The organism is Streptomyces sp. F001, assembly GCF_004187715.1.
GTDB lineage: Bacteria > Actinomycetota > Actinomycetes > Streptomycetales > Streptomycetaceae > Streptomyces > Streptomyces flavusporus.
Window position 1 is genome coordinate 1 of the sequence record NZ_QZWF01000008.1, and the last position, 112,686, is coordinate 112,686.

At 70.6% G+C, this 112,686-nt stretch carries 98 protein-coding genes, 1 other RNA gene and 8 pseudogenes (1 of these 107 only partly in view); 60 read left to right on the forward strand and 47 right to left on the reverse strand.

All coding sequences use genetic code 11. The features are described 5' to 3' along the window. Positions 1–24: 24 nt before the first annotated feature. A complete protein-coding gene (locus StrepF001_RS26340; protein WP_129800712.1) occupies positions 25–483 on the reverse strand; it encodes a molybdenum cofactor biosynthesis protein MoaE in 459 nt (152 codons plus the stop codon). A 376-nt stretch (positions 484–859) separates the two neighbouring features. Between StrepF001_RS26340 and lipA the strand changes: the two genes are divergently transcribed. The 3 genes from lipA to StrepF001_RS26360 all read left to right on the forward strand — a co-directional run bounded on the left by lipA (position 860) and on the right by StrepF001_RS26360 (position 3,053). After that, a complete protein-coding gene (gene lipA, locus StrepF001_RS26350; RefSeq protein WP_129800714.1) occupies positions 860–1,825 on the forward strand; it encodes a lipoyl synthase in 966 nt (321 codons plus the stop codon). Positions 1,826–2,099: 274 nt separating this feature from the next. After that, positions 2,100–2,300, forward strand: coding sequence for a hypothetical protein (locus StrepF001_RS26355; RefSeq protein WP_129800715.1), 201 nt, complete (start codon positions 2,100–2,102; stop codon positions 2,298–2,300). A 48-nt stretch (positions 2,301–2,348) separates the two neighbouring features. Next, entirely contained in the window at positions 2,349–3,053 is a 705-nt protein-coding gene (locus StrepF001_RS26360) for a DUF4191 domain-containing protein (RefSeq protein WP_129800716.1), read from the forward strand. A 95-nt stretch (positions 3,054–3,148) separates the two neighbouring features. Here StrepF001_RS26360 and StrepF001_RS26365 read toward each other — a convergent pair whose 3' ends face one another. Next, on the reverse strand, positions 3,149–3,619 hold the full coding sequence (locus StrepF001_RS26365; RefSeq protein ID WP_129800717.1) for an RDD family protein: 471 nt from the start codon (positions 3,617–3,619) through the stop codon (positions 3,149–3,151). A gap of 208 nt (positions 3,620–3,827) precedes the next feature. On the opposite strand from StrepF001_RS26365, the gene glnA (StrepF001_RS26370) reads away from it, so the two are divergent. After that, the gene (gene glnA, locus StrepF001_RS26370; protein WP_129800718.1) at positions 3,828–5,237 is read left to right on the forward strand and encodes a type I glutamate--ammonia ligase; all 1,410 of its coding nucleotides are present in this window, start codon (positions 3,828–3,830) and stop codon (positions 5,235–5,237) included. Between the two features lie 99 nt (positions 5,238–5,336). Here glnA (StrepF001_RS26370) and StrepF001_RS26375 read toward each other — a convergent pair whose 3' ends face one another. Beyond that, positions 5,337–5,624, reverse strand: coding sequence for a hypothetical protein (locus StrepF001_RS26375; protein WP_129800719.1), 288 nt, complete (start codon positions 5,622–5,624; stop codon positions 5,337–5,339). A gap of 263 nt (positions 5,625–5,887) precedes the next feature. Between StrepF001_RS26375 and StrepF001_RS26380 the strand changes: the two genes are divergently transcribed. From StrepF001_RS26380 to StrepF001_RS26390, 3 genes are all read left to right on the forward strand, one after another. Then, positions 5,888–6,145: a hypothetical protein gene (locus StrepF001_RS26380; protein ID WP_129800720.1), complete on the forward strand. Its 258-nt coding sequence runs from the start codon at positions 5,888–5,890 to the stop codon at positions 6,143–6,145. Between the two features lie 111 nt (positions 6,146–6,256). Continuing rightward, positions 6,257–7,174: a zinc metalloprotease HtpX gene (htpX, locus tag StrepF001_RS26385; protein WP_129800721.1), complete on the forward strand. Its 918-nt coding sequence runs from the start codon at positions 6,257–6,259 to the stop codon at positions 7,172–7,174. Between the two features lie 2 nt (positions 7,175–7,176). Then, positions 7,177–7,761, forward strand: a complete 585-nt coding sequence (locus tag StrepF001_RS26390) for a hypothetical protein (RefSeq protein WP_129800722.1) — start codon at positions 7,177–7,179, stop codon at positions 7,759–7,761. A 31-nt stretch (positions 7,762–7,792) separates the two neighbouring features. Here StrepF001_RS26390 and StrepF001_RS26395 read toward each other — a convergent pair whose 3' ends face one another. Continuing rightward, a complete protein-coding gene (locus StrepF001_RS26395) occupies positions 7,793–8,074 on the reverse strand; it encodes a hypothetical protein (RefSeq protein ID WP_129800723.1) in 282 nt (93 codons plus the stop codon). 148 nt (positions 8,075–8,222) lie between these two features. On the opposite strand from StrepF001_RS26395, the gene StrepF001_RS26400 reads away from it, so the two are divergent. Together StrepF001_RS26400 and StrepF001_RS26410 are read left to right on the forward strand one after the other, a co-directional pair. Further along, positions 8,223–8,744, forward strand: coding sequence for a DUF1269 domain-containing protein (locus tag StrepF001_RS26400; protein ID WP_129800724.1), 522 nt, complete (start codon positions 8,223–8,225; stop codon positions 8,742–8,744). A 248-nt stretch (positions 8,745–8,992) separates the two neighbouring features. After that, complete coding sequence (locus tag StrepF001_RS26410) at positions 8,993–10,180, forward strand: winged helix DNA-binding domain-containing protein (protein WP_129800725.1); 1,188 nt, start codon at positions 8,993–8,995, stop codon at positions 10,178–10,180. Positions 10,181–10,267: 87 nt separating this feature from the next. On the opposite strand, the gene StrepF001_RS26415 is transcribed toward StrepF001_RS26410, so the two are convergent. Further along, the gene (locus StrepF001_RS26415; protein ID WP_129800726.1) at positions 10,268–10,576 is read right to left on the reverse strand and encodes a hypothetical protein; all 309 of its coding nucleotides are present in this window, start codon (positions 10,574–10,576) and stop codon (positions 10,268–10,270) included. A gap of 262 nt (positions 10,577–10,838) precedes the next feature. On the opposite strand from StrepF001_RS26415, the gene StrepF001_RS26420 reads away from it, so the two are divergent. From StrepF001_RS26420 to StrepF001_RS26450, 7 genes are all read left to right on the forward strand, one after another. After that, entirely contained in the window at positions 10,839–11,198 is a 360-nt protein-coding gene (locus StrepF001_RS26420) for an arsenate reductase family protein (protein ID WP_129800727.1), read from the forward strand. 134 nt (positions 11,199–11,332) lie between these two features. Continuing rightward, the gene (locus tag StrepF001_RS26425) at positions 11,333–12,010 is read left to right on the forward strand and encodes a hypothetical protein (RefSeq protein WP_129800728.1); all 678 of its coding nucleotides are present in this window, start codon (positions 11,333–11,335) and stop codon (positions 12,008–12,010) included. Between the two features lie 412 nt (positions 12,011–12,422). Then, positions 12,423–13,451: a glutamine synthetase gene (gene glnII, locus StrepF001_RS26430; protein WP_129800729.1), complete on the forward strand. Its 1,029-nt coding sequence runs from the start codon at positions 12,423–12,425 to the stop codon at positions 13,449–13,451. A gap of 125 nt (positions 13,452–13,576) precedes the next feature. Then, positions 13,577–13,699: a hypothetical protein gene (locus StrepF001_RS49605; protein WP_129800730.1), complete on the forward strand. Its 123-nt coding sequence runs from the start codon at positions 13,577–13,579 to the stop codon at positions 13,697–13,699. An 80-nt stretch (positions 13,700–13,779) separates the two neighbouring features. Further along, the gene (locus StrepF001_RS26440; RefSeq protein ID WP_129800731.1) at positions 13,780–14,367 is read left to right on the forward strand and encodes a winged helix-turn-helix domain-containing protein; all 588 of its coding nucleotides are present in this window, start codon (positions 13,780–13,782) and stop codon (positions 14,365–14,367) included. A gap of 115 nt (positions 14,368–14,482) precedes the next feature. Continuing rightward, positions 14,483–15,496, forward strand: a complete 1,014-nt coding sequence (locus StrepF001_RS26445) for an SDR family oxidoreductase (RefSeq protein ID WP_129800732.1) — start codon at positions 14,483–14,485, stop codon at positions 15,494–15,496. Positions 15,497–15,711: 215 nt separating this feature from the next. Beyond that, positions 15,712–17,268 carry a DUF1996 domain-containing protein gene (locus StrepF001_RS26450; protein WP_129800733.1) on the forward strand — a complete coding sequence of 519 codons (1,557 nt, stop codon included), beginning with the start codon at positions 15,712–15,714 and terminating at the stop codon, positions 17,266–17,268. Between the two features lie 71 nt (positions 17,269–17,339). On the opposite strand, the gene StrepF001_RS26455 is transcribed toward StrepF001_RS26450, so the two are convergent. Then, positions 17,340–17,783, reverse strand: a complete 444-nt coding sequence (locus StrepF001_RS26455; protein WP_206306949.1) for a hypothetical protein — start codon at positions 17,781–17,783, stop codon at positions 17,340–17,342. Between the two features lie 117 nt (positions 17,784–17,900). Here StrepF001_RS26455 and StrepF001_RS26460 point away from each other — a divergent pair, with 117 nt between their 5' ends. The 3 genes from StrepF001_RS26460 to StrepF001_RS26470 all read left to right on the forward strand — a co-directional run bounded on the left by StrepF001_RS26460 (position 17,901) and on the right by StrepF001_RS26470 (position 21,171). After that, the gene (locus StrepF001_RS26460; RefSeq protein ID WP_240797691.1) at positions 17,901–18,401 is read left to right on the forward strand and encodes a tetratricopeptide repeat protein; all 501 of its coding nucleotides are present in this window, start codon (positions 17,901–17,903) and stop codon (positions 18,399–18,401) included. A 48-nt stretch (positions 18,402–18,449) separates the two neighbouring features. Further along, positions 18,450–20,408: a hypothetical protein gene (locus tag StrepF001_RS26465; protein WP_129800735.1), complete on the forward strand. Its 1,959-nt coding sequence runs from the start codon at positions 18,450–18,452 to the stop codon at positions 20,406–20,408. Positions 20,409–20,478: 70 nt separating this feature from the next. After that, positions 20,479–21,171, forward strand: a complete 693-nt coding sequence (locus tag StrepF001_RS26470) for a TetR/AcrR family transcriptional regulator (protein ID WP_129800736.1) — start codon at positions 20,479–20,481, stop codon at positions 21,169–21,171. Here the strand turns inward: StrepF001_RS26470 and StrepF001_RS26475 are convergent. Further along, entirely contained in the window at positions 21,168–21,524 is a 357-nt protein-coding gene (locus tag StrepF001_RS26475; protein ID WP_129800737.1) for a 5-carboxymethyl-2-hydroxymuconate Delta-isomerase, read from the reverse strand. The two genes, StrepF001_RS26470 and StrepF001_RS26475, sit on opposite strands and share 4 nt — an antisense overlap. Positions 21,525–21,572: 48 nt before the next feature. Continuing rightward, positions 21,573–26,978 (reverse strand): pullulanase-type alpha-1,6-glucosidase, encoded by a 5,406-nt coding sequence (gene pulA / locus StrepF001_RS26480; protein WP_129800738.1) that lies wholly within the window; start codon positions 26,976–26,978, stop codon positions 21,573–21,575. A 64-nt stretch (positions 26,979–27,042) separates the two neighbouring features. On the opposite strand from pulA, the gene StrepF001_RS26485 reads away from it, so the two are divergent. Together StrepF001_RS26485 and StrepF001_RS48295 are read left to right on the forward strand one after the other, a co-directional pair. Continuing rightward, entirely contained in the window at positions 27,043–27,615 is a 573-nt protein-coding gene (locus StrepF001_RS26485; RefSeq protein ID WP_206306950.1) for a hypothetical protein, read from the forward strand. A gap of 506 nt (positions 27,616–28,121) precedes the next feature. After that, positions 28,122–28,316, forward strand: a pseudogene (locus tag StrepF001_RS48295) (GNAT family N-acetyltransferase); the annotation flags it as partial. Positions 28,317–28,533: 217 nt separating this feature from the next. On the opposite strand, the gene StrepF001_RS26495 reads toward StrepF001_RS48295, so the two are convergent. From StrepF001_RS26495 to StrepF001_RS26515, 5 genes are all read right to left on the reverse strand, one after another. After that, positions 28,534–29,916, reverse strand: coding sequence for an alpha-amylase family protein (locus StrepF001_RS26495; protein ID WP_129800740.1), 1,383 nt, complete (start codon positions 29,914–29,916; stop codon positions 28,534–28,536). A gap of 159 nt (positions 29,917–30,075) precedes the next feature. After that, positions 30,076–31,740, reverse strand: coding sequence for a glycoside hydrolase family 13 protein (locus StrepF001_RS26500; protein WP_129800741.1), 1,665 nt, complete (start codon positions 31,738–31,740; stop codon positions 30,076–30,078). A gap of 140 nt (positions 31,741–31,880) precedes the next feature. Then, entirely contained in the window at positions 31,881–32,789 is a 909-nt protein-coding gene (locus tag StrepF001_RS26505) for a sugar ABC transporter permease (protein ID WP_129800742.1), read from the reverse strand. Between the two features lie 13 nt (positions 32,790–32,802). Further along, the gene (locus tag StrepF001_RS26510) at positions 32,803–33,807 is read right to left on the reverse strand and encodes a sugar ABC transporter permease (RefSeq protein WP_129800743.1); all 1,005 of its coding nucleotides are present in this window, start codon (positions 33,805–33,807) and stop codon (positions 32,803–32,805) included. Between the two features lie 109 nt (positions 33,808–33,916). Further along, the gene (locus StrepF001_RS26515; RefSeq protein ID WP_129800744.1) at positions 33,917–35,185 is read right to left on the reverse strand and encodes an extracellular solute-binding protein; all 1,269 of its coding nucleotides are present in this window, start codon (positions 35,183–35,185) and stop codon (positions 33,917–33,919) included. Positions 35,186–35,565: 380 nt separating this feature from the next. On the opposite strand from StrepF001_RS26515, the gene StrepF001_RS26520 reads away from it, so the two are divergent. Both StrepF001_RS26520 and StrepF001_RS26525 read left to right on the forward strand, forming a co-directional pair. Continuing rightward, on the forward strand, positions 35,566–36,600 hold the full coding sequence (locus StrepF001_RS26520) for a LacI family DNA-binding transcriptional regulator (RefSeq protein WP_129800745.1): 1,035 nt from the start codon (positions 35,566–35,568) through the stop codon (positions 36,598–36,600). A 131-nt stretch (positions 36,601–36,731) separates the two neighbouring features. Beyond that, positions 36,732–37,688: a phosphatase PAP2 family protein gene (locus StrepF001_RS26525; RefSeq protein ID WP_129800746.1), complete on the forward strand. Its 957-nt coding sequence runs from the start codon at positions 36,732–36,734 to the stop codon at positions 37,686–37,688. Here the strand turns inward: StrepF001_RS26525 and StrepF001_RS26530 are convergent. Further along, positions 37,676–40,669, reverse strand: coding sequence for a bifunctional [glutamine synthetase] adenylyltransferase/[glutamine synthetase]-adenylyl-L-tyrosine phosphorylase (locus StrepF001_RS26530; RefSeq protein WP_129800747.1), 2,994 nt, complete (start codon positions 40,667–40,669; stop codon positions 37,676–37,678). The genes StrepF001_RS26525 and StrepF001_RS26530 overlap by 13 nt on opposite strands. Positions 40,670–40,793: 124 nt before the next feature. Between StrepF001_RS26530 and StrepF001_RS26535 the strand changes: the two genes are divergently transcribed. The 3 genes and pseudogenes from StrepF001_RS26535 (at position 40,794) to StrepF001_RS26545 (ending at position 44,126) form a co-directional block, all read left to right on the forward strand. After that, positions 40,794–41,339, forward strand: coding sequence for a pyridoxamine 5'-phosphate oxidase family protein (locus tag StrepF001_RS26535; RefSeq protein ID WP_129800748.1), 546 nt, complete (start codon positions 40,794–40,796; stop codon positions 41,337–41,339). Continuing rightward, complete coding sequence (locus StrepF001_RS26540) at positions 41,318–41,761, forward strand: VOC family protein (protein WP_129800749.1); 444 nt, start codon at positions 41,318–41,320, stop codon at positions 41,759–41,761. The genes StrepF001_RS26535 and StrepF001_RS26540 overlap by 22 nt, the downstream gene beginning before the upstream one ends. A gap of 281 nt (positions 41,762–42,042) precedes the next feature. Next, a pseudogene (locus StrepF001_RS26545) lies at positions 42,043–44,126 on the forward strand (SpoIIE family protein phosphatase). 182 nt (positions 44,127–44,308) lie between these two features. Here the strand turns inward: StrepF001_RS26545 and glnA (StrepF001_RS26550) are convergent. Next, the gene (gene glnA, locus StrepF001_RS26550; RefSeq protein ID WP_129800750.1) at positions 44,309–45,670 is read right to left on the reverse strand and encodes a type I glutamate--ammonia ligase; all 1,362 of its coding nucleotides are present in this window, start codon (positions 45,668–45,670) and stop codon (positions 44,309–44,311) included. Positions 45,671–46,003: 333 nt separating this feature from the next. On the opposite strand from glnA (StrepF001_RS26550), the gene StrepF001_RS26555 reads away from it, so the two are divergent. The 3 genes from StrepF001_RS26555 (at position 46,004) to StrepF001_RS26565 (ending at position 49,117) form a co-directional block, all read left to right on the forward strand. Then, a complete protein-coding gene (locus tag StrepF001_RS26555; RefSeq protein ID WP_129800751.1) occupies positions 46,004–46,669 on the forward strand; it encodes a DUF3105 domain-containing protein in 666 nt (221 codons plus the stop codon). Then, a complete protein-coding gene (locus tag StrepF001_RS26560; RefSeq protein WP_129800752.1) occupies positions 46,666–47,292 on the forward strand; it encodes a DUF305 domain-containing protein in 627 nt (208 codons plus the stop codon). The genes StrepF001_RS26555 and StrepF001_RS26560 overlap by 4 nt, the downstream gene beginning before the upstream one ends. A gap of 70 nt (positions 47,293–47,362) precedes the next feature. Then, positions 47,363–49,117 carry an NAD+ synthase gene (locus StrepF001_RS26565; RefSeq protein ID WP_129800753.1) on the forward strand — a complete coding sequence of 585 codons (1,755 nt, stop codon included), beginning with the start codon at positions 47,363–47,365 and terminating at the stop codon, positions 49,115–49,117. Positions 49,118–49,265: 148 nt separating this feature from the next. On the opposite strand, the gene StrepF001_RS26570 is transcribed toward StrepF001_RS26565, so the two are convergent. From StrepF001_RS26570 to StrepF001_RS26585, 4 genes are all read right to left on the reverse strand, one after another. Then, positions 49,266–50,486 (reverse strand): MFS transporter, encoded by a 1,221-nt coding sequence (locus StrepF001_RS26570; RefSeq protein WP_129800754.1) that lies wholly within the window; start codon positions 50,484–50,486, stop codon positions 49,266–49,268. 88 nt (positions 50,487–50,574) lie between these two features. Further along, positions 50,575–51,627 (reverse strand): endonuclease/exonuclease/phosphatase family protein, encoded by a 1,053-nt coding sequence (locus StrepF001_RS26575; RefSeq protein ID WP_129800755.1) that lies wholly within the window; start codon positions 51,625–51,627, stop codon positions 50,575–50,577. 186 nt (positions 51,628–51,813) lie between these two features. After that, positions 51,814–52,443, reverse strand: coding sequence for a TetR/AcrR family transcriptional regulator (locus StrepF001_RS26580; RefSeq protein ID WP_129800756.1), 630 nt, complete (start codon positions 52,441–52,443; stop codon positions 51,814–51,816). Next, on the reverse strand, positions 52,440–54,068 hold the full coding sequence (locus StrepF001_RS26585) for an MFS transporter (protein ID WP_129800757.1): 1,629 nt from the start codon (positions 54,066–54,068) through the stop codon (positions 52,440–52,442). Before StrepF001_RS26585 ends, StrepF001_RS26580 begins: the two co-directional genes overlap by 4 nt. 169 nt (positions 54,069–54,237) lie before the next feature. Between StrepF001_RS26585 and panB the strand changes: the two genes are divergently transcribed. From panB to StrepF001_RS26600, 3 genes are all read left to right on the forward strand, one after another. Continuing rightward, positions 54,238–55,113 (forward strand): 3-methyl-2-oxobutanoate hydroxymethyltransferase, encoded by an 876-nt coding sequence (gene panB / locus StrepF001_RS26590; protein WP_129800758.1) that lies wholly within the window; start codon positions 54,238–54,240, stop codon positions 55,111–55,113. Positions 55,114–55,321: 208 nt separating this feature from the next. Then, on the forward strand, positions 55,322–56,347 hold the full coding sequence (locus StrepF001_RS26595) for an ATP-binding cassette domain-containing protein (RefSeq protein WP_129800759.1): 1,026 nt from the start codon (positions 55,322–55,324) through the stop codon (positions 56,345–56,347). After that, a complete protein-coding gene (locus StrepF001_RS26600) occupies positions 56,344–57,153 on the forward strand; it encodes an ABC transporter permease (RefSeq protein ID WP_129800760.1) in 810 nt (269 codons plus the stop codon). The genes StrepF001_RS26595 and StrepF001_RS26600 overlap by 4 nt, the downstream gene beginning before the upstream one ends. Before the next feature lie 6 nt (positions 57,154–57,159). On the opposite strand, the gene StrepF001_RS26605 is transcribed toward StrepF001_RS26600, so the two are convergent. Next, positions 57,160–60,411, reverse strand: a complete 3,252-nt coding sequence (locus tag StrepF001_RS26605; protein ID WP_129800761.1) for a BTAD domain-containing putative transcriptional regulator — start codon at positions 60,409–60,411, stop codon at positions 57,160–57,162. Positions 60,412–60,530: 119 nt separating this feature from the next. Between StrepF001_RS26605 and StrepF001_RS26610 the strand changes: the two genes are divergently transcribed. Both StrepF001_RS26610 and StrepF001_RS26615 read left to right on the forward strand, forming a co-directional pair. After that, positions 60,531–61,961, forward strand: coding sequence for a recombinase family protein (locus StrepF001_RS26610; RefSeq protein WP_129800762.1), 1,431 nt, complete (start codon positions 60,531–60,533; stop codon positions 61,959–61,961). 113 nt (positions 61,962–62,074) lie between these two features. Next, positions 62,075–62,872 carry a site-2 protease family protein gene (locus StrepF001_RS26615; RefSeq protein WP_129800763.1) on the forward strand — a complete coding sequence of 266 codons (798 nt, stop codon included), beginning with the start codon at positions 62,075–62,077 and terminating at the stop codon, positions 62,870–62,872. On the opposite strand, the gene StrepF001_RS26620 is transcribed toward StrepF001_RS26615, so the two are convergent. The 3 genes from StrepF001_RS26620 to StrepF001_RS26630 form a co-directional block, all read right to left on the reverse strand. Continuing rightward, a complete protein-coding gene (locus StrepF001_RS26620; protein WP_129800764.1) occupies positions 62,862–63,050 on the reverse strand; it encodes a hypothetical protein in 189 nt (62 codons plus the stop codon). The two genes, StrepF001_RS26615 and StrepF001_RS26620, sit on opposite strands and share 11 nt — an antisense overlap. A 66-nt stretch (positions 63,051–63,116) precedes the next feature. Continuing rightward, on the reverse strand, positions 63,117–63,833 hold the full coding sequence (gene npdG, locus StrepF001_RS26625; RefSeq protein ID WP_129800765.1) for an NADPH-dependent F420 reductase: 717 nt from the start codon (positions 63,831–63,833) through the stop codon (positions 63,117–63,119). Positions 63,834–63,870: 37 nt separating this feature from the next. Further along, a complete protein-coding gene (locus tag StrepF001_RS26630; protein WP_129800766.1) occupies positions 63,871–64,941 on the reverse strand; it encodes a sialidase family protein in 1,071 nt (356 codons plus the stop codon). A 111-nt stretch (positions 64,942–65,052) separates the two neighbouring features. Here StrepF001_RS26630 and StrepF001_RS26635 point away from each other — a divergent pair, with 111 nt between their 5' ends. Beyond that, positions 65,053–65,652, forward strand: coding sequence for a hypothetical protein (locus tag StrepF001_RS26635; protein WP_129800767.1), 600 nt, complete (start codon positions 65,053–65,055; stop codon positions 65,650–65,652). A 62-nt stretch (positions 65,653–65,714) separates the two neighbouring features. Further along, positions 65,715–67,004: an MFS transporter gene (locus StrepF001_RS26640; RefSeq protein WP_129800768.1), complete on the forward strand. Its 1,290-nt coding sequence runs from the start codon at positions 65,715–65,717 to the stop codon at positions 67,002–67,004. On the opposite strand, the gene StrepF001_RS26645 is transcribed toward StrepF001_RS26640, so the two are convergent. Then, positions 67,005–67,232, reverse strand: a complete 228-nt coding sequence (locus StrepF001_RS26645) for a hypothetical protein (protein ID WP_129800769.1) — start codon at positions 67,230–67,232, stop codon at positions 67,005–67,007. 58 nt (positions 67,233–67,290) lie between these two features. Between StrepF001_RS26645 and map the strand changes: the two genes are divergently transcribed. Both map and StrepF001_RS26655 read left to right on the forward strand, forming a co-directional pair. Next, the gene (gene map, locus StrepF001_RS26650; protein ID WP_129800770.1) at positions 67,291–68,148 is read left to right on the forward strand and encodes a type I methionyl aminopeptidase; all 858 of its coding nucleotides are present in this window, start codon (positions 67,291–67,293) and stop codon (positions 68,146–68,148) included. Between the two features lie 142 nt (positions 68,149–68,290). Next, complete coding sequence (locus StrepF001_RS26655; protein WP_129800771.1) at positions 68,291–68,938, forward strand: biliverdin-producing heme oxygenase; 648 nt, start codon at positions 68,291–68,293, stop codon at positions 68,936–68,938. Here StrepF001_RS26655 and StrepF001_RS26660 read toward each other — a convergent pair. Beyond that, positions 68,935–69,612 carry a PhzF family phenazine biosynthesis protein gene (locus tag StrepF001_RS26660; protein ID WP_129800772.1) on the reverse strand — a complete coding sequence of 226 codons (678 nt, stop codon included), beginning with the start codon at positions 69,610–69,612 and terminating at the stop codon, positions 68,935–68,937. The genes StrepF001_RS26655 and StrepF001_RS26660 overlap by 4 nt on opposite strands. A 50-nt stretch (positions 69,613–69,662) precedes the next feature. Here StrepF001_RS26660 and StrepF001_RS26665 point away from each other — a divergent pair, with 50 nt between their 5' ends. From StrepF001_RS26665 to StrepF001_RS26675, 3 genes are all read left to right on the forward strand, one after another. Continuing rightward, complete coding sequence (locus StrepF001_RS26665; protein WP_129800773.1) at positions 69,663–70,757, forward strand: iron ABC transporter permease; 1,095 nt, start codon at positions 69,663–69,665, stop codon at positions 70,755–70,757. Next, positions 70,754–71,584, forward strand: coding sequence for a heme ABC transporter ATP-binding protein (locus StrepF001_RS26670; protein ID WP_165396376.1), 831 nt, complete (start codon positions 70,754–70,756; stop codon positions 71,582–71,584). The genes StrepF001_RS26665 and StrepF001_RS26670 overlap by 4 nt, the downstream gene beginning before the upstream one ends. A 101-nt stretch (positions 71,585–71,685) precedes the next feature. Beyond that, the gene (locus StrepF001_RS26675) at positions 71,686–72,687 is read left to right on the forward strand and encodes a hypothetical protein (protein WP_129800774.1); all 1,002 of its coding nucleotides are present in this window, start codon (positions 71,686–71,688) and stop codon (positions 72,685–72,687) included. A gap of 13 nt (positions 72,688–72,700) precedes the next feature. On the opposite strand, the gene StrepF001_RS26680 is transcribed toward StrepF001_RS26675, so the two are convergent. The 6 genes and pseudogenes from StrepF001_RS26680 to StrepF001_RS26705 all read right to left on the reverse strand — a co-directional run bounded on the left by StrepF001_RS26680 (position 72,701) and on the right by StrepF001_RS26705 (position 78,565). Beyond that, positions 72,701–73,438 carry a bifunctional DNA primase/polymerase gene (locus tag StrepF001_RS26680; protein WP_129800775.1) on the reverse strand — a complete coding sequence of 246 codons (738 nt, stop codon included), beginning with the start codon at positions 73,436–73,438 and terminating at the stop codon, positions 72,701–72,703. A gap of 189 nt (positions 73,439–73,627) precedes the next feature. After that, the gene (locus StrepF001_RS26685; RefSeq protein ID WP_129800776.1) at positions 73,628–74,245 is read right to left on the reverse strand and encodes a TetR/AcrR family transcriptional regulator; all 618 of its coding nucleotides are present in this window, start codon (positions 74,243–74,245) and stop codon (positions 73,628–73,630) included. A gap of 78 nt (positions 74,246–74,323) precedes the next feature. Further along, the gene (locus StrepF001_RS26690) at positions 74,324–74,797 is read right to left on the reverse strand and encodes a carboxymuconolactone decarboxylase family protein (protein ID WP_129800777.1); all 474 of its coding nucleotides are present in this window, start codon (positions 74,795–74,797) and stop codon (positions 74,324–74,326) included. A gap of 115 nt (positions 74,798–74,912) precedes the next feature. Next, positions 74,913–75,905 (reverse strand): small ribosomal subunit Rsm22 family protein, encoded by a 993-nt coding sequence (locus tag StrepF001_RS26695; RefSeq protein ID WP_129800778.1) that lies wholly within the window; start codon positions 75,903–75,905, stop codon positions 74,913–74,915. Positions 75,906–76,144: 239 nt separating this feature from the next. Further along, a pseudogene (locus StrepF001_RS26700) lies at positions 76,145–77,318 on the reverse strand (serine hydrolase domain-containing protein). Next, positions 77,270–78,565: a multidrug effflux MFS transporter gene (locus StrepF001_RS26705; RefSeq protein ID WP_129800779.1), complete on the reverse strand. Its 1,296-nt coding sequence runs from the start codon at positions 78,563–78,565 to the stop codon at positions 77,270–77,272. Before StrepF001_RS26705 ends, StrepF001_RS26700 begins: the two are co-directional and overlap by 49 nt. Before the next feature lie 115 nt (positions 78,566–78,680). Here StrepF001_RS26705 and StrepF001_RS26710 point away from each other — a divergent pair, with 115 nt between their 5' ends. Beyond that, positions 78,681–79,715, forward strand: coding sequence for a Gfo/Idh/MocA family oxidoreductase (locus StrepF001_RS26710; RefSeq protein WP_129800780.1), 1,035 nt, complete (start codon positions 78,681–78,683; stop codon positions 79,713–79,715). Here the strand turns inward: StrepF001_RS26710 and StrepF001_RS26715 are convergent. Beyond that, positions 79,702–81,374: pseudogene (locus tag StrepF001_RS26715) on the reverse strand (alkaline phosphatase D family protein). The gene StrepF001_RS26710 and the pseudogene StrepF001_RS26715 sit on opposite strands and share 14 nt — an antisense overlap. Before the next feature lie 143 nt (positions 81,375–81,517). On the opposite strand from StrepF001_RS26715, the gene StrepF001_RS26720 reads away from it, so the two are divergent. Continuing rightward, a complete protein-coding gene (locus StrepF001_RS26720) occupies positions 81,518–82,324 on the forward strand; it encodes an SDR family oxidoreductase (protein ID WP_129800781.1) in 807 nt (268 codons plus the stop codon). A 264-nt stretch (positions 82,325–82,588) separates the two neighbouring features. Here the strand turns inward: StrepF001_RS26720 and StrepF001_RS26725 are convergent, their stop codons facing one another. Both StrepF001_RS26725 and StrepF001_RS26730 read right to left on the reverse strand, forming a co-directional pair. Beyond that, entirely contained in the window at positions 82,589–83,575 is a 987-nt protein-coding gene (locus StrepF001_RS26725; protein WP_129800782.1) for an aldo/keto reductase, read from the reverse strand. Between the two features lie 64 nt (positions 83,576–83,639). Beyond that, on the reverse strand, positions 83,640–83,966 hold the full coding sequence (locus tag StrepF001_RS26730) for a nuclear transport factor 2 family protein (protein WP_129800783.1): 327 nt from the start codon (positions 83,964–83,966) through the stop codon (positions 83,640–83,642). A gap of 156 nt (positions 83,967–84,122) precedes the next feature. Between StrepF001_RS26730 and StrepF001_RS26735 the strand changes: the two genes are divergently transcribed. The 4 genes from StrepF001_RS26735 (at position 84,123) to StrepF001_RS26750 (ending at position 86,789) form a co-directional block, all read left to right on the forward strand. Continuing rightward, positions 84,123–84,689, forward strand: a complete 567-nt coding sequence (locus StrepF001_RS26735) for a DoxX family protein (protein ID WP_129800784.1) — start codon at positions 84,123–84,125, stop codon at positions 84,687–84,689. 92 nt (positions 84,690–84,781) lie between these two features. Beyond that, the gene (locus StrepF001_RS26740) at positions 84,782–85,138 is read left to right on the forward strand and encodes a MazG-like family protein (RefSeq protein WP_206306957.1); all 357 of its coding nucleotides are present in this window, start codon (positions 84,782–84,784) and stop codon (positions 85,136–85,138) included. Positions 85,139–85,218: 80 nt separating this feature from the next. Then, the gene (locus StrepF001_RS26745; protein ID WP_129800785.1) at positions 85,219–86,355 is read left to right on the forward strand and encodes a molybdopterin-dependent oxidoreductase; all 1,137 of its coding nucleotides are present in this window, start codon (positions 85,219–85,221) and stop codon (positions 86,353–86,355) included. After that, positions 86,352–86,789 carry a hypothetical protein gene (locus StrepF001_RS26750; protein ID WP_129800786.1) on the forward strand — a complete coding sequence of 146 codons (438 nt, stop codon included), beginning with the start codon at positions 86,352–86,354 and terminating at the stop codon, positions 86,787–86,789. Before StrepF001_RS26745 ends, StrepF001_RS26750 begins: the two co-directional genes overlap by 4 nt. A 19-nt stretch (positions 86,790–86,808) precedes the next feature. Here the strand turns inward: StrepF001_RS26750 and StrepF001_RS48300 are convergent. The 3 genes and pseudogenes from StrepF001_RS48300 to StrepF001_RS26770 form a co-directional block, all read right to left on the reverse strand. Beyond that, positions 86,809–86,976: pseudogene (locus StrepF001_RS48300) on the reverse strand (transcriptional regulator); the annotation flags it as partial. Positions 86,977–87,024: 48 nt separating this feature from the next. Further along, positions 87,025–89,559 carry a glycoside hydrolase family 65 protein gene (locus StrepF001_RS26765; protein WP_206306951.1) on the reverse strand — a complete coding sequence of 845 codons (2,535 nt, stop codon included), beginning with the start codon at positions 89,557–89,559 and terminating at the stop codon, positions 87,025–87,027. Continuing rightward, the gene (locus StrepF001_RS26770; RefSeq protein WP_129800958.1) at positions 89,556–90,296 is read right to left on the reverse strand and encodes a beta-phosphoglucomutase family hydrolase; all 741 of its coding nucleotides are present in this window, start codon (positions 90,294–90,296) and stop codon (positions 89,556–89,558) included. Before StrepF001_RS26770 ends, StrepF001_RS26765 begins: the two co-directional genes overlap by 4 nt. A gap of 176 nt (positions 90,297–90,472) precedes the next feature. On the opposite strand from StrepF001_RS26770, the gene StrepF001_RS26775 reads away from it, so the two are divergent. From StrepF001_RS26775 to StrepF001_RS48305, 3 genes and pseudogenes are all read left to right on the forward strand, one after another. Next, the gene (locus StrepF001_RS26775; RefSeq protein ID WP_129800787.1) at positions 90,473–91,276 is read left to right on the forward strand and encodes a DUF427 domain-containing protein; all 804 of its coding nucleotides are present in this window, start codon (positions 90,473–90,475) and stop codon (positions 91,274–91,276) included. Between the two features lie 258 nt (positions 91,277–91,534). After that, positions 91,535–91,930, forward strand: a pseudogene (locus StrepF001_RS26780) (aldolase); the annotation flags it as partial. A 19-nt stretch (positions 91,931–91,949) separates the two neighbouring features. Further along, positions 91,950–92,117 carry a 5-deoxy-glucuronate isomerase gene (locus tag StrepF001_RS48305; protein WP_240797706.1) on the forward strand — a complete coding sequence of 56 codons (168 nt, stop codon included), beginning with the start codon at positions 91,950–91,952 and terminating at the stop codon, positions 92,115–92,117. A gap of 285 nt (positions 92,118–92,402) precedes the next feature. Here StrepF001_RS48305 and rnpB read toward each other — a convergent pair. Beyond that, an RNA gene (gene rnpB / locus StrepF001_RS26790) (RNase P RNA component class A) lies at positions 92,403–92,806 on the reverse strand. Positions 92,807–92,889: 83 nt separating this feature from the next. On the opposite strand from rnpB, the gene StrepF001_RS48310 reads away from it, so the two are divergent. Beyond that, a complete protein-coding gene (locus StrepF001_RS48310; protein WP_240797692.1) occupies positions 92,890–93,132 on the forward strand; it encodes a hypothetical protein in 243 nt (80 codons plus the stop codon). Positions 93,133–93,720: 588 nt separating this feature from the next. Here the strand turns inward: StrepF001_RS48310 and StrepF001_RS26800 are convergent. Then, positions 93,721–94,548, reverse strand: a complete 828-nt coding sequence (locus StrepF001_RS26800; protein ID WP_129800788.1) for an AraC family transcriptional regulator — start codon at positions 94,546–94,548, stop codon at positions 93,721–93,723. 145 nt (positions 94,549–94,693) lie between these two features. Then, positions 94,694–96,162, reverse strand: a pseudogene (locus tag StrepF001_RS26805) (RNB domain-containing ribonuclease). 76 nt (positions 96,163–96,238) lie between these two features. Here StrepF001_RS26805 and yaaA point away from each other — a divergent pair. Further along, a complete protein-coding gene (gene yaaA, locus StrepF001_RS26810; protein ID WP_129800789.1) occupies positions 96,239–97,021 on the forward strand; it encodes a peroxide stress protein YaaA in 783 nt (260 codons plus the stop codon). 75 nt (positions 97,022–97,096) lie between these two features. Then, complete coding sequence (eda, locus tag StrepF001_RS26815; protein ID WP_240797693.1) at positions 97,097–97,732, forward strand: bifunctional 4-hydroxy-2-oxoglutarate aldolase/2-dehydro-3-deoxy-phosphogluconate aldolase; 636 nt, start codon at positions 97,097–97,099, stop codon at positions 97,730–97,732. Here eda and StrepF001_RS26820 read toward each other — a convergent pair. Genes StrepF001_RS26820 through StrepF001_RS26830 form a run of 3 tightly spaced genes read right to left on the reverse strand, consistent with a single transcriptional unit; the run spans position 97,707 to position 100,812 of the window. Then, positions 97,707–99,209: a bifunctional RNase H/acid phosphatase gene (locus StrepF001_RS26820; RefSeq protein ID WP_129800790.1), complete on the reverse strand. Its 1,503-nt coding sequence runs from the start codon at positions 99,207–99,209 to the stop codon at positions 97,707–97,709. The two genes, eda and StrepF001_RS26820, sit on opposite strands and share 26 nt — an antisense overlap. 11 nt (positions 99,210–99,220) lie before the next feature. Beyond that, a complete protein-coding gene (locus StrepF001_RS26825; RefSeq protein WP_129800960.1) occupies positions 99,221–99,964 on the reverse strand; it encodes a C4-type zinc ribbon domain-containing protein in 744 nt (247 codons plus the stop codon). Next, complete coding sequence (locus StrepF001_RS26830; RefSeq protein ID WP_129800791.1) at positions 99,961–100,812, reverse strand: Nif3-like dinuclear metal center hexameric protein; 852 nt, start codon at positions 100,810–100,812, stop codon at positions 99,961–99,963. The genes StrepF001_RS26825 and StrepF001_RS26830 overlap by 4 nt, the downstream gene beginning before the upstream one ends. Positions 100,813–100,995: 183 nt before the next feature. Between StrepF001_RS26830 and StrepF001_RS26835 the strand changes: the two genes are divergently transcribed. Both StrepF001_RS26835 and StrepF001_RS45755 read left to right on the forward strand, forming a co-directional pair. After that, on the forward strand, positions 100,996–102,195 hold the full coding sequence (locus tag StrepF001_RS26835) for a hypothetical protein (RefSeq protein ID WP_129800792.1): 1,200 nt from the start codon (positions 100,996–100,998) through the stop codon (positions 102,193–102,195). A 104-nt stretch (positions 102,196–102,299) separates the two neighbouring features. Continuing rightward, positions 102,300–102,458: a hypothetical protein gene (locus StrepF001_RS45755; RefSeq protein ID WP_165396377.1), complete on the forward strand. Its 159-nt coding sequence runs from the start codon at positions 102,300–102,302 to the stop codon at positions 102,456–102,458. A gap of 38 nt (positions 102,459–102,496) precedes the next feature. On the opposite strand, the pseudogene StrepF001_RS26840 reads toward StrepF001_RS45755, so the two are convergent. The 4 genes and pseudogenes from StrepF001_RS26840 to StrepF001_RS26855 form a co-directional block, all read right to left on the reverse strand. Then, positions 102,497–103,508 (reverse strand): annotated as a pseudogene (locus StrepF001_RS26840) (3-oxoacyl-ACP reductase). Positions 103,509–103,557: 49 nt separating this feature from the next. Further along, positions 103,558–104,634 (reverse strand): Zn-dependent alcohol dehydrogenase, encoded by a 1,077-nt coding sequence (locus tag StrepF001_RS26845; protein WP_129800793.1) that lies wholly within the window; start codon positions 104,632–104,634, stop codon positions 103,558–103,560. 38 nt (positions 104,635–104,672) lie between these two features. Continuing rightward, positions 104,673–105,533: a MaoC/PaaZ C-terminal domain-containing protein gene (locus StrepF001_RS26850; protein WP_129800794.1), complete on the reverse strand. Its 861-nt coding sequence runs from the start codon at positions 105,531–105,533 to the stop codon at positions 104,673–104,675. 230 nt (positions 105,534–105,763) lie between these two features. Then, on the reverse strand, positions 105,764–107,122 hold the full coding sequence (locus tag StrepF001_RS26855) for a DHA2 family efflux MFS transporter permease subunit (RefSeq protein WP_129800795.1): 1,359 nt from the start codon (positions 107,120–107,122) through the stop codon (positions 105,764–105,766). Between the two features lie 176 nt (positions 107,123–107,298). Here StrepF001_RS26855 and StrepF001_RS26860 point away from each other — a divergent pair, with 176 nt between their 5' ends. The 5 genes from StrepF001_RS26860 to StrepF001_RS26880 all read left to right on the forward strand — a co-directional run. Beyond that, the gene (locus tag StrepF001_RS26860; protein ID WP_129800796.1) at positions 107,299–109,044 is read left to right on the forward strand and encodes an MFS transporter; all 1,746 of its coding nucleotides are present in this window, start codon (positions 107,299–107,301) and stop codon (positions 109,042–109,044) included. 153 nt (positions 109,045–109,197) lie between these two features. Continuing rightward, on the forward strand, positions 109,198–110,181 hold the full coding sequence (locus StrepF001_RS26865; RefSeq protein ID WP_129800797.1) for a helix-turn-helix domain-containing protein: 984 nt from the start codon (positions 109,198–109,200) through the stop codon (positions 110,179–110,181). 118 nt (positions 110,182–110,299) lie between these two features. Further along, the gene (locus StrepF001_RS26870) at positions 110,300–111,232 is read left to right on the forward strand and encodes an RICIN domain-containing protein (RefSeq protein WP_129800798.1); all 933 of its coding nucleotides are present in this window, start codon (positions 110,300–110,302) and stop codon (positions 111,230–111,232) included. Next, a complete protein-coding gene (locus tag StrepF001_RS26875) occupies positions 111,190–112,377 on the forward strand; it encodes a sialidase family protein (RefSeq protein ID WP_129800799.1) in 1,188 nt (395 codons plus the stop codon). Before StrepF001_RS26870 ends, StrepF001_RS26875 begins: the two co-directional genes overlap by 43 nt. 116 nt (positions 112,378–112,493) lie before the next feature. Continuing rightward, a protein-coding gene (locus StrepF001_RS26880; RefSeq protein WP_129800800.1) for a class I SAM-dependent methyltransferase crosses the window boundary here: on the forward strand, positions 112,494–112,686 show its 5' end (the start). It continues 458 nt past the right edge of the window; only the first 193 of its 651 coding nucleotides appear in the window; it begins with the start codon at positions 112,494–112,496; its stop codon lies beyond the right edge, outside the window.

Genomic DNA, 112,686 nt, shown 5'->3' on the forward strand with positions numbered 1-112,686 from the left:
GGCCACCACCCCTCAACGACGGCGCTACGCGCCGACCCATTCTTCGGTCCCGTCCGAGAACTTCTGGTGCTTCCAGATCGGCACCTCGTGCTTGAGGTCGTCGATGAGCTTGCGGCAGGCCTCGAAGGCCTCCCCGCGGTGCGGACACGACACGCCGACGACGACGGCGAGGTCCCCGACCTTCAGATCCCCCACACGGTGCACGGCCGCCAGCGCCCGCACCGGGAACTCGGCGACGACCTTCTCGGCGATCCGCCGCATCTCGGCCTCGGCCGTCGGGTGGCAGGAGTATCCGAGCTCGTCCACGTCGGCTCCCCCGTCGTGGTTCCGCACGGTCCCCACGAACAGCGCGGTCCCGCCGGCGGCGTCGTCCCCGACGGCTCGGAAGACCTCGTCGAGGGAGAGCGGTGTCTCACGGATACCGATCAGCTTGATGGGATCCTGCGCGCCCTGCTCACCGGAATGATCGTTCATGGCAGCCATGGCTCCATCGTGCCTCACGCGTCGGACACCGGGAAACGGGGATTGCACCCGGCACGCGCGTGTGCTGATCGGAGTCTCCTACGGTCGGCTCACGTAGCTGCGGGCAGTCGTGCCGCTGGGGCGATGGGATCCCCCGCTCATGGGGGTCCCCCCGCTCGAGCGAAGCCGAGAGTGGGGGAGGGTGGGCGCAGCGGCACCCCGCAGCACCGGGCTGCGCAATCCCCCGCCCCCAGCACCGACGCCGGGCACCGGGCACCGGGCACCGCCCGGACGCCGGGAATGCACCCCGGTTCCGCGAGGTTGGCCACCCCGGGGACCGAAAACGCACGGGCGTACCCTGGTGTACGCCGAAGAATCGAAGCTACAGGGAGCCGACGTGTCCGCAGTCGCACCCGACGGACGCAAGATGCTGCGCCTGGAGGTCCGCAACAGCCAGACCCCCATCGAGCGCAAGCCCGAGTGGATCAAGACCCGGGCGAAAATGGGTCCCGAGTACACGAAGATGCAGAACCTCGTGAAGAGCGAGGGCCTGCACACGGTCTGCCAGGAAGCCGGCTGCCCCAACATCTACGAGTGCTGGGAGGACCGCGAGGCCACGTTCCTCATCGGCGGCGACCAGTGCACCCGGCGCTGCGACTTCTGCCAGATCGACACCGGCAAGCCCGAGGCGCTCGACCGCGACGAGCCCCGCCGCGTCGGCGAGTCCGTGGTCACCATGGACCTGAACTACGCCACCATCACCGGCGTCGCCCGCGACGACCTGGCGGACGGCGGCGCCTGGCTGTACGCCGAGACCGTGCGCCAGATCCACCAGCAGACCGCGCACCGCGAGGCCGGCCGGACCAAGGTCGAGCTGCTCGCCCCCGACTTCAACGCGGTCCCGGAGCAGCTCGAGGAGGTCTTCTCCTCGCGCCCCGAGGTCTTCGCGCACAACGTCGAGACGGTGCCCCGGATCTTCAAGCGGATCCGCCCCGGCTTCCGCTACGACCGCTCCCTGAAGGTCATCACCGCGGCCCGTGACTACGGCCTGGTCACCAAGTCCAACCTGATCCTCGGCATGGGCGAGACCCGCGAGGAGGTCAGCGACGCGCTGCAGCAGCTGCACGACGCCGGCTGCGAGCTGGTCACCATCACGCAGTACCTGCGCCCGTCCGTGCGCCATCACCCCGTGGAGCGCTGGGTCAAGCCGCAGGAGTTCGTGGAGCTGAAGGAGGAGGCCGAGCAGATCGGCTTCTCCGGTGTCATGTCCGGCCCGCTGGTCCGCTCCTCTTACCGCGCCGGTCGCCTCTACCAGATGGCGATCGAGAAGCGTGGTACGTACGTCGCCACCCAGGCCGTCTGACCCACCGTCACACGGGCGCTCCCCGCGGCTGTTACGACAATCGTGTGAATTCGCGCACAAGCGGCTACCCGTGAGTAGTGACCGATTCGACGCGGTCCTGACCGTCCTCGCAGATAGGGGCATACGTCAGGGCCGCGTCAGCGTTTCGACCCCCCGCATCAAGGCTTCATTGGTGTTTGACCGGTCGGTCACGCCCTGGTAACACCAATCAGTGACCCTGGACTCACGCCACGTAAACCCGGCCCCGAAGCCGTACCGAGGGGGGACCTCCACCATGCAGGCCGCGCCCGTTCGCGCCACAGCGATCCCGTCCTTCACCACCGCCCTGCGCGCCGTCGAGTCGCTGCTGATGAGCAGCGGCCAGCGCACCGCCCGCCGCAACGCCTGGACCTCCGTTCTGGAGGACCGTCGCCGGGCCAAGGACCGGGTCGAGACGCAGCGGGTGGTGGAGCAGGTCCTCGCCGGCCGTTCCTGAAGCCGCACTGCCGTCGAAGGCACTCCGGGAGCCACGTAGACTCATGGCATGGCGAGGAAGGAAACCGCAGCGGACGCTGCGAACCCCGGGCGACTGAAGCAGATCGCTCTGACCTACAAAATGACCCGCAGGGCCGACAAGACGATCGGTCTTGTACTCGCAGCAGTAGGAATCGTCACCTTCGGTGTCTTCCTCGCGATCGGTTTCCTGATCGGTCACCCCATCTATCTCGGCATCCTGGGCCTCCTGCTCGCCTTCCTCGCGACGGCGATCGTCTTCGGACGCCGGGCCGAGCGGGCCGCCTTCGGGCAGATGGAGGGCCAGCCGGGCGCCGCCGCGGCCGTGCTGGACAACATCGGCAGGGGGTGGACGACGACCCCCGCGGTGGCGATGAACCGCAGCCAGGACGTGGTGCACCGGGCCGTCGGCAAGGCCGGCATCGTGCTGGTCGCCGAGGGCAACCCGAACCGGGTGAAGAGTCTGCTGGCCGCCGAGAAGAAGAAGATGAACCGGGTCGTCGCGGACGTGCCGGTGCACGACCTGATCGTCGGCACGGGCGAGGACACGGTCGAGCTGAAGAAGCTGCGCACGACCATGATGAAGCTGCCGCGCGCGCTGACCGGGCCGCAGGTCACCGCGACCAACGACCGGCTGCGGGCGATGGGCGACCTGATGAGCAACATGCCGCTGCCGAAGGGTCCGATGCCCAAGGGCATGCGGATGCCGAAGGGCGGCGGGCCGAAGGCCCGGTAAGGCCGTCGGCTCACATCACTCATGGGCCGGGCCCCGGAACCTTCGCGGTTCCGGGGCCCGGTCCATGAGTATGTGGGGTCTGAATATCCGGGAGGTCAGATCCTGACCTCGACCGTGCGCGCCAGCCGGTCGTGCAGGCCGCGGCCGTCGCGGTCCCAGATCAGCGCGGGGAGGACCACGCACAGCAGGACCGTGCGCAGCAGGGCGCGGCCGGGGTGGACGGTGCCCGTGTCGAGGGCGACCACGCGCAGGCCGAAGATGCGCTTGCCGAGAGTGACGCCGATCGTACCGACGGTCAGGGCGCTCATGACGAAGAAGATCAGCAGGGTCCAGTTGCCGGTCGTCTGGCCGCGGTAGCCGTCCGTGATCAGGCTGTATGCGATCATGAAGCACAGACCCCAGTCCACGGCCAGCGCGCCGAGCCGCCGGCCCGGGCGGGCGATCGAGCCCGGCCCTTCCTCCGGCAGTCCGAGCTGCTCGCCCCGGTAACCGAAGTCGGCACCCGCGTCCTCCAAGGCCGCGCGCGGGCCGGAGAGCCATGATCCGATTGCTTGCCTCTTGTCCACCCGACCACGGTACTGCGCCCGGATTTGACCGGGGTACGGCGGGGTCGTTCCGCGCTACCGTGGAACGGAGCCGGTTAACTTCTGCGAAACAAATGGGTCACGCCCGAGAAATGACGCGTCCCTAGGGTCGAGGTCAGCGTGTGCCACCGCACTGGCCGCACGAACGAACTACCACCCCGGCGGGACGGTCGGGAGTAGGAGGAGCTGGATGTTCCAGAACGCCGACGAGGCCAAGAAGTTCATCGCGGACGAGGACGTCAAGTTCATCGACGTCCGTTTCTGCGACCTGCCGGGCGTCATGCAGCACTTCACGGTGCCCGTCGAGGCGTTCGACCCGGACGACGAGCTCGCCTTCGACGGATCCTCGATCCGCGGCTTCCAGGCCATTCACGAGTCCGACATGGCGCTGCGCGCCGACCTGTCGACCGCCCGCGTCGACCCGTTCCGCCGCGACAAGACGCTCAACATCAACTTCTTCATCCACGACCCGATCACCGGCGAGCAGTACAGCCGTGACCCGCGGAACGTGGCGAAGAAGGCCGAGGCGTACCTGGCCTCCACCGGGATCGCCGACACCGCGTACTTCGGCCCGGAGGCCGAGTTCTACGTTTTCGACAGCGTCCGCTTCAAGACGTCCGAGAACGAGTCCTTCTACCACATCGACTCCGAGGCGGGCGCCTGGAACACCGGTGCGCTGGAGGACAACCGCGGCTACAAGGTCCGCTACAAGGGCGGTTACTTCCCGGTCCCGCCGGTCGACCACTTCGCCGACCTGCGCGCCGAGATCTCCCTGGAGCTGAACCGCGCCGGCCTGCAGGTCGAGCGCCAGCACCACGAGGTGGGCACCGCCGGCCAGGCCGAGATCAACTACAAGTTCAACACGCTGCTCGCCGCCGCCGACGACCTCCAGCTCTTCAAGTACATCGTGAAGAACGTCGCCTGGCGCAACGGCAAGACCGCGACCTTCATGCCGAAGCCGATCTTCGGCGACAACGGCTCGGGCATGCACGTCCACCAGTCGCTGTGGAGCAACGGCGACCCGCTGTTCTACGACGAGCAGGGCTACGCCGGCCTGTCGGACACCGCTCGCTACTACATCGGCGGCATCCTCAGGCACGCTCCGTCGCTGCTCGCCTTCACCAACCCGACGGTGAACTCCTACCACCGTCTGGTGCCGGGCTTCGAGGCGCCGGTGAACCTGGTGTACTCGCAGCGCAACCGCTCCGCCGCGATGCGTATCCCGATCACCGGCTCCAACCCGAAGGCCAAGCGCGTCGAGTTCCGTGCGCCCGACTCCTCCGGCAACCCGTACCTGGCGTTCTCCGCGCTGCTCCTCGCGGGCCTGGACGGCATCAAGAACAAGATCGAGCCGGCCGAGCCGATCGACAAGGACCTGTACGAGCTGGCTCCCGAGGAGCACGCGGGCGTTCCGCAGGTCCCGACCTCGCTCCCGGCCGTCCTCGATTCCCTCGAGGCCGACCACGAGTTCCTTCTCCAGGGCGACGTCTTCACCGCCGACCTGATCGAGACGTGGATCGACTTCAAGCGCACGAACGAGATCGCTCCGCTGCAGCTGCGTCCGCACCCGCACGAGTTCGAGCTCTACTTCGACGTCTGAGAAAGCCGGCGCTTTCGACGTCCGAGATGCGGTGAGGGCCGCCACCTGAAGCACTTCAGGTGGCGGCCCTCGCCGTGTGCCTCCGGTCCGGCGGAATCGCTAGCCCACCACGATCACCACGGGGCCGCGGTCGAAGCGGTCGAAGCGGTCGAAGTGGTCGTAGCCGTTGAAGTACCCGAACCGGTCGCCGAACCGGTTCCCGAAGCGGTCGCCGAAGCCGTTGCAGTCGCCCCACCAGTCACAGTGGCCCCAGTTCGTGGGAGTGCCGGCTGTGGTGGCCGGGGTGGCCGCCGAGGCCGTACCTGCTGTGCCGATCGCGGCGCCACCAGCCATCAGTACGCCGATGGCGGACAGCGCGAGGAGACGCCTAGCACGTGGTGCGTTCATGGAGATACCTTCCTTCCATCCCATCGTGCGGTGATTGCACGAGCCGGACGGATGGCCGCGGCCGCAGCGGTAGAAGTACGGCGCGGTCGTCGGTGTTGCCGCCTGAGTGCGAGGAGTACGTTTTCAGCCGCCGGCGTCTCCACGGGAATCCCGCCGACGGAAGGCAATCCCAGGTGCGGCCTTCTCCTAAAGGCTAGTCTTCCCTCGATCACTCAGCATCTTGAATGACAAGAGGCATGGAGCGAAGGGGTATGGAGCGGGGGATGTCGGAAAAGGATCACTGGGAGCACGAGTTCGACCACAAGTGGGCGAACGACGCCGAGCACAAGGAGCCCTCCGCCCGGGCCCGGATGCTCGCCGCCCGCTGGAAGCACAATCCGCCGGAGCCGGTGCCCTTCCGGGGCGACCCCGATCCGGTGCGGCCCCGCCGGTCGGGATGGATATCGACGGCCGTGGTCCTGGGGTGCGTCGTCGCGGTGATCGTTCTGCTGGGGTACATCAACTTCCGCGCGCCGTACTAGGGCCTGTCCGGAAGCCTTTGCCGGCCCCAGGGCTGATCACGACCGCTTCATGGGGCGACGCGGGTGCACACTGGGCAGTGGGACGAGTGCCTGAACGCAGGGTGGTGTTCCATGCACAGCCGCTTCCGGAGCGACCCGCGGTTGACCGTGCGGATGACGGTCACGCTGTTTCTGCTCGGCTTGTTGTACGTGGCGTTCGTCGCCGCGTTGATCGCACTGCTGAAGTCCTGGGTGCTGGTCGTGGTGGTCGCGGCGGCGCTGCTGGGTGCGCAGTACTGGTTCTCCGACCGGATCGCGCTGTACGCGATGCGCGGCCGGATCGTGGAGCGGGACGAGTATCCCGAACTGCACGGCGTGGTCGACCGGCTGTGTGCGGTCGCCGACATGCCCAAGCCGGTGGTCGCCGTGTCCGACATGGATATGCCGAACGCGTTCGCGACCGGGCGCAACGCCGATCACGCCGTGGTCTGTGTGACCACCGGGCTGCTGCGCCGGCTGGAGCCGGCCGAGCTGGAGGGCGTGCTCGCGCACGAGCTCTCGCACGTGGCGCACAAGGACGTCGCGGTGATCACGGTCGCGTCTTTCCTGGGCGTGATCGCGGGGTTGATCGTGCGGTTCGCCTTCTATTCGCAGGTGTTCGGAGGGCGCCGGGACCAGAACACGGCGGTGGTCTTCATGACGGTGATGGCCGTCTCCGCGGCCGTGTACGCGATCAGCTTCCTGCTGATCCGGGCCCTGTCCCGGTACCGGGAACTGGCGGCGGACCGGGCGGCGGCGCTGCTGACCGGACGGCCCTCGGCGCTGGCGTCCGCGCTCACCAAGGTCTCCGGCGACATCGCCAGGATCCCGACGAAGGACCTGCGGACGGCGCAGGCCTTCAACGCCTTCTACTTCACGCCGGCCCTGGGCGCCGGGCCCAGCATCGGCCGGCTGTTCTCCACCCACCCGACCCTGGAGCAGCGGCTGGAGCAGCTGGGGCGGATCTCCGGGGAATTGGGTGAGGCGGCGGCGCCCGGGAAGGGCGGCTGAGGATGGGGCTGCTGGACATCCTGCTCGGTCGTACGAAGCCGGTAGCGCCCGATCTCGACCAGCTGTTCGCGCTGCCCTCGGCGGCGGTCACCCTGCAGGCCGCGGCCTCCTTCACGCCGACCGGGCACGGCGCGGTGTGTTTCGCCACGGTCGAGGGCAGCGCCTTCGAGCAGACGCACCGCGAGGTGCAGGCCCTGCTGGACGCGGACGCGGATCGCACCGGACCCCCGGTGGAGCTGGAACGGGACGCCTACGGCTACTCCTGGCTGGTCTCCCGCCGCGGCCCCGACGAGCTGCCGTTGCTCGTCAACGACCTGCACGCGGTGAACAGCTCGATGGAGGTCAACGGCTTCGGCCCGCAGCTGCTGTGCTCCCTGGCCGGCTTCCAGGGCGAGCCCGGCCGCAGACTCGCGCTGGTCTACCTCTACAAGCGCGGCACCTTCTACCCGTTCGCACCGCTGCCCGGCGCGGGGCAGCGGCGCGACAACGCGCTCGAGCTCCAGGTGAAGGCGGCCCTCGCCGACGACCTGCGGATCGAACAGGATCTGGGGCGCTGGTTCCCGGTGTGGGGCGCCCCGGGGTTGTGACCCCGAGCCGCCGTCACCGCAGGTCCTGCTCTCACCTGCTCTTCTCGCGGGCCTGACGGCGGGCCTCCAGGGGACGCTCGCGGCGGTAGCGGCGCTCCCACTTGGCCTGCCTGTCACGGCGGTCGCGGTACGCCTTGTACGTCGCGGGCGCCGGCCCGGACGGGGCCGCGCCGCCCGACGAGGTCGTCGAGGACGCGCCTCGCCCGTACTGCACGTACACGAAGAGCAGGGCGACGGCGGCGAGCCAGTAGAGGTGGTTTCCGAATCCCAGGACGACCAGGACGACCGTCCCGGAGATGACGATGGTGCCCATGACGGGCCTCCCTGGGAGGTGGGTTGGGGTGTCTCGAGAGTGCACCGGGACGTGGGGGTGGCGCATCTCCTTTTCTTCCGACTGCGTGCCCCTCAGCACGGCTATAAAGTCGGGAAAAAGGGGCGAAACGCCATAAGGGGTGTCCGGTATGAGCAATCTCTTCGTCGTCGCGTACAACGATCTCGCCACCGCCGAGCAGGTGCGGCAGAAGCTGTTCGACCTGTCCAAGCAGCATCTGGTCGAGCTGGAGGACGCGGTGGTCGTCGAGCGGCGGGAGGACGGAAAGATCAAGCTGCACCAGGCCGTGAGCCACACGGCGACGGGCGCGGCCGGTGGCGCCCTGTGGGGCGGTGTGATCGGACTGCTCTTCCTGGCGCCGCTGCTCGGCGCGGCCGTGGGCGCGGCGGCCGGAGCGGCCGGCGGCGCGGTCACCGACACGGGCATCAACGACAACTTCATGAAGGAGCTCAGCCAGAACCTGCGCCCGGGCGCGGCAGCGCTGTTCGCGCTGATCAAGCAGGCGGCCGGGGACAAAGTGATTCCGGAAATCGCGCCCTACGGCGGCCAGTTGGTACAGACGTCGCTGAGCCAGGCCGAGGAGGACCACCTGCGCGAGGCGCTCGCGGCCGCGCAGGCGCCGAAGACGGAGAGCACGCCTCCCCCGGCCTGACCGGCGTGAGTGAATGGGGGCCACGAGCGAGCTCACCCCTTTCACCCATGTCCACGACGGTGAACGCCTGAACGCGGTGTACGGCGGTGGTCCGGGAACGGCCACCGCCGTTGTGCTGCACGGCGCGGGCAACAGCGGCAAGGAGCGGCTGCTGCCGCTGTTGGGCGAGTTCGGTTACATGCGGCCGATTGTCGGTGGTGTTCGGCAGGATGCTCTGTGGACGCGACTGAACGGGTGGAGGTCGGAGCATGGGTGGCGGACAGCAGCCGTATGTCGGCGTGGCGGAGCGGCGGACGCGGCTGGCGCTGCGGCATCGGCTGGCGCCGGCAGCGCGGGGCGCGTATCCCGAAGAGGTCGCCGACGCGCTCGTCGCGCTGCACGGCACGGACCCCGCGACGGTGTATCTGGCGGTGGGCGCGCGGCTCGCGGAGCGGGCGAAGACGGTGGCGGAGACCGAGCGTGCGCTGTACACGGACCGGGCCCTGGTGCGGATGCACGGCATGCGGCACACCGTGTTCGTGTTCCCGACGGAGCTGACCGCCGTCGTGCACGCCTCGACCGGTCTCGCGGTCGCCGCCCGTGAGCGGGCCTCGCTGGTCAAGGACATGGCGAAGGCCGGGGCTCCGGACGCGGCCTGGCTGAAGGAGGTCGAGGAGTCCACGCTGGGCGCACTGGCCCGGCGCGGGGAAGCGACGGCCGCCGAACTGGCGCAGGACGAGCCGCGCCTGCGGGAGCAGTTCGCGTACGCGGCCGGGAAGAGCTACGCGGGTGTCCACACCGTGTCGTCCCGGCTGCTGCGGGTACTGGGCGTGGAGGGGAAGGTCGTACGCGGTCGGCCGCTCGGCTCCTGGACGTCGACCCAGGCCCGCTGGGCCCTGGCACCGGAGCATCCCGAGTTGGACGTCGCCGAGGCCCAGACCGCGCTCCTGCGCCGCTGGCTGACGGCGTGCGGCCCCGCGACGGAGTCCGACCTGAAGTGGTGGACGGGGTGGCGGGTGACGGAGGTACGCCGGGCGCTGGCCGCGATCGGGGCGCAGGAGGTGCGGCTGGACGAGGGCACGGGGTACGTCGTCGACGGCGACACCGAGCCGGTGACGGTGCCCGTGGAGCCGTGGGCCGCCTTGCTGCCCGCTCTCGACCCCACGGCGATGGGCTGGCAGCTCCGCGACTGGTTCCTCGCCCCCGACCTGCGCCCCGCCCTCTTCGACCGCAGCGGCAACGTGGGGCCGACGGTGTGGTGGGACGGGCGTGTGGTGGGCGGCTGGGCCCAGCGGCCCGACGGGGAGATCGCCTGGCGGGTACTGGACGGGGCGGGCGTGGGCCGGGAGGCGCAGTCCGCGATCGAGGCGGAGGCGGCGCGCCTTCGGGAGTGGGTGGGGACGACGCGTGTCACTCCACGCTTCCGGACGCCGTTGGAGCGGGAGTTGGCGAGGTGAGGGGCGGGACCCTCGAGTACCGGTCGGCGAATTCCGGCAACGCCGGCGCCGGGCGCCGCACAACAGCACGGCACCCGGTGCCACCACTCAGCGCGTGTACCGCAGCAACGCCCGCACCATGTGGCACGTCGTGTCCGACGGCGGGTGGACGCCGATGAGTTCCGCAGTGCTTCGTATCGTCTCGTTCCGGGCCTGGTTCGGCACGTACACGCCCGAGTCGAGCAGGGCGATCGCAAGGCGCATGGCCTTGAGCCGGCGGTTGTGCGTGATGTACCACTCGCGCGGACGCCCCGGCGGCAGCGGCCGCTTCTCCACGGGCACGTACGGCCGGTCGAGCAGCACGGGACGGTTGGCGGTGGACTGGGTCGGCTTCGGCTTCAGTGCGGCAGCGGGCACAGGCATCCTCCTGTCGCGGTCAGAGCGCCGCCCGGACACTCCGGCGACTCTCTCGAACACTGCTTCCAGTCTACTGGCCGCCACTGACATCCGGGGAGTCTGCGAACCTGCCAAACGCCCAGGTGAGCAAGGGATTGCCGCCGTGTCACACACGATCCGCGAGGTGTCTGCGAGGCGACGGCACATTCGAACAGAGCCTGTCGTTGCGCCCCTGGCCTCAGGGAGGTCGTGCGAGGCGATCGCGGCGGCGTACCGTGCCCGCATGGAAATCTGGATCAACCCCGCCTGCTCCAAGTGCCGCAGCGCCGTCAAACTGCTCGACGCCGAGGGCGCCGACTACACCGTCCGCCGCTATCTGGAGGACGTACCGACCGAGGACGAGATCCGCGACGTACTGAGCCGGCTCGGTCTCGAACCATGGGACATCACCCGCACCCAGGAGGCCGTGGCCAAGGAACTCGGCCTCAAGGACTGGCCACGGGACGCCGCCTCGCGCGACCGGTGGGTCACGGCGCTCGCCGAGCACCCCAAGCTGATCCAACGGCCCATCATCACCGCGGACGACGGCACGGCGGTGGTCGCCCGCACCGACGAGGCCGTACGCGAGGCCCTGTCCCACTAGCACGGTTGGCGTGGCCTCACAGACAACTCCCGTGTGACATACGTTACTTCAACGTACTCCTGTAACCGCTGAGTAACCTCGTTCGGGATCTCGTACATAGCGGCGTACGCTCCCCTACCTCCCAGGAGGCGCGCATGTCGCGCAGGAGAACTCTCAGTACGAAGAAGAAGATCGCGCTGCTGGTGAGCGCGGCGACGGTGGCGGGCGGTGGTGCCTTCGTCATGGCGAGCACCTCGAACGCCGCGCAGTCCGCGTCCGAGTCGAGTGTCTGCCAGGGACTCGCCACCGCACTCGGCAACAACCAGCGGTTCATCGAGGGCCAACGGGCCAATCCGGACGCGCAGTCGGAGGCGCGGATCGCCAACCGCGAGGCGGTCATCGCGCAGATCCAGCGCCAGCAGGAGGCCTCCGGTTGTGAGGTGGGGGAGTCGGCTCAGGGCTCCCAGGCCGCACAGCCGGGCGGGAACGGCCAGGACAACGGTCAGCAGGCGGGTGAGGCCGGCGGCGGGCAGGCCGCGCAGCCGTCCGAGCCCGCCGCCCCGGGCGACGGCGCCGCCGCCTCCGGCGAGCAGGTCTGCAACGGCTCCACCGTCACGCTGTCCGGCGAGGGCGGTGCGCCGGCCGCGTCCAGCAACCAGTTCCCGGCGGGTACGAAGCTGAAAGTCACCAACCTGGACAACAACAAGTCCACGACCGTGGAGGTCACTTCGGTCTCCGGCAGCTGTGTCCTGCTGAACAACGCGGCCTTCGAACAGGTCCGGGAGCCCGGCAAGTTCCTGATCCGCCGGGCCGTGATCGAGAAGGTGGGGTGAGGCTCGACCGCCGAGGAGAACACTGATGCGGCGGTCAGGCCCGCCCCGGCCGCCGCGTCGTACGTGTCATCGGTCCTGCTGCTCCCGGCCAGGAGCAGCAGGACCGGCACGTCCGGCGCCGGGCGGAGCGTCACGCGTCCGTCACGCCCCCATCGCCCCATCGCATACGAGCCGCCCGACCGGTCCCCACTCCCTCCACGCACCGCGCGTTTCCGCAGGTCCTGCGCGCCCGGCCCGCCCTCACAGCGTGAACCACGCCACAGCACCACCAGGTAACACGGGGTTCACAAACGGGCAATGATCGGGAAATCGCCTGTTGACAGGCTGCCGGGCAAACAAGCGCGGCGCCCCAGTGCCGCAGCGCCGCAGCACCCGCAAACGCGCCCAGACCCACCCCCGAAGGATGTGGCCCGTGACCTTCAAGGCTGAGTACATCTGGATCGACGGCACCGAGCCGACGGCCAAGCTTCGTTCCAAGACGAAGATCATGGCCGACGACGCCAAGGGTGCCGAGCTGCCGATCTGGGGCTTCGACGGGTCCTCCACCAACCAGGCCGAGGGCCACGCCTCGGACTGTGTACTGAAGCCGGTCTTCTCCTGCCCCGACCCGATCCGCGGCGGCGACGACATCCTGGTGCTGTGCGAGGTCCTCAACACGGACATGACCCCGCACTCCTCCAACACGCGTGCCGCGCTGGTCGAGGTCGCGGAGAAGTTCGCCGCGCAGGAGCCGATCTTCGGCATCGAGCAGGAGTACACCTTCTTCGACGGTTCCCGCCCGCTCGGCTTCCCCGAGGGCGGCTTCCCGGCCCCGCAGGGCGGCTACTACTGCGGTGTCGGCGCCGACGAGATCTTCGGCCGTGACATCGTCGAGGCCCACCTGGAGAACTGCCTGAAGGCGGGCCTGGGCCTGTCCGGCATCAACGCCGAGGTCATGCCCGGCCAGTGGGAGTTCCAGGTCGGCCCGCTGTCCCCGCTGGAGGTCTCCGACCAGCTGTGGGTGGCCCGCTGGCTGCTCTACCGCACCGCCGAGGACTTCGGTATCTCCGCCACCCTCGACCCCAAGCCGGTCAAGGGCGACTGGAACGGCGCCGGCGCGCACACCAACTTCTCCACCAAGGCGATGCGTGAGGGCTACGACGCGATCATCACCGCGTGCGAGTCGCTCGGTGAGGGCTCCAAGCCGCTCGACCACGTCAAGAACTACGGCGCCGGCATCGACGACCGGCTGACCGGTCTGCACGAGACCGCCCCGTGGAACGAGTACTCCTACGGTGTCTCCAACCGTGGCGCCTCGGTCCGTATCCCGTGGCAGGTCGAGAAGGACGGCAAGGGCTACATCGAGGACCGCCGCCCGAACGCCAACGTCGACCCGTACGTGGTGACCCGCCTGCTGGTGGACACCTGCTGCTCGGCCTTGGAGAAGGCCGGCCAGGTCTGATCCGTCCCGCTCGTCGGAAGGGGCGTCCACCCTCGTGGTGGGCGCCCCTTCCCGTTGCGAACGGCTCGTGTCCACGCAGTGAGAGGAGGGGCCCGGTCCAGGACGGTGTCTGCTTCAATGGGGCCATGGCCAGCTTCCAGAAGCACTCCGCGACGGGTCGCCAGGACCTCGAGCCCTTCTGGCCTTCCCGTCAGCACCACGACTTCGACCGGCTGTGTTGCCGCGCGCTGACCGCGCCGGCCCGCTGACGCCGTACACACCGGCCTTCGGCCAGCGCGACACGACGTACGTCCCCGTCGGACTTCTCGCGCGAAAGAGCTGACCTCGCATGGCGACCACCCCTGCTTCCCCGTCCCGTTCCCTGCACACCGCTCCTGCTCCCGGCAGCCCGCGGCACCGACTGCGTGCCGTCGACCGGGACGAGGTGCTCGATGTCGCGGAGTTCCTGCCGCCGGGTGCCACCTGGCTGCCCGCTCCGCAGCACACCCTGCCCAACCTGCCGGGCCGCCCGCCCATGGTCGGCTACCTGGTGCTCGTGCCGGCCGATCAGCAGCCGCCGTTCCTGCCGGTGGCGGTAGCCGACGAGCCGCAGCCGGACGCCCTCGACACCACCACCGACACCGAGCCGCCCATCCGTATCGACGCCCTGCAGCGCACCGCCGAGGTGGCCGGGCGGGAGCTCGACCTCACGTACCTGGAGTTCGAGCTGCTCGCTCACCTGGTGGCGCACCCCCACCGGGTGCACACCCGCGACCAGCTGGTCACCACGGTGTGGGGCTATGGCCATGTGGGCGACGGCCGCACCGTCGACGTCCACATCGCCCGACTGCGCCGCAAGCTGGGCCCCGAGCACCGGCAGGCGATCCTCACGATCCGCCGCGTCGGCTACAAGTACGCCCCGCCGACCGGGAGTTGACCGTCGGCCGACTGCCGGTCGCGGACCTCTGACGGCCGCTGCCGACATCACCTGACCGTCTGCTGTCGGCAGAACCCGGTTCCGTCCCGCCGCTCCCCCGGGCACAGTCACCGGCATGAGACTGCTGATGCTGGGTGGTACGGAGTTCGCGGGACGGGCCGTCGTGGAGGTGGCGCTCGGGCGTGGCTGGGACGTGACCGTGTTCCACCGGGGGCGGCACACGGCCCCGGCCGGGGTGCGGTCGCTGCACGGTGACCGCACCGCGCCCGACGGGCTCGCCGCCCTCGCGGACGGCGCATGGGACGCCGTGGTCGACACCTGGTCGGCGGCGCCGTTCGCGGTGCGGGACGCGGCGCGGCTGCTGCGGGGCCGCGCCGGGCGGTATGTGTACGTGTCGAGCTGCTCGGTGTACGCCTGGGCCCCGCCCGCCGGCTACACCGAGGACGCGCCCCTGGTCGAGGGCGCCGACCCCGACGCCGACCACACGGACTACGCCCGCGACAAGCGCGGCGCCGAGCTGGCCGCCGTCGAGGCCTTCGGTGCGGAGCGCTCGCTGCTGGTGCGGGCCGGGCTGCTGCTCGGGCCGTACGAGAACATCGGCCGACTCCCCTGGTGGCTGACCCGGATCGCCAGGGGCGGCCCCGTGCTGGCGCCGGGTCCCCGGGAGCTGCCCCTCCAGTACATCGACGTCCGCGATCTCGCCGAGTGGATCCTGGACGGGGTGGAGCAGGAGCTCAGCGGGCCGTACAACCTGATCGGCCCCCGGGGCCTCACCACGACGGGCGAGCTGCTCGACGCCTGCGTGCAGGTGACCGGCGCGGCGGCCGAGCTGCGCTGGACCGACCCCGAGGTGGTGCTGGAGGCGGGCATCGAGCCGTGGAGCCAGTTGCCGGTGTGGGTGCCGCCGGGGAGCGAGCTGCACGACGCCCTGCACGGCGCGGACGTGTCCAGGGCGCTGGCGACGGGGCTGCGCTGCCGGCCGGTCACGGAGACCGTGGCCGACACCTGGAGCTGGCTGCAGGACCTCGGCGGCGCCGCCCCGCAGCGTCCGGACCGGCCGCCGGTGGGCCTCGATCCGGAGGTGGAGGCGAAGGTCCTCGCGACCGGCCGTCCGGACCTGGGGCGCTGAAACTCCACGAAATCCACCACCCGGCTCGAACACTTCACGTGAGATCACCACAACTCCCGGTGTTCCTGGGGTAGTTGGGTCTGAATTGTCTCGCGAATCTCTCATCAATTTCTGATCCGTCTGAACACCGGTGGGACGACCTCCGTATGGAAGGGAGCCGCTTCACTCCTGTCGGGCGCCTCGATGCTGCCCCGCAAGGAAGTCAGAGGAGTTCCATGGGACGCAACACAAGAAAACGCCGTACGCCGCTGGCCACCAAGGCCATAGCCGCATCGGCGGCCCTAGCGCTCGGTGGGGGCGGGCTGGTATGGGCCAACTTCTATGCCTCGGCACATGAAGACGAGTCTGGGTGGAACCAGACGAAGTCCACGAACGCCCAGGTCGCGACGATCAACTGCCCGGACGTCGGCCAGAAGCTGACGAACGTGCCGGAGAGCGCGCGCCAAGGCGTCGCCAAGGAGCTGGCGCTGCTCGACAGGCAGATCACGGACGCCTACACGCGTCTCGCCGAGACGCGCCAGGCCCAGGCGGGGGACGCCGGTTACGTCGACAACGCCATCCTCGGCCCGCTGAAGTCCAAGCGCGTGGCCACGCTCGACCGGATCGGCATCAACATCAACCGGGCGGGCGGCAAGGCTCCGCAGGAGCTCGACCAGTTCGCCCAGTGCCAGGGCGTCCCGGCCGAACAGCCCCAGCCCAACGACGGTGACGGTCAGGACCAGAACAACGACGGTCAGGACCAGGACCAGAACAACGACGGTCAGGACCAGGGCCAGGACGGCGGCCAGGACCAGGGTGACGGCGGCCAGGACAACGGTCAGGACCAGGGCAACGGCGGTCAGGCCGGCAACGGCCCGGTGGCGGACGACTTCATCAACATCGAGGACGTCCAGCCGGGCTCCCGCAACCTGCCGAACGGTCTGGCCGCGAACGGTGACGGCGGCTCGACGGGCAGCTTCACCACGAACTGCGGCACCAACGAGAACGAGAACCGCAACTCGGACAACGTGATCGTGGCGCCCGGTGTCTCCAACGGTGCGCAGCACCAGCACGACTATGTCGGCAACCAGGCCAACAACGCGTTCGCGAGCGACGAGGACCTGGCGAACGGCGACACCAGCTGCCAGAACCAGGGCGACAAGTCGTCGTACTTCTGGCCGGTGATCCGTCTGCAGGACGGTACGCAGGACATCGACCAGGGCCAGCCCGGTGGCGGTCAGGACGGCAACGTCGGCAAGATCGTCGAGCCCGCCGAGGCCCAGCTGAAGTTCGTGGGCAACCGGACGAGCGACGTCGTCGCGATGCCGACGGCCCTGCGCATCATCACCGGTGACGCCAAGTCCTTCACCAACGGCCTGAACAACGCCAACACCTCCTGGAGCTGCACCGGCTTCGAGGACCGGCAGGTGACGGACAAGTACCCGATCTGCCCCGAAGGCAGCAGCGTGGTGCGGACGTCCAACTTCCAGAGCTGCTGGGACGGCCAGAACATCGACAGCGCCAACCACCGCACCCACGTGGACTTCGTGGAGGCGGACGGCACCTGCTCGAACGGTTTCCAGGCCATCCCCCAGCTGCAGGTCCGGCTGGTCTACGACATCCCGGCCCCGCAGATCGAGAACGGACAGGTGGCGAACGCGTTCGCGGTCGACTCCTTCCCGGAGCAGCTGCACAAGCCGATCACCGACCACAACGACTTCATCAACTTCTTCGACGAGGACCTGATGAACGAGATGGTCGACTGCATCAACAACGGCGAGGACTGCCAGTAGTCCTGACCCGGTAGGAAGCCGGCGGTGGGATTTCCCACCGCCGGCTTTCGTTTGCGTCCGGACTTTCGCGGTCAGCCGTTGTGGCTGCCACTGTTGTGACCGCCGCTGTTGTGACTGCCACCGGGATTCATGTGGGCGGACCCCTCCTCCATGGTCCCGCCGAGCCGGCCCTGCAGCGCCGTGACCGTCTTCTCCTCGCCGACGGCGACCCACTTGCGGCCGACGAGGTAGTAGCCGCCGTAGTCCTTCGCCCCGTTCAGCCACTCGCGCTGGCCGCGGTCGGTGGCGAAGGTCGCGAGGACGAACCTGCCGTCGGTGTTCTTGCAGACGGCCTGGCGGATCTCGTCGGCGTCCGTCGTCATGTTCGGCTCGCACTTCACCTCGGCGGCCAGGTGCTCCAGGCTGCCGGTCGCCGTCTCCGGTACGGTCGCCTGGTCGCCGTCGGAGCCGCAGCCCGCCAGCGCCAGCACCGCCACGGCGCCGCTCAGGGCGAGCATCGGTCGGGTCAACCTCATCTGTTCCTCCGGTCCGGTCTTGGAGCAGGCACACATGCGCCTCAGTTCGATACGGCTGCGGCCCGCTCAGCGCTCAAACCGATACCTCCGCGCGTACGGCTGTGCGAAGGTGGGCCGGTGAACCAGGACTGGGAAGACCGAGTGGCCGCCGCCTGGGCCACCTTCGACGACCACACCGACGACCGAGCGGCCGACTTCCGCGCCGTGATCGACGCACTCGTCGCCGAACTGCCCGAGGGCAGTCCCCTCGGGCCGTTCGAGCAGGCCTGCGCCTGGGACTCGACGGGCCACTCGGACAAGGCGGTCCCCCTGTACCGGGAGGCACTGGCGCGCGGGCTCGACGGCTACCGTGGCCGACGGGCGAAGATCCAGCTGTCCAGCTCGCTCAGGAACATCGGGCAGCCGGAGGAGGGCGTCAAGCTGCTGACGCCCGAACTGGACGCATCCTCCGACGAGTTGGACGATGCGGTACGGGCCACGCTCGCCCTGTGCCTGTCGGGTCTCGGGCGTGATCGGGAGGGCCTGTCCCTCGTCCTGGGCGCCCTCGCGCCCCATCTGCCGCGCTACCAGCGGTCGATGGCGAACTACGCCCGCGCCCTGGTCGAGCCCCAGGACTGACGCACGGGGCGGCGGTGACCAACCGTCGATTCGCTCGTTCTGCTGAACGTGCAGTCACAGGATGTCGCCCAGCGCCAGAGCTCCGCACCAGCCGCCCCCACCGACCCGGTGGTCGACGTCGAACAGGCCGAGGCCGCGCTCGTCGAGCACTATCCGCGACTCGTCCGCCTCGCCTATCTGGTACTGCCACCGAGCCTGGGCCGCAACCGGCGCGTCCTGACCGCACACTCCCTCACCCAGCGCGCCCTGCCACGCGGCCGGGCCTCGGCCGCCGTGATCCCGGCCCAGTCCACGGGCCAGTCCACAGGCCAGTCCACAAGCCAGGGCCGGGACGGCGACCCGGGCTACGCCTTCGTCCGCCTCCAGGTCCTGCGGACGGCGCTGGAGGCCGCCCTGCCGCTGCGGCGCAAGGCGTGGCCCAAGCGCTCCCAGCTGCCGCCACTGCTCCCCCAGGTGTGGGGTCTCAAGCTCTTCCCGCGCTCCGGCGGTGCCGACGAACTGGCCCTGGACCAGCGGCTGTCCGTCCTGTCCGCCCCCGCCCGCGCCGCCTACGTCCTGCGCGGCCTGGAGCGGCTGGCCGACCCCGAGGTGCACCGGGTGCTGACGGCCGCCGGCGTCGACGACACGGAGGCGGCGCTGGGCGAGGCCGACGCCGTACCCGCGCAGTACGCACTGCTCGACTCCCCCGAGTTCGACCCCTGCTTGCTCCACGCCCGGCCCACCGACCTGATGCGGCGCCGCCAGCGCACAAAGGCCGCGCTCGCCGCGGCGGCGGCCCTCGCCGTGAGCGGGGCACTGCTCGGCCTGCCCGGCGACGGCTGGGGCCCCGACGGTCCCGCGGCCCCGTCGTACGCGCAGAACCCGGCGGCCGAGGCGGCCCTCGACCCCAGCAGGCTGACGAAGGTCTCCCCCACCGCCTGGCGGTCCTCCGCCCGCACGGGCTTCTCCGTCTGGCCCGCGCGCGGCGACCTCACCGGTGACCGGGCGCTGCTGCGTCGCGCGCTCGCCGTCTGGGCACGCCCGGGCGAGACCGTCCAGGTCTCGACCACCCCCGGCACCCCCTCCGGCGGCCCGGCCGGCCCGCCCCAGCTGCTGTACGCGGGGAACGTCGACAACGCGCGCGTGGTGCTCCTCCACGACGGTCTGCGCATCGCCCGCTACGCCGAGCCGAAGGACGGCACTGCCGGCGCCGCCCTCGACTTCGCCCGCACCGACGGCGCCACCGGGGCCGAGGCGAACGCCGTGGTCCTGGGCCGCACCGACGGCAACGTCCGCTATCTGACGGCGCCCTGGGTGACGAAGGTGGCCGAGCGGGACCTGCTGGAGCCGAGCTCCGGCGCGATGGACCTCACGATCACCGACGGGATCACCTCGCCGCTGGCCAGCCCCGCGACCAAAGACGGCTCCTGCGCGTCGTGGAACGTCCTGCAGATCACCGACGACTCCGGTACGCGGCTGATGACGGACCTGGGCGAGCTGGTGCCGGCCCGCCTCACCACCGGGCGGCCGGGCAGGACGCACGACGCGGCCGGGGCGGAGTCGCTGCGCACCTGGGCGCCGTTCGGCTGTTCGCTGTTCGCAGTGCGCGGGCAGGGGGTGCGGTCGGTGAACGCCTGGCAGTACGCCGAGCAGCCGCTGCCCGACGCGAGCGGCACGGCGGCGTGGGTGTGCACGCGCGCGGAGACCTGGCGGGGCGGCGGCGAGCGGGCGCTGGCGCAGTTCCACACGCCGGGCGGGACGTACGGGGCGGTCGCCGCGAAGGCCGAGAACGTACCGGCGTGCGGGGCGCGCGATCCCCATGTGCTGGCGGGCGTGCTGTGGAAGTCCGAGGCGGGTTCCTGGTATCTCCTGGCGGCGGGCAGCCGCGACACCGCGTCGATCAGCACGACCGGCGGCGTGGAACAGACCGCGCAGGGCAACCTGTTGGCCGTACCCGCCAAGAAGGGCACTCAGGCCGGGCTGAAGGCGACCCTGACGGACGGGCGGTCGATCAGCGGCCTGCGCTAGCTGGACGCATATGAACGCCCCTGGCCGGTCCTGTCCGTTCGAGGCTGGATCCGATCGGTAAGGTGTTCGTATGTCTACCGGGGTTCGCCGCAGGATGGGTGTCGAGGAGCGACGGCAGCAGCTGATCGGCGTCGCCCTCGAGCTGTTCAGCCGCCGCTCTCCGGATGAGGTCTCCATCGACGAGATAGCGTCGGCCGCGGGCATCTCACGCCCGCTGGTCTATCACTACTTTCCCGGCAAACTCAGTCTGTACGAGGCCGCGTTGAGGCGTGCGGCGGACGATCTGGCGGGCCGGTTCGTGGAGCCGCACGAGGGTCCGCTGGGGGCGCGGCTGCTGCGCGTGATGCGCCGGTTCTTCGACTTCGTCGACCAGCACGGCCCCGGTTTCTCGGCGTTGATGCGCGGCGGCCCGGCGGTAGGCTCGTCGACGACGAACGCGCTCATCGATGCCGTACGGCAGGCCGCGTATGACCAGATCGTTGCGCATCTCGGCGTCGAGGAGCCGACGCCCGCGCGGCTGGAACTGGTCGTCCGCTCCTGGATCTCGCTCGCCGAGTCGACGGCGCTGATCTGGCTGGACGGCCGACGCGTCCCGCGCGCCGAGCTGGAGGTGCAGCTCGTGCACGACTTCGCCGCACTGGCCGCCGTCGGCGCCGCCCACGACGAGGAGCTGGCGACGCTGATGCGCCGCGCCCTCAAGGACGAGCCGGGCGACGGTCCGTTCGGCGACCTGGTGGCCCGGCTGGTCTTGCTGGCTTCCTAGCCCTCGAACTTCCGGTACGAGGGGTCGAGGTCGCGTACCTCGGCCGAGGCGTGCAGTGCGAGGCCCTCGGCGGGCTTGATGTGCTGGCGCAGCAGGTCGAGTACGGCCTCGGTGAGCCGGACCTTGGTCTCGTCCGTGCGGCCGGCCAGCAGCCCCAGCGTCACATGGACGACCGCGTGCCCCTGGGTGTCCTCCCCGACCGTGGTGTCCTCGGTCCGCCGGAACTGCGTCTTGCACGCCGGCAGCTTCGCGGCCGCGATCTCGACCACCGTGGTGTGCAGGGCCCGCGCGAAGGCGGGCCGGTCGAAGTCGTCCGCGAGCTGCGCGGAGTAGTCGACGGTGATCTGCGGCATGGGTGCTCCTGTTCTACGTCGGACAGGAGCACCCTAACCGCATGACCGTCAGCCGGCCCGGGAGAAGACGGCGACCGTGCGGGCCGGGACCGTGAAGGTGCCCGATCCCGCCGTGTGGGTCGCGTCCTTCACAACCGGGTCCTCGCCCGTCGCCTGTACCGGGTGCAGCCGGTACTTCACCCCTTCCGTCGCCTCGATGCGCTGCTCCTGCCGCTCCGGGGTGGCGTTGAACACGACGACCAGGTCACCGAGCCGCATGGTGATCACGCCCGGCGTCTCGTCCTTGCCGGACAGCGGGAAGGAGAGCCGTGACTGGACCTGATCGGCGGTGTCGAGGGAGAAGGCGCTCTCCGTCGTACGGATCCTCAGCAGGTCCCGGTACGCCGCCGAAGCACCCTCGATCTGCGTGCAGCCGACGCCGACCGTGTTCAACAGGGGTTTGGCGTAGGGCCACTTGGGCTCGTTGTCGGCCGCCATCGGCAGTCCGCGGCCGAAGCCGTTGCCGTCGGCGCAGTTCCAGTGGACGGCGTTGAACCAGTCTCCGCTGTCGTAGGAGTTGCGGTCCAGGGACTTGGAGCGCAGCAGGTCGGTGCCGGCCTGGGAGAGGGAGGGCCCCTGCGAGAGGGTGGCCGTGGCCATCGCCAGGACCTGCATCCGGGCCCGGTCGTCCGCGCTCGCCGATGCCGGGAGCTTGTAGGCCAGGGCGTCGAACAGGGTCTCGTTGTCGTGGGCGTCGGCGTAGGCGAGGGCGTCGCCGGGGGCGGCCGCGTAGCCGGCGGGGGCGCCGTTGTAGTCGACCTCGGAGCCCTTGACCTCCTTGCCGCTGGTGTCGGTGAAGGTGAAGTCGGCGAGGTTGCCGGACAGGCCCACCTTGATCAGGTCCTGGTAGTGCAGAAGGCGGGCCTTCTGTTCGGCCGGACTGCCGTTGTCCGTCGATGAGTTGGGCTCGTTGTACAGCCCGGACGCAAAGCCCTGGACGCCGGGGTCCTCGTCGAACGGGCCGCCACCGCGGACGGCGTCACGGGCGCGGTCGGAGAAGGTCGCGACACCGGTTCCCGCCATGTTGTTCTGCGTGGCCTGCTCGAAGCGGGCGTCGTCGGCGATCTCGCCGAAGTTCCAGCCTTCGCCGTAGAGGATGATCTTCTTGCCGTCGATGCCGTCCTTTTCCAGGGTCAGCGCGTCGAGGGCCTTGCGTACGGCGACGATGTTGGCCTTCGGGTGGTGGCCCATGAGGTCGAAGCGGAAGCCGTCGACCTTGTACTCCTTGGCCCAGGTGACCACCGAGTCGACGACCAGCTTGCCCATCATGGCGTTCTCGGTGGCGGTGTTGGCGCAGCAGGTGCTGGTGGCGACCGTGCCGTCCGCGAGAAGCCGGTGGTAGTAGCCGGGCACGATCCGGTCCAGGACGGACGTCCGCTCCTGCCCGCTGGCCGCCGTGTGGTTGTAGACGACGTCCATGACGACCCGCAGGCCGTCCTCGTTCAGCGCCTTGACCATCTTGCGGAACTCGACCGTACGGGCCGTACCGTCCGGGTCGGTGGCGTACGAGCCCTCCGGGACCGTGTAGTGGTACGGGTCGTAGCCCCAGTTGTAGGCATCCTTCGCGGCGATCTTCGACACACACTCCTGCTGCTTGTCGGAGTCGGCCGGGAGGGAGGCGAGGTCGCAGTCGACGGTCGCCTGCTCGGACTTCTTCTCCGGGATGGTGGCGATGTCGAAGGCGGGCAGGAGATGGACGTACGACGTGCCCGCCTCGGCCAGCTCACGCAGGTGCCGGGAACCGTCGCTCGCCTTGTCGGTGAAGGCAAGGTAGGTGCCCGGGTCCTTGGCCGTCTTGTCCTCGACCGAGAAGTCCCGGATGTGCAGCTCCTGGATCTGGGCGTCCTTCAGCGGTACGGCCTTGGGCTTGGCGTACGAGGACCAGCCGCTCGGCGCCAGGGACCTGTCGTCGAGGTCGACGACCAGGCTGCGCTCGGAGTTGGTGGTGAGGGCGACCGAGTAGGGGTCGGTGACCTTGTTGGTGACGACCTTGCGGACGCTGGGCGCCCAGACCTCGACGACGTACCGATACGGCTTGTTCTTCCAGGACTTGGGGCCGGTGACGGACCAGACGCCGGTGGTGTCGTTCCGCTTCATGGCGACGGTGGAATCACCGATTTCGAGCTTGACCGACTGTGCCGTGGGCGCCCAGACGGCCAGCGTCGGACGGCCCTTGTGGAACGTCGGCCCGAGCTCGGTCTTCGTCGCGTCGTACAGATCGTCGAGTACGCCGGCGATCTGCACGCCGGTCGCCGCGAGTACGGCACCGTTCGCAGCATGCTGGGCGGCCACGACCTGGCCGCGCAGGGCCTCGCGGATCCGGTCGCGGTCACGGGGGTCGACGGACCAGGCGGTGTGGTCCTTCAGGTGCGGGAACTTCGCCTTCTGGGCGTCGGTGAGGGTGGTCTTGGAGAGACGGAGCCACCTCTCGTCGTCGCTGGTCAGCGCGCCGTCCTTCACGGCGATCGAGCCGTCCCGGCTGTACAGCAGCTGGGTGGAGGCGGCGGCGTCGGAGCCGTTCCAGGCGACTGTGTTCCGGTCGATCCAGACCGCCTTGGAGGTGGTCAGGTCGAGGGCGGCGGCGCTGCCCGCCGGCTGCGGCAGCAGGTACTTCTCCTGGCCGTTCAAGAGCCACACCTCGTGGCCGTTCGCCTTGAGGTCGAGCGCCTGGTCGGCGGAGAGGTCCTTCTCGTCGCCCTTGTGGATGATGTAGCTGAGGCTGGTGGCACCCTCGGTGAGCGGTACCTCGAAGACAGCGCCATAGGAGTCAGTCTTCACCGGCATCAGGGGCTTCGACCACTCGGTGGGGTCGGCGGCGCCGCTCCAGACGTGCATGCCCCAGCCGTCGTAGTTCCCGTCGGCGCGGTGGTAGTGGAGGACGGCCTTGGTCGTGTCCTGCGCCGGGTACTCCGGGCGCTCCGTCCGTACGGTCTCCTTGCCCTGCTCGATCCAGACCTCGCCGGTCTTGGCCACATCGATCGTGCGGTCGGCGGAGACGTCCTTGTTGCCGTCCTTGTCGATGACCAGGAAGCCGACGTTCGAGGCGCCGGGCTTCAGCTTGACGTAGGCGAAGGCACCGTAGGCGTCGCGGCCGGTGAAGGGATGGCTGTCCGGCCAGGTGGTGGACTCGCCGTCGGCGAGGTCGCCCCAGGCGTACAGGCCCCAGTCGGCGTAGTTCCCGTCGGGGCGGTTGTAGTGGACGATCGCGTAGTCGCGGGAGGCGGCGGTGGGGGGTGCCTCGGTGGGTGGGGTGCCCGTGGTGCTGGTGGCTGTGGCGCTCGCGGTGCGGCCGGTGGAGTCGATGACGACGGCCTTGTAGCGCAGGGCGGTGCCCGGGGTCACGTCCTTGCCGATGGTGTGGGTGACCTTGTAGGGGGCGTGGTCGGCGGAGCCGAGGGTGCGCCACTTGCCGGAGCCGGTCTGGGCGGCGAAGACGACACGGTTGAGCCGGCCGCCGTCGACGTCTGCCGTGAGCTCTACCGTGCCGGTGGCGCCGGGGGCGGGGGCCTGGAGGGTGAGGGCCGGTTTGGCGGCGGGTTTGGCGAGCGGGCCCGCGGCCTTGAGGACGACCGCCGAACCGGCCGGAACGGTGAGCGTGACCTTCTTGTCGTCGGCCGCGGAGATCACGGACGCGTCGGTGCCATGGATGCCCCGGTACGTCATGCCGGCCGAACCCGTCGGGAAGGTGGCCGTCTTCGCCTCGTCGGCGTTGTTGAAGGCGACGAGGTACTCGGTGCCGGTGGCGGCGTCCGTACGGGAGAACGCGTAGATCCCGGCGCCGTCGGCGGCGTACCGCTCGGTCTGAATGCCGTCGGCGAGGGCGGGGTGCTGGGTGCGCAGCTTCGCGAGAGCACTGATCTGCCGGTAGAGCGGTGCTTCCGCATCGTAGGCATCGCTCGCGTGGGTGCGGTCCGTGCCGAGCTGGTCGTCGTCCAGGTAGTCGGCGGTCTTCGAGGCGAACATCGTCTGACGGGCGTCCTTGTCACCGCCCGCGCCGGTGAAGCCCTGCTCGTCGCCGTAGTAGATCACCGGGTTGCCCCGGCTGAGGAACATCAGCTCGTTGGCGAGCCGCGCCTTCTTCAGCAGCTCGGCGTCGCTCGCGCCCGCGTTGTCCTGCTTGAGGAAGGTGCCGATGCGGCCCATGTCGTGGTTGCCGAGGAAGGTGACCTGCTCGTACGCGTTGGCCTTGTCGGTCGTGTACTTGTAGTCGTCGCCGAAGACCGCCGCCAGCTTCTTCGCGCCGGCGCCCTGGGAGGCGTAGGCGCGGGCCGCGTCCTGGAAGGGGAAGTCCAGCGTGGAGTCGAGGCGCCCCTGGGTGACGTACGGGGAGGTCACGGCGGTGTCGGCCGAGTACACCTCGCCGAACATGAAGAAGTCGTCCCGCCCCTGCCGGGCGGCGTAGGCATCCAGTGCCGTCGCCCACTGGGTCCAGAACTCCATGTTGACGTGCTTCACGGTGTCGATCCGGAAGCCGTCGATGTCGAAGTCCCTGACCCAGCGCTGGTAGATCTTCTCCATACCGCTGACGACCTCGGGACGCTCGGTCCACAGGTCGTCGAGGCCGGAGAAGTCGCCGTGGGTGGAGCTCTCGCCGGCGAAGGTGGAGTCGCCCCGGTTGTGGTACATCGTCGGGTCGTTGAGCCAGGACGGGACCTTGACGTCCTGCTTGGCGTCGGTGACGACGGGGGTGCGCGGGAAGGAGTCGGCGTCGGTCTTCGGGAAGTCGCGCTCGCCGTCGGCGTAGTCGGCGTCGTCGAAGGGCTCGCCGTCCTTCGTCAGGTACGGGAAGGCACCCTTGGAGAGGTAGTCGTAGGACTTCTCCTTGTAGTCGACGACATCGGCGGTGTGGTTGGTGATGACGTCGAAGAAGACCTTCATGCCCTTGGCGTGCGCCTTGGCGATGAGGGTCTCCAGGTCCTTGTTGGTCCCGAAGTGCGGGTCGACCTGGGTGAAGTCCGTAATCCAATAACCGTGGTAGCCGGCCGAGGCGTTGGCCCCGGCGCCCTGCACAGGCCGGTTCTTGAAGATGGGCGCCATCCAGATGGCGGTGGTGCCCAAGCCCTTGATGTAGTCGAGCTTTTTGGTCAGGCCCTTGAGGTCGCCGCCCTGGTAGAAGCCCTTGTCGGTGGGGTCGTAGCCGGTGGAGAGGCGGGAACCGGTGAGGCCACCGCGGTCGTTGGCCGCGTCCCCGTTGGCGAATCGGTCCGGCAGGACGAAGTAGAACTGCTCGCGGGTGAGGTCGTGGCGGGCGGCGGTCTTCGCCAGGGCCGCGTCGGACGGAGGCGCGGGCGGGGTGTCGGCCCGCGCGGCGAGGGGCTGGACGAGCGCTGCGGCGAGCGCGGCCACGGTGACGGCCGCGACTCGTCTGGCATGGGCGGTACGGCGCGTGCGGGGCGCCGGCCATCTCGGTATCACAGGCGTGAACTCCTTGCGATTACGGCTCAATCGGGTCCGACCCCTACGCCGCGGCACGGCTTCGATGCCGGGCGCCGGCGTGACCGTATCGCCAACGCAAGTTTTCAGCAAGGGTCTTGAAATCGATAGCAAGAGCTTTCACCACGGAGCTGGAAGTGCGTTGTGTGCGCGACTCGCGGGGTCGCGGCAGCGAACGGCCCTCTATGTCGGCGTGGTGAGCGCTGCGTGGTTTGGTCTGATCGGGGTCGTGGTCGGTGGGTTGATCTCCACGTTGTGGGGGTGGCTCGCGGCGATTCGTCAGAAGCTTGCCGATGGCCTCGTAGCCGCCCGCCTGGTCGAGGACGACTTGATTCACCTTGAACTGGAAAGCGATACGCAGGCTGGTCATCAGAGACTTCCAAATGCGCAGATTTGGGCGGACAACCGGGTCGCACTCGCGAGGGTTCTGGGTTCCCAGCAATGGAGGGCTGTCTCCGCTGTCTATCGCAACAGCACATCGCCGATGGCTCTGACCTGGAGCCGGCGGGATCAGGAGCTTCACGCCGCACGCAAGGCACTCGCGCCATTGGCGGCAGGCAAACGCCATGTCGTGCGGCAACGCTGGCGGAACATGTTCCATCGGCGCACGGAAGCCTGAAAACGGCGGCCCCTGCACCACTTGATGGGACACGATCCCGCGGGGGCCGTCTCCACGGGAGTGGTGTACCGGCTCTGGGTGTTACACATGCCGTAGATCTGCAACATCTGCGGCTGATCAACCGCTCGGCCGACCCCTACACCACATTGCGGGACAGCACCCTGCTGGGGAACCCTCCGGCCGCGGCTTACGGTCCGCAACGGGAGGGGCATTCGGGTGCGACCCTGGCCCTGCGGTCGCCATGGGGCCCCTTTACGTGGGAGCAGGCGCCCCCGCAGCAGCAGGGGTGCGGCGGAGCTGGTTCCCGTGCTCGCCGAGCCGCCGCCCACGGTCACAGCGGGGCATGTACGTCGTCATGATCACCGCGCATCCCACGCCGGTGCCGCCAGCGCCCGCGCTCGCTCGCTCGTGCGGCGCCAGCACGTAGGCGCGCACCAGAGTGCGGGTGCTGACGTCGTCCTCTGGGACGGCCGGTTCGGAAGGCGGCCAGGGCTGCGCAGCCCTGCGCCGCTCTGCTGCGCTCGGGGCTGGCCAAGGCCGACGCGGCGGGTCTGCCCGCCTGTCTGGAGTCTTCCAAGCCGTCCAACCTGCCCTTTTACGAGCGCTTCGGCTTCACCGTGCGTGAGGAGCTGCGGCTGCCGGGGAACGGGCCGGCGCTGTGGGCGATGTGGCGCGAACCACGCCGCCCTGCCGGTGCCTAGAGGTGCTGGTCACAGCCAGTCGTTGATGGCTGCGACCAGCACCGTCGCTTCGTGAACGAGGCCAGCGTCTGGGAAGCGACTCAGCCCCGCTACGAGCGGCCCCCCGCAACTGCCCAGCTTTCCTCGGACTTGCAGCGGACCTGTGCCGCTACAGGCGACTACCGTCAATCCCTTGCGCCGGAGGGGCGGCCGACATCAGCCGCCCCCGACTAACCGTTCAGCAGCTGGACTTGCCCGCATACACCGCCAGCGCCGTGTTGGCGCCCAGCGTCGCGGTGAGCTGGCCGGAACCATTCACCGTCACCGTGGTGTTGTTCTGCACATTGCAGTACGTCCCCGCCGGCAGCGACGTCTGGTACGTCCGGCTCAGCGAGCCCGACTCGTGGTTGATGGCCACGAACCCCTTGCTGCCCCGCCCGAACGCGATCGCGTCGCCCCCGTTGTCCCACCAGTTGGTGACGGCCTCACCGCGCGTGGCGTTGCGGAAGGCGACCACGGACTTGATCTCGGGCCAGTTGTGCTGGCACTTCCAGCCGTCCTGCCAACAGGCGTTGACCTGGCCGCCGTTGGGCGGGCCCGCGTCGTGGTCGGTGAACTCGTAACCGGAGTTGATGTCGGGGGCACCGTACGGCCAGGCCAGCATGAAGACGTTGGCCAGGGTGTAGTTGGCGCCGTCCTTGTAGTTCAGGGTGGAGCCATTGCGCTCGGTGTCGTGGTTGTCGACGAAGACACCGGAGACGCCACTGTTCATGTAACCCCAGCCCTCGCCGTAGTTCTTCAGGTAGGCGAGGTTCTCGTTGTTGAAGACCCGCTTGAGGTCGTACGCGTACCGGAACTCCTGCACGTCGCCGTTGCCGGTGTACTCCGTCGGCTGGACGGCCTCCCCGCTGCCGTAGATGACCTCCTGCTTCCAGTACACCGACGGGTTGCTCAGCCGGGACTTGATGTTCGCCAGATCGGCCGTGTCCATGTGCTTGGCCGCGTCGATGCGGAAGCCGTCCACGCCGAGCGAGAGGAGATCGTTCATGTAGCCGGCGATGGCGCCGCGGACGTAGGACTCGCTCGTGTCCAGGTCGGCGAGGCCCACCAGTTCGCAGTGCTGGACGTTCCAGCGGTCCTGGTAGTTGCTGATCTGGCTCGTGCAGTCGTCGAAGTCGGGCGACGAGTACAGGCCGGGGTAGTTGTACTTCGAGTACGACGAGCCGCCGGTGCCGGTGCCGCTGCCCGCCGACATGTGGTTGATGACCGTGTCGACGACGACCTTGACCCCGGCCGCGTGGCAGGTGTTCACCATGTTCTGGAAGGCGGTGCGGTCGCCCAGCCGGCCGGCGATCCTGTAGCTCACCGGCTGGTACGAGGTCCACCACTGCGCGCCCTGTATGTGTTCGGCGGGCGGGGAGACCTGCACGTAGCCGTAGCCGGCGGGGCCGAGGGTGTTGGTGCACTCGCGGGCGACCGAGGCGAAGTTCCACTCGAAGAGGACGGCCGTGACGTCCTTGGTTCCGGGCGGAGCGGCCTGTGCGGTCGGCGCCGCGGTTGGGTTCATGACAAGGGCGGCGGCCGCGAGGGCGGCGGCCCCGGAGAGGGTTCTGCGTGCCATGTGGGGGTTCCTTCACCGTTGAAGGTTCTTGCTGAAATCTTTCAGCCATCTTGCGGTGACGCAGATGTTAAAGGCCCGCCGCCCGAAAGGGCAGCGGGCCGTACGAACTTCAATGAAAAATCTTGCGACGGGCCGTCAGGACCGGCCCGGCCGCGGCCGTCAGGCGGTCGTGCACCACACCGTCGTGTCGGCGGGCACCTTCACCTCGCCGTCCGCCTCGGACACCTCATCGCTGGCCAGCAGCAGCCGGCCGTGCGCCGGAGCGGTCACCGACTCCCCGGTGGTGTTCGCGACGCACACGAACTCCCCGCGCCGGAAGGCGAGGACGCCCTCGGGCGCCTTCAGCCACTCGACCACATCGCCCGCGCCGAGGTCGGACTGGGCACGGCGCACGGCGAGCGCGGTGCGGTACAGCTCCAGCGTCGAACCCGGCACCCCCTGCTGCGCCTCGACGCTCAGCTCGCCCCACCCGTCCGGCTGGGGCAGCCAGCTGCCGCCGCTGCCGAAGCCGTACGACGATCCCGTGCGTGTCCAGGGGATCGGCACCCGGCAGCCGTCGCGGAAGCCGTCCTGGCCCGCGCCGCGGAAGTACGCGGGGTCCTGGCGCACCTCGTCGGGCAGGTCGACGACGTCCGGCAGGCCGAGTTCCTCGCCCTGGTAGATGTACGCCGAGCCGGGCAGGGCCAGCATCAGCAGGGTGGCGGCCCGGGCCCGCTTCAGGCCCAGTTCGCGGTCGCCGGCCGTACGGATCTGGGTGCCGAGGCCGGGCGGGTTGGCGAAGCGGGTGGCGTGCCGGGTGACGTCGTGGTTGGACAGGACCCAGGTGGCGGGGGCGCCGACGGGGCGCATCGCCTCCAGGGTGCGGTCGATGACGGTGCGCAGTTCCTTCGCGTCCCAGTCGGTGCTCAGGTACTGGAAGTTGAAGGCCTGGTGCAGTTCGTCGGGGCGGACGTAGTGGGCGGTGCGCTCGACGGTGGGGGTCCAGGCCTCGGCGACGAAGATGCGCTCGCCCGCGTACTCGTCCAGGATCGTGCGCCACTGGCGGTAGATGGCGTGCACGCCGTCCTGGTCGAAGAACGGCATGACATCGTTGCCCAGCAGCTTCACCTGGTCGTGGGAGCCCAGGTCCGGCAGGCCCTCGGCCTTGACCAGGCCGTGGGCGACGTCGATACGGAAGCCGTCCACGCCCATGTCGAGCCAGAACCGCAGGATGGAGCGGAACTCGTCCCCGACCGCCGGGTGCTCCCAGTTGAAGTCGGGCTGCTCCGGTGCGAAGAGGTGCAGGTACCACTCGCCGTCCGGGACGCGGGTCCACGCCGGACCGCCGAAGATGGACTCCCAGTCGTTGGGCGGGAGTTCGCCGTTCTTGCCCTTGCCGGGACGGAAGTGGTAGCGGTCGCGCAGCGGGGAGCCGGGGCCCTCCCGGAGCGCCCGCTTGAACCATTCGTGCTGGTCGGAGGAGTGGTTCGGGACGAGGTCGACGATGATGCGCAGGCCCAGCTCATGGGCGTCGCGGATCAGCGAGTCCGCGTCGAGCAGCGAGCCGAACATGGGGTCGACGGCCCGGTAGTCGGCGACGTCGTAGCCGGCGTCGGCCTGCGGCGAGGCGTAGAAGGGGCTGAGCCACACGGCGTCCACGCCGAGGTCGCGCAGGTACGGGAGTCGGGAGCGTACGCCGTCCAGGTCGCCCATGCCGTCGCCGTTGCTGTCGGCGAAGCTGCGCGGATAGACCTGGTAGATCACCGCGTCGCGCCACCAGTCGCGGCGCTTGGTGACGGTGGCGACAGCGGAGGTTTCGGCCGGGTCGGCGGAGTGCTGGCTCATGGCGTCCTATACGTAACGGAGGTCGGGTCATCTGGCGTGCGGGGTGGGCGGCGGGTGACGAGGCGGCCGCGGTGCCGGCGGGGTCGGAAGGACACCGCGGCCGCCACCCGCGCGGACAGGGCGCGGGAGTCGGAGCGGGCTCAGCCCTTGGTTCCGCCGGCGGTGAGGCCGGTCACCAGGTTCTTCTGTACGAGGTAGAAGAACGCGGACACCGGTATGGCGATCAGCACCGCGGTCGCGGCCATCAGGTTGCGCTGGGCGTCGTGCTCGCTGACGAAGCTCTGCAGACCGACGGCGAAGGTGTACTTCTCGTCGTCCAGCAGGAACGTCGTGGCGAAGGCGACCTCACCGAAGGCGGTGATGAAGCTGTAGAAGGCCGCCACCGCGAGGCCCGGCCGGGCGAGCGGCAGGATCAGGCGCAGGAAGGTGCCGAAGGGGGACAGTCCGTCGACGCGGCCGGCCTCGTCTATCTCGAAGGGGATGGTGTCGAAGTAGCCCTTCATCAGCCAGGCGCAGTACGGCACGGCGGTGGAGCAGTAGACCAGGATCAGGCCGAGGTAGGTGTCGATGAGCTGGAGCTCCGACAGGATCTGGTACATCGGCACCATCAGGACGGCCACCGGGAACATCTGGGTGACCAGCAGCACCCACATGAACTTCTTGTACCCGGGAAAGCGCATGCGGGAGACCGCGTAGCCGGTGGTGGCGGCGATGAGGACGCCGATGACCGTGGTGCCGAGGGAGACGACCAGCGAGCTCTTCAGCCAGTCGAAGAAGTTCGTCTCCTGGAGCACGAAGGAGTAGTTGTCGAAGGTCATCTTCGACCAGATGCGCTCGGGGTGGAGGTAGTCGTCCTTGTCCGGGCCGAGGGACAGGAAGACCAGCCAGGCGATCGGGAACAGCGCGATCAGGCTCGCGACGGTCAGGATGCCGTGCGAGGTGAGGGTCCCGAGAAGGCTGCGCTCTCCGCGCCGGCGCGTTCTGCCGGGCGCGGCGGGGGCGGGGGCCTGGTCCGCGGTGGCGGACTTCTGAACGGTCGTGGTGCTCATGGGGACTCCTGCCTCAGATCGCGAGCTGCTGCTCATTGCGGTTCAGCCAGCGGCGGTAGAAGGAGGTGAAGACGATCAGGATGGCCAGCAGCAGGATGCCGTAGGCGGCGGACTGAGCGAAGTCACGCGGCTGCTGTCCGAAGCCCAGGTAATACGCCCAGGTGACAAGAATCTGGGCGTCCGGCGCAGTGTTGCCGAAGAGCAGGAAGATCACGGCGAACTGGTTGAAGGTCCAGATCACGCCGAGCAGGACGACGGTGGAGCTGACCGACCTCAGGCCCGGCAGGGTGACGTACCGGAACCGCTGCCAGGCGTTCGCGCCGTCCATCTCGGCGGCCTCGTACAGCGTGGAGTCGATCGACTGCAGCCCGCCGAGCAGCGAGACCATCATGAACGGCACACCGCACCAGGTGTTGACCATGATCGCGGCGAACCGCTGCCAGAAGGTGTCCTCCAGCCACTGCGGCGTCGGCAGGTGCAGGGCCTCCAGGCCGGAGTTGAGGATGCCGCCGTCGGCGAGCATGAAACGCCAGCCGAAGACGGTGACGAAGGTGGGCACGGCCCAGGGCAGGACCAGGATCAGCCGGTAGAAGGTCCGGCCGCGCAGCTTCTGGTTGAGCAGCAGGGCGAGGCCGAGACCGATGGTGTAGTGCAGAGCGACACAGGCGGCCGTCCACACGATCGTCCAGATGAAGTGCGACCAGAAACGGTCGTAGGCGGTCTCGCCCCACAGGATGTCGGCGTAGTTGTCGAAGCCGATGAACTTGTAGGTGGCCTCGATCTCGTTGACGCCGATGGTGCGGGCCGTGTTGAGGCTGTTGGCGTCGGTGAGGGTGAGATAGAAGCCGTACGCCAGCGGATACAGCACGAGGACGCCCAGCACGAGGACCACGGGGGCGATCATCGCGTAGGCGTACCAGTACTTCTGGTAGCTGCGCCTCAGGCGCTGGACCGGACCGGGCCAGGGCCCGCGGTCACCGAGGCGCTTTCCGGTCGCTCGATCGATGGCGACTGTCATGGTTCGACAACCTTTGTGAGGGTCTGCAGATCAGGGGGTACGGCGCACAGGCCGACGGCCGCCGGATCCTTCCCCCCATGAGTCAGGAGGATCCGACGGCCGGTCGGGGTCACTTGCTGAAGTCCGGAACCAGCTTGGCGATCGAGGTCTCGGCGCTGGCGAGCCCCTCGTCCAGGGACTTCTTGCCGCCGGCGACAGCGAGCAGCTCGTCGTCGAGCGGGCCCCACAGCGAGCCGTACTCGGGCAGTGCCGGGCGCGGCTGGGCGGCGGCCAGGACGCCCTGGTAGCCGGCGATGCCCGGGTCGGCCTTGACCTCGGCGGTGTAGGCGTCGTCACGCGTGGGGAGCGTGTTGTTCTTCAGGGCGATGGTCTCCTGGGCCTTCGCCGAGGTCATGAAGTTCACGAACTTCAGCGCGGCCTGCTGGTGCGCCTCGTCGGAGCCGGCGTAGACGGAGAGGTTGTGGCCGCCGGTCGGGGCGCCCGCCTTGCCGGTGGAGCCGGCCGGGACGGTGGCGATCCCGAGGTTCTCCTTGTCCTTGAACGCGGAGCCCTTGTAGAAGTTGGTGATCTCCCAGGGGCCCTGGATGATCGAGGCGACCTTGCCGTTGACGAACGCGTCCTGGATGTGGGCGTAGGCGTCGGCGGTGGTGTCGGCCTTGTGCAGGCCCTTGCCGTCGAAGAGGTCCAGCCAGGTGCCGTACGCCTTCTTGGCCTCGGGCGAGTTCACGGTGATCTTCTTGGCGTCGGCGTCGACGGTGTCGGTGCCCTCGCCGTAGAGGAAGGACTGGGCGTAGTAGGACTGGGTGGTGCCCCAGTAGCCGTCGACGCCGGTCTTGTCCTTGATGGTGGCGGCGGCCTTCTTCAGGTCGTCCCAGGTCTTCGGGGCCTCGACACCGGCCTTCTCGAAGAGGTCCTTGTTGTAGACCAGCGCGAGGGTGTCCGTGGTGAAGGGGACGCCGTAGGTCTTGCCCTCGTACTGGGCCTGCTCGATCAGGCTGGGCTGGAACTTGCCCTCCTCGGCGAGGGCCTCGGTGCCGTCCAGCGGCAGGAAGAAGCCCTTCTTGGCGAAGGCGGGGGTCCAGCCGACCTCGGAGCGCAGCACGTCCGGGGCACCCTTGGAGCCGGCGGCCGTGTCGAACTTGTTCTGCGCCTGGTCGAAGGGCACGTTGACGTACTTGACCTTGATGTCCTTGTTGGCGGCCTCGAACTCCTTGACCAAGGCCTGGTACGTCGGCGCCTCATTCGTGGCGTTGGAAGTGTCCCACCAGGTGATGGTGACCGGACCGTCGGCCGAGTCTCCGCTGTCGTCTCCGCCGCAGGCCGTCGCCGCGAGGGCGAGGGACGCCACCAGCGCGGTGGCCGCTATGCCACGCCGCATGAGTTCTCCTTGAGGGTGAAAGCCCGAGTGCTCAGGATGCGGTCCCGTCTACCGCCCCTGTCGACTTGCCGACTGCGCCGTTGCGGCCGCCGGGCGACGTGAACGTAACAGCGATGTAAGCGTTGCGAAAGACCTTGCAGAAAAAAAGTGCAAGGCATCACCGAAGTTATCCGCGCGTGACCTGCCGTCGACCGCTGTGAGACCGTTGTTCTACGGGGTTGAGCGGGCACGGACCGTGTTGTGCAAGACTCTGCAAGCTCTTGCCATCCGTTTCACGAAGGGACGCCATGCCGCAGCAACCCGCAGCGCGCCGGTCGACCGCCCGCACCCGGCGTCCGATTGGTGTGCAAGGCGACATACGGCCGGTACAGTCCAGTGCCGTGACCACACGGCTTGCCGACATCGCTGCTCAGGCGGGGGTGAGCGAAGCGACCGTCAGCCGCGTCCTCAACGGGAAGCCGGGCGTCGCCGCCACCACCCGCCAGTCCGTGCTGGCCGCGCTGGACGTCCTCGGCTACGAGCGTCCGGTACGGCTGCGGCAGCGCAGCGCCGGTCTGGTGGGCCTGATCACCCCGGAACTGGAGAACCCGATATTCCCTGCCCTGGCGCAGGTCATCGGTCAGGCGCTGACCCGGCAGGGCTACACCCCGGTCCTCGCCACCCAGACCCCCGGCGGCTCGACCGAGGACGAGCTCACGGAGATGCTCGTCGACCGCGGCGTCGCCGGCATCATCTACGTCTCCGGCCTCCATGCGGACACCACCGCCGACATGCAGCGCTACGAGCAGCTGCGCGCCCAGGGCGTGCCGTTCGTACTGGTCGACGGCTTCTCCCCCAAGGTGCAGGCGCCGTTCATCTCGCCCGACGACCGGGCGGCGATGACCCTGGCCGTCACGCATCTGGCGTCGCTGGGCCACACCCGGATCGGCCTGGCGCTCGGCCCGAAGCGTTTCGTTCCGGTGCAACGGAAGATCGAGGGTTTTGTCCGGGCGATGCAGGACCAGCTGGGCCTCAGCCCGCAGACCGTCGAGACGGACCTCATCCAGCACTCCCTCTACACCCTCGAGGGCGGTCAGGCAGCCGCCACGGCACTGATCGGCCGGGACTGCACGGCGGTGGTGTGCGCCAGCGACATGATGGCGCTCGGTGCCATACGAGCGGCCCGGCAGCTCGGCCTGGACGTCCCGAAGGACATCTCGGTCGTGGGCTTCGACGACTCCCCCCTGATCGCCTTCACCGACCCGCCCCTGACCACGGTCCGCAAGCCGGTCCCGGCGATGGGTCAGGCTGCGGTGCGCACGCTGCTGGAGGAGATCGGCGGGACGCCGGCGCCGCACAGCGAGTTCGTGTTCATGCCGGAGTTGGTGGTGCGCGGTTCGACCGCTTCGGCCCCTGGGGACCGGAATCGTCCGTAAGGCGGAGAACCGGTCGCTACCGCTAGTGCACGGGTACGAGTCGCCTGCCTCTTCCCGTCGTAGAACGTGCGTCCTGAACCCGACCAGGGGATGATCGGAGCCGGAAATCTTTTCTGGCAGACTCTGTGCCCATGGGTGACACGACCGTGACGACACAGGAAGGCCGGGAAAGAGTCCTTCCGCATCCCGTCGCGGACGAAACCGGGCGGGGCATCCTGCACCGGCTGCGCGCACCGCGCCGACCCCGCCTGTGGTTCGAGATCCTGCTGATCGCGGTGAGTTACTGGACGTACTCGCTGATCCGCAACGCGGTCCCGGAGCAGAAGGCCGAAGCGCTGCGCAACGCCGACTGGATCTGGAAGGCCGAGCAACAGCTCGGTATCGCCGTGGAGCAGTCCGTCAATCATGCCGCCAACTCGGTGACCTGGCTCATCGTCAGCATGAACTACTACTACGCGACGCTGCACTTCGTGGTGACGCTGGGCGTGCTGGTGTGGCTGTACCGCAGCCATCCCGGGCGTTACGCGGCGACGCGGCTGGTCCTCTTCGCGACGACGGGCGTGGCCCTGGTCGGTTACTACCTGTATCCGCTGGCGCCGCCGCGGTTGATGAACAGCGCCGACTTCATCGACACCGTCATGGTCCATCAGACCTGGGGTTCGATGGCCTCCGGCGACCTGAAGAACATGTCCAACCAGTACGCCGCGATGCCGTCCATGCACATCGGCTGGTCCGTGTGGAGCGGGCTGACGATCTTCGCGCTGGCGACGGTTCCGTGGGTGCGGGTGCTGGGGCTGCTGTACCCGGCGCTCACCCTGGTGGTGATCGTCGCCACCGCCAACCACTTCTGGCTCGACGCCGTCGGCGGCATCCTGTGCCTCGGCTTCGGCTACGCGCTGGCGCGGGTGTGGTACGGATCATGGCCGTACGCGCTGCCGCGCCGGGTCGCGAGCGGATCGGGGGGCTCCCGGCGGGCGGGCCCGGACGATTCGCGGTCGGCGGGTCCGGACGACTCCCGGCCGGCGGGCCCGGGTGACTCCCGGCCGCAAGAGGTGCCCGGCCCCCGCACCCGGGCTCACGCCCCGTAGAACAGCTCCTCCACCACGCCCCGCGCCCTGCGTGCCGTACGCCGGTACGCGTCCAGCATGTCGCCCACGTGGCCCGGCCCGTACCCCAGGTAGCGGCCGACCGCGGCCAGTTCACGGGGGTCCGAGGGGAAGGTGTCCCCGGCGCGTCCGCGGACCAGCATCACGGCGTTACGCACCCGGGTGGCCAGCACCCACGCCTCGTCGAGGGTCGCCGCGTCCTCGGCGGACACCAGGCCGGCCTCGCGCGCGGCTGCCAGAGCCTGGCGGGTGCGGGTCGTGCGCAGCCCCGATTCCTGCCACCCGTGCCGCATCTGCAGCAACTGCACGGTCCACTCCACGTCGGACAGCCCGCCCGGCCCGATCTTGGTGTGCAGCTTGGGGTCGGCGCCCCGGGGCAACCGTTCCGACTCCATTCGCGCCTTGAGCCGCCGGATCTCCCGTACGGCCTCCTCCGACAGCCCCTGCTCCGGATACCGCAGCGGATCGATCAGCTCGATGAACCGGCGCCCCAGGTCCTCGTCGCCGGCCACCGGTTCGGCCCGCAGCAGCGCCTGCGACTCCCAGACCAGGGACCAGCGGCGGTAGTACGCCTCGTACGACTTCAGCGTCCGCACCAGCGGTCCCGACTTGCCCTCGGGCCGCAGGTCCGCGTCGATCAGCAGCGGCGGGTCGGAGCTCGGGACCTGCAGCAGGCGGCGCATCTCGGCGACGACCCGGCCCGCGGCCTCGGCTGCCTCCCGTTCGCCGACCCCCTCCTGCGGCTCGTGCACGAACAGCACGTCCGCGTCGGAGCCGTAGCCCAGCTCGTGCCCGCCGAACCGGCCCATGCCGATCACCGCGAACCGGGTCGGCAGGGTGTCGCCCCAGCTCTCCCGGACCACAGCCCGCAGCGTCCCGGCCAGCGTCGCCGCCGTCAGGTCGGACACCGCGCCGCCGACCCGGTCCACCAGCGCCCCCTGGTCGGCCTCGACCGGCTGGGCCTCGGTGCCGTAGGAGCCGACGATGTCGGCGGCGGCGATACGGAACAGCTCCCGGCGCCGTACCCCACGGGCCGCGGTGACCGCCTGCTCACCGCCCTCGGCCCGGCCGACGGCCGCGAGGATCTCCTGCTCCAGGTGGGCCCGCGACCGGGGCTGAAGTCCCCCGCCGTCGCTGTCGCCGAGCAGCGCCACGGCCTCCGGGGCCCGCATCAGCAGATCGGGGGCGAGCCGGCCGGCGGACAGCACCCGGGCGAGGTTCTCCGCCGCCGCACCCTCGTCCCGCAGCAGCCGCAGATACCAGGGCGTCTTGCCCAACGCGTCCGACACCTTGCGGAAGTTGAGCAGGCCGGCGTCCGGGTCGGCGGAGTCCGCGAACCAGCCGAGCAGCACGGGAAGCAGGGTGCGCTGGATCGCGGCCTTGCGGGTGACGCCGGAAGCCAGCGCCTCCAGGTGGCGCAGGGCGGCGGCCGGGTCGGCGTAGCCCAGCGCGACCAGCCGTGCGCGGGCCGCCTCGGGGCTCAACCGGGCCTCGCCGGGGGCGAGTTGGGCGACCGCGTCGAGCAGCGGCCGGTAGAAGATCTTCTCGTGCAGGCGTCGCACGACGGCGGCGTGCCGCTTCCACTCCCGGTTCAGCTCGCCGACCGGGTCCGTGCGCAGGCCGAGGGAGCGGCCGAGGCGCCGCTGGTCGGCCTCGTCCTCGGGGACGAGGTGGGTACGGCGCAGCCGGTAGAGCTGGATGCGGTGCTCCATGGAGCGCAGGAAGCGGTACGCGGCCTCCAGTTGCGCGGCGTCCGCCCGCCCCACGTACCCGCCCGCGGCCAGCGCCTGCAACGCAGCCAGCGTCGTCCCGCTCCGGAGCGAGACATCCGCCCGCCCGTGCACCAACTGCAGCAGCTGTACGGCGAACTCGACGTCCCGCAGGCCGCCCGGGCCCAGCTTCAGTTCGCGCTCGACCTCGGCGACGGGGATGTTCTCGACGACCCTCCGACGCATCTTCTGCACATCGGCGACGAAGTTCTCGCGCTCGGCGGCCTGCCACACCAGCGGCTCGAGGGCGGTGACGTACTCCTCGCCGAGTTCGATGTCACCGGCGACCGGGCGGGCCTTGAGCAGGGCCTGGAACTCCCAGGTCTTGGCCCAGCGTTGGTAGTAGGCGAGGTGGCTGCTGAGGGTGCGGACCAGCGGTCCGTTGCGGCCCTCGGGGCGGAGATTGGCGTCGACGGGCCAGATGGAACCCTCGACGGTGGTCTCGGAGCAGATCCGCATCATGTGCGAGGCGAGCCGGGTCGCGGCACGCAGCGCCTTGCCCTCGTCGGCTCCTTCGACGGCCTCGCCGACGAAGATGACGTCGACGTCGGAGACGTAGTTCAGCTCGTGGCCGCCGCACTTGCCCATCGCGATGACGGCGAGCCGGCACAGCGCGGCGTCGTCGGGCGCAGCGGCGCGGGCGATGCCGAGGGCGGCGCGCAGGGTGGCGGTGGCCAGGTCGGCGAGCTCGGCCGCGGTCTGGGCGACGTCGATCGTGCCGCACACGTCCCGCGCGGCGATGGACAGCAGACAGCGCCGGTAGGCGACGCGCAGGGTGACGGGGTCGGTGGCCTCGGCCAGGCCCCGCTCGAACTCCGCCACTCCGGGGTGCAGGTCCCGCGGCTCGTAGGTGACGAGGGCCTGCCAGTCGCCGGCGTGCCGGGCGAGGTGGTCGGCGAGGGCGGCCGAGGCGCCGAGCACACCGAGGAGACGGTCGCGCAGCGGCTTGGACGCGGTCAGGGTGTCGAGCAGTTCACGGCGTGCGGTGGGGGCGGGCTGGGCCTCCAGCAGGCGTACCAGACCGTGCAGGGCCAGGTCCGGGTCGGCGGTGGCGCCCAGCGCCTCCAGCAGCACCGGGTCGTCGCGCAGGCCTGCGAGCTCTGCTGCGGACAGGAGCCGCTCGGCGGCGGCGGGATCGGTGAAGCCGTGCCGCAGCAGCCGCGTGAAGGTACTGCTTCTGCGCCCCGGCGTCATCCTCGCCCTCCCGTCCAGGTCAACGTGGTACGAGCCGAGCCTAACCGGACTGCCCGCGTGGGGCGCCGATGAGTTCCGCGGGCGTACGGGGTCTGCCCTGTCGAGGACCTTCAGGAGGCAGCTCATGATCGCCAAGCAACCACAGACCCGTCTCGACCAGCGCTACAGCGGCGAGGCGGCCACCGCGACCCCCTGGTCGGAGGCCGAGGCGCTGCTCGCCGGGTCCGAGCTGTTCTGGATCTCGACGGTACGCCCCGACGGGCGGCCCCATGTGGCCCCTCTGCTCGCCGTCTGGTCGGACGGCCGGCTGCACTTCTGTACCGGCCCCGAGGAGCGCAAGGCCCAGAACCTCGCCGCGAACCCGCACGTCGTGCTCACCACCGGCACCAACACCTGGAACAAGGGATACGACCTGGTGGTCGAGGGCGAGGCGGTGCGGATCACCGACGACGCCCGGCTGTGCGAGCTGGCCGCCGCGTGGGAGGCGAAGTACGGCAGCGTCTGGCACTTCGACGTGGCGGACGGCTGCTTCCGGCACGGTGCGGGACACGCCTACGTCTACTCGGTGGCGCCGCGCACGGTTTTCGGCTTCGGTAAGGGAGAGCCGTTCAGCCAGACCCGTTGGCGATTCAACTTGGAGGAACAGCAATGGACTTCACGCTCGAAGTGATTCCGCTGCCCGTGACCGACATCGACCGGGCGCGCGACTTCTACCGGGACCGAGTGGGCTTCCACGTCGACATCGACCAGGAAGTCATGCCGGGCATGCGCATCGTCCAGCTGACGCCTCCGGGCTCGGGCTGTTCGATCGCGCTCGGCGACAGCATCTGGGACCTGACCAAGGGCGAGACAAAGCCCGAGCCCGGCTCCTACCAGGGCCTTCAGCTCTGCGTCGCCGACATCAAGGCGGCCCGCGCGGAACTGGTCGAACGGGGCCTGGAGATCTCCGAGCCGGTCCAGTACTCCCCCGACGACGGCGCGACGTTCATGTACTTCAAGGACCCCGACGGCAACGGCTGGTCGATCCAGGAGTACCGCCGCAGGGCCACGGAGCCCCTGCACCAGGTGCTGGCGGAGTTGAAGCAGCAGTAGGGAGACGCGTGGCGCAGGGGTGCCGTGTCCGGGCACCCCGGGTCCAGGCACCCCTTGCACGAGGGGCAGCAGGCCTCGCGGTCGCGTGACATGTCGGCTGTCGGGGCTACCTTCTCGCCAGGGTGTCGCTCCTGTGCGGTGGGCGTATTGTCCGCATATGTGTGGTACTCGGTGCGGCCAGGGCGGTGCGCCGTCGCAGGAGCGGTCGGTACGGCCCGGGGGAAGGTGAGAGCGTGCAGGACCCTGCCGGCTTCGTCGCTGCCGCGAGCTTCGGCCCGGAGCTGGTGGCCCTCGCTCTGGCCCGGGTCGTCTCGGAGACCGACGCGTCTGCGGGCTTTGTGTATCTGCTGCCGCCGGGCGAGTGGGTGCTGCGGCTGGCGGTGCTCAGCGGGGACTCACCGGAGCTCATCGCCCCGTGGGCGCAGGTGCGGCTCACCGCCCCGGTCCCGGTGGCCGACGCGGTGCGCGAGCGGCGCCTGGTGTGGCTCGGCAGCCAGGAAGAGCTGGCGCGCTGCTACCCGCAGTCCGCGCTCGTGCTGCCCTACCACTTGGCGGTGGCCGCCGCACCGATCACCACCGACACCACCGTGTGGGGCGGCCTGGTGCTGCGGTGGCCCGGCTCGCACCCGCCGCAGCTGCCCCCGCAGGAGCGCGATGCGCTCTTTGCCTGCTGCCACCGCCTGGGTCTGCTCCTGCAGCAGGCCACCGACGGTGGCCACCCGGTGCTGCCCGAGCCCGAGCCACGAGTGGTCCCCCCGCTGCGCTCCCGCACCCCCGAGCCGGTCCGGGAGACGGCCGCGGCCGACTTCGCCGAGCGCCTGCCCGGAGGCTGCTGCGCGCTGAACACGGAGGGCCGGATCACCTTCCTCACCTCCGCCGCCGCCGACCTCCTCGGAGCCGACGTCCCCGGCCTGTTGGGCGCCCGGCCCTGGGAGGCCCTGCCGTGGCTGGACGACCCGGTCGTCGAAGACCGCTACCGGGCCGCGGTCTTCAGCCGCCAGCCCACCTCCTTCACCGTCCTGCGCCCACCGGACCACTGGCTGTTCTTCCGCCTCTACCCGGACCCATCCGGTATCAGCGTCCGCATCACCCCCACCGCCACGGCCCATGGCCCGGACGCTTCAGGGGTGCTGCACCCCGCTGCCCCCGACGTCCCGGGCCGGACGACCGCGCTCTACCACCTGCTGCACCTGGCGGCCACGCTCACCGAGGCCGTCGGGGTGCGGGACGTGGTCGACCGGGTCGCCGACCAGCTCCTGCCCGCCTTCGGCGCCCAGGCCCTCGCCCTGATGACGACGCAGGAGGGCCGGCTGCGGATCATCGGCTACCGCGGCTATGCCGCCGAGCTCATGGATCGTTTCGACGCCCTCCCCCTGACCTCGGACACCCCCGCCGTGCACGTCCTGACCACCGGCATCCCCAGCTTCTTCGCCACCTTCGAGGACCTCAAACGCGCCTATCCCCCCGCCGTCCGGCAGGACGAGATGGGCGCCTGGGCCTTTCTGCCCCTGATCACCTCCGCCGCCCGTCGGCTCGCTGGTACTCGCCTACGCCCGGCCCCACCCCTTCGCCCCGGAGGAACGGGCCATCCTCACCTCCACCGCCGGACTGGTCGCCCAGGCTCTGGACCGGGCCCACCTCTACGACGCCAAACACCAGCTCGCCCACAGCTTGCAGACCGCCCTGCTGCCCAGGCCCTCCCCGCATCCCCGGCCTGGACGTGGCCGCCCGCTACCTCCCCACCGCCCGCGGCATCGACATCGGCGGCGACTTCTACGACCTCATTTGCCTCGACGAGGCGACCGCCGCCGCGGCCATCGGCGACGTCCAGGGCCACAACGTGAACGCCGCCGCCCTCATGGGGCAGGTCCGCACCGCCGTCCACGCCACCGCCGGCGCACCCCCCGGCGAGGTCCTGGCCCGCACCAACCGTCTGCTCACCGACCTGGACCCCGGCCTGTTCACCAGCTGCCTCTACGCCCACCTCGACCTGGCGCGCCACCGCGCCCACCTGGCCAGCGCCGGCCACCCCCCGCCGCTGCTGTGCTACCCCGACGGGCACACCGAGGTCCTCGACCTGCCGCCCGGACTCCTGCTGGGCATCGATCCGGCCGCCGACTACCCGACGACCGATATCCCCCTGCCACCCGGCGCCGTGCTCGCCCTGTACACCGACGGCCTCGTCGAAACCCCCGGCACCGACCTCGGCGAGGCCATCGCCGGCCTCGCCGACCAGCTCGCCCAGTCCCGGGGGCACAGCATGGACGCCCTCGCCGAGATCCTCGTCCACCACGCCCAGCGGTCGGCATCCCACGGCGACGACATCGCCCTGCTCCTCATCCATCCGCACCAGGACGGCGGCTGACACCCAGTGACCCGCCCAGCCCTCGAGGACGACTGACGGCGCCGTGTCAGCGCGTTGCGTCGACACCCAGGAGTCCTCAGGGCGTTGAGTCAGTACAGGGCCGGTGAGACGGCTCAGGGCCGACGGTTCGAGACCGTCGGCCCTGGATGCCGCGCACGCGGGATACCCGCGTTGACCTGCGCCTACAGCACCGGAAGGTTCTTGCGCAGCTCGAAGGCGGTCACCTCGGAGCGGTACTCGTACCACTCCTGCCGCTTGTTGCGCAGGAAGAAGTCGAAGACGTGCTCACCCAGCGTCTCGGCGACCAGATCGCTGCGCTCCATGAGTCCGAGCGCCTCCCCCAGGTTCTGCGGCAGCGGCTCGATCCCCATCGCCCGCCGCTCGGCATCGGACAGCGCCCACACGTCGTCCTCGGCGCCCGGCGGCAGTTCGTAGCCCTCCTCGATGCCCTTGAGACCGGCGGCGAGGAGCACGGCGTACGCCAGGTACGGGTTCGCGCCGGCGTCCAGCGACCGCACCTCGACCCGCGCGGACCCGGTCTTCCCCGGCTTGTACATCGGCACCCGGACCAGCGCCGACCGGTTGTTGTGCCCCCAGCAGATGTACGAGGGCGCCTCACCGCCCGCGCCGGCCGTGCGCTCGGAGCCGCCCCAGATGCGCTTGTAGGAGTTCACCCACTGGTTGGTGACCGCCGAGATCTCCGCAGCGTGCCGCAGCAGGCCCGCGATGAAGGAGCGGCCGACCTTGGACAGCTGGTACTCGGCGCCGGACTCGTAGAACGCGTTCCGGTCGCCCTCGAACAGCGACAGGTGTGTGTGCATACCGGAGCCCGGGTGCTCGGAGAACGGCTTCGGCATGAAGGTCGCCTGCAGGTTCTGCTCGAGGGCCACCTGCTTCATGACCAGGCGGAACGTCATGACGTTGTCCGCGGTGGACAGCGCGTCCGCGTACCGGAGGTCGATCTCCTGCTGGCCCGGCGCGCCCTCGTGGTGGGAGAACTCGACGGAGATGCCCATCGACTCCAGCATGGTGATCGCCTGGCGGCGGAAGTCCATGCCGACGTTGGTCGGGGTGTGGTCGAAGTAGCCGGAGTTGTCGGCGGGGGTGGGCACCGAGCCGTCGACCGGCTTGTTCTTCAGCAGGAAGAACTCGATCTCCGGGTGGGTGTAGAAGGTGAAGCCGAGGTCGGAGGCGCGGGCGAGGGCGCGCTTGAGGACGTAGCGCGGGTCGGCGAAGGAGGGGGAGCCGTCCGGCATGAGGATGTCGCAGAACATCCGGGCCGTGCCCGGGGTCTCCGCGCGCCAGGGCAGGATCTGGAACGTCGACGGATCGGGCTTGGCGATCATGTCGGACTCGTACACCCGGGCGAAGCCCTCGATGGCGGAGCCGTCGAAGCCGATGCCCTCGTCGAAGGCCTGCTCCAGTTCGGCCGGGGCCACGGCCACGGACTTGAGGAAACCCAGCACGTCCGTGAACCACAGGCGTACGAACCGGATGTCGCGCTCCTCCAACGTCCGGAGCACGAACTCCTGCTGCTTGTCCATCTTCCGCTTCCCCATCCTTGCTGGTCAGGCCGCCTGTCTCCCGCACCACGGGAGGCGGTCGGGCACCTGAGCATCCCACCACAACACCATTTCATGCGCGTTGCAGACCTTGATCGCCCGGCCGACCCCGGCCTGAACGCCTCGCGTACGGCAGGTGTACGGCTGTGCTGCCCATCTTGCCTGCTCGCACCGACATCCGTAATGCCCGTCCGGAGGCCACCGGGACCGGGCCGTTCGCGGTCCGTTCCGGCGCCCTCCCCTACGACTCGGCCCACCTCCCCCATTACGATCAGCCCACCCGACTTCCTCCCGTTCCCCAGAAGGGCCGGCCCCATGGGTTCCGCCAAGAACAAGAGCAGTGCGGCGCGCGCGGCGCGCATAGAGGAGATGCGGCGCGCGGAGCGTGCCCGTGAGCGGCGCAACCGGATCCTCACGATCTCGGCCAGTGTGGTGGTCATCGCCGGTCTCGTCGTCGGTGGCGTGGTCCTGGTCCAGTCGCAGTCCGACGACTCCGACACGGCGGCGAGCGACGCGAAGGCCACCGGCAAGTTCGTCACGGGCGCGGACGGCGTCAGGACGTGGGAGGGCGACCTGGCCCGCAACCACGTCACCAAGGCCGTGTCGTACCCGGTGGAGCCCCCGGTCGGCGGCGACCACCACCAGGTGTGGATGAACTGCAACGGCGACGTCTACACCGAGGAGATCCCCAACGTGAACGCCGTGCACTCGCTGGAGCACGGCGCGGTCTGGGTGACGTACACGAGCAAGGCCGCCGAGGACGACGTGGAGGCGCTGGCGGCGAAGGTGAAGAAGACGCCGTACACGCTGATGAGCCCGGACGAGAAGCAGCAGGACCCGATCATGCTGACGGCGTGGGGCCACCAGCGGACGGTGACCGGCGCGGACGACCCGAACGTCGACAAGTTCCTCGCGAAGTACGTCCAGGGTGAGCAGACTCCCGAGCCGGGGGCCGCCTGCACGGGCGGGCTGTCGAAGTGAGGCGTGCGCGGGCCGGCTGGATCGCGGGGGCCGCGGCGGCGCTGCTCGTCGCGGTCGGCGGGATCACGTACGCGGTCGCCGGGGACGGCGGCTCGGACGCCGCCGCGCCGGCCGCCGACTCCGCGGACGCCGGGTTCGCGCGCGACATGGCGGTGCACCACCAGCAGGCCGTGGAGATGTCGTACATCGTGCGCGATCGCACCGACGACGAGGAGGTGCGGCTGCTGGCGTACGACATCGCGCAGACGCAGGCCAACCAGCGCGGCATGCTGCTGGGCTGGCTGGACCTGTGGGGGCTGCCGAAGGTGTCGGCGCAGCCGATGGCCTGGATGGGCATGGGCGGCATGGCGTCCGGCGAGGACGGGGCGCTGATGCCGGGGATGGCGACCAACACCGAGATGAAGCGGCTGGGGCAGCTCGACGGACGGCAGGCCGAGGTCTTCTTCCTGCAGCTCATGACGGACCATCACCGGGGTGGCGTCCACATGGCGGAGAGCTGTGTCGACAAGTGCACGGTCGGCGCGGAGAAGCGGCTGGCGCAGGGCATGGTCGACGCCCAGGAGTCGGAGATCCGGCTCATGGCGGACCTGCTGAAGGAGCGGGGCGCGAAGCCGCGGCCGTAGTGCCGTGGGAGTGCCGTGGCCCACACCGGCCGCCACCCCATCGCGTCGCTCTGACGATTACACTGGGCCCGTGCCTCAACTACGTCTCGCCCTGAACCAGATCGACTCGCGCGTCGGCGACCTCGCCGGGAACACGGAGACGATCCTTCGCCGGACCCGGCACTCCGCCGAGCAGGGAGCGCATCTCGTGGCGTTCCCGGAGATGGTGCTGACCGGGTATCCCGTCGAGGACCTGGCCCTGCGTTCCTCCTTCGTCGAGGCGTCTCGCGCGGCCCTGCGCTCGCTCGCCGCCCGGCTCGCCGAGGAGGGCTTCGGCCGGCTGCCGGTGATCGTCGGCTATCTCGACCGCAGCGAGACCGCCCAGCCGAAGTACGGCCAGCCGGCCGGCGCCCCGCAGAACGCGGGGGCGGTGCTGTACGGCGGCGAGGTGGCGCTCACCTATGCCAAGCACCACCTGCCGAACTACGGCGTCTTCGACGAGTTCCGGTACTTCGTCCCCGGCGACACCATGCCGGTCGTGCGGGTGCACGGCATCGACGTGGCGCTGGCCATCTGCGAGGACCTGTGGCAGGACGGCGGCCGGGTACCGGCGGCACGGTCCGCCCAGGCCGGGCTGCTGCTGTCCATCAACGCCTCGCCGTACGAGCGCGACAAGGACGACACCCGCCTCGAGCTGGTGCGCAAGCGCGCCCAGGAGGCCGGCTGCACCACCGCCTACCTCGCCATGATCGGCGGGCAGGACGAGCTGGTCTTCGACGGCGACTCGATCGTCGTGGACCGGGACGGGGCGGTCGTGGCCCGGGCGCCACAGTTCGCCGAGGGCTGCGTGGTGCTCGACCTGGACCTGCCCGCGGCCTCCCCGGACGCCCCGACGGGCGTGGTGGACGACGGGCTGCGCATCGACCGGCTGGTGCTGTCCGAGGAGCCCCTGCCGGCGTACGAGCCGACGCAGACGGGCGGATACGCCGAGCGCCTCGACGACGACGAGGAGGTGTACTCGGCGCTGGTGGTGGGCCTGCGGGCGTATGTCGCGAAGAACGGCTTCACGTCGGTCCTGATCGGCCTGTCCGGCGGCATCGACTCGGCGCTGGTCGCGGCGATCGCGTGCGACGCGGTCGGCGCGCAGAACGTGTACGGCGTGTCCATGCCGTCGAAGTACTCCTCCGACCACTCCAAGGGCGACGCGGCGGAGCTGGCCCGGCGTACGGGCCTGAACTTCCGGACCGTCCCGATCGAGCCGATGTTCGACGCGTACATGGGGTCGCTGGGCCTGACCGGGCTGGCGGAGGAGAACCTCCAGGCACGGTTGCGCGGCACGACGCTGATGGCGATCTCGAACCAGGAGGGCCACATCGTCCTGGCCCCCGGCAACAAGTCGGAGCTTGCGGTCGGCTACTCGACCCTGTACGGCGACGCGGTGGGTGCGTACGGCCCCATCAAGGACGTCTACAAGACGTCGGTCTTCCGCCTGGCCAAGTGGCGCAACAAGGCGGCCGAGGAGCGGGGCCAGACCCCGCCCATCCCGGAGGCTTCCATCACCAAGCCGCCGAGCGCGGAGCTGCGGCCGGGGCAGGTCGACACCGACTCCCTGCCGGACTATCCCGTCCTGGACGCGATTCTCGAGCGGTACGTCGACCGGGACGAGGGCGCCGACACGATCGTCGCCGCCGGTTTCGACCCCGCGCTGGTCACCAAGACCCTGCGCATGGTCGACACCGCCGAGTACAAGCGGCGCCAGTACCCGCCGGGCACGAAGATCTCCCCCAAGGGCTTCGGCAAGGACCGACGGCTGCCGATCACCAACGGGTGGCGGGAGACGGCGTGAGCTTTCTCAGCCCCTTGATGGTCCCCCCCTCTGGGGGAGTTTGAGGAGCGGGGATCCAGGGGGCAGAGCCCCCTGGCGGGGTCGAAGGGGCGGAGCCCCTGGAGGAGGGACGGGTAGGGGCGGCGGGGGCGAGAAACCCCGCCGCCGGTCAGGAGTGCAGCGCCTCCGACTGCTGCGGCACATGACCGGCGACCAGCCGTTCCCGACCCCCCTGCGGAGCGACCCTCCAACGATCCACGACGTACGCCGTCCCGGCCACGGCAAGGCCCAGCACCGCGAGAACCGCACCCGCCGTAGCCGGCGACGTCGCACCGAACCCCGCCGCCAGGGCAAGCCCACCGATCCACGCACCACCCGCGTTGGCCAGGTTGAACGCGGCCTGGTTGGCCGAGGACGCCAGCGACGGCGCCGCCGCAGCCTTCTCCATGACCATCAGCTGGAGCGGGGACCCGGTGACGAAGGCCGCCGTACCCAGCAGCGCCACGCCCAGCGCGGCACTCCACCGCGCCTCCATGAGCAGCGGGAAGAGGCCGAGCACCACCACGAGCGAGGCCAGGCCGCCGAACAGCGTGCCCCGCATGGCGTGGTCGGCGAGCCGTCCGCCCAGCAGGTTGCCGACCGTCGCGCCGACGCCGAACAGCGCCAGCAGCAGCGTCACGCTGGCCTCGGCGTACCCGGCGGAGTCGGTGAGCATCGGCGTGATGTAACTGTACGCGGCGAAGAGCGCGCCGAATCCGGCGACCGTCGTGCCGAGCGCCAGCCACACCGGCAGCGAGCGCAGTGCGGCCAGTTCGCCGCGCAGGCCGGTGGTGGAGGCGTGGGCGTGGTCGTGCGGGATCAGCAGGGCCAGCGAGGCTATCGCCGCCACGCCGATCGCACTGACGCCGAGGAAGGTCGCCCGCCAGCCCAGGTGCTGGCCCATGAGGGTGGCGGCCGGGACGCCCGCGATGTTGGCGACGGTGAGGCCGAGGAACATCAGCGAGACGGAGCGGGCCTTGCGTTCGGGCGCGACCATGGTGGTGGCGACGACGGCGCCCACGCCGAAGAAGGCGCCGTGCGGCAGACCGCTCAGGAAGCGGGCGGCCAGCAGCCAGTGGTGGTCGGGGGCGAAGGCCGAGAGGGCGTTGCCCACCACGAAGAGGACCATCAGGCCGATGAGCACGGTGCGACGGGACATGCGCGCGGTGACCGCGGCCAGCAGCGGGGCACCGATGACGACGCCCAGCGCGTACGCGGAGACCAGATGTCCTGCGCCGGGGATCGAGATGTGCAGGTCGTCCGCGACGTCGGGCAGCAGGCCCATCATCACGAATTCGGTCGTGCCGATGCCGAAGGCGCCGACGGCCAGAGCGAGCAGGGCCAGGGGCATGAAGGGGCCTTTGCCTTTCAGAGCGGGGTTCCGTCCATCATATGTTCAAGTACGGAACAAAGCCTGCCAGGCCCAGTATTCCAGCGGGTTAAGACCCGGTTGCCAGGTCCACACGCGCAGCCACCGGCAGGTGGTCGCTGCCCGTCTGCGGCAGCGTCCAGGACGTGACCGGCTCCACACCCTTGACCATGATCTGGTCGATGCGCGCCATCGGGAACGACGCCGGCCAGCTGAAGCCGAAGCCGCTGCCCGCCGCGCCCTGGGTGGAGCGCATCTGGGCCGTCACGGCGTTGAGGGCGCGGTCGTTCATGGTGCCGTTGAGGTCGCCGAGCAGGACGACCCGGGTCAGCTGCTCGTCGGCGATGGCCTCGCCGAGCGCGTCGGCGCTGGTGTCGCGCTGCCGGGCGGTGAACCCGGCCTCCAGCTTCACCCGGACCGAGGGCAGGTGGGCGACGTAGACGGCGAGCTGTCCGCCCGGTGCGGTCACCGTGGCGCGCATGGCCCGGATCCAGCCCAGCTTGATGTCGACCGGCCGGATGTCACTGAGCGGGTACTTGCTCCACAGCCCGACCGTGCCCTGCACCGAGTGGTACTTGTACGTCGACGCCAGCGCCGACTCGTACGTCGGCACCGCGGCCTCCGTCAGCTCCTCCAGCGCCACCACGTCCGCGCCGGACGCGGCCACGTCCCGGGCCGTGCCGGACGGGTCGGTGTTGTCGGCGTTGACGTTGTGCGTGGCGACGGTCAGGCCGCCGCCGGCCGCGGCCGCCTTGTCGGTGAGCAGTCCGCCGAAGACGTTCAGCCACACGATCGCCGGGAACAGCACGGCGATCAGCGCGGTGGCGGACCTGCGGACGAGGGCCAGCAGGAGCAGCAGCGGGACGAAGGCGCCGAGCCAGGGCAGGAACGTCTCGGTGAGGCTGCCGAGGTTGCCCACGCTGTTCGGGATGTGCGCGTGGACCAGCATGACCATGGCCAGCAGCACCGCGACGGCGGCCAGGACGACGCCGCGCCGCCAGATCCGGGGGTCGCCGCGCCAGCCGTGCGTCGCGCGGGCCGTCAGGCGCCGAAGGCGAGATGCCGGGCGCTCGGGACCCGAGCTGCCGTTGTCCGTCTCCGTCACATACGCCTGCTGCGCCATACCGTCGCCTCGCTACCTGCCGTGCACACCGTCGTCCCCCGTGCCCTACGACCCTAGGGGATGATCGGCTCCGTTCAACGCCGCCCCATGACGGCCGTACGGGCACTTAGGACGAACAAGTCGGCGCCGCGGGTTCCGGTTTCCGTCGATGCGCGGGTGCTCTGTGACGAAACGCGAACATTCGGGCTATGTGGTGGGTGAGCTGACGGGTCGTAGCCCTTCGAGCACCGTGTCGACGATCTGCTCCGCGAGACCTTCGGGCAGGTCGGCGTCCGGGCGCAGGAGGGAACGGGCCAGCATCGGGCCGACGATGATGTCGTGCATCACCTCGACGTCCACGTCGGTGCGGAGTTCGCCGTTCTCCTGGCCTCGACGCAGCGCCTCCAGGCCGAGTCTGCGGCGGGGCGCTATGACGGCGTTGTGGTAGGCGGCCCAGATGCGGGGGCTGCTCTTCATCTGCGCGTGGACATTGCGCAGGATCGCCGAGGAGCGGTCGGCCAGGCCGCGCCGGCGCAGGATTTCCAGCAGCACGACGAGGTCGTCCCGCAGTGAGGTACGCGGCAGTTCCGGGTCGGGGGGCTCGGCGGCGCGTACGACGTCGACGAAGAGTTCCTCCTTGCCGCTCCAGCGGCGGTAGATGGTGGCCTTGCCGACGCCGGCGGTGCGGGCGATGCGCTCGATGGAGAGTTCGGCGAGGGGGACGCCGTCCTCCAGGAGTTTCATCGTGCCCTCGATGATGGCGCGTTCCACGGTCTCGCTGCGGGGGCGTCCGCGGGCGGGGCCCTCTGGCCGGGGCCGGCTTGCGGCGAGGCTCACTGTCCGGTGTCCTTTCGTTGGCGTGGGAAATTCTCCAGCGTGTACGCCGGTTCCGCCTCGGCGGCGCGACCGTCCGCCTCCGGTTCCTTGACCCGGCCCGGCAGGAACAGCGCCACCACCACCGCCCCTACCAGGGCGACGCCCGCCCCGCCCAGCGCGGTGACGTGCATGGAGTGCAGGAAGGCGTCGTTGGCAGGGGTCACCAGGGCCCGCCCCTCGGGGCCGAGCCGTGCCGCGGCGGCGAGGGTGGCCTCGATGGACTCGCCGGCGGTGTGGCGTGCGGCGGTGGGGAGTTGGGCCAGCTCGTCCTCGATCCGGGTGCGGTAGGCGGTGGACAGGACCGAGCCCAGGACCGCGATGCCGAGGGCGCCGCCGACCTGACGGAAGGTGTTGCTGAGGGCGGAGGCGGAACCGGCCTTCTCGCGGGGCAGGGCCTGCATGATGACGACGCTGACCGGCGTCATGATGTGCGCCATACCCGTGCCCATGAGGAAGAAGACGACCTCCAGGATCCAGATGGGGGTGTCCGCGTCCAGCGTGGCGAACGCGGCCAGCATCGCGGCGATGAGCAGCATGCCGCCGGTGGTGGTGGCCCGGTGGCCGAAGCGGTCGACGACCAGCCGGGCCCGCGGCGCGAAGATCATCTGGGCGGCGGCCAGCGGCAGCATCAGCAGACCGGTCTCCAGCGGCGAGTAGCCGCGCACGCTCTGGGTGTAGAAGACGGCGAAGAAGGTCACGCCCATCAGCGCGAAGAAGACCAGCGCGATGACGGAGATCGCGGCCGAGAACACCTTGCTCTTGAAGTAGGTGACGTCGATGGACGGGTGGTCGCTGCGCTTCTCGAAGACGACGAAGGCGGCGAGGACGGCGAGCCCGGCGCTGATGGTCGCCAGTACCGCCGGGTCCGTGAAGTCGGCGAGCTGGCCGCCCCTGATGATGCCGTAGACGAGCAGGACGAGCCCGGCGACGGACAGCAGCACGCCGACGAGGTCGATCCGGCCGGGATTCGGATCGCGGGAGTCGGGCACCAGCCACAGCATCAGACCGATCGCGAGGATCACGATCGGCACGTTGACGAGGAACACCGAACCCCACCAGAAGTGGTCCAGCAGCACACCACCGGTGATCGGGCCGATGGCGATGGCGAGGCCGACGCCGCCGGCCCAGATGCCGATGGCCTTGGGCTGCTCGTCGCGCTCGAAGACGTTCATGAGGACAGCGAGCGTGGCCGGCATCACGAAGGCGGCACCGAGGCCCATCACCGCGCGGAAGGCGATGAGTTCGGCCGGTGAGCCGGACGAGGCGGCGAGGGCGGAGCCGACGCCGAACACGACGAGCCCGCCGAGCAGGACCTTCTTGCGGCCGAGCCGGTCGCCGAGCAGTCCGGCGCTGAACAGCAGGCCCGCGAAGACGAGGGTGTAGGCGTTGATCGCCCACTCCAGCTCGCTCTGGGTGGCGCCCAGGCCGGTCGGGGCGGGCGTGGAGATCGTCTTGACGGCGACGTTCAGGATCGAGTTGTCCAGCACCACGATCAGCAGGCTCAGCATGAGGACACCGAGTATGAGCCAGCGGCGGCGGTGCACCGCTTCCGGTGTGCGGGGGCCGGGGACAGCCGGTGTAGTCATGCTGTCGAGCCTAGGCAATTTACGATACGAGACGGTGCCGTATTGTAAATTTTTACCCGTCTCTTACAGGGCGGGGGTCCCCCTAGCCGTCGATGGCACGAGGTGCCACCATGGGAGTGGTCCGGGGACGCCGTCAGGGCGCCTCGAGATGACGTAAGGAGCCGTTGCAATGACGCAGCTTTCGGCTGCCCAGACTGCACAGCAGAAACCCTCCGACGGCAGCAAGGCGCTGTACGGGGGCAAGGGCACCCGCCGTATCACGGTTCGTGACATCGCCGCCGCCAAGGAGCGCGGCGAGAAGTGGCCCATGCTCACCGCCTACGACGCGATGACCGCGTCCGTCTTCGACGAGGCCGGCATCCCGGTCATGCTCGTCGGCGACTCGGCGGGCAACTGCCACCTGGGGTACGACACCACCGTGCCCGTCACCCTCGACGAGATGACCATGCTGTCCGCCGCGGTCGTACGGGGTACGAAGCGTGCCCTGATCGTCGGCGACCTGCCGTTCGGCTCGTACCAGGAGGGCCCGGTGCAGGCGCTGCGCTCGGCGACCCGGCTGGTGAAGGAGGCCGGCGTGCAGGCCGTGAAGCTGGAGGGCGGCGAGCGGTCCCACGAGCAGATTCGGCTGCTGGTCGAGTCCGGTATTCCGGTCATGGCCCACATCGGCCTGACCCCGCAGTCCGTCAACGCCATGGGCTACCGCGTCCAGGGTCGCGGTGAGGAGGCGGCGGCGCAGCTGCTGCGGGACGCCAAGGCCGTGCAGGACGCGGGGGCGTTCGCGGTGGTGCTGGAGCTGGTGCCGGCCGAGTTGGCGGCGGAGGTGACGCGCACGCTGCACATCCCGACGGTCGGCATCGGCGCCGGGCCGGAGACGGACGCGCAGGTGCTGGTGTGGACCGACATGCTCGGGCTGACCGGAGGGCGGGTGCCGAAGTTCGTGAAGCAGTACGCCGATCTGCGTGAGGTCATGGGGAACGCGGCGAAGGCGTTTGCGGAGGATGTTGTCGGCGGGGCGTTCCCGTTGGAGGAGCACTCCGTCCACTAGCCATTTGCCGCACCACCTGGACAGCCCGCCGATCTTCCCCCGTCGGCGGGCTGTCCCCTCTTTGCGCCTGAACCGGCGCCGCTCTCGCGGACGTGGTTGCTCGCCGTCGTGGTGCCTCAGTTGATGGTTGCGGCCGTCTTCGGGGAGTTGTCGGTGCTGTCGGCAGTCTGTCGGTCGTTTGTCGGTGGCGTCTGAAAGCGTCGTCCCCATGACACGAATCGACAAGAACCCCGGCGGCAGCGAAGTGGCCGTCACCGTGCGGGGGCTGGTCAAGCACTACGGCGAGACCAAGGCGCTGGACGGCGTCGACCTGGATGTGCGTGAGGGCACCGTGATGGGTGTGCTCGGGCCGAACGGGGCCGGGAAGACCACCCTCGTACGGATTCTGTCCACTCTGCTGGCCCCGGACGCCGGGCAGGCGACCGTGGCCGGCTACGACGTCGTACGGCAGCCCCGGCAGCTGCGCCGGGTGATCGGGCTGACCGGGCAGTACGCCTCCGTGGACGAGAAGCTGCCGGGCTGGGAGAACCTGTACATGATCGGGCGGCTGCTCGATCTGCCCCGCAAGGACGCACGGGCCCGGGCCGACGAGCTGCTGGAGCGGTTCTCGCTCACCGAGGCCGCGAAGCGGCCGGCGGCCACCTACTCCGGCGGTATGCGCAGGCGGCTCGACCTGGCCGCCTCGATGATCGGGCGACCGCAGGTGCTGTTCCTCGACGAGCCCACCACCGGGCTGGACCCGCGGACCCGCAACGAGGTGTGGGACGAGGTCAAGCGCATGGTCGGGGACGGCGTCACCGTGCTGCTGACCACCCAGTACATGGAGGAGGCCGAGCAGTTGGCCTCCGAGCTGACCGTCGTCGACCGGGGCAAGGTCATCGCCAATGGCGGGATCGAGGAGCTGAAGGCCAAGGTCGGCGGGCGGACACTGCGGGTCCGGCCGGCCGATCCGGTGCAGTTGCGGCCGCTCGCCCGCTCCATCGACGAGCTGGGCATCACCGGTCTGGCCACGACCACCGTGGACACCGAGGGCGGCGCCGTGCTGGTGCCGATCCTGAGCGACGAGCAGCTGACCGCCGTGGTCGGCGCCGTCACCGCGCGCGGCATCACGCTCGCTTCCATCAGCACCGAACTGCCCAGCCTGGACGAGGTGTTCCTCTCCCTCACCGGCCACCGCGCCAGTGCCCCGCAGGACGCCGTGCCCGCCGACGACCGTCAGGAGGTCGCCGTATGACCGCCGCAACCGTCACCACACAGGACGCCCGGATCACGCTGCGCGGGCATGTGCGGCACACCGGCGCCCTGATCCGCCGCAACCTGCTGTGGATCCGGCAGGACCCCGAGTCGATGTTCGACGCGCTGCTGATGCCGGTCGTCTTCACCCTGCTGTTCGTGTACGTCTTCGGCGGCTCGATCGGGCAGGCCCTGGGCGGCGGGCAGGACGGGTACGTGCAGTACGTGATCCCCGGCATGATCGCGATGATGAGCATGACGCTGTCCCAGGGCGTCGGCACCGGCTTCAGCCAGGACTTCAACTCCGGTGTCATGGACCGTTTCCGGTCCCTGCCGATCGGGCGCGGCTCGGTGCTCTTCGCGAAGATCTCGGTCGAGCTGGTCCGGATGCTGTTCGCGACGACCGTGCTGATGATCGTCGCCGTCCTGGTCGGCTTCGACATCGCCAACTGGCCCGGTGTGTTCGCGGCCGTGGCCCTGTCCACGGCGTTCGCCTCGTCGATCATGTGGGTGTTCCTCACCCTGGGCGTGATCCTCAAGAACGCGCAGTCCGTGCAGGCGATGGGCTTCCTGGTGCTGTTCCCGCTGCAGTTCGGCTCGTCGATCTTCGCTCCGACGGCGTCGATGCCGGGCTGGCTGCAGACGTTCACCGACTACAACCCGCTGTCCACGCTCGCTGACGCGGCGCGCGGGCTGATGGTGGGCGGACCGGTCGCGCACGACCTGTGGGTGACCCTCGGCTGGTCGGTGGCGATCACGGCGGTGATGGCGCCGGTCGCGATCCACAAGTTCCGCACCAAGAACTGACGCGCCTCACACCAGGGCGGCGGCCTCCTTCGCGGTGAGGCTGCCGCCCTCGGCGTACGCCGCCGCGAACTCGTCGGCGGAGAGCGCACCGCGTACGGCCGCCAGGGCACGGTCGCGTGTCCGGCGCTCCAGGGAGGGGTGCCGATGCCCGGGCGGCACCAGCGCGTCGGCGGCCCCCAGGCAGCGGGCGGCGTCGCCGGCGTCGCGTCCGCCGTTGCTCCCGGCCATCGCCAGGGCGGCGGTGGTCAGGAAGGCCGACCTCATCTGCGGGGCCATGGCCAGGGACAGCGGGTCGTCGGCCCGCTCCAGCGCACGGCGGATCTTCTCCCGGGCCTCCTCGCTGTGGCCTTCGACGGCGTCCAGCCAGGCCTCCTGGCCGAGGATGAAGGCGTCGAAGACGAAGAAGTGCGCGACGGTGAAGTCCTCGCGCAGCAGCCGGAGGTGTTCGCGTGCCTCGGCAATCCGGCCGGTGATGCTGAGCCACCCGGAGAGGATGATCCGGCTGAACGGCATCGCCTCGGTGTGCGCGTCCCCCACGCCGTCGAGCACCTCCCGCAGAAGGCGCTCGCCCCGCTCGGCCTCACCGGCCTCCAGCAGCGCGCTGCCCAGCCGGGCGGAGAGGACCGCGTGCTGGGCGCGGGCGCCGAGCCGCGTGGCGTGCTCCATCGCCGCCTCGTAGTCGGCGGCGGCCTTGAGGTACTCCCCCTTGCGTTCGTGGGCGTCGGCGCGCGCGGAGAGCGCCTCGGCGCTGCCCCAGGTGTCACCGAGACGTTCGTAGATCTCCAGCGACTCGTCGGCGTCCCGGCCGGCCTCGCCCACCCGGTCGTGGCGGTGGGCGAGAAGGTTGGCGCGCAACTGCAGGCTGGCGGCGAGTTCCCAGTCGGATCCCGGGGTCCGGCGGCAGGTGTCGACGGCGGCGTCGAGGATCGTGCCCAGACGGTCGACGCCGCCGGTCAGCATCACGGCGTAGGTCCACATCATGCCGGGGCTGCGGCAGACCTGTGGGAGGCCGGGTTCGTAGACCTCGGTGATGACCTGCAGCTTCCGCTGGGCCTCGGGGGTCTGCCAGGAGTCCAGCTCGGTGTCCATGCAGGCGAGATGGCCCAGATGGACGCCGCGTCGGGCCTCGGCGAGGACCTCGCCGGCCATGGGGGGCGGCTCGGCGGTGCACCGCTGCCACACCGGGGCGGCGCGGCGGACCGGGTCGGTGAAGGGGTCGGGGCCGAGGTCCATGACCGCGCGGCACCAGTTGCGGCCCTCGATGCGCAGATCGCGCATCTGCCAGTACCAGGCCAGCGACAGCACCAGGCACAGCCCTTCCTGCTCGTCGCGTTCGGCGACGGCGTGGCGCAGGGCGGTGCGCAGGTTCTCGTACTCGCGCTGGAGCCGTTCGACGGCAGCCAGTTGGCCGGGGCCGCGCAGCAACGGGTCGGTGGTGCGGGCGAGTTCGCGGTAGTACGTCAGGTGCGCGCGTTCGGTGTCGCGGCGTCGGCCGGCCTCGTCGAGCCGTTCGCCGGCGTACTCGGCGACGGTCTCCAGGAGCCGGTAGCGCATCTCGCCGTCGCCGGAGGGAGCGGCCACGACGAGCGACTTGTCGACGAGGGAGCCGAGCGCGTCCAGGGCGGCGGGCCCGCAGACGGCCTCGGCGGCGGCGAGGTCGCAGCCGCCGGCGAACACCGACAGGCGGCTCAGGACGTCCCGTTCGTCCTCGTCGAGCAGGTCCCAGGACCAGTCGACGACGGCCCGCAGGGTCTGCTGGCGGGGCAGCACGGTCCGGCTGCCGGAGGTAAGGAGGCGGAAGCGGTCGTCGAGCCGGTCGGCGATCTGGCGGGGCGTGAGCATCCGCAGCCGGGCGGCGGCGAGTTCGATGGCGAGCGGCAGGCCGTCGAGGCGGCGGCAGATCTCCGCGCACGCCTCGGGATCGTCGTCGACCCGGAAACCGGGCCGGGCGGCCGCCCCGCGGTCGGCGAGCAGCCGCAGCGCGTACGGCTCCGGCAGCGGCTCCACCGGCCGCAGCACCTCCCCCGGTACGCCGAGGGGTTCGCGGCTGGTGGCCAGCACCGTCAGCGCCGCGCAGCGTTCCAGCAGCTGCTCGACGAGCCGGGCGGCGGCGTCGACGACGTGCTCGCAGTTGTCGAGGACGATCAGCATGCGACGGCGGGCGCAGTGCTCGACGAGGCGTTCGACGGGGTCGTCGTGGCGGTCGCCGCCGACGGCCCGGAGCTCCTCTGCGCCGGCGCCGTGCAGCACGGTCTCCCGGGCGCCGATCGCGGTGAGCACGGCCTCGGGCACGGCGGCGGGGTCGTCGACCGGCGCGAGCTCGGCGAGCCAGACGCCGTCGCGGGCCGCGTCCCGCACGGTCTCGGCGGCCTCCTGCGACAGCCGTGTCTTCCCGGCGCCGCCGGGCCCGAGCAGCGTGACGAGGCGGGCGGTGGCGAGGTCGCCGCGAATGGCCTCGATGTCGTCGTCGCGGCCGACGAAGGAGGTTAGGCGGGCGCGCAGGTTGCCGAGAGGCCGGCTCGGGGCCTGCGGAACGTCCTCTGGGCTCAGCAACTCCCCGTGCAATGCCCGCAGTTCGGCCCCGGGATCGGCCCCGAGCCGGTCCGCGAGCAGTTGTCGTACGTCTTCATAGGCGGCCAGCGCTTCAGCGGCCCGCCCGGCGTCGCGCAGAGCGCGCAGGCGCAGGGCCTGAAGGGGCTCGTCCAGGGGATGACTGTCGCACAGGGCGGTCAGCTCGGGCAGGGACTGTTCGGCGTGGCCCAGGGCTAGGCCAGCGGTGTGGCGGGCGCGGAGGGCGTCCAGGCGCCGGGTCTCGCAGCGGGCCGCCTCGGCGGTGCGGTCGGGGAGGTCGGCGAGGGCGGGGCCGCTCCACAGGGTGAGGGCGTCATCGAGGACGACGGCCGCCTTCGCGTGGTCGCCGTCGGCGAGGGCACGCATGCCGTCGCCGACGAGCCGCTCGAACCGGTGCAAATCGATGTCGTCGGCGGGGGCGACGAGCCGGTACCCGCCCTCCACGGACTCGACGGCATCCGTCCCGAGCGCCCTGCGCAGCCGCCCCACCAGCGCCTGCACCGCGCCCGTCGCATCGACGGGCGGATCCCTGTCCCACACCTCGTCGACCAGGAGACTGACAGGCACGGTACGGCCGGGCCGCAGGGCCAGCACGGTCAACAGGGCACGCAACCGCGCCCCGCCGACCGGAACGGGGGTGCCGTCGGTGCGGAGTGCCTGAGTGGTACCGAGGATGCGATAACGCACGGGACCATTCTCGCTTGTCCTCCAGCCGTGGGGGCCTTCCCCCTGACACCCTCAGACTCCAATGGCTTAACTCAGCTAACTCTCAGTGGCTTGGATACATATGCGCTAGCCTTCGAGTCATGGGAAGACCCCCGAGGGCACTCGTCACCGTCCGCCTGACCGTTCAGACCGAGTCGACGACCAGCCCTGAACGTCAGGTCGAAGAGTGCAAGTCCTTTTGCGAGCTGCGCGGTTGGGAGGTCGTCGGCATCGCCAGAGACCTCTCTGTCTCCGCCACCGCAGTCCCGCCATGGAAGCGTCCGGAGCTATCCCGGTGGCTCGACGACCGTGCCCCCGAATTCGATGTCATCGTCTTCTGGCGACTCGATCGGTTCGTTCGCCGGGTCAGTGACCTGCACCAGATGATCGAGTGGGCCGAGCGTCATGGAGACAAGGGACTTGCCTCCGCCACCGAGCCATTCGATCTCACAAGTCCGACCGGAAAGGCGACGGCTGCCCTGATCGCCGCCTTCGCCCAGATGGAAGCTCAGGCCGCCGCCGAGCGGGTCGCCTCATCGCGTGCGCACTTGCTCACGTCCGCACGATGGGGCGGCAGTTCACCGCCCTTCGGGTATCGCACTTACTCGAAGGACGGCGCCCGCTATCTGGAGATCAACCCGGGAACGGCAGTCATCGTCCGGGAAGCCGCTCAACGCGTCATCGACGGTGAGTCGATCAATGCCATCTGCCGAGATTTCGAAGAACGGGGGGTTCCTTCCCCTGCGGACACGTACCAACGGAACAAGTCCGGCAAGGATTTCGTCTGGTATCCCCGAACGTTGAAGGGAATCCTCACCTCCCCCACCCTCCTGGGTTGGAAGACGCGCAGCGAGGATGTTCCCGGCAAGAAGTACAAGAGGCGTGTCCTGGTCCACGATCAGGACGGCCGACCCATCCGCGTGGCCGAAGGGGTACTGAGCCAGGACGTATTCGACCGTCTTCAGGACGCGCTGGCCGATTCCGCAACCCCGATCAGCCGACGTTCCGCAAACCCCAGGACGCCGCTTCTCCATGTGATCAAGTGCGGAGGGTGCGGCAAGAACCTGCAGCTTCACACGACGAAGAAGCGACGCAAAGACGGGACGTACAGGGTTACCGAGAAGATTCGCTGCCTCTCAAGGGTTGGGTCCCCGCCATGCCCCGGCTACGTGTTCTCGCCCGACCAGGACATCGTCGCTCCCGTCCTGCACATGCTGGTCAGAGCAGTCGGAGATGCGCCTGTCACCCGCCGCGTGTACGTCCAACTAGCCGAGGGCAGGGACGATTCGAGGAATCTGGGACACCGCGCCACCGAGGATCACTGGCAGTTCGTGCCGCTCGGCACAACGTTCGGGGAGCGGTGGCAGAACATGGGAATCACCGAGATCGGCAAGGATCTGGTCCAGGCCGGTATCACGATCAGATGCCACCCTCGCGAAAGCGGTGGCCATGTTCTGGAGATCCCCGACGACTTCCAGGAGCGGCTTGCCAAGTTCCTGGGGCGGTCGGACCCGGCAGTGGTTGGGGGATGATCCCGGCGGACTTCTCACTTCTGGGAGACTCACAGCCTCTCTGAACGTTGTCTCCACATGCACCATCACGGTCGTCGTTCCTCAGCTCGGCCACCCACCCAGGAGCCCGGTTCATGACCATCACCTCTCGTACGAGCCAACAGCGGATCAGCCCTGTCTTCATCGGGATCGCTGCCGTCACGGCAGTCACCGGCTGGGCGACATGGACAGGCTTCGCATCATCTCCAGGGCTTGCCGTCTTTCTCTTCGTCACCTCGGCCTGGGTGGTCTCTCTATGTCTGCACGAGTACGCACACGCCCGCACCGCCCTGCACAGTGGCGACATCACTGTCGGGGCGAAGGGCTACCTGAGCCTGAATCCTCTCGCTTATACGCACGCCCTGCTCAGCATCGTGCTACCCGTACTCTTCGTGATCATGGGCGGGATCGGGCTCCCCGGCGGTGCCGTCTTCATCGAGCGGGGCCGGATCCGGGGGCGGTGGCGGCACAGTCTGATCTCGGCGGCGGGTCCCCTGACGAACGTGCTGTTCGCGGCCGTGTGCACGGCACCGTTCTGGCTGGACGCGCTGGACGGCGTGCCGCGGGACTTCCAGTACGCGCTGGCGTTCCTCGCGCTGCTCCAGGTGACGGCCGCCATCCTGAACTTCCTGCCGGTGCCGGGCCTGGACGGCTACGGCGTCATCGAGCCCTGGCTGTCGTACAACATCCGCCGCCAGGTGGAGCCGCTCGCGCCCTTCGGGCTGCTGCTGGTGTTCGCGCTGCTGTGGATCCCGGCACTGAACGGCGCGTTCTTCGACCTGGTCGACGCCGTGCTGCGGGGCCTCGGGATCGACGATGTCGACACGTACTGCGGCTACGAGCTGTACCGCTTCTGGCTCGGCACCAACGAGTACTGCTCGGTCAGCCCGTGACCGACGAGTTGCGCCGAGTGCTCCGGCCGCGCTTCAGGTAGTACCAGGTCATGTTCGACGACAGTCCCGCGAGCAGCACCCACACGACGCCCAGCCAGCTGCCCTGCACGAAGGAGATGACGGCCGCGACGACGGCGAGGACGCAGACGGCAAGGGCGTAGAGGGCGAGGCGGGGCATGGCGTTCGGCTCCTGTCGGGGGACACTGCTGGGCAGAGTGGCTGACCACCAGTGTCCCCCATCGCCTCATACGTCCGTGACGCGCAGTCCCGCGTGCGCTTTGTAGCGGCGGTTGACGGAGATCAGGTTGGCGACCAGCGACTCCACCTGGTGGGCGCCTCGCAACCGGCCGGCGAAGATGCCCCGCATACCGGGGATGCGACCGGCCAGCGCCTGCACGATCTCGACGTCGGCCCGCTCCTCGCCGAGGACCATGACGTCGGTGTCGATCTCCTCGATCTCCGGGTCCTGGAGCAGCACGGCGGACAGATGGTGGAAGGCGGCGGTGACCCGCGCGTCCGGCAGCAGCGCGGCGGCCTGCTCGGCGGCGCTGCCCTCCTCCGGCTTCAGCGCGTAGGCGCCCTTCTTGTCGAAGCCGAGCGGGTTGACGCAGTCGACGACCAGCTTGCCGGCCAGCACCTCGCGCAGGGATTCGATGGTCTTGCCGTGGCCCTCCCACGGCACGGCGACGATCACGATGTCGCTGCGCCGCGCGCACTCGGCGTTGTCGGCGCCCTCGACGCCGTACCCCAGCTCCTCGGCGGCGGCCTGTGCGCGCTCCGTCGCCCGGGAACCGATGATCACCTTCTGGCCGGCCCGAGCGAGCCGGTAGGCGAGGCCCTTGCCCTGCGGCCCGGTCCCGCCGAGCACGCCGACCACCAGCCCGGAGACGTCGGGCAGGTCCCAGGGGTCCTTGGCGGGGGCCTTCGCCGGCTTCTGTGCAGCACTGTCGGTAGAGGTCATGGGCCGACTTTACGTCCGCCCCCGCGGCCCCACAGGGTCAGGTGAGGTCCGTCACGGGGACTCGCAGGAAGCTGATCGTCTCGTATGCGCCGAAGTCGCCCGTCTCGTAGAGGAGTCCGACGGTGGACGCGTCGACGCGCGCGAGGTCGCTGTACGCGGCCGGCAGGCCGTCGACCGTGAACACCGGCCGCCAGGTCCTGCCGCCGTCGGCGGAGGCGCGAAGGGTCATCAGGGCGCGGCCGCGGGCGGCGGGACCGGAGAAGAGCAGGATGTCGGGGTCACGGAGCTGGAGGACGCTCGCCTGGCAGACGGGGGCGGTCAGCCCGGCCTGCGGACGGAACGGCTTCACGAGGGTCCTGCCGCCGTCCTCGGAGTGGGCGTCGGCCCGGTTGCCGGGCGAGCGGGAGTCGGTGCGGGTGTTGAAGTAGACGCGGCCGTCGGGGAGTTCGGCGGCGGTGGTCTCGTTGACGTTGACGTAGTCGTCGTCGCTGTCGTCGAGGTAGCCGAGGTACCAGGTCTCGCCTCGGTCGTCACTGAGCAGGCAGTGGCCGCCGTTGTACCGGGGCTCGTTGCCGAGGTCGGTGCCGGCCGGCGGCAGAGTGTGGTTGCCGGGGACGACGACCCGGCCGGTGCTCAGCTGGATGCCGTGGCCGGGGGTGGTGGCGTACCAGCGCCAGCCGGCCTGCTTCACCTGCTCGGTGATCTCCCGGGGCTCCGACCAGGTCCGGCCGTCGTCGTCGCTGTGCTGCACCCACACCCGGCGCCCGTCGGCCTCCTTCACCTCTCCGCGCACGATGAGCTCCTCGGCGGCCGCCGCGGCGGAGCGGACGTGGACGAGCAGGATGCGGCCGGTGTCGAGGACGACCGGGGCCGGGTTCCCGGCGAGGTCGGTGCCGTTGTCCGCGACCACCTGCAACGGGCCCCAGGTGCGGCCGCCGTCCGTGGAGCGTTTCAGCACGATGTCGATGTTTCCCCAGTCGTGCGCGGACTCGACCCGGCCCTCGCAGAAGGCGAGGAGGGTGCCGGAGTCCGTGGCGACGACCGCCGGGATCCGGTAGCTGGCGTAACCCTCGCGGCCGGCGCGGAAGGGGACGGTTGCTGCTGGCATGGGCGACTCCTCGGGGTGACCGCTGGCGGGATTGCGGCTCTGTGCCCATCTTGGGCGAATTCACGGTGAACTCCGGGTCACGAGTGCCCTGTTACGGCAGGATACGGCCGTATGGATGCCGTACGGGTCGCGTTGCTGCGTGAAGTACTCGCCGGGACCGAGTGGTTGGGAGCCACCCGGCGGTTCGCGGGGGTGCTGCGCGGGTCGGTGGTGTCGCACGGGGGCGGGCTGCTGCTCGTCGGCGCGCCGGAGTACGAGCCATGGCATCTGGCGGCCCACCTGGTGGACGAGGCCGCCTGGTCGGGTACGCCGGAGCTGGCCCCCACCCTCGTACGCCATGACGCGCGCCCCTCGGATCCGGCGCATCTGGCGGTCGGGCTGGGGCGCATCGAGGCGGCCCGGCGTGGTGAGACGCTGCTGGTGGTGTCGCCCGAGGGCCCGGGTGCGCCGCTGCTGGAGCGGGTGCACGACGCGCGGCGGGCCGGGGCGACGGTGCTGGCCCTCGGTTCGGCCGACGGGGACCTCACCGCGATGGCGCACGAGACGCTGGCCGTGCGGGAGGAGTCCGAGCTGGACCTGGACACCGTGCAGCACCTGGTGAGCGCGGCGGCCGGGGAGAACGCGCTGCCCGCGGCGCGGGGGCGGCGGCTGAGGGACCGGCTGGCGAGGCTGGCGGACGAACTGACGGCGCCGCCGCCTGCCCGCTGGTGACCTTGCCCACCGGCCGAAAAGCAGTTGCCGCCGGCTCCGCCACCCGCGGAGCATGACCGTTCGTGACCGACGAACCGCCCTCCGGCCTGCGCGCCCTCCTGCCGGACCTCGCCCCCTGGCGGGCCTCCGCCGACTTCCGGCGGCTGTGGCTGTCGGGGCTGATCTCGAACTTCGGGAGCTTCCTGACGTTCGTCGCGCTGCCGGTGCAGATCAAGGAACTCACGGGGTCAGCGGCGGCGGTCGGGGCGATCGGTGCCGTGGAGCTGATCCCGCTGATCGTCTTCGGGCTGTACGGCGGTGCGCTCGCGGACGCGCTCGACAAGCGCGGGCTGATCATCTGGACCGAGGCGGGCCAGGGGCTGCTCAGTGCGGTGCTGCTGGTGAACGCAGCTCTGCCGCAGCCCGCCGTGTGGCCTTTGTATGTCGTGGCCGCCCTGTCCTCGGCTCTCGTCTCCGTGCAGCGCCCGGCGCTCGACTCGCTCTGGCCGCGGATCGTCGCCCATGAGCACCTGCCGGCCGCGACCTCCCTCAACTCCCTGCGCTGGACGGTCGGCGGGGTCGCGGGCCCGGCCGTGGCGGGTGTGGTGGTGGCGTACGCGGGGCTCGGCTGGGCCTATGCGGCCGACCTGGTCACCTTCGTCGTCTCGGTCGCGCTGATCATTCCCCTCGCCTCCTCCCCCGCCTCGCACGAGGCGGCGAAACCCTCGCTTCGGGCCATCGCCGAGGGCGCCCGGTACGCCTGGAGCCGCAAGGAGCTCCTCGGCACCTACGCCGTGGACCTCGCCGCGATGTTCCTGGCGATGCCGCTGGCCCTGCTGCCGTTCCTGGCGGACGAGCTGGACGCCGAGTGGTCGCTGGGACTGATGTACGCGACGGTGCCGCTCGGGTCGCTGCTGGTGAGCGTGACCAGCGGCTGGACCGCGAGGATCCACCGGCACGGCCGGATGGTCGTCCTCTCGGCCGCGCTGTGGGGCGTGTCGATCGCGGCCGCCGGAGTCGTCGGCAACGTGTGGCTGGTGCTGCTGTGCCTGACCGTGGCCGGCGGCTGCGACATGGTCAGCGGGATCTTCCGCGGGGTCATGTGGAACCAGACGATCCCGGACGAGCTGCGGGGCCGGCTCGCCGGGATCGAGCTGCTGTCGTACTCGGTCGGGCCGACCCTCGGCCAGGTCAGGTCGGGCGGTTTCGCCGCGTGGTGGGGCGTGCGGGCGTCGGTGTGGTCGGGCGGGCTGCTGTGCGTGGGCGCGGTGGGGCTGCTCGCCCTGTGCCTGCCGAAGCTGATGACGTACGACGCCCGGACGAGCGAGCACGCGGTGCGGGTGCGCGCCCAGCGGGCGGCGGCCAAGGCTTGATCAGTCGTCGTCCGTGCCGGTGGGGGTGTCGTGCCACTTGGGGTCGGTCTCCCACTCGAGGTTGCGCTCGCGGGCGGTCTCCATCGCGTGCTCGGCCTCCGCGCGGGAGGCGTACGGCCCGAAGCGGTCCTTGGCGGGGCACTCCGGCCCTTCCTCGACCTTCTTGTGCAGCAGGCAGTAGTACCACTCGCCCGGCTTACCGACCGTGCGCTTCTTGAACAGGGCCATGACCGGCTCCTTTCGCCAGGGACATGGTCTCGTATGCCCGCTGGTTAGACTCCCTGATATGTCTGGCCAGTCGTTGCTCGTCCCAGGGGAGCTGTCTCCCACCCGTTCCGTGCCCGGAAACATCCGGCGCCCCGAGTACGTCGGCAAGCCCGCGCCGACCCCGTACGCGGGGCCGGAGGTGCAGACCCCGGAGACGGTCGAGGCGATGCGCGTCGCCGGCCGTATCGCCGCGCAGGCGATGGCGGAGGCGGCGAAGCTGATCGCACCGGGTGTGACCACCGACGAGCTGGACAAGGTGGCGCACGACTACATGTGCGACCACGGCGCCTATCCCTCGACGCTCGGCTACCGCGGCTTCCCGAAGTCCCTGTGCACGAGCATCAACGAGGTCATCTGCCACGGCATCCCGGACTCCACGGTCCTGCGGGACGGCGACATCATCAACCTCGACGTCACCGCGTACATCGGCGGAGTGCACGGCGACAACAACGCCACGTACCTGGTCGGCGACGTCGACGAGGAGAGCCGTCTGCTGGTGGAGCGCACGCGCGAGTCCCTCAACCGCGCGATCAAGGCGGTCAGACCGGGCCGCCAGATCAACGTCATCGGCCGTGTGATCGAGTCGTACGCCAAGCGTTTCGGCTACGGCGTGGTCCGCGACTTCACCGGACACGGCATCAACTCGTCCTTCCACTCGGGCCTGATCATCCCGCACTACGACAGCCCGCACGCGACGACGGTCATGCAGCCCGGGATGACCTTCACGATCGAGCCGATGCTGACGCTCGGCACGCACGAGTACGACATGTGGGACGACGGCTGGACGGTCGTGACGAAGGACCGCAGGCGGACGGCGCAGTTCGAGCACACGCTGGTGGTGACGGACACGGGAGCGGAGATTCTGACGCTGCCCTGACCGGCCCCGCTGTGCAGGCCCGCTCTCTTCGGAGGGCGGGCCTTTTTGGGTGGTTTCCGGGACGATTCGGGTACACATTTACCGACAGTGAGTCGGCAAAAGCATTGACTTAGGTAAGCCTAACCATAGAGAATCTGGGCTCATGGACTCCTTCTCGACGCTCCTGCGCACCACCACCCACGAGCTGCACGAAGAGGCGAACTCGTCGACATTCATGAGCGATCTGCTGGGCGGCCGGCTGGGGGTGGACGCCTACGCGCGCTACACCGAGCAGCTGTGGTTCGTGTACGAGGCCCTGGAGTCCGGCGCCGGGCGGCTGACGTCCGACCCGGTGGCCGGCCCCTTCGTCCGCCCGGAGCTGATGCGGACGGCGTCGCTCGAACGGGACCTGGCGCATCTGCGGGGCCCCGGCTGGCGGTCCACCCTCTCCGCGCTGCCCGCCACGCAGGCGTACGCCGACCGGATCGAGGAGTGTGCCCGCACCTGGCCGGGCGGGTACGTCGCCCACCACTACACCCGCTACCTCGGCGACCTCGCCGGCGGCCAGGTCGTCCGCGACCGGGCGGAGAAGACCTGGGGCTTCGACAAGAAGGGTGACGGGGTCCGCTTCTACGTCTTCGACCAGATCTCCAACCCGGCGGCCTTCAAGCGCGGCTACCGCCAACTGCTGGACGACGTCCGGGCGGACGACCTGGAGAAGCAGCGGATCATCGCCGAGTGCCAGCGGGCGTTCCGGCTGAACATGGCGGTCTTCCAGGCACTGAGCGAGGAGTTCCCACTGAGTGCCTAACGCTCGAGGAGCACGCGTCCGCCGATCTCGACCCAGCCCTCCGGCTGTGGAGCCGTCAGGATCTGTGAGCCCGTGCCCTGGGTGATGTTGAGAGCGCGGCCCAGTCGGTCGGTGAGGAGAAGGGCGGCCGCGCCGGTCGCCTCGTCCTCGTCGATGCCGTCGTCACGGCCGGGGAAGGCGCGGGCGCGGACGCGGCCCGCCGCCTCGTCCTCCCAGGCCCAGGCGTACACCCTCCCCCACTGCCCGAAAGGCGTGGGAGGTGCCTCCACCCCCGGCGGCGGCACGGGCAGCTCGTCGACCTCGGCCGCCGTGCCGTACCGGCGCAGCGTGCGCGGCGGAGCCCACTCCGCGCGGGCCTCGATCCAGCTGAACTCCCCGTCCTGCCGGGCGCCCACCACCCCGGCGGGCGTGATGAGTTCGGGCACGTCGAGCAGCCAGGCCGCGCCGACGCAGGGGTGTCCGGCGAAGGGCAGCCGGGTGCTGGGGGTGTAGATGTCGATGACCCCGCGCTCGGGGTCGTCCACGAACACGGTCTCGCTGAAGCCGAGCTTCGCGGCGAACGCCTGCCGGTCGCTCCGCTCGGGCATGACCGAGCCGTCGCGGACGACGCCGAGTTCGTTGCCGTATCCCCCGCCGGGGCTGCAGAAGACCCGCAGGACGTCGTAGTCAGTCACCCCGGCATTGAAACACCGACCGAGAGGAACCGGACGATGGGTGGTGCCGTATGACGGTGCTGGAGAAGAGGGCCGCCGAGGAAGCGGCCCCACCGCCCGGCACCCCGCCCCGCAGACCCCGGGGCACCGCCTGGCTGCTGACCGCGGGGCTGGTGCTCGCCCTGCTCGTCCTCGTCCCGGTGGCCGCCGGTATCGGCGCCTACCCGATCCCGGTCGGTGACGTCCTCGGCTCGGTGCTGCACAGGGTCGGGCTGGGCGGCGCCGAGCCGGACCGGGTCGCCGAGTCCGTGCTGTGGAACGTCCGCTTCCCGCGGATCGTGCTCGCCCTGCTCGTCGGGGCCTCGCTGGGCTGCGCGGGCGCGCTGATGCAGGGTGTGTTCGGCAACCCGCTGGCCGAACCGGGCACGATCGGTGTCTCCCTGGGCGCGGCGGTCGGTGCGGTGGCCTCGATCGCGCTCGGTCTGACCTTCCTCGGCAACTGGACCCTCCCGGCGACGGCCTTCGTCGCCGGTCTCGGCACCGTGCTGCTGGTGTACGCGATGTCGCGCTCGGGCGGCCGTACGGAGGTCGTGACGCTGATCCTCACCGGTATCGCGGTGAACGCGTTCTGCGGGGCGCTCGTCGGCCTGTTCATCTTCCTCGCCGACACCGCTGCGGTGAACCAGATCACCTTCTGGCAGCTGGGCTCCCTCGCCCAGGCGACATGGCCGAAGGTGCTCGCGGTGCTGCCGTGCGCGGCGGTCGGCCTGCTGCTCGCGCCGCTGTACTCGCGCCGCCTGGACCTGCTCGCCCTCGGCGACCGGCCCGCCCGCCACCTGGGCGTGGACGTGGAGCGACTGCGGATCGTGCTCATCCTCGTCATCGCGCTGCTGACGGCGGCCGCGGTGAGCGTCTCCGGTGTCATCGGCTTCATCGGTCTCGTCGTACCGCACCTGCTGCGGATGGCGGCAGGACCCGGGCACCGCTTCCTCGTTCCGGGCAGCGCCCTGGGCGGGGCGGTGGTGCTGCTCGGCGCCGATCTCGCGGCCCGGACGCTGGCCGCGCCCGCCGAGCTCCCCCTCGGTGTACTGACAGCACTGCTCGGCAGCCCCTTCTTCTTCTGGCTGCTGCGCCGGACCCGACGCAAGCAAGGAGGCTGGGCGTGATCCGCCTGCGCACGCGACCCGTTCCCCCACCGGTGCCGGTGCCCGGCGACGTCCTCGCCGGGACCGAGGGCCTGCAGGTCCGCCTCGGTGGGCGTACCGTCCTGCACGGCGTCGACGTGACCGTCCGCGCCGGCGAGGTGCTCGCCCTCGTCGGCCCCAACGGGGCGGGAAAATCGACCCTGTTGGGCACCCTGGCCGCCGATCTCCCGGCCGCGGAAGGCGTCGTGCGGATCCACGGCCGCCCGGTGTCGGACTGGTCCGCGCCCGAACTCGCTCTGCGCCGGGCCGTGTTGCCGCAGTCGGCGGCGCTGTCCTTCCCGTTCACGGTGGAGGAGGTGGTCCGGATGGGGCGCGCACCCTGGGCGGCCGTCGGCGGGGAGGGCGCCGACTCGGACGACACAGCGGTCGGCGAGGCGATGGCGCGGGCCGAGGTGACCGCGTTCGCCGCGCGGCCCTTCTCCGCGCTCAGCGGCGGCGAGCGGGCCCGTGTCGCGCTCGCCCGGGTACTCGCCCAACGCGCCCCGCTGCTGCTGCTCGACGAGCCGACCGCCGCCCTCGACCTCAAGCACCAGGAGCTGGTGCTGCGGCTGTGCCGGGAGCGAGCCCGGGCCGGCGACGCGGTGGTGGTCGTCCTGCACGATCTGGGGCTCGCGGCGGCCTACGCGCACCGTGTCGCGATCCTGCACGCCGGCCGGATCGCCGCCGACGGGCCCCCGGCGGAGGTGTTCTCCGACCGGCTCCTCACGGACGTCTACGACCAGCCCGTCGAGGTGCTCCCGCACCCGCGCACGGGAGCGGTCCTGGTGACCCCCCGGCGGGACGTGTGAAGGCCAGGTCACGGTGTGGCCGCTGAAGTCGGTCCCGGCGCCCACGCGTTCCCCGGCCCCGGTAGGGTTCGCCTCCGGGAAGGGGAAGGTGAAAGGACCCGATGAGCAGGGATCGCGGCCCTCGCAGGCTTCGCAGGCTGGACCGGAGCGTGCTCATGGCAGCTTCGATGACCGCTTTGTCGGTGACGGCGAGCGGGTGCGTGGTGGTGCACGGCGAGCGTGAGGTGCTCCCCGCGACGACCGAGGACGAGGCGGCCAAGGCGCTGGCCGAGTTCACGGCCGCGTACAACAGGGCCGACAAGGCCTACGACAGCTCCCTCGACGCCGACCATGTCACCGGCCCCCTGGGCGCGATCGACGAGGCGCGCCTGAAGGCGGGCCGCGCCAACAACCCGGACGGCAATCCCGCGCACTCCCCGCTGAAGTTCAGCGACGTCGAGTACACCATCCCGAAGAAGGCCGGCTGGCCGCGCTGGTTCCTCGCCGACGCCGCGGCCAACAAGGGCTCCGCCGCGCGCTGGCTGATGGTGTTCACCCGCAACGGGCTCACCGAGCAGTGGCAGGTGTCGTATCTCACGCTGGTGGCGCCCGGCAAGGTACCGGAGTTCAAGAAGGACAAGGACGGCTGGGCCGAGGCGATCCCCGCGAACTCCCCCGAACTCGCCGTGGCACCGGGCGACTTGAGCCAGAACTACACGACGTACCTCCAGGACGGCGGGGACGCCTTCGCGCCCGGCACGCACACCACCACGTGGCGCGAACTGCGTGACAAGAACAAGAGCAAGCCGGGCCTGGCCACCCAGTACATCGACGAGCCGCTGACGAACGGCGACTACGCCCCCGTGGCGCTGCGCACCGCCGACGGCGGGGCGCTGGTGTTCTTCAGCACCCGCCACTTCGAGAAGCAGACGGCCGCGGCCGGCACGTCGGTACCGACGCCGAACAAGGACGTCGAGGCCCTGACGACCGGCGAGATCAAGCAGTCACTGACGCTGGAGGTCGTCTCCAACGAGGTTGCCCTGGCCCCGGAGAAGGGCTCCGGGAACCAGCAGGTGACAGTGCTGGGCCGGATCCAGGGGCTGACGGCGGCGAAGGGCGAGTAGGGCGCTCGGCCGCTCAGTGGCGCAGGGGCCAGGCCGCGCTCGCGTGGTCCGGCTCCGTGCCCGCGTACCGGGCGCAGGCGTCGGTGAGGACTTCCAGCAGGCTCAGCGGATCGGGCAGCTCATGCTCGGGGCCGCGTACCCAGTGCACGCTCTGGTCGTCGCCGGGGAGGCGGGCCGGGGGGACGAGGACGTAGGAGCCGCGGCAGTGCCAGCGCAGGCCCGGATGCTCGTCCATCGTCTCGGGGTGACAGTCCAGCTCGCACGGCCACCACTCGTCCTCGTCCTCGGGGGTGCCGCGGGTGAGGGTGAAGAACAGCATGCGGCCGTCGTCGCTCGCGGCGACCGGGCCGACCTCCACGCCGGCGGCGAGGAGACGCTGCAACGCCTCGCGACCGGCCTCCAGGGGCACGTCGAGGACGTCGTGCACCATGCCGGTCGCGGTGATGAAGTTGGCCTGCGGCTGATGGCGGGCCCAGCGCTCGATCTGCGCGCGGTCGGTCGTGGACTGCGTCTGCCAGGCGAACGACACCGGGTGCCGGGCGGGCGTCGGACAGCCGACGCGGTCACAGGAACAGCGATAACCGGGGGCCGGGTACGCGGCGGGCGCCAGCGGCAGCCCCGCGGCGGCGACGGCGAGCAGCAGGTCCTCACGGCCGCCGTCGTCGGCAGCGGCCTCCTTCGGGCGGCGTCCCCGCAGCCACTGGGAGAGTTTGCCCTGCCGGCCGGTGCGACCGCCGAACTCCGCGCTCATCTATCCCCTCGCCTCGCTGTCGAACCTCGCCGTTGAACCTCGCTGCCGAAACGGACAGCTTGCTCCATGGTCCCACCATCCTGCTCCTTGGGGGGCGGCAGTCCCCAACCGGGGTGGGTGGGGCGAGACGTACTCCACACAGGGATCAGGGGTCATCGGGCACTTTGCCGCCATTTATCAGGGTGCAGGTCATCGGGGCGCGATTCCGTACAGGGCGTAGTCGACGAGGGTGTCGGTGTACTCGTACGAGATGGATCCGGTGTGCTGCAGCCAGCGCTGGGCGAGCGGGGAGACGAAGAGTTCCAGGGCTATACGGGGGTCCACCTCGGGGCGTACGTCGCCGGCCTTCTGTGCGGAGCGCAGGCGCTGGACGTACAGCTGGAGCGAGGGTTCGAGGAGCTTGGCCACGAACTCCCGGCCGAGCTCCTCGTTGACCAGCCCCTCGGCGGCCAGGGCGCGGGACGGGACCTCGAACCGGGGGTCGAGCAGCTCGTCGACCGTGGCGCGCAGGACGGCCTTGAGGTCGGCGGCGAGGTCGCCGGTGTCCGGGATGGTGGCGTACGGCTCCTGTCCGGCGTCCTGTGCCGTCTGCTCGGCCAGGGCGAGGAAGGCCTCCAGCAGGACGTCGGCCTTCGACGACCACCAGCGGTAGATGGTCTGCTTGCCGACGCCGGCGCGGGCGGCGATGCCCTCGACGGTGGTCTTGGCGTAACCGACCTCGCCGACGAGTTCGAGGGCGGCGGCGTAGATCGCGCGACGGGACTTCTCGCTGCGGCGGGTGGCGTCGGGGGCGGACTTCTTGGCCATGGGGCGAATTTACCAGGCCGACAAGACGTTGCGTCTCGTCACGCCCCCTGAACCGAGCCGCCCCCGACGCACTCCCGGCTATCCGAACTGGCCGGGCTGGTAGTCGCCGGCGGGCTGCCGGGTGATGACGTTCAGCCGGTTGAAGGTGTTGATGAGGGCGATCTGGGACACCAGGGCGGCGAGCTGCTCCTCGTCGTAGTGCTTGGCGGCGTTCGCCCAGGCCTCGTCCGTGACACCGCCGGCCGCGTCCGCGATGCGGGTGCCCTGTTCCGTCAGCTCCAGCGCGGCACGCTCGGCCTCGGTGAACACCGTGGCCTCACGCCAGGCCGCGACCAGGTTGAGGCGTACGGAGGTCTCACCGGCGGCGAGGGCGTCCTTGGTGTGCATGTCGGTGCAGAAACCGCAGCCGTTGATCTGGCTCGCGCGGAGGTTCACCAGTTCCTGCGTCGCTGCGGGCAGCGGCGAGTCCGCGAGCACCTTGCCCGCAGCGACGATGTGCTTCAGGAACTTGCCTGCGGTCGGGCTGCCGAAGACGTTCAAACGGGCTTCCATGGTGGGCTCCTCTGCCGTGGTCGGTGGCTACACCCCCCTGACGGAACGGCTCGGCGGGATGTGACACGGCCGGAGGTGACGGGCGTCACAGATCACAGAGGGAGCGGCGACCCGCCTACGACAACTCCACGGGCGGCCACGCGTCGCCCCAGTCGGCGTCGCGGGCCGCCTTGTACCGGTCGCCGTGGCGTTTGGTGACGGTCGTCCTGCGGAGCTGTTCGTCGGTCTCGCACAGGTCGAGGAGGACCTGGCCCTTGCGGATCTGGGGTTTGCGGACGACCCGGGAGGGGGCCGGCGTGGGCGGGAAACGGGTGGCGGCGACGTAGCTGAACTTCTCGTCCTCGTAGGCGAGGGAGCCGCCCTTGACCTGCCGGTGCAACGAGGAACGGCTGACCCGCGCCGAGAAGTGGCACCAGTCGGCGCCGGGGACGATGGGGCAGGCGGCGCTGTGCGGGCAGGGGGCGGCGATATGGAAGCCGGCGGCGATCAGACGGTCGCGGGCGTCGATGATGCGGGCGTAGCCGTCGGGGGTGCCGGGCTCGACGAGGACGACGGCCTGGGCGGCGGCCGCGGCGGCGTCGACGAGGGCGGCGCGGTCGGGGGCGGTGAGCTCGTTGAGGACGTAGGAGACGGTGACGAGATCGGTGCTCTCGAGGGTGAGCGCCGCTCCGATACGAGAGCGCTGCCAGCGGGCGTCCCGCAGCGCCGGGTTGGCGGCGGCGACCTCGCGCCCGAGCGCGAGCGCGGGCTCGGCCCAGTCCAGCACGGTCACCGGCCGGACCCCGCCCCAGGTGGCGGTGACGGCCCAGCTCGCGGCGCCGGTACCGCCCCCGACGTCCACATGCCCGCCGGGCACCCACCCGGGCACGGCCGCCGCGAACGCCCCCAGCGCCGAGCGCACCGCCTCGAACGTGGCCGGCATCCGGTACGCGGCGTACGCGGCCACGTCAGCACGGTCCCGAAGGATCGGGGCGTCGGTCGGGGTGGCGCCCCGGTAATGACCGATCAGCCGCTCCACGGCCTGCGCGGCCTGCCGGGGCGGAAGTCCGTCGAGCAGCCCGGCGAGGGCGGCGCGGAGGGTTTCGGCCGGGGACTGGGGGGCGTTCACCTGGCGATTCTATGGGGCGGCGAGGTGGAGCGGCGCACCGCTTTGCGAGCACCGCTCACATTCGAGCGTGCCGCACGTCGCTGAGGGCAGCGCTCACCGTCGAGAGCACCGCTCACCACCGAGGCACCGCTCGCCGTCGAGAGCACCGCTCGCCGTCGAGAGCACCGCTCACCACCGAGGGCACCACCCATCACCAAGAGCACCGCTCACCACCAAGAGCACCGCTCACAATGGCCCGCTCACACCCCCCGCACCGCCCGAGCCACCCGCGTCCCCGCCGCTGCCCGCGGTCGGCTGTCCGGGGCGCGGCGGCAGGGGTGGACCGTGTTCGCGAGCAGGATCAGGAACGTGTCCGTCGCCCGGTCCAGCACCAGCGATGTCCCCGTGAAACCGGTGTGCCCGGCCGCTCCCCGCCCCGCCAGCTCCCCCATGAACCACGGCTGGTCCAGCACGAACCCCAGCCCGGGCGGCGTCAGCAGCAGCTCCACGAAATCCGGGCCCAGGATGCGCGCCGGCCCGTACGAACCCCCGCCAGCAGCGCCCGGCAGAACACGCCAGGTCCCGCCCCGTGGCGAACAGTCCCGCGTGACCGGCCACCCCGCCCAGCGCCCACGCGTTCTCGTCGTGGACGACCCCCCGCAGCATCCCCCGGTCGGCCTTCGCCCACGGCCGGCGCTGGTCCTCCGTCGCCGCCGCGCCCGGGCACGGGCCGAAGCCTGTCGACGACATCCCCAGCGGGCGGGTGATCCCGTCGCGTACGAGGACGTCCAGGGGGTGGCCGGTGATGCGTTCCAGGGCGTACTGGAGCAGCAGCATGTTCAGGTCGGAGTAGCGGTACACGCCGGGCTTCCCCGTCGGCGGCTCCGCGTGCAGCAGCGCCTGCCGTCCGGTGTCGTCCGGGCAGTCGTACAGCGGGAGTTCGGGCCGCAGCCCGGAGGTGTGGGTGAGCAGCTGCCGTACGGTGACGCCGTGCCGGGCGGCGGCGCGGAAGTCCGGCAGGTAGTCGCCCACGCGCGCGTCGATGCCGAGCGTGCCGCGTTCGATCTGCTGGACCGCGGCGACCGCGGTGAACAGCTTGGTGAGCGAGGCGAGGTCGAAGGGCGTGTCCACGGTCATCGGCACCCGGTCGGCGGCCGGCAGTTCGACCCCCGCGTCCGTCTCCGGGTCGTACGCCGCGTACCGCACGGCGTGACCCGCCGCCTCCTCCACCGCGAGCACCGGCCCGCGCCCGGCGACGACGACGGCACCCGCGGCCCACGGGCGCTCACCGGTCGTCAGGCCCTGGACGTCGCGGACGAGGAGACGGAGTTCGCCGGGGTCGAGTCCGGCCCGTTCCGGTGTGCCGCTCCGCAGCCTCGGCGCACTCAGCTCCCCGCTCCCTCCACGCCCGTACCCGCGTTCCAAGGTCGGCACAATCCCACGAAGCAGGCCACCGCCACCAGGGCTGCGGCCAGTTGGACGACGGCCATGGGGACGGCGGTGTGCTCGCCCCCGATCCCGGCGAGCGGGGAGGCGATGGCGCCGATGAGGAAGGAGGACGTACCGAGCAGGGCGGACGCCGAGCCGGCGGAGTGCCTGGTGCGCAGGAGGGCGAGTGTCTGCGCGTTGGGCAGGGTGAAACCCATCGCGGTCATCAGGACGAACAGCGCGCCGGAGACCGGGACGAGCCCCATCTCGCCGAAGACGCCCAGCGACATCAGCAGCAGCGAGGTCGCGGCCAGGACGACGACCGTCAGCCCGAGGGCGAGGACCCGGTCGAGGCGGACCCGGCCGACCAGCACCTTGCCGTTGATCTGCCCGGCGGCGACGAGGCCGATGGAGTTCAGGCCGAACAGCAGGCTGAAGGTCTGCGGGGAGGCGCCGTGGATCTCCTGGATCACGAACGGCGACGCGGAGACGTAGGCGAACAGCGCGGCGAAGGCGAAGCCGCCGGCGAGCATGTAGCCGGTGAAGGGCAGGTCGGCGAGGAGCCGGCGCATCGAGTGCAGGGCCTCGCCGATGCCGCCGCGGTGGCGTTCGGCGGGCGGGAGGGTCTCCGGGAGCCGGAACCAGACGACCCCGGCGAGCAGCACCCCGACGGCCGTGAGGACCACGAACACGCCCCGCCAGTCCGTCACCCGCAGGATCTGCCCGCCGATGAGCGGCGCGACGATCGGGGCGACCCCGGAGATCAGCATGAGGGTGGAGAAGAAGCGGGCCATGGCCACGCCGTCGTACAGGTCGCGCACGACCGCCCGCGCGATCACGATCCCGGCCGCACCGGCGAGGCCCTGCACCAGCCGGAAGGCGACCAGGGACTCGACGGTGGGTGCCATCGCGCACAGGACGGTGGCGACGATGTACACGGCGAGTCCGGTCAGCAGCGGCCGCCGGCGGCCCCACCGGTCGCTCATCGGGCCGACGACCAGCTGTCCGAGCGCCATGCCGGCCAGGCAGGCGGTGAGCGTGAGCTGCACGGTCGCGGCGGGTGCGTGCAGGGACTCGGTGACCTCCGGCATGGCGGGGAGGTACATGTCCATGGACAGCGGCGGGACGGCGGTGAGCCCGCCGAGGATGAGCGTGACGAGCAGTCCGGTGCGGCGCAGTGCACGAACGGGCGGCCGCATCGTCGGTGCGGCCGCCTGAGAAAGATCCGGTATCGGTGCCCCGCCTTCGACCATGTGCCCCTCCCTCTTGCATGCAGCAGTCCGCCCCTATGCTCTCAGTTCGAACACAGTGCCTGGTGACATCGAACGAGAACGAACAAGATCGAACGAGAACGAGGGCGGGGCGGGCATGACGGCGGACAGCGTGCGGTGGGGGATCCTGGCGACGGGCGGGATCGCGGCGGCGTTCACGGCGGATCTGGTGGATCTGCCGGACGCGGAGGTGGTGGCGGTGGCCTCGCGGACTTCAGGCTCGGCGAAGGCGTTCGCGGAACGGTTCGGGATCCCCCGGGCGTACGGCGACTGGGAGTTGCTGGCGCGGGACGAGGGCGTCGATGTCGTGTACGTCGCCACTCCGCACGCGGCGCACCGGGAGGCCGCGGGTCTGTGTCTGGCGGCGGGGCGGAACGTGCTGTGCGAGAAGGCGTTCACGCTGAACGTGCGCGAGGCGGAGGAACTGGTCGCGCTGGCGCGGGAGCACGGGAGCTTCCTGATGGAAGCGATGTGGATGTACTGCAATCCGCTGGTGCGGCGACTGAAGGCGCTGGTGGACGACGGGGCGATCGGCGAAGTGCGCAGTGTTCAGGCGGACTTCGGACTGGCGGGCCCCTTCCCGCCGGCGCATCGACTGCGGGATCCGCAGCAGGGCGGGGGCGCGCTGCTGGACCTCGGCGTCTACCCGGTCTCCTTCGCGCATCTACTGCTGGGCGAGCCGTCGGACATCACGGCGAGAGCGGTGCTCTCCGATGAGGGCGTCGATCTCCAGACGGGAGCACTGCTCTCCTGGGAGAGCGGCGCTCTCGCTTCGGTGCACTGCTCCATCGTCGGCGGTACGCCCGTCGCCGCCTCGGTCACCGGCTCGCACGGCCGTATCGACATCCCGAACGGCTTCTTCAACCCCGACCGTTTCGTCCTGCACCGCGACGGCCGCGACCCCGAGGAGTTCGGCCACGACCCGGCCGCCGACCCCCACAACAGCCTCAAGCACGAGGCCCGCGAGGTGATGCGGGCCCTGCGCGCCGGCGAGACCGAGTCCCCCCTCGTCCCGCTCGACGGCACGCTCGCCGTGATGCGGACGCTCGACGCGATCCGTGACCGCATCGGCGTCCGCTACCCCGGCGAGCATCCCGACCAGGCGGACGAGCCGCAGCTCACACCTGCCTGAGCCCCGGCTTCCCCGCCTCCGTGACGAAGGACGCGGCCGTCGTGACCGGCGCCCCGGGCGTGGTCACGTACGGCACCGTCTTGAAGTCGGCCCGGGCCGAGTCCTCGCCGAGGTCGACGGTCACGTAACCGCGCTGACCGTTGTAGTGCTTCATGTGCGGGTTACGCGCAAGGTAGCCCGCCCAGTTCGACGGCTGCGCCGAACCGTCCTTGCCGCTGGTGATCGACGTGGTGACGATCTCGGTGCCGACCGTGTGCGAGTCCGGGTCGTCGAAGTCCCGCTTGATGTCCATCGCGTAGGAGACGTGGACGTCACCGGTGAGCACCATGAGGTTCTCCACGCGGGCCGCGTCCGCGCCCTTGAGCAGGCGCTCGCGGGAGGCCGGGTAGCCGTCCCAGGAGTCCATGGAGCGCGTGGTGTTGCCGGCGGTGGGGTGGTTGCGGCGGGAGAAGGTGACCTGCTGCGGGACCACGTTCCACAGGGCGCGCGAGCGGCGCCAGCCGTCGATCAGCCACCGCTCCTGGGTGAAGCCGGGCAGCGTCTGCGACGCGGCCTCGGACTCGGCGGTCGGGGTCTTCCAGCCGTCGCCGTTGGCCTGGTCGGTGCGGTACTGGCGGGTGTCCAGGATGTCGAACTGGGCGAGCCGGCCCCACTGCAGACGGCGGTAGAGCTGCATGTCCGGGCCGTCCGGCAGCTGCGGGCGGCGCAGCGGCTGGTTCTCCCAGTACGCGCGGTACGCGGAGGCGCGGCGCAGCAGGAACTCCTCCGGCGGGACGCTGTTCTCCGGGGTGTCACCGGCGTAGTTGTTCTCGGTCTCGTGGTCGTCCCAGGTGACGACGAAGGGGTGCGCGGCGTGCGCGGCGCGCAGGTCCGGGTCGGTCTTGTAGAGGGCGTACCGCAGGCGGTAGTCCTCCAGGGTCGTGGTCTCCCGGTTGAAGAGGTCGGGCAGCACGCGGTCGGTGTGGTTGCGGGCGCCGCCGACGGAGTTGACGGCGTACTCGTAGAGGTAGTCGCCGAGGTGGAAGACGACGTCGACGTCGTCCTGGGCGAGGTGCTGGTACGCGGTGTAGTAGCCGTCGTGGTACGCCTGGCAGGACACTGCGGCGAGGGTCAGGCCCGAGGTGCGCTGCGAGGTGGCGGGCGCGGTGCGGGTGCGACCGGTCTCGCTGACCCAACTGCCCACGCGGAAGCGGTAGTAGTAGACGCGGCCGGGCGCGAGGTCGTCGACCTCGACGTGCACGGTGTGGTGGAACTCGGGGTGCGCGGTGGCCTTGCCGCGTCGGGCCACCCGGCGGAACCGCTCGTCAAGGGCCAGCTCCCAGCGCACCTCGACGCGCTCGGCGGGCAGTCCGCTGCCGCTCTCGTACGGGGAGGGGGCGAGCCGCGTCCACAGGAGCACGGAGTCGGGATGGGGGTCCCCCCATGCTCTTAAGGCTATGGGGGAGGGTCGCCGGAGGCGACGCCGAGGGTGAACGGGTCGTCGGTGATCCGCGCGGCGTCGAGTTCGGCGGCGCCGGCGACGCCCGCGGTGGGCAGGTTCACCGCGAACGCGAGCGCGGCGGCCGCGCCGGTGACGGTCAGAAAGCGACGGCGGCCGATGTGCCGGGCGGCCGCGCGGAATTCGGGGTCGTGCTGTGACGGGCGTGCTGCGGATGTCATCCGGTCCTCCCCTGACGAACCTGTCGATTCGATGCAGGAGGCATTGGAGTGGCCGGGAACGACCCGCGCTTGGCACGTACACAACACTCGGATGGCGGGCGGATGAGTTCCGCATGGCGGACCCTCGCCTACGCTGCGAGCCCATGAATGCCAAGCAAACTGCCCTGCAGTCGAAGATCGCCGTGGTGACCGGCGCCGGCTCCGGCATCGGCCGCGCGGTCGCCGTGGAGCTGATGCGCGCGGGCTGGTCGGTGGCGCTCGCGGGACGCCGCCCGGAGGCCCTGGAGGAGACGGCGGCACTCGTACCCGAGGGGGTCTCCCTCGTCGTACGCACGGACGTGTCACAACCTGGGGACGTGGCCGGACTCTTCACCGCCACCGTCGAGCGGTTCGGGCGGATGGACCTGCTGTTCAACAACGCGGGGACGTTCGGGCCGGGCGGGGTCCCGGTCGAGGAGCTGCCGTACGAGGCCTGGCGGCACGTGGTGGACACCAACCTCAACGGGGCGTTCCTGTGCGCGCAGGCGGCGTACCGGCAGATGAAGGAGCAGGACCCTCCCCCACTCTCGGCTTCGCTCGAGCGGGGGCACCCCCATGGCGGCCGGATCATCAACAACGGTTCGATCTCCGCCCATACGCCCCGCCCGCACTCGGTCGCCTACACGGCCACCAAGCACGCGCTGACCGGCCTCACCAAATCCCTGTCACTGGACGGGCGCCCGTACCGCATCGCGGTGGGGCAGATCGACATCGGCAACGCGGCGACCGACATGACGCAGCGGATGCAGACGGGCGCGCTGCAGGCCGACGGAGAGGTCAGGCCCGAGCCCGTGATGGACGTCGCCGATGTGGCGCGCACGGTGCGGCACATGGCGGAGCTGCCGTTGGAGGCGAACGTGCAGTTCGCGACGGTGCTGGCGACGGCGATGCCGTACGTGGGACGCGGCTGAACCGTCACCCCGCACCCGCGTGAACGCTCAACCTGCACAACCGGAGTTTCACCGTCCGCCTCATTGCTGCCGGTAGAGGACTTATGCTCAACTCTCCTCCACAGGAACTTCACACTTGGAGTGTCGAGCTTCCGCGGGCCACACCGAGGGGGGAGGCGGCGGCTGTTCCACGGCACCGGTTGGGGGTGGACCTCGCGTGGGACCGCGAGGTGCGCACCGGGGCCGTGGAACAGCCGCCGCACACATCGAGGGCCGGCGTGTGGTTCACCGCCCGACGATGCGGTCCACCTCCGTCAACTGCTCGGCGGTGAGCGCTCCGTGGGCCATGGCGCCGGCGTTCTCCTCGGCCTGGGCGACGGATCGGAAGCCCGGGATCGGCACGGTGTGCGGGCTACGCGCCCACAGCCAGGCAAGGGCACCCTGCCCGAGCGTACGACCGCCACTGGTGAGAACGTCCCGCAGCGCGTCGACGCGGGCCAGCCACGCCGGATCGGCTCCGGACCCCGTGGCGAAGCCCTGCAGCCAGGCCGGCGGCCTGCTGCGGATGTCCCCGGTCTCCAGGCGCGGCCGCCCGGCGTGCCGGCCGGTGAGCAGGCCCATGGCGAGCGGGCTGCGGTTGATGCTGGCCAGACCGGCCTCCTCGCACAGCGCGAACATCTCCGGCGCGTCGTGCAGCACATTGGCGGCGTGCTGAACGGCCGCACAGTGCGCCCCCTCGGCGAAGACGGCGGCGCGGGCGGGGTCGTCGGTGCTCCACGCGTACGCCCGGATCAGCCCCTCCTGCACGAACTCCTCGCAGGCATCGCGGAGTTCGGCGGCCCTTTCGGCGTCGGCGTCGGACAGGTGGAACTGGTAGAGGTCGATGTGGTCGGTGTCGAGACGGCGCAGGGAGGCGGTCAGCGCACGGCGGGCGTACGCCGGGGAGTCGTCGCCGCCGGTGAGGGTGCGGGTGCCCTCGTCGAAGACGTTGCCCCACTTGGTGGCGACGACGACATCGTCCCGGCGTTTGCCGAGGGCACGCCCGAGGATGCGTTCGCTGTGGCCGGTGCCGTAGGTGTCGGCGGTGTCGAAGAAGGTGACACCGAGGTCGAGGGCGCGGTGGATCGCCCGTACGGACTCCTCGTCGTCGACCCTGCCCCAGCCGAGCGGCTGCCCGCTGGCATCCTGCCATTCACCGCCGATCGCCCAGCAGCCGAAGCCGAGGGCGCTGACCTGGATGCCGCTGCGTCCGAGTGTCCTGGTGATCTCCATGCCTCGGGAGGCTAGGAGTTGAAGCGCACTTCAACGCAAGGCCTTCCGGCCGTCGTACGGGCGCTCACGCCTGCCCGGTCTCGAAACGGGAGATCCTCCCGTCGTCCTCGACGACGAAGCTCCACCGGGTACGCATCTCGCCCCAGGTGTCGTTGCTGTAGCGGGCGATGAGGGAGCGGCCGCCGTTCGACTCGTTGTCGACCTCCATATGGCCGTGGGAAAAGAAGATCTCCCGGTCGATCCAGTCTGCGAGGTCGCGGTCCGCACCGTCGTCCGACATGGTCGCGCCGGGTGCGAGGAGGGTCAGGAAGCCCTCCCGGTCATGGGCGTTGACAGCGGTGACGAAGGCGCGAACGGCCGGGTCACTCAGCTTGGCTGGCTGAATCGTCATGCCAGCAGACTCACATCGCGCCGCACGGGCCGCCACCCGAACGGCTGCCCGGGAGGGCCGGCGGGTGGCAGGGATGCGACGGTGGGAGCGGGGAGATCGGGGAAATTCGGGAAACCGGGTGGGGAACTGTTCCTGCTGTCTGCTCCGGGAGTCATCGTGACCTGCTACGACCGACATGATCTGGGCCTGCTGCTGCTCCGGATGGGCACTGGCGGGGTTCTTGCGGCGAACGGCGCGCAGAAGCTGTTCGGCTGGTTCGGCGGGGGCGGGATCGAGGGGACGGCCCAGTGGTTCGAGTCCGTCGGCTACAAGCCCGGCAAGGCCAGCGCCATGGCGGCGGGACTGGCGGAGTTCGGCGGCGGCACACTGCTGGCGCTGGGCCTGGCCACCCCGGCGGCGGGCGCGGTGGCGGCCGGAAACATGGCGGGCGCGGCCGCGGTGCACGCCCCGAACGGCTTCTTCAACACGGAGGGTGGCCTCGAGCACCCCGCCACCCTCGGCCTGGCCGCGACCGGCATCGCCATCGCGGGCCCCGGCCGCCTCTCCCTCGACCACGCCCTCGGGCACATCCTCGACCGCGGCTGGATGGTCCCGGCGGCGCTCGGCGCGGCGGCGGCGGGCGCGGCCGTGGTGGTGGGCATGCGCAACCGGCGGGTGCGGCAGGAGCAGCGGGAGGCGGAGGGCAGCCAGGACCCGCTGTTCGAGGAGTCGTTCGAGGAGTAGCCCACCGCAAGGGCGCTGCTCGAGAAGTGACCGCCTGGCAGGCTGCGGGCATGGCAGGCTGCCGAGTCATGAGTGATGCCATGAGCGACGCCATGAGCGACAAGGTCACGCCCACGACACTCCCCACCGACCTGTGGACCTCCATCGACGACCTGTGGCGGTGGCTGGACGCGAACCGGGCGCACGGCGACCGGGAAGGCCTGCTCCTGCGCATCCTGAAGCTGTCCGAGGAGGTCGGCGAGGTCGCCCAGGCGGTGATCGGCGCGACCGGCCAGAACCCGCGCAAGGGCACCACCCACACCTGGGAGGACGTCCGGTCCGAACTGTGCGACGTGGTCATCACGGCCCTGGTGGCCCTGCGCACGCTGACGCCGGATGCGCGGGAGGTGTTCGCGGAGCACCTGGGGCGGGTCAGGGAATGGTCGGTGGGGAGTGGGCCGGTCTCCTGAGCGTTGAGCGCGGGCGGCGTCAGAGTTCCGTAAGGCGGAATCGGTTCCGATGAGCGGCGCGGGACGCGTGCAATGGCGTCATGGACCTTCCCGCCCTCCTCCCCCGTTTTCGAGGCAGGCTGCACGATCCGCGCACGGCCACCGTGGTGGGCCGCCTCCTCGGAGTGGCCGTCCTCGTCTGCTTCGTGACCGGTGTGGTCAGCCACTACCTCCAGGAACCGCCCGCCTGGCTGTCGGCACACCTGCCCACCCGCCCGGTCTCGGGCTACCGCGTCACCCAGGGCCTGCACGTGATCAGCGGCACAGCGGCGGTACCACTCCTCCTGGTGAAACTGTGGACGGTCTACCCCCGCCTGTTCGCCTGGCCACCCGTCCGCTCGGTGACCCACGCACTGGAGCGCCTGTCCATCGCCGTCCTGGTCGCGGCCACGCTGCTCGAACTGTTCATGGGCCTGCTCAACACGGTCCAGTGGTACGTGTGGCCGTTCTCCTTCCGCCAGGTGCACTGGGCCCTGGCCTGGGTCATCATCGGCTCCCTGCTGCTGCACCTGGCGGTGAAGGCCCCGGTCGTCCTGGCGAACTGGCGCCGCAGACCGACCGAGTTGCGGGAGCAGGACATCGAGGACGAGATCGACCGACGTTCCCTGCTGCTCGGCCTGGGCACCGCGGTCGGCGCGGTCACCCTCTTCACCGCCGGCCAGTCCGTGACTCCGCTGAAGGACCTGGCCCTGCTCGCCCCGAGAGATCCGGACGCAGGCCTCCAGGGACTGCCGGTCAACCGGACCGCGAGGGCCGCGGGCATCACCGAGGAAGCGGTGCGCGCCTGGCGACTCCACGTGGAAGGACCCAAGCCGTACGACCTGACGCTGGACGAACTGCGCGCGATGCCCCAGCACCGCGTCGAACTGCCCATCGCCTGCGTCGAGGGATGGTCCAAGTCCGCGCACTGGGAGGGCGTGCGCATCAAGGACCTCCTGGCCCGGGCCGGCCTCCCCGACGGCGCCCGCCTGAGGATCGTCTCCCTGCAACGCCGCGGCGGCTACGGCGTGACCGAGATGGACCGCCCCTACACCCGCGACGACCTGACCCTGCTCGCACTCCGCCTCAACGGCGAGATCCTGACGCCGGACCACGGCTTCCCGGCCCGCGTCATCGCGCCCAACCGACCCGGCGTACTGCAGACCAAATGGGTCACGAGGCTGGAGGTGCTCGCATGACGTCGACGACCGTGGTGCGTTTGCTCCTCGCGATACCCGGCCTGGCCGCCATCGGCTTCGGCATCCAGCAGTTCGTCGTACGCACCCACCCCGACGTGTCGGACGCCAGGGAGCTGGCGCTGTGGCTGGGCGGCGCGGTGGTACTGCACGACGGACTCCTGGTGCCGACGGTCCTCCTCCTGGGCCTGCTCATCAGCCGCGCCGGGCGTCTGCGCCCGATCCTGCGCGGCTCGCTCCTGACCGGCGGCTGCCTGACCCTCATCGCCCTGCCGCTGCTCCTGCGCCCGGGGCGCCCGGCGAACCCGACGGTTCTGCCGCGGGACTACTGGGTCTCGTGGTCCGTGATCCTCGCGGCCACCGTCGCCGTCACGGTCGCCGTGGCCTGGGTGACGAGGCGTTGCCGGTCACGCCGACCGCGCCCGGCAGGGAGGTGAAGAACTCGAGTGCAGGCGGCGGCAGCAACGACTCCGCGGGACCGCTGTACGAGAGCTCGGGCGGGCGTACTCCCCGCACCGAGACCAGAGGGCCGTCCGCCACGCGGGTCACATCAGCAATGGCGATCGCCTCGGCCTTGAGTGAGGCGTCGTCACCTGCCGCGGCCGGCTCCAATGCAGCGCGCACCGCGTAGTCCGCATGCGGCGGTTATCCCTCACGGTCGTGCCCAACCCGTCACCGCTCGCTCTTCCGGTCAGGCGGGAAGGGTGAACGGAGCGCGCGCACCGTTTGTCGCGGGCTCCCGGCCCCGGCGAACGGGACCTGGGCGACGGGCTGCGCGTCCGCCCGGCCGGCACTGACCTGTCCAACCGCGTCAACAAGGACCTCGAACGCCGCGGATTCACCTTCGTCGGCACCACGAAGCTCAGCGGCGTGGCGGAGGTCGCCGGCCCGGCGGTTGGGTGGGCTCGGGCAGGCGGTGGGCTTCTCGACGGGGCGGGTCTGCGGTCCCTCTTTGGCGAGGGTGATCACCTCGCCGCAGTGGCTGACCTGGAGGGGTTCCCCTTCCAGCAGTGCATAGGTGACCTGTGAGCCCGTGACGTCGACCCGCAGGCAACGCTGCCGGAACAGCACCGAGAAGGCCAGCCGGCTGAGCTTTTCGGGCAGTCTGGGGGCGAAGTGCAGGACGTCTCCGTGGTCGCGCATACCACCGAAGCCGGCCACCAGTCCTATCCAGGTGCCTGCGAGAGAGGCGATGTGCAGTCCGTCGCGGGTGTTCTTCTGCAGGTCTGCCAGGTCGATCAGCGCGGCCTCGCCCAGGTAGTCGTAAGCCAGCCGCAGGTGGCCCACTTCGGCGGCCATGACGCACTGGACACAGGCGGACAGCGAGGAGTCCCGGACGGTCAGCGGTTCGTAGTAGGCGAAGTTCCGCGCCTTCTGGTCGTCTTCGAAGGCATCACCGCACAGGAACATCGACAGCACCAGGTCCGCTTGCTTGACCACCTGTTTCCGGTACAGGTCGAAGTACGGGAAGTGCAGCATCAGGGGATACTGCTCCGTCGGCGTGCCCGCGAAGTCCCACACGCCGAGAGCGGTGTAGCCGGCCGACTGCTCGTGGACGCCCAGCGCACGGTTGTACGGCACGGCCATCGCCTTCGCCGCATCACGCCAGTCGGCGGTCTCTTCCTCGTCGACGCCCAGCGCTGCGGCCTGCGCCGGGTGGCGCTCGGCGGCATCGACGGCGGCCTGCAGATTCGCCCGGGCCATGAGGTTGGTGTAGGTGTTGTCGTTCGCGAGTGCGCTGTACTCGTCGGGGCCGGTGACGCCGTCGATGTGGAAGCGGCCACCGGAGTCGTGATGACCGAGGGAGTGCCACAACCGGGCCGTCTCCACGAGCAGTTCCACACCAGCCTCGCGCTCGAAGTCAGTGTCGCCGGTGGCCGAGACGTAGCGCACCACGGCGGCGGCGATGTCGGCGTTGATGTGGAAGGCAGCGGTGCCGGCCGGCCAGTACCCGGAGCATTCCGCTCCGTTGATCGTCCGCCATGGGAAGGCCGCACCCCGCAGTCCGAGTTGGCGGGCACGGGCACGCGCCGTCGGCAGGGTGTCCTGTCGCCAGTGCAAGGCCTCGGCGACGCAGTTCGGCGAGGTGTACGTGAGCAGCGGCAGAACGAACGTCTCGGTGTCCCAGAAAGAGTGTCCGTCGTATCCGGAGCCGGTAAGGCCTTTGGCCGGAATCGCCCGCTGCTCGGCCCGGTTGCCGGCCTGCAGTACGTGGAAGATGGCGAAGCGGACGGCTTGCTGGATTTCCGCGTCGCCGTCGACCTCGATGTCGGCATGCCGCCAGAAGCCGTCGAGGTACTCTCGCTGCTGGTCGACCAGGCCCTGCCAGCCGGTGCTGCGGGCACCGGCGAGTGCGGCCTCCACCTGGTCCCGGACGGCCGGCAACGAGCGGATCCCGGACCAGCCGTAGGAGACGAACTTCTCGATGCGAAGACTCTCGCCGGGGTCGAGGACCGCAGTGACGGTGACACGGCCCACATCATCCGTACTCTCACTGGTGGTCCGGACGGATTCGGGGCCCTGCACCACGTGGTCGGCCGCGGCTGCGACACGCTGACTGCTGCGTGCCGTGGAGTGAACCAGGCACAGGCGCATGTCGATCGCAAAGTGCTCCTCGGGCCGAAGACACGACTTCAGAGCGGCGCCGGCCCGAGGATCGCCGACGAACGCGGGCAGTTGCTCGTTGGCGACGATCTCCGACTGGACGACGACGTTCGTCCGGGCGTCCACCGGTTCCACTTCGTAGGCGACGGCGGCGATGGCCCGCTGGGTGAAGGAGACCAGTCTGGTGGAGCGCACGCGTACCGTCCTACCGACCGGCGACGTCCACTCGCAGACGCGGTGGAGCAGTCCGCGACGCAGGTCGAGCACGCGCTCATGGGAACGCAACCGCCCGTAGCGCAGGTCGAACGGTTCGTCGTCGACGAGCAGCCGGATGAGCTTGCCGTTGGTCACGTTGATCACCGTCTGGCCGGATTCCGGGAATCCGTAGCCGGCTTCCGCGTACGGCAGCGGATGTTGCTCGTGCACACCGTTGAGGTAGCTGCCGGGCAAAGCGTGCGGCTCGCCCTCGTCGAGGTTGCCGCGCCAGCCGACGTGCCCGTTGGACAGGGAGAAGACGGATTCACTCTGTGCGAGAACGTCCAGGTTGAACTCGGTCTCGCGCAGACACCACGGCTCGACGGCGTAGGCGGTATGGCTGATCACGACGGACTCTCCAGCAGCTCGGCGAGGTCGGACACCACGATGTCGGCACCGTGCCGCCGCAGCGCGTCCGCCTGGCCGACGCGGTCGACGCCCACCACGGCCCCGAAACCACCGGCCCGTCCCGCGTCCATACCAGCCAGGGCGTCTTCGAATACGGCCGCCGCCTGAGGTTCGGCGCCCAGGTCGCGTGCGGCTTCGAGAAAGGTGTCCGGGTGTGGCTTGCCGGAGAGCCTGCGCTCGGCAGCGACCAGGCCGTCGATCCGCACGTCGAAGCGGTCTTCCATGCCCGCTGAGATCAGGATCTCGCGGCAGTTGGCGCTGGAGGAGACGACGGCCGTACTGAGCCCGGCTGCCCGTACGGCATCGACATAGCGCACGGACCCGGCATACGGCTCGACACCCTGGGTGCGGATCTTCTCCAGAAAGAGGGCGTTCTTACGGTTGCCGAGCCCGCGCACGGTGTCCGACTCCGGCGGATCATCGCCCTTTCCCTCCGGCAGCTCGATACCGCGCGATGCCAGGAAAACCCGCACCCCGTCGACGCGCGGCCGTCCGTCGACGTACTGCTCGTAGTCCGTCGCGTCGAAAGGACGGAAGGCGGGCCCCTCTCGCCGCCGCAGGAAGTCGTCGAAGGTTTCCTTCCATGCGGCGGCATGCACGACGGCGGTCTCTGTCAGCACGCCGTCGAGATCGAACAGGCATGCCGCCACTCTGTCCGGAAGGCCCAACTTAGTCATAGTTTGCCCTCTACCCGCAGCCGTCTCATTCATTCCTGATGACGCTGGGGAGCGGACGGGAGAGCCTCGAAGCCACAAGATGCCGTACGGCCGTCCCCGTGATTGCCTGGTAGTGACGCGGCCGATGCACAGCCCCTGGGGCCGCAGCGGCACGAATCGCCGCAAGGGCAAAGGCGATGGAGCACTACGCACCGGACTACCCGCAAATGATCGTCCCGGTCGGCCATGTCGAGCCTGTACCGCGCCGCATCCGCGGCTATGCGGCGAACCTTCTTGTCTTCGACACCGTGCGGGCACGATACGTGTGGCTGTGGCCGGGCTACCCGCAGTACTGCATCCCCCGGGAAGACATCCGCGAGGGGGCTCTCGTCGACGAGGGCCGAACCGTGGCACTACGGGTCGGCAGGGCGCGTCGTCTCACCCTCCGACTGGGCTCGCTCACCCGCCCGGGCGCGGCCTGGGAGTGGGCCGACGGCACAGCCCCTGACATCTCCGGCTGCGTCAGCTTCCGCTGGGAAGCCATCGACGCATGGTTCGAGGAGGACGAGCAGGTGTTCGTCCACCCCAGGAGCCCCTACACCCGCGTCGACGCACTCCGGTCGGGCCGCAGTGTCCGCGTCATGCTCGAGGGAGCTGTGCTGGCAGACGCACCCTCCTCGGTGATGGTCCTGGAGACAGGCCTCCCCACGCGCTACTACCTCGACCGCGTACATATCGACTGGACGCGCATGCAGCCCACCGACACCGTCACCAGCTGCCCCTACAAGGGCAGAACCAGCGGTTACTGGTCTGTCCGAACTGACACGGCCACCTACCCCGACCTCGCCTGGGCGTACGACTTCCCGACCCGGCAGGCAACGCCGATCGCCGGACTGGTCGCCTTCTACAACGAGCGCGTAGACCTCTACCTCGACGGGCACTTGCTGCCACGCCCGGCCGCCGTCACCAGAGCGATATGGGAGCGGGAACACCCGGCATGACATCACACACGGTGCTTGCGGGTCGCAGGGGAATGGAAGTCCAACATGAAGCGCCGTGTGCCCTGTTCGAACAGGACACGGACACCGACACTCAGTTGACGCTTTGTCCGCCGTCCACCATGACCGACTGACCGGTGACGCACGAGGCCCGGTCGGACAGGAGGAACAGAGCCACCCGAACGCGGATCGCGTCGGGACCGGGTTCCACCGCCGCCGCGCGTGCGAGCACGGCGACCGCGCCCTTGCCCGGCGTTTGGGTCCTTCGACGGCGGCAAGATGCTCACCCGCATCTCCCTCGACGACCCCGCGACACCGTGGGTGCCGGAGGACACCGCCCGCGCCGTCGACGAGCTCAACGCCCATCACCGCATCGCGATGGTGGAACCGTTCCTCAGCAGCTGGCAGGACGGGAAGATCCGCAACGACCTGTCCACCGACGCCGCCGTCAAGTCCGTCACGATCGCCTCCGGCCTGGGCCGACGTACCGCCTGCACGTGGCTGAAGCTGCCCGTGGCCGAGGACACGGAGCGCGTCCTGGCCTCCTCGACGCTGCCCGCGCTGCTGCTGGGCGGCGAAGTCAAGGACCTGGACGCGGCCTTCGCCTCCTGGGGCAAGGCCCTCAAGCAGCCCACCGCGCAGGGTCTGGTCGTCGGCCGACGGACCCTACGACGTCCTGGTCACGCCCGAGTCGGCGGGCTGGGGATATTCCGGCCTCAGGATCCTGACCCTGAAGCCGGGCGAGGCCCACCCGCTGTCCACCCGGGACTCGGAGTTCCTGGTCCTGCCGCTGAGCGGCGGTTGCACCGTCACCACCGCCGGGCAGACCTTCGAACTCGAGTGACACACAGGCGTGTTCACCTCGGTCACCGACTTCGCATACCTGCCGCCCGATGCGGAGGCCCTGATCAGCCGCTCATCCGGGGGAGGTTCGCGCTGCCCGGACCCCGCAGTGCCGTCAAGTGGCGTTCGAGGGCTTCGGCGTTGCGGTGATCGGTGTCGGCGATGGTGGAACCGTGGTCGACAGCTGTGCAGAGCTCGGGATCGGCCCGGAGGCGGGCACCGGAGTCACCAGGCTCGGTGGCCCCGCTGATCTCCTCGGTCCAGATGGCCCACCCGTGTGAAACGACAGACGAGTCGGGCTGTACGCCGGGTTCTGTTCCCCCGGGCCCTCACGGCCCCGGAGGCGACGGCCATCCATCTAGGGCCGGCGTTGCCGCCGGCCTCGTGCGGTCTACCCGCGGACTCGGGCGGGCAGCCCTCGAGCGTCCGCGCAGGAGCACCGAGGCGCTCCCTCTTGACCTTGCTCCGGGTGGGGTTTACCTAGCTGCCCAGGTCACCCTGGGCACTGGTGGTCTCTTACACCACCGTTTCACCCTTACCGAGGGCCGAAGCCCCCGGCGGTTTGCTTTCTGTGGCACTGTCCCGCGGGTCACCCCGGGTGGCCGTTAGCCACCACCCTGCCCTGTGGAGCCCGGACGTTCCTCGGGAAGCCCCGCTAGGGGGACTCCACGCGGCCGTCCGCCCGGCTCGTCTGCCGTGTCGACCATGGTACCGGGCGAGCATCCTTCTTCGGACCGGCAGCCGTGGCCAGGACCGAGCCTGCCAGGATCAGGGTGAAGGCGACCGCGATCCCCGCCGTCAGTTCCTCGTCCAGGAACAAGGCTCCCGCCGCCACCGCCACCGCCGGGTTGACGTACGTGATCACCGTTGCCCGCGTCGGGCCCACCTCCTTGATCAGCTCCAGGAAGGCCACGAAGGCGACCGCCGTGCAGATGACGCCGAGAGCGGCGAGGGCGGTCAGGGTCTCGGCGGACGGCGTCGCCGAAGGCCAGGTGGCCGCGGCCACCGGCGCGTAGACCAGGGCGGCCAGCGCCAGGCAGGGGGCCGTGAGGTGGAGGGACGGGACGTCCTTCAGATGGCGGGCGGCGATCAACGGGGCCGTCGCATAGCCCAGCACCGTCAGCAGGACCTCGGCCAGGGAGCGGGCGTCGCCTCCCGTCAGGTGGGGGACCGTGAGCACGCCGACGCCGGTGAGGCCCAGGGCGAGGCCGGTGATCCTACGGGTGCCCAGGCGTTCCGCGGCGCCGAAGTAGCGGGCCAGGACGACGCCGACGATCGGGACGCCCGCGATCAGCAGGCCCGCCGTGGAGCTGGACAGGTGGCGTTCGGCGTCGGTGAGGGTCCACCAGGGGCCGATGATCTCGATGCACGCGAAGGCCAGCATCGGCTTCCAGTGCGTCCGGACGGTCCGGGCCAGGCCCGGTTGCCGTAGCGCGAAGGGGAGCAGGAGGGCTGCGCCCAGGGCGCAGCGCGTGAACACCACCATGGACGGGGACACCTCGTCCACCGCCACCTTGATCATCAGATAGGGGATGCCCCAGACCACTCCCATCAGGGAGAACAGGAGCCAGCCGCGTGCAGTCATGCGGGGAGTGTCGGTCCGGTCAGTCCCTGTTGTCTTGAACGCTGTTGCGGTACGCCGCCGGCGTCACCGCCAGCACACGGCGGAACCACCGGGTGAGGTGCGCCTGGTCGGCGAAGCCCACCAGCCCCGCGACCTCCGCCGGGCGCAGCCCGGACTCCAGCAGGCGGCGGGCCCGGTGCACCCGGTACTGGGCCAGCCAGGCGTACGGCGGTATCCCCATCGTCGTGCGGAAGGCCCGTAGAAGCTGGTAGCGGGACAGGCCCAGTTCGGCGGCGAGGTCGGTCAGGGAGGGGGGTGCGAGGAGTTCGTCGGCGAGGCGGTCGCGTACCGCGTGGGCGATGCGGTCGGCGCCGGGGACGGTGTCGTCGGTCGCGCGGGCCGTGGAGTGGCGGCGGGCCAGTGCCGTGAGCAGCCAGGGCAGGCGGGACTCGGCCTCCAGCGGATCCGGGCAGGCGCTCAGTTCGGTGTGCGCGCGGCGGAGGGCGGCGGCCAGTTCGGGATCGTCGAGGACGGGTTCGCGGAAGTGCGGGGTGCCGCCGAGAGTGCCGTCGGTGAGCAGGGCGGGCCCCGCGTACAGGGCGCGGTAGGCGTAGCCCTCGGGGGCGGCGGGGCCGCCGGTGTGCATCTCGCCGGGTTCGAGGACGACGATGGAGCCGGGGCCGGAATGGATGCGACCGCCCCGGTAGGCGATGACCTCCAGGCCGCCGATGGTGACGCCGACGGTGAGCTCCTCGTGGGCGTGCGGGGCGTAGACGTGCTGGGCGAAACGGGCGGTGAGCAGGTCCAGGGGCGGGCCGCAGCGGCCCAGGTGCGCCCTGGTCCAGCTGGCCTGTTCCCGTGCGTTCATCCCATACCCCCTAGGTCCTCAGGGGGGCAACGCCGAGGGGCTCAGAGAAAGTCCGAGGTGTCCAGGTCGAAGGCGAACGGCTCCGGGAGGGTGAGCGGTTTGGTGCGCGTGTACGCGGAGGACGCCGGCACCCTCGTAGCGGAGATCACGCAGGCGCGAAGCGCACCTTTGCCGCTGCCGGATCTGCCTGGGTGAGGCGGACCTGCAGGCGTTCGCCCAGCGGGAGGTGTTCGCCCTCGATCCGGCCGATGACGGCCGGGGACTCCAACTGCACGGTCCCGACGGTCGGGTGGCGTTCCTCCAGGTCCACCACGACGCCCGTGAAGACCTCCCCGACCCGGTCCTTGAGCAGCGCGGCCTCGACGATGTCCACGCACTGCCGCTCCACCGTGCCCGCCCGCCGTGCGCCCTCGGCCATCTCCGCGGGCAGCGCGTCGAGCGCGGCGAGCACCCAGTCCGGCGGGTCCTGGTCGGCGACGGCGGCGAGGCAGATCTCGGCGGCGTACCGATCGGTGAGGCGGCGCAGGGGGGCCGTGCAGTGGGTGTAGGGCGCGGCGACGGCGGAGTGCATGGTGATCGGCGGGAGCGCGCCGTCGCGGAAAACCGTGTAGCCGGCGCCGCGCAGCAGGGTCGTGCACTCCTGCAGGAAGGCCGCATGGCGGGGATCGTGCGGGTCGAGGGAGCGGACCAGTTCGGCGTACGAGACGTGGTGCGGCCAGTCGATGTGCAGGGCGTGCGCGGTGCGGCGCAGGCGGCCGACGTCCCCCACTCTCGGCTTCGCTCGAGCGGGGGGACCCCCATCGTCGGGGGCGGCGGGCAGGGTGCGCAGGACGCCGGTGCCGTAGGAGAGCATCAGGTCGGCCGCTGCCATGCCGGTGAGCAGGGAGATCTGTGCGTTCCAGCCGTCGGCGGGGAGCGGGGCGCGGTAGGCCGGTTCGTAGGTGTGGTCCCGCTCGACGATCTCCTGCTCGGGCACGCCCAGCGAGATGCCGCCGCGCTCGATCTCCAGCCGCTCGCGCAGCAGCCCGACGGTCTTCAGCAGGGTGAGCGGCTCCTCGGCGGTCCCCGCGTCGATCTCCCGCTGCACGCCCGCGTAGTCGAGCCTGGCCCGGCTGCGGACGAGGGCGCGGCGGATGTCGACGGCGAGCGTATGGCCGTCCGCGTCGAGGTCGATCGTCCACAGCACGGCGGGGTGGGGCTGTCCCGGCAGCAGGCTCGCGGCGCCCTCGCCGAGGACCGCCGGGTGCAGCGGAACCCTCTCGTCCGGGAAGTACAGGGTCATCACCCGCCGGTGGGTCTCGGCGTCGAGCGGGCCGCCGGGCACGACGAAGGCGGCGACGTCCGCGATGGCGTACCGGAGGCGGTAGCCGGTGCCCTGCCGGGACAGGTGGAGTGCCTGGTCGAGGTCGGTGGCGGTGGGCGGGTCGATGGTGAAGAGGGGGATGTCGGTGGCGTCGTAGGACGGCAGTGCGGGGGCTTGGCCGCCCGTTCGGCCTCGGCGAGGACCTCGGCCGGGAAGCCGTCGGACACACCGAGCTCGGCACGCAGCGCGGCGAGGGCGGCCCGGAGGGGGGTGTCTGGGGCGCCGGTCACGCGGATGTGGCGGCGGGGCATACAGCGAGCGTAGGGCGGGGGTGGCGAGGTGGCACGCCGTAACCTCTGGTGCAGAGTTTCTAGGTAAGGAGTACGCGTGCTTGTCCTGCTGCCGCCCTCGGAAGGCAAGGCCCCTTCCGGCCGTGGCGCCCCGCTGAAGCCGGAGTCGCTGTCGCTGCCGGAGCTCAACCCCGCCCGCGAGGCGGTGCTCGACGAGCTGGTCGAGCTCTGCGCCGGCGACGAGGTCAAGGCACGCGAGGTGCTCGGGCTGAGCGAGGGACTGCGCGGGGAGGCCGCCAAGAACGCGGAGCTGCGCACCGCCGGGGCGCGGCCCGCCGGGGAGATCTACACGGGTGTGCTGTACGACGCCCTGGACCTGGCCTCCCTCGACCCGGCCGCCAAGCGGCGTGCCGCACGCTCCCTGCTGGTCTTCTCCGGTCTGTGGGGCGCCGTCCGGGTGACGGACCGCATCCCCTCCTACCGCTGCTCGATGGGCGTGAAGCTGCCGGGGCTCGGCGCGCTGGGCGCGCACTGGCGTGCACCGATGGCCGCCGCGCTGCCCGAGGCTGCCGGGAGCGGGCTGGTGCTGGACCTGCGGTCCTCGGCGTATGCGGCGGCGTGGCGGCCGAAGGGCGAACTCGCCGGGCGCACGGCGACCGTGCGGGTGCTGCACGCACCGACCCGGAAGGTGGTCAGCCACTTCAACAAGGCGACGAAGGGGCGGATCGTCCGCAGCCTGCTGTCGGCCGGGGCGGCGCCGAAGGGTCCTGCCGAGCTGGTGGAGGCGCTGCGGGACCTCGGGTACGAGGTGGAGGCGCAACCTCCGGTGAAGGCGGGCACGGCGTGGGGGCTGGATGTGCTGGTGGACGAGGTCCACTGAGCCGCGCGAGCGGAGCCGTTGCAGCATACGCAACGTTCTTTGCGCATGCTGCGCACCCCGGGCACGATGACCTGCATGACCGTCTCTGTTCTTGACCTTGCTCCCGTCGTCCCCGTGGTCGTCGTCCGGGACGCCGCCGACGCCGTGCCGCTGGCGCGTGCGCTGGTCGCCGGGGGACTGCCCGCGATCGAGGTGACGCTGCGGACGCCGGCCGCGCCGGACGCGATCCGGGCGATCGCCGGCGCGGTGCCGGACGCGGTGGTCGGGGCGGGCACGGTGATCACGCCCGCTCAGGTGACGGAGTCGGTGGCGGCGGGGGCGCGCTTTCTGGTGAGCCCGGGCTGGACGGACGTACTGCTGGAGGCGATGACGGCGTCCGGGGTGCCGTTTCTGCCGGGGGTGTCGACCACGTCGGAAGTCGTGGCGCTGCTTGAGCGTGGGGTGCGGGAGATGAAGTTCTTCCCGGCGCAGGCCGCGGGCGGTACGGCGTATCTGAAGTCGCTCGCCGGGCCGCTGCCGCAGGCGCGGTTCTGCCCGACGGGTGGGATCGGGCTCGCGTCCGCTCCGGAGTATCTGGCACTGCCCAACGTCGGCTGTGTGGGCGGGAGCTGGATGGTTCCCGAGGACGCGGTGGCGGCGCGGGACTGGGGGCGGATCGAGGAGCTGGCTCGGGAGGCGGCCGGGCTCAGCGCAGGTGGGACGTGTCGTTGAGGAGGCGGACGCTGGCGTTGCCGTCGGCGTAGTACGCCACCACCGACAGGGAGGCGGCCGACAGTTCCATGCGGAACAGGGACTCGGGCGGGGCGCCCAGGGCGAGCCGTACGAACGTCTTGATCGGCGTGACGTGCGTGACCAGCAGGACCGTGCGGCCCGCGTACGCCGCGACCAGCTTGTCGCGGGTGGCGGCGATCCGGGTGGCGGTCGCCGCGAAGCTCTCGCCGCCGCCGGTCGGTTCGGCGTCCGGGGAGGCGAGCCAGGCGCTCAGGTCGTCCGGGTAGCGCTCGTGGACCTCGGCGAAGGTGAGCCCCTCCCACGCGCCGAAGTCGGTCTCGCGCAGGCCGTCGTCGATGCTGACGTCGAGGCCGAGGCGGGCGGCGACGACACCGGCGGTCTCGCGGGTACGGGCGAGGGGGGAGGCGACGATCTCCTGGATCGTTCCGCGCCTCGCCAGCGCCGCGGCCACCCGCTCGGCCTGCTCCCGGCCGGCGTCGGAGAGGGAGGGGTCGGTTCCGCCACTGCCCGAGAAACGCTTCTGCGGCGTGAGCGGCGTCTCACCGTGCCGCAGCAGCACGAAGGTGGCGGGGGTGCCGAGATCGGGGGCACCCCAGCCGACGGTCGGCGTGGCCACGGCCCGCGCGGCGCGCACGTCGGCGTCGGCCTTCGCGGAACCGCTGCCGCGCGCCCCCTCAACGGGAGAAGCCGCGGAACGCTCCGCCGGCGCCGCACGCGCATCGGCGTCGGCCTTCACGTCACCACTGCCCCGCGCCCCCTCGGCCGGAGACGCCGCGGAACGCTCCGCCAGCGCCGCACGCGCATCGGCGCCGGCTTTCACGTCACCACTGCCCCGCGCCCCCTCGGCCGGAGACGCCGCGGAACGCTCCGCCGGCGCCGCATCGGCCCTCGCATCACCGCTCCCCCGCGCGCCCTCGCCGGGAGAAGCCGCAGAACGCTCCGCCAACGCCGCACGCACCCTCGCCGCGCCCGCCGTGGCATCCCCCGCCGGGCCCGACGGCTCGGGAACCGCAGGCTGCGCGACCGTCGACGGCGTCCACTGTTCGCCACGCGCGCCCGCGTCCATCGCCTCGTTCGCCAACCGGTCCGCGCGCTTGTTCTGCTCCCGCGGAATCCACTCGTACGTCACCCGGCCGGGCGGAAACACCCGCCCCGCCTCCATGGCCAGCGGCTTCATGTCGGGGTGCTTGATCTTCCAGCGGCCCGACATCTGCTCGACGACGAGCTTGGAATCCATGCGGACGTGCACCCTGGCCGTCGGGTCGAGGGCGTGGGCGGCGCGCAGGCCGGCCAGCAGACCGCGGTACTCGGCGACGTTGTTCGTCGTGGTGCCCAGGTACTCCGCGGCCTCCGCCAGCGTCCGGCCGGTCGCCGCGTCGATCACCACGGCGCCGTAGCCCGCGGGCCCCGGGTTGCCCCGGGAACCCCCGTCGGCCTCGACGATGAACTCCTGCACCCGTACGCCCCTTACAGCCCCGACTCGGAGGTGCGTACCAGGATGCGGCGGCAGTTCTCGCAGCGGACCACCGTGTCGGGCGCGGCCGAGCGGATCTCGTTCAGCTCGGTGATGGCCAGCTCCTGGCGGCAGCCCTGGCAGGTGCGCTGGTACAGCTTGGCCGCGCCGATGCCGCCCTGCTGCCCGCGCAGCTTGTCGTAGAGCTTCAGCAGGTCGGCGGGGATGGAGCCCGCGATGACCTCGCGCTCCTTGGTGACCGAGGCCGCCTCGCCGTCCAGCGACTCGAACGCGGCGTCCCGGCGTGCGGTGGCGTCGTCGATCTTCGACTGGACGGAGGAGACCCGCTCGGTCAGCTCGCCCACCCGCTCCTGCGCGGACTCGCGGCGCTCCATGACCTCCAGGACGACGTCCTCCAGGTCGCCCTGCCGCTTGGCGAGGGAGGCGATCTCGCGCTGGAGGTTCTCCAGGTCCTTGGGCGAGGTGACGGCGCCGGAGTCGAGACGCTGCTGGTCGCGGGCGGCGCGCTGGCGCACCTGGTCGACGTCCTGCTCGGCCTTGGTCTGCTCGCGGGCGCAGTCGCTCTCCTCGGTCTGCGCGGCCACGAGGAGGTCGCGCAGCTGGGTGAGGTCCTTGGTCAGCGACTCGATCTCGGCGTGCTCGGGGAGCGACCTCCGCTTGTGCGCCAGCTGCTGGAGGCGGACGTCGAGGTCCTGGACGTCGAGGAGTCGGATCTGGTCGGCGGGCGCGGCGTTCAGTTGGGGGCTCCTGCTGTCGAATCGGGTGAGGCCGCGTGGGCGGTCCAGGGGTCGGTGACCGTCTTGGAGACATGGACGCGCAGGTCCCAGCCGTGGCGGTCGGAGATCTCGTCGAGCTGGGCGGCGGCCAGCTCGCACCAGGGCCATTCGGTGGCCCAGTGCGCCGCGTCGAGCAGCGCGAGGGGGCTGTGGGCGCGGGCCTCGGAGGCCGGGTGGTGGCGCAGGTCCGCGGTGAAGAAGGCGTCGACGCCGGCCGCTCGTACGTCGTCGAAGAGGCTGTCGCCGGATCCGCCGCTCACGGCGAGCGTGCGGACGGTCGCCTCGGGGTCGCCGGCGACGCGGATGCCCTGCGCGGTGGCGGGCAGACGCTGGGCGGCGCGGGCGGCGAGCTCGCGGACGGTCAGCGGGTGGTCCAGCTCGCAGACCCGGCCCAGGCCCCGGCGGCCGTCGGGGTCGCTCGGGTCCGGCACCAGGGGCCGTACGACACGAAGGTCCAGCGCGCCGGCCAGCGCGTCGCTGACGCCCGGGTCCGCCGTGTCGGCGTTGGTGTGGGCGACGTGCAGCGCGATGTCGTTCTTGATGAGGGTGTGCACGACGCGGCCCTTGAAGTGGCTCGCCGCGACCGTCGTCGTACCGCGCAGATAGAGCGGGTGGTGGGTGACCAGCAGGTCGGCGCCCAGCTTCACCGCCTCGTCGACGATCTCCTGCACCGGGTCGACGGCGAACAGGACGCGGGAGACCTCCTGGTCCGGATCGCCCACCACGGTGCCGACCGCGTCCCAGGACTCGGCCCGCTCGGCGGGCCACAGCGTCTCCAACGCGGCGATGACTTCAGACAGACGGGGCACGGGAACAGGCTACCTGGCTGTTCTGCACGGCTGAACCGATGCCGCCGCCATCCCGCCCAGCACACCCGCCCCCGTCACCTCAGGCAAACCGGCGCGTGGCCACCCTTATGTGTGAAGCGGCCGTCGGGCGGTCCCCCGTCTGTGCGTACGAAAACTAGCGTCGTCGCCGGAGGTGACCGAACGATGACGGTCTGTGCGACGGAGCCTGCCACCGACCAGCACGACGACTGGTCCCGGCCGGCGGGCTGCGTGATCACGGTGGACGGCTCGTACGCCGCACGCCTCGCCCGCAGCGGCGACTCCTGGTTCCCCGAGCGCTGGACGCTGGACGGACCCGAGCCGTACGCCGTGCCGCTGCCCGGCAACCAGCCCGAGGAGCCCGGCACGGAGGTGCAGCCGATGGGCGACGGACGGGTGCTGATCCGCCGCCTCACCGACGGGCGGCACACCTTCTCCCTGCTGTACCCGACCGGCCCCGGCACCGGCGAACTCCCACTCGGCGCGGTCGAGTGCCCCGATGACGGCACCCGGCTGCGGCTGCTGCCGCCCGCGCCGGGCGGCGACCGGGCCTACGCCCTCGCCGTCGGCCGGCTCTCCAGTGCCGTGTGGCTGGTGGCGGGCGGCGCCTTCGGGCCGGAGCACCTCGCTGAGATCCCCGGGCACTGCTCCGGCGGGGTGTGGCTGGACCGGACGGGGCGGATGCTGGCCCTGGACCGGGAGTCCGACGGCCGGACCAAGGCGGTCGTGGTGGATCTGGGGCGGGACGGCGAGGTGTCGCCGCTGCTGCAGATCGCCGCCGACAGCGACGACCGGCTGCTGCTCGCCGACCCCGACAGCGGGCTGCTGCTCATCCGCTCCGACGCGCCCTGTCCGGGCGACGGCAGCAGGCTGGGCTGGGGGGTGCTGGGCAGCACGCTGCCGGTGCGGTTCCCGGAGTGCCTGCGGGTGGCCGCCGACTGTGCGATGACGCCGTTCGCGATCGAGCCGGGGCAGGTGCTGACCCCGGAGAGCTGCGGGGTGGGGCTGCACATCGACGGCCCGGCGGGCAGTTGGGTCGGGGTGTGGCGGCCCGCCGACCGGCACGTACGGCATCTGGCCGCGCCCGAGGGGTGGTTGGCGGGCGCCGGGCTGTGGACGAGGGACGGGGTGCTGCGGCTTCCGTACGCCACTCGGACGGTGCCGTGCGGGGTGGCGGCGTGGGCGGTGCCCAGGGAGGCGCCGGCGCCCGCGGAAACGGGGGACACGAGCCCGGAGGATCCGGTCCCGGACGGCGCGGCTCACGCCTTCGCGGAGCCGTCGGAACCGGATCCTCCGGAACCTGTTGCCGCACGTCCGGTGCCGTTGCAGGAGGCGCCGTTGGCGGGGCGTATGGCGAGTAGGTAACGAAGTAGTGGCGGTCGGCGTGTGCGCCTGGATTCGGTCCGAGGTGTCCCGGTTACACTCGCCCGGCTGTTTGAAAGATCATGTTGACGGGGTGAATTCTTCCGATGAGCGACGCCAGCACGTCCCAGCCGCTGCCCGCCGACCGCCAGGAGCCCTCCGGCCACGGCCGGCACCGGGGTCCGGTCTCGACGCACGACACCGAGTCGGCTCCTCGCGGACGGCACCGCAAGCCGGTGCAGCAGCAGACCGAGACGGCGGCCTGACGGCACGTCAATCGGCTGGGGAAACAGCCCCGTTCGCCTCACGGTGAGCGGGGCCTTTCCATGTCCTGCTCCCGTTTCAGCCCCAGCACCTCCACCGCCGCGAACGTCTCCCCCGGCGGGCGGTCCGCGTAGTGGGGCGTGAGCAGCGCGTCGAGTTCGTCGTACGTGAAGGTGTCCTGCTTGCTGTCGAACTGCGCCTGCACCCGCGGCCGTTCGACGACGGCCACCATGCCGCCGTGCACGACGAGCAGCTGCCCGTTGATCCGCGCGGCGGCCGGCGAGGCCAGATAGCCGACGAGGGGGGCGACATGCTCGGGGGCGAGCGGGTCGAGGCCGTCGGCGCCCGCCGGCTGGAACACGTCCTCGGTCATCCGGGTGCGGGCGCGCGGGCAGATGGCGTTGGCCGTCACGCCGTACTTGGCGAGCGCGAGGGCCGTGGAGGTGGTCAGGCCGACGATCCCGCCCTTGGCCGCCGCGTAGTTGGGCTGTCCCGCGGAACCGGCCAGGAACGCCTCCGAGGAGGTGTTCACGATCCGCCCGAACACCGGCCCGCCGCGCCCGTCTCCCACCACCACCCTTCCAAGGAAGCGCTTCGCGCCCTTCTTGATTCGCCTTGTACCGCTCGCGCCAGTGCGCGGCGGCGAAACGGGTGGTGTTGAAGTGGCCCTTGAGGTGGACCCGGATCACCGAGTCCCACTCGTCCTCCGCCATGGAGAAGACCATGCGGTCGCGCAGGATGCCCGCGTTGTTGACCAGGACGTCCAGCTTTCCGAACGTCTCGATCGCCGACTGGACGAGCTCACGCGCCTGTTGAAAGTCGGCGACGTCACCGGTGTGGGCGACGGCCGTGCCGCCCGCGGCGCGGATCTCGGCGACGGTGTCCTCGGCGGGCCCGGCGGACGCCTCGCCGGTGCCGTCCCGGCCGGGCTGCCCGTGGTCGTTGACGACGACGGCGGCGCCGAGCCGGGCGAGTTCCAGCGCCTCGGCCCGGCCGAGCCCGCGTCCGGCGCCGGTGACGATCGCGGACAGTCCTTCGAGTGGCAGTGACATAAGACTCCTTGGACCCCTTCGGCTCAGACCCCTTCGGCTCGGATTCGGCTCAGATCTCGATGCAGGTCCGCAGTGCGGTGCCGGTGCGCATCTGGTCGAGGGCCTCGTTGATCTCGGTGAGCGGCACCCGGTGGGTGATCAGTCCGGCCAGGTCGATGCGGCCGGCGCGCCACAGGGCGATGGTCCGCTCGTAGGAGCGCAGGACGTCTCCGCCTCCGTACATCGAGGGCAGGATCCGCTTCTCGTCGAAGAACAGCTCGAACATGTTGAGCTGGAGGAAGTCGTCCATGGCTCCGGCGCCGACGACGACGAGGGTGCCGCCGCGCCGGGTGTTCTCGTACGCGGTGCGTGCGGTGGCGGACTTGCCGACGACCTCGAAGACGTAGTCGAAGCCCTCGCCGCCGGTGACCTGCTGCTTGGCGTCGGGCAGCTCGTCCGGCGACACCGCCTTGGTGGCACCGAACGTGAGCGCGGCCTCCCGCCGTACGGCGATCGGGTCCACCGCGACGATCTCGGCGGCGCCCCGCAGCCGCGCGCCCTGGATCGCGGAGATGCCGACGCCGCCGCAGCCGATGACGGCGACCGACGCACCCGCCTCCACACCGGCCGTGTTGAGGGCGGCGCCCAGCCCTGTGGTCACCCCGCAGCCGATGAGGGCGGCGATGTCGAAGGGCACGTCGTCGGGGATGGGCACCGCGCAGCCGGCGTCGACCACGACCTCCTCGGCGAAGGTGCCGGTGCCCGCGAAGCCGAAGAGGTCCCCGCCGGGACGCTTGTAGTTGGGGGTGCCCGCGTTCATGAACCCGGCCAGGCACAGTTCGGTCTGACCGCGGCGGCAGGCGGGACAGGCGCCGCAGGCAGGCAGCCAGCAGACGACGACCCGGTCGCCGACGCTCAGGCCGCGCACGCCTTCGCCGACCTCGAGGATCTCCCCCGCCCCTTCGTGCCCCGGCACGAACGGCGCCGGCTGCGGCAGTACGCCGTTCATCGCCGACAGGTCCGAGTGGCACAGCCCGGTCGCCCGCACCCGGATGCGCACCTTGCCGGGGCCGAACCCCACCGCCTCGACGTCGTCGAGGACCTCCAGCTTGTCCTGACCTATCTCGTGCAGTACGGCTGCGCGCATGGTGCGGCTCCCCTCAGGAGTGCTTCACGAAGAGTGCTTCACAAGTGCTCGACGATGGTGTCGGCAAGGACGGGCACGTCACCCCGCTCAACCGCGCTGACGGCCACCCGGACCGCTGCCGCCTCCTGCCGCCACATACGGATGCGCAGCGTCTCGCCGGGATACACCACCCCGGCGAACCGCGTGGTGTACGAGCGCACCCGGGTCACATCACCGCCGAGCAGCGTGTCGACGACCGTCTTGAGCGTCATGCCGTAGGTGCACAGCCCGTGCAGGATGGGCCGCTCGAACCCGGCGACCTTGGCGAACTCGGGGTCGGCGTGCAGGGGGTTGTAGTCGCCGGAGAGGCGGTAGAGCAGGGCCTGGTCCTCACGGATCCCCCGCTCGACGGTACGGTCGGGCGCGCCGGCCGGGGGTTCGAGGCGCGCGGACGGCCCGCGGTCGCCACCCCAGCCGCCCTCTCCCCGTACGAAGATCTGCGCGTCGTTGGTCCACAACGGGCCTTCGGCGTCGGCGACTTCGGTGCGCATGACGAGGACGGCGGCCTTGCCCTTGTCGTACACGGCGGCGATACGGCCGGTGGCGGTGGCGGTGCCCTCCGCCGGGATGGGGCGGTGGACCTCCAGGGACTGGCCGCCGTGCAGAACGCGCGCCAGGTCGACCTCGATGCCGGGCATGGACAGGCTGCTGATCACCCCGGGCGAGCCGGCTCCCGCAACGGTGGCGAAGCTGGGCAGCACATGCAGCCGGGACTCCAGGGTGTAGCGCAGCTCGTCGGGGTCGGTGGCGGGGACGCCGGCGCCGATGCCGAGGTGGTAGAGCTGGACGTCCTTCCGGTCCCAGGTGATCTCGCCGGTCCGGGGTTCGGCGGCGAGCGCCTTGGCTGCGTCGATGGGCATGGGGCTCCTGTCGTCTCCAAGACCCCGGTACGGCCGTCCGCACCGTCGGCCGCACCGAGGTCGTCACGGGCCGTTCTAGAACGCGTTCCAGTCCGGCGCCCCCTGTATAGCCGAGCCCACCACACTTGTGAAGGCTCCTGACACTGCGTCAGCTCTGTGCGCCGACGGAGTCACCCCGGCGCGGCAACCACACCGCCATCATCACCGCCCCCGCCCAGCCACCCCCGCACTCACCCGGAACGCAACGCATACCCCTCCGTCAGCGCCGCAGGCCCCCCGCCGCCCTCCGTCCGTGCCGCCGCGATCGTCGACATCACCGCGAGACCCAGCGAACCGCCCATCGTGCGGGAGGTGTTGATCAGCCCGGAGACCAGTCCGGCCTCCCCCGCGGGCGCTCCCGACGTGGCCAGGGCGGCCAGCGGGGTGGCCGCGAGCCCGGCGCCGAGCATCATCAGGACCCCCGGGATCATGATCGCCGTCAGGTACGCCCCCTCCGCACCGATCGTCGACTGCCACCCGAACCCGACCGCGGCCACCACCGTCCCCAGCACGGCCACGTTCCGCTCCCCCGCTCTCCGCATCAGACGCGGCGCGAGTTTGGAGCCGGCGACCACGGCCAGCGAGCTCGGAACCAGGGCCAGCCCGGCTTCGAGCGGCGTGTAGCCGAGCACGTTCTGTGCATACAGGGTCATGAAGTACCACATACAGAACATGGCCGCGCCGCTGAGGAACATGGCCACGTTCGCCGACGACACCGCCCGCCGGCCGAGCAGTCCGAGCGGCATGAGCGGCGCGGCCGTACGCGCCTCGACCAGCAGGAACAGCCCGACCAGAGCAAGCCCCGCAACCAGCGGCACCAGGGTCGCCGCCGCCGTCCACCCCGAGGCCTCGGTCTGCGAGATCCCGTACGCCAGCGCGCCCAGCCCGGCGGTCACCAGCAGTGCGCCCGGCAGGTCCAGCCGACGCCCGTCCCCAGCGCGGCTCTCCGGGAGCCACCGCAGGGCACCGAACAGGACGACCGCGCCGATCGGCACGTTGATCAGCAGCACCCACCGCCACGACAGTCCGTCGACCAGCAGCCCGCCGACGAGGCCGCCCGCGGCTCCGCCGCCCGCGCCGACCGCCGTCCAGGTCGCGATGGCCCGCGCCCGGGCAGCACCCTCCGGAACGGCGGCCGTGAGGATCGTCAGCGTCGAGGGCGCCAGCACCGCGGCACCGAGTCCCTGTACGGCCCGGGCGGCCAGCAGTTCCCAGCCCTCCCGGGCCAGTCCGCCGGCCAGCGAGGCCAGTGTGAACAGGGCGAGCCCGACCAGGAACATCCGCTTGCGCCCGTACAGGTCCCCGGCCCGCCCGCCGAGCAGCATGAACCCGGCGAAGGCGATCGCGTACGCGTTCACCACCCACTGCAGTCCGGAGCCGCTCAGCCCCAGATCGGCCCGCATCGACGGCAGCGCCACGTTCACGACGGACACGTCGAGCACGACCAGGAACTGTCCGGCGCACGCCAGCGCCACCACCAGCCAGGTGGGCTGCGCGGCGCGGCGGGATGTGCGGGTGGGAACCTCAGCAGCTCCAAGCATGGATGTCATGCTCTCAACCGCCACACGCTTCTGGCATCGGGATTTCGACCTAGGCCAGACCTAGGGCCTGTCCTCGAAGAATCCCCGAGAGGGGCCTGCGCCTGCACCCCAAGAGAAGGTCAAGAATTCGTTAGTGAGCCAAAGCATCGGAATAGTTGCTCAGGCGCACCGAGTTCAAGCTACACATGACACGCACGACGAACGAGCAGCCCACCGGAAGAACGGCCAAGGGGGCCGTGGTCCCCGTACTCGCCTTCGCGGGCATCGTGGTCGCGGTGATGCAGACCCTGCTCGTCCCGGTCATCAAGGATCTGCCGCAGCTGCTGGACACCGAGCCCAGCAACGCCACCTGGGTCCTGACCTCGACGCTTCTCTCCGGAGCGGTGGCCACGCCGATCATGGGCCGGCTCGGTGACCTGTTCGGCAAGCGGCGGATGCTGATCCTGAGCCTCGCCGTCATGGTGGTCGGCGCGCTGGTCAGCGCCGTCACCAGCGCACTGCTCCCCATGATCGTCGGCCGTACGCTCCAGGGCTTCGCGATGGGCGCCATCCCGCTCGGCATCGGCCTGATGCGCGACATGCTGCCCCGCGAGAGGCTCGGCTCGGCGATGGCGCTGATGAGCTCCTCGATCGGCGTCGGCGGCGGACTCGCGCTGCCCGCGGCGGCCCTGGTCGCCCAGCACGCCGACTGGCACGCCCTCTTCTACGGCGCCGCGGGCCTCGGTGTCCTCTCGATCGTCCTGGCCCTCCTCCTCGTACCGGAGTCCCCGATGCGTGCCGAGGGCTCCTTCGACCTGCCGGGCGCGCTGGGTCTCTCCCTCGGTCTGGTCCTCTTCCTGCTCCCCATCACCAAGGGCAGCGACTGGGGCTGGACATCCGGCACCACGCTGGGCCTGTTCGGCGCGTCGGTCGTCGTACTGCTCCTGTGGGGCGTCTACGAGCTGCGCACCGCGGCCCCCCTCGTGGACCTGCGCACCACCGCCCGTCCCGCGGTGCTGTTCACCAACCTCGCCTCGATCATGGTCGGCGTCTCCTTCTACGTCGTCTCCCTCGTCCTGCCCCAGCTCCTCCAGCTCCCCACCAGCACCGGCTACGGCCTCGGCCAGTCGATGGTCGTCGCGGGCCTGCTGGTCGCCCCGCTGGGCCTGACGATGATGTTCACGGCCCCCGTCTACGCCCGCCTGTCGGCGAAGTACGGCACCAAGGTCACGCTGATCATCGGCCTGCTGATCATCGCGATCGGCTACGGCGCCGGACTCGGCCTGATGAGCGCCGCCTGGCAGGCTCTGGTCATCGCGGTCGTCCTGGGCGCCGGCATCGGCCTCGCCTACTCCTCCCTGCCCGCGCTGATCGTCGGCGCGGTCCCGGCCTCGGAGACGGGCGCGGCCAACGGCCTCAACACGCTGATGCGCTCCATCGGTACATCGACGTCGAGCGCCGTGATCGGCATGGTGCTCGCCAACACCGCGAACAACGTGAACGGCGTCGCCGTCCCGACCATGCACGGCTTCCGCGTCTCCTTCCTGATCGCGACCGGCGCCGTGGCCGTCGGCCTGCTGTTCGCCCTCTTCCTGCCGAAGCAGCGCCAGGCCGCGGGACCGCAGTTGCGCGCGAGCAGCGAGGAGGACGCCAACCTGGCCCGCGCGGAAGAGGTCCTGCGCGCCTTCCACGGCCGCGTCCTCGACGCCGAGGGCACCCCGGTCGCCCGCGCGAAGGTGACACTGATCGACCGCCGGGGGCGGCAGGCGGGCGCGACGCTGTCCGCCGAGGATGGCAGTTACGCCCTCGCAGTCCCGGCCCAGGGCGCGTACGTCCTGGCGGCGAAGGCCACGGGCCACGGCCCGCTCGCCTCGTCCGCGACCCACGCGGGCGACGACCGCGCGGTCGATGTGGACCTTTCACTGCCGGGTGAGGCGGTCTCCGCACTCTGAGCAATCCGAGGAGATCTCTTCCCTTCGAATCCACCTGGCGTTCACGGCCAGAAGGGTTTCCCCCTGCACCATCCATCTCTGCGATCTCCGTGTGACCGGAGATCAGCGGCACGCGCCTGACGGGGGTTCAGGAGCGGGAGGGGCGGGGGCGGGATGATCGGGACGCTGTTCCGGAGCGAGGACGTGCCCGCGGAGGACAGGTTCGACCTCTGGCGAGAGCGCATCGGCCGAACCGTCGCACCCGCCGACCTCACCAGTGACTACGCCGCCGACTACTGGGCGGAGCAGCGGCTGTTACAGCTGGGGCCGGTGACCGTGTGGCCGACGTCGTTCCTGCCGTCGCGGTTCCGCCGGAGCGCGAAAATGGTGCGGCAGTCCGACCCCGAGCTGTACCACCTGAGGCTGGTGCTCGACGGAGGGCTGGCCGTCGACCACGACGGACGGTACGACACATACGGCCCCGGTGACCTGTACCTGGCCGACAGCTCACGGCCGGGTGACGTGCAGTCGTACAGCGACGGCGAACGCCGTGCCTGCACGGGGGTCGGCGTGGAGGTCCCCAAGGCACTGATGCATGTGCCACCGCACCGGGAGCTGTTGGGCAGACGGCTGTCGGGGCGGGAGGGAATCGGCGCTCTGCTGACGGACTTCCTCACCGGCCTGGACCGGCAGGCCGACACCCTGCGGCCGTCCGACGCACCGCGCCTGGGGACGGTCCTCCTCGACCTGCTGTCGGCCTGGATCGCCAACGTGCTGGAGACGGAGGACGCCCTGCCGCCGGAGACCCGGCAGGGCGTCCTGACCACTCGCATACAGGCGTTCATCCAGCAGAACCTGCACGACCCGAATCTGACACCGCCCGTCATCGCCGCCGCGCACCACATCTCGCTCAGCTACCTGCACCGCCTCTTCCAGGAGGCGGCGCAGGGGGAGACAGTCGCTGCCTGCGTCCGCCGACGCCGACTGGAGGGCGCCCGTCGCGACTTGGCGGACCCGGCCCTGCGCACCGCGCCGATCCACACCATCGCCACCCGGTGGGGCCTGCCGCGCGCCTCCGACTTCACCCGCGCCTTCCGCGCCGCGTACGGGATGTCACCCAAGGAGTACCGGCTTCAGGCGCTCGCAGTGCGGGAGTAGATCCACAGCCAAGTCTCAGTGGGCCCACCGCTAACGACTTCCCCAGGAGCCGCATCGCATCCTGATCAAGTCGCTGCAGAACGGTCCAACGACGGAAACAGAGAGGTTGCTCGATGTCATGCATATGAAAAACCTGACCCGCGTCTTCGCGGCCGCCCTCACGGCGCTGTGCGCAGTCGCCGCCACAGTGGTGTGGTCACTGGCCTCCTCCACTCCGGCACACGCGGAGGACGACTGGAGAAACCTCCGCAACCTCAACGCGGGAAGATGCCTGGCCGTGCCCAACTCCAGTACGGCGAACGGCACGGGCCTGGTCCAGTGGACCTGTAGCGAGAACTTCGACCAGGACTGGACGTTCACCAAGGTGGCGGGCGGAAACGGAGACCGCTATCTCGTCCGCAACCGCAACAGCGGCCAGTGTCTCGCCATGCCCAACTCCAGCCTGGCCGACGGGACACAGGCCATTCAGTGGCCCTGCAACGCCGCCGGCAACGAGCAGGTCTGGGTCCACGACAGCTGGAACCGGCTGCGGAACCTGAACAGCGACAAGTGCCTGGCCGTCCCCAACTCCAGCACGGCCAACGGCCTCGGGGCCATCCAGTGGACCTGCTCGGAGAACCTGGACCAGCGCTGGGTGTGGTCCGAGGACACCTCGACCTACGCCCGTCTCTACAACATGGGCTCCGGCCAGTGCCTGGCCAACCCCGGCTCCAGCTACACCAACGGCATCACGATGATCCAGTGGTCGTGCAGCAACAGCGACAGCAACTACTGGGCGCTCAAGCCCGTGACCGGCGGCTACCGCGTGGTCAACAAGGTCAACGGCAAGTGCCTGGCCCTCGCGGGCGCGACCACCGTGAACGGCGCCAAGGTCATCCAGTGGCCGTGCGGCAGCGGTGACGAGCAGGTCTGGGTCCGCATCAGCCTCGACCGACTCCAGAACAAGAACAGCGGGCTGTGTCTCGCCATACCCAGTGCCAGTCAGACCGCCGGAACGGAGGCCATTCAGTGGACCTGCTCAGAGAGCGCGAGTCAGCAATGGCTGTGGTGAAGCGCAGACGGGCATGGCCCGTACTCCTGACCGCACTCGTCCTCACCGTCCTGTCCGGCCTGCTGCTGCCGGGCCCGGCCTCCGCCGGCATCATCACGGGCCAGTCGACCGTCTACACGAACCTGGTCACCGGGGGCGACGGCCCGCGCACCCCCGACATCATCGCCACCAGCGAGACCAACGCGGTCGTGGCCTGGCGAGAGGGCCTCAGGCCCGGCAACGTGGACATGGGATACATCCGGTACGCGTACACGACCGACGGCGGCGCCCACTGGAGCCGCCCCCAGACCCTGGCCCAGGAGACCAGCGAGTACGCCTGGCACTACGTCATCCTCTACCAGGTCGGCAGCGACATCTACGCGTTCATGGGGCGCACCCCGATCGCGGACACGAGCGAGTCGGACGGGGACGGCCTGAACAACAACGGCCTTCCGATCAACGGCACCGTCGTCAAGCGCAGCACCGACGGTGGCCACACCTGGCAGGACCACCCCGCCAGCTTCCCGAGCATCGGCAACCTGGTCTTCGCCGGCCGCCCGCTCAAGCTGGCCAACGGCAACCACGCCATCCCGTACTGGGCCACCAAGCGGGAGAACGGAGTACTGGTCTCCAAGGACCTGACGACCTGGACGAAGGCCGGCTTCGTGGAAAACGGAAACGCCGAGGGCGTCAAGGCCGGCGAGAACCAGATCGCCCTCGACCAGAACGGCAAGACCGGGAACGAGCTGGTCATGGTGGCCCGCAGCGAGAACGCGCAGGCCATGAGGTCCACGAGCCCCGACGGCGGCGTCACCTGGACGCCCTTCGCCGCTGACCCCGACCTGCCGAGCCTGGACACCTCCAAGGCCTTCTTCGCCAAGGACGGCAACGGCAGGTATCTGTACATCTACAACACCCCCACGCCCAAGACCGCCCCCGAGTACCGCGACATCCTCAACTACCGGGAGAAAGCCCCCGGGGCGGCCTGGGGCGAGGCCACGTTCTTCGCCGACGGCTTCGAACTCGACGAGGACGAGACACCGGCCGGGACGGGGAAGGGCTGGGACACATACGCGATGGGCGACGAGTACGCGCCGGGCAAGTTCTGGGTCGTGTGGGAGTTCGACACCACGCGCATCATGACGAACAAGCTGGACATGTCCTAGGCATCCAGGTACCTGGGCATCCTGCCCCACCACCGCCGTACCCCCTGGTCACCGCCGGCCAGGGGGTACGGCAGCATGGGTCCCACCTAATACCCGTACGACCGAGAGGGACCCCCATGCCCGCGGCCCCCAAGCCCGAGATCCTGGCCGCCTTCGAGGCCGCGAAGGGGTTCATGCCCACCGGCGAGGGCCTCGCCCTGTACGCGGCGGCTGTCGAGGCCGCGCGGCTCGGACTGCCGCTCCTCGAGGTCGGGACGTACTGCGGTCGCTCCACCATCCTCCTCGCAGACGCGGCCCGCGCGGCCGGTG

What these genes read in the sequence shown, in the direction of transcription:
- StrepF001_RS26675 (WP_129800774.1), top strand. Translation starts at nt 71,686, where the DNA reads ATGAGCAGGGATCGCGGCCCTCGCAGGCTTCGCAGGCTGGACCGGAGC.
- StrepF001_RS26555 (WP_129800751.1), top strand. Translation starts at nt 46,004, where the DNA reads ATGGGTTCCGCCAAGAACAAGAGCAGTGCGGCGCGCGCGGCGCGCATA.
- StrepF001_RS26410 (WP_129800725.1), top strand. Translation starts at nt 8,993, where the DNA reads ATGGGTGGCGGACAGCAGCCGTATGTCGGCGTGGCGGAGCGGCGGACG.
- StrepF001_RS26750 (WP_129800786.1), top strand. Translation starts at nt 86,352, where the DNA reads ATGACGTCGACGACCGTGGTGCGTTTGCTCCTCGCGATACCCGGCCTG.
- StrepF001_RS26420 (WP_129800727.1), top strand. Translation starts at nt 10,839, where the DNA reads ATGGAAATCTGGATCAACCCCGCCTGCTCCAAGTGCCGCAGCGCCGTC.
- StrepF001_RS26870 (WP_129800798.1), top strand. Translation starts at nt 110,300, where the DNA reads ATGCATATGAAAAACCTGACCCGCGTCTTCGCGGCCGCCCTCACGGCG.
- npdG (WP_129800765.1), bottom strand. Translation starts at nt 63,833, where the DNA reads ATGACCTCTACCGACAGTGCTGCACAGAAGCCGGCGAAGGCCCCCGCC.
- StrepF001_RS26705 (WP_129800779.1), bottom strand. Translation starts at nt 78,565, where the DNA reads ATGGTCGAAGGCGGGGCACCGATACCGGATCTTTCTCAGGCGGCCGCA.
- StrepF001_RS26775 (WP_129800787.1), top strand. Translation starts at nt 90,473, where the DNA reads ATGGAGCACTACGCACCGGACTACCCGCAAATGATCGTCCCGGTCGGC.
- StrepF001_RS26600 (WP_129800760.1), top strand. Translation starts at nt 56,344, where the DNA reads ATGACCGCCGCAACCGTCACCACACAGGACGCCCGGATCACGCTGCGC.
- glnA (WP_129800718.1), top strand. Translation starts at nt 3,828, where the DNA reads ATGTTCCAGAACGCCGACGAGGCCAAGAAGTTCATCGCGGACGAGGAC.
- StrepF001_RS26530 (WP_129800747.1), bottom strand. Translation starts at nt 40,669, where the DNA reads ATGACGCCGGGGCGCAGAAGCAGTACCTTCACGCGGCTGCTGCGGCAC.
- StrepF001_RS26570 (WP_129800754.1), bottom strand. Translation starts at nt 50,486, where the DNA reads ATGCCCCTGGCCCTGCTCGCTCTGGCCGTCGGCGCCTTCGGCATCGGC.
- StrepF001_RS26585 (WP_129800757.1), bottom strand. Translation starts at nt 54,068, where the DNA reads ATGACTACACCGGCTGTCCCCGGCCCCCGCACACCGGAAGCGGTGCAC.
- StrepF001_RS26450 (WP_129800733.1), top strand. Translation starts at nt 15,712, where the DNA reads ATGGGACGCAACACAAGAAAACGCCGTACGCCGCTGGCCACCAAGGCC.
- StrepF001_RS26485 (WP_206306950.1), top strand. Translation starts at nt 27,043, where the DNA reads ATGCCGGGCGCCGGCGTGACCGTATCGCCAACGCAAGTTTTCAGCAAG.
- StrepF001_RS26525 (WP_129800746.1), top strand. Translation starts at nt 36,732, where the DNA reads ATGGGTGACACGACCGTGACGACACAGGAAGGCCGGGAAAGAGTCCTT.
- StrepF001_RS26690 (WP_129800777.1), bottom strand. Translation starts at nt 74,797, where the DNA reads ATGGAAGCCCGTTTGAACGTCTTCGGCAGCCCGACCGCAGGCAAGTTC.
- StrepF001_RS26665 (WP_129800773.1), top strand. Translation starts at nt 69,663, where the DNA reads ATGACGGTGCTGGAGAAGAGGGCCGCCGAGGAAGCGGCCCCACCGCCC.
- StrepF001_RS26445 (WP_129800732.1), top strand. Translation starts at nt 14,483, where the DNA reads ATGAGACTGCTGATGCTGGGTGGTACGGAGTTCGCGGGACGGGCCGTC.
- StrepF001_RS26770 (WP_129800958.1), bottom strand. Translation starts at nt 90,296, where the DNA reads ATGACTAAGTTGGGCCTTCCGGACAGAGTGGCGGCATGCCTGTTCGAT.
- StrepF001_RS26440 (WP_129800731.1), top strand. Translation starts at nt 13,780, where the DNA reads ATGGCGACCACCCCTGCTTCCCCGTCCCGTTCCCTGCACACCGCTCCT.
- StrepF001_RS26610 (WP_129800762.1), top strand. Translation starts at nt 60,531, where the DNA reads ATGGGAAGACCCCCGAGGGCACTCGTCACCGTCCGCCTGACCGTTCAG.
- StrepF001_RS26710 (WP_129800780.1), top strand. Translation starts at nt 78,681, where the DNA reads ATGACGGCGGACAGCGTGCGGTGGGGGATCCTGGCGACGGGCGGGATC.
- StrepF001_RS26500 (WP_129800741.1), bottom strand. Translation starts at nt 31,740, where the DNA reads ATGAGCCAGCACTCCGCCGACCCGGCCGAAACCTCCGCTGTCGCCACC.
- StrepF001_RS26595 (WP_129800759.1), top strand. Translation starts at nt 55,322, where the DNA reads ATGACACGAATCGACAAGAACCCCGGCGGCAGCGAAGTGGCCGTCACC.
- StrepF001_RS26395 (WP_129800723.1), bottom strand. Translation starts at nt 8,074, where the DNA reads ATGGGCACCATCGTCATCTCCGGGACGGTCGTCCTGGTCGTCCTGGGA.
- StrepF001_RS45755 (WP_165396377.1), top strand. Translation starts at nt 102,300, where the DNA reads ATGAGCGACGCCAGCACGTCCCAGCCGCTGCCCGCCGACCGCCAGGAG.
- StrepF001_RS26355 (WP_129800715.1), top strand. Translation starts at nt 2,100, where the DNA reads ATGCAGGCCGCGCCCGTTCGCGCCACAGCGATCCCGTCCTTCACCACC.
- StrepF001_RS26740 (WP_206306957.1), top strand. Translation starts at nt 84,782, where the DNA reads ATGAGCGACAAGGTCACGCCCACGACACTCCCCACCGACCTGTGGACC.
- StrepF001_RS26685 (WP_129800776.1), bottom strand. Translation starts at nt 74,245, where the DNA reads ATGGCCAAGAAGTCCGCCCCCGACGCCACCCGCCGCAGCGAGAAGTCC.
- StrepF001_RS26475 (WP_129800737.1), bottom strand. Translation starts at nt 21,524, where the DNA reads ATGCCGCAGATCACCGTCGACTACTCCGCGCAGCTCGCGGACGACTTC.
- htpX (WP_129800721.1), top strand. Translation starts at nt 6,257, where the DNA reads ATGCACAGCCGCTTCCGGAGCGACCCGCGGTTGACCGTGCGGATGACG.
- StrepF001_RS26540 (WP_129800749.1), top strand. Translation starts at nt 41,318, where the DNA reads ATGGACTTCACGCTCGAAGTGATTCCGCTGCCCGTGACCGACATCGAC.
- StrepF001_RS26635 (WP_129800767.1), top strand. Translation starts at nt 65,053, where the DNA reads ATGGATGCCGTACGGGTCGCGTTGCTGCGTGAAGTACTCGCCGGGACC.
- StrepF001_RS26380 (WP_129800720.1), top strand. Translation starts at nt 5,888, where the DNA reads ATGTCGGAAAAGGATCACTGGGAGCACGAGTTCGACCACAAGTGGGCG.
- StrepF001_RS26655 (WP_129800771.1), top strand. Translation starts at nt 68,291, where the DNA reads ATGGACTCCTTCTCGACGCTCCTGCGCACCACCACCCACGAGCTGCAC.
- StrepF001_RS26575 (WP_129800755.1), bottom strand. Translation starts at nt 51,627, where the DNA reads ATGGCGCAGCAGGCGTATGTGACGGAGACGGACAACGGCAGCTCGGGT.
- glnA (WP_129800750.1), bottom strand. Translation starts at nt 45,670, where the DNA reads ATGGACAAGCAGCAGGAGTTCGTGCTCCGGACGTTGGAGGAGCGCGAC.
- StrepF001_RS26510 (WP_129800743.1), bottom strand. Translation starts at nt 33,807, where the DNA reads ATGACAGTCGCCATCGATCGAGCGACCGGAAAGCGCCTCGGTGACCGC.
- StrepF001_RS49605 (WP_129800730.1), top strand. Translation starts at nt 13,577, where the DNA reads ATGGCCAGCTTCCAGAAGCACTCCGCGACGGGTCGCCAGGACCTCGAG.
- StrepF001_RS26615 (WP_129800763.1), top strand. Translation starts at nt 62,075, where the DNA reads ATGACCATCACCTCTCGTACGAGCCAACAGCGGATCAGCCCTGTCTTC.
- StrepF001_RS26860 (WP_129800796.1), top strand. Translation starts at nt 107,299, where the DNA reads ATGACACGCACGACGAACGAGCAGCCCACCGGAAGAACGGCCAAGGGG.
- StrepF001_RS26720 (WP_129800781.1), top strand. Translation starts at nt 81,518, where the DNA reads ATGAATGCCAAGCAAACTGCCCTGCAGTCGAAGATCGCCGTGGTGACC.
- StrepF001_RS26400 (WP_129800724.1), top strand. Translation starts at nt 8,223, where the DNA reads ATGAGCAATCTCTTCGTCGTCGCGTACAACGATCTCGCCACCGCCGAG.
- StrepF001_RS26845 (WP_129800793.1), bottom strand. Translation starts at nt 104,634, where the DNA reads ATGCGCGCAGCCGTACTGCACGAGATAGGTCAGGACAAGCTGGAGGTC.
- StrepF001_RS26680 (WP_129800775.1), bottom strand. Translation starts at nt 73,438, where the DNA reads ATGAGCGCGGAGTTCGGCGGTCGCACCGGCCGGCAGGGCAAACTCTCC.
- StrepF001_RS26470 (WP_129800736.1), top strand. Translation starts at nt 20,479, where the DNA reads ATGTCTACCGGGGTTCGCCGCAGGATGGGTGTCGAGGAGCGACGGCAG.
- StrepF001_RS26455 (WP_206306949.1), bottom strand. Translation starts at nt 17,783, where the DNA reads ATGAGGTTGACCCGACCGATGCTCGCCCTGAGCGGCGCCGTGGCGGTG.
- map (WP_129800770.1), top strand. Translation starts at nt 67,291, where the DNA reads ATGTCTGGCCAGTCGTTGCTCGTCCCAGGGGAGCTGTCTCCCACCCGT.
- StrepF001_RS26390 (WP_129800722.1), top strand. Translation starts at nt 7,177, where the DNA reads ATGGGGCTGCTGGACATCCTGCTCGGTCGTACGAAGCCGGTAGCGCCC.
- StrepF001_RS26730 (WP_129800783.1), bottom strand. Translation starts at nt 83,966, where the DNA reads ATGACGATTCAGCCAGCCAAGCTGAGTGACCCGGCCGTTCGCGCCTTC.
- StrepF001_RS26515 (WP_129800744.1), bottom strand. Translation starts at nt 35,185, where the DNA reads ATGCGGCGTGGCATAGCGGCCACCGCGCTGGTGGCGTCCCTCGCCCTC.
- StrepF001_RS26535 (WP_129800748.1), top strand. Translation starts at nt 40,794, where the DNA reads ATGATCGCCAAGCAACCACAGACCCGTCTCGACCAGCGCTACAGCGGC.
- StrepF001_RS26630 (WP_129800766.1), bottom strand. Translation starts at nt 64,941, where the DNA reads ATGCCAGCAGCAACCGTCCCCTTCCGCGCCGGCCGCGAGGGTTACGCC.
- StrepF001_RS26865 (WP_129800797.1), top strand. Translation starts at nt 109,198, where the DNA reads ATGATCGGGACGCTGTTCCGGAGCGAGGACGTGCCCGCGGAGGACAGG.
- StrepF001_RS26505 (WP_129800742.1), bottom strand. Translation starts at nt 32,789, where the DNA reads ATGAGCACCACGACCGTTCAGAAGTCCGCCACCGCGGACCAGGCCCCC.
- StrepF001_RS26375 (WP_129800719.1), bottom strand. Translation starts at nt 5,624, where the DNA reads ATGAACGCACCACGTGCTAGGCGTCTCCTCGCGCTGTCCGCCATCGGC.
- StrepF001_RS26855 (WP_129800795.1), bottom strand. Translation starts at nt 107,122, where the DNA reads ATGACATCCATGCTTGGAGCTGCTGAGGTTCCCACCCGCACATCCCGC.
- panB (WP_129800758.1), top strand. Translation starts at nt 54,238, where the DNA reads ATGACGCAGCTTTCGGCTGCCCAGACTGCACAGCAGAAACCCTCCGAC.
- StrepF001_RS26495 (WP_129800740.1), bottom strand. Translation starts at nt 29,916, where the DNA reads ATGGCACGCAGAACCCTCTCCGGGGCCGCCGCCCTCGCGGCCGCCGCC.
- eda (WP_240797693.1), top strand. Translation starts at nt 97,097, where the DNA reads ATGACCGTCTCTGTTCTTGACCTTGCTCCCGTCGTCCCCGTGGTCGTC.
- StrepF001_RS26340 (WP_129800712.1), bottom strand. Translation starts at nt 483, where the DNA reads ATGGCTGCCATGAACGATCATTCCGGTGAGCAGGGCGCGCAGGATCCC.
- StrepF001_RS26620 (WP_129800764.1), bottom strand. Translation starts at nt 63,050, where the DNA reads ATGCCCCGCCTCGCCCTCTACGCCCTTGCCGTCTGCGTCCTCGCCGTC.
- StrepF001_RS26360 (WP_129800716.1), top strand. Translation starts at nt 2,349, where the DNA reads ATGGCGAGGAAGGAAACCGCAGCGGACGCTGCGAACCCCGGGCGACTG.
- StrepF001_RS26800 (WP_129800788.1), bottom strand. Translation starts at nt 94,548, where the DNA reads ATGAACGCACGGGAACAGGCCAGCTGGACCAGGGCGCACCTGGGCCGC.
- StrepF001_RS26645 (WP_129800769.1), bottom strand. Translation starts at nt 67,232, where the DNA reads ATGGCCCTGTTCAAGAAGCGCACGGTCGGTAAGCCGGGCGAGTGGTAC.
- StrepF001_RS26725 (WP_129800782.1), bottom strand. Translation starts at nt 83,575, where the DNA reads ATGGAGATCACCAGGACACTCGGACGCAGCGGCATCCAGGTCAGCGCC.
- StrepF001_RS26835 (WP_129800792.1), top strand. Translation starts at nt 100,996, where the DNA reads ATGACGGTCTGTGCGACGGAGCCTGCCACCGACCAGCACGACGACTGG.
- StrepF001_RS26850 (WP_129800794.1), bottom strand. Translation starts at nt 105,533, where the DNA reads ATGCCCATCGACGCAGCCAAGGCGCTCGCCGCCGAACCCCGGACCGGC.
- StrepF001_RS26425 (WP_129800728.1), top strand. Translation starts at nt 11,333, where the DNA reads ATGTCGCGCAGGAGAACTCTCAGTACGAAGAAGAAGATCGCGCTGCTG.
- StrepF001_RS26745 (WP_129800785.1), top strand. Translation starts at nt 85,219, where the DNA reads ATGGACCTTCCCGCCCTCCTCCCCCGTTTTCGAGGCAGGCTGCACGAT.